121 protein-coding genes, 3 tRNA genes, 1 pseudogene and 3 riboswitches (2 of these 128 cut by a window edge) are annotated in these 112,298 nt (G+C 60.9%); of the genes and pseudogenes, 60 read left to right on the top strand and 65 right to left on the bottom strand.

Annotated features, from left to right (window positions below; all coding sequences use genetic code 11):
* The 5 genes in view from pilQ to KI610_RS01125 are tightly spaced (each overlapping or abutting the next) and all read right to left on the bottom strand, a layout consistent with a single transcriptional unit that may run on beyond the window.
* A protein-coding gene (pilQ, locus tag KI610_RS01145; protein ID WP_226496898.1) for a type IV pilus secretin PilQ crosses the window boundary here: on the bottom strand, positions 1-545 show its start. The gene continues 1,639 nt to the left of window position 1, outside the view; only the first 545 of its 2,184 coding nucleotides appear in the window; the start codon lies at positions 543-545; its stop codon lies off the left edge, out of view.
* Positions 542-1,087: a pilus assembly protein PilP gene (locus tag KI610_RS01140; RefSeq protein ID WP_226496897.1), complete on the bottom strand. Its 546-nt coding sequence runs from the start codon at positions 1,085-1,087 to the stop codon at positions 542-544. Before KI610_RS01140 ends, pilQ begins: the two co-directional genes overlap by 4 nt.
* Positions 1,084-1,767, bottom strand: a complete 684-nt coding sequence (gene pilO, locus KI610_RS01135; protein ID WP_226496896.1) for a type IV pilus inner membrane component PilO — start codon at positions 1,765-1,767, stop codon at positions 1,084-1,086. The genes KI610_RS01140 and pilO overlap by 4 nt, the downstream gene beginning before the upstream one ends.
* Positions 1,764-2,333 (bottom strand): PilN domain-containing protein, encoded by a 570-nt coding sequence (locus KI610_RS01130; RefSeq protein ID WP_226496895.1) that lies wholly within the window; start codon positions 2,331-2,333, stop codon positions 1,764-1,766. The genes pilO and KI610_RS01130 overlap by 4 nt, the downstream gene beginning before the upstream one ends.
* Positions 2,330-3,415 (bottom strand): pilus assembly protein PilM, encoded by a 1,086-nt coding sequence (locus KI610_RS01125; protein WP_226496894.1) that lies wholly within the window; start codon positions 3,413-3,415, stop codon positions 2,330-2,332. The genes KI610_RS01130 and KI610_RS01125 overlap by 4 nt, the downstream gene beginning before the upstream one ends.
* A 242-nt stretch (positions 3,416-3,657) precedes the next feature.
* On the opposite strand from KI610_RS01125, the gene KI610_RS01120 reads away from it, so the two are divergent.
* Positions 3,658-5,892, top strand: a complete 2,235-nt coding sequence (locus tag KI610_RS01120; RefSeq protein ID WP_226498488.1) for a penicillin-binding protein 1A — start codon at positions 3,658-3,660, stop codon at positions 5,890-5,892.
* Here KI610_RS01120 and cyaY read toward each other — a convergent pair whose 3' ends face one another.
* The gene (cyaY, locus tag KI610_RS01115) at positions 5,893-6,210 is read right to left on the bottom strand and encodes an iron donor protein CyaY (protein ID WP_226496893.1); all 318 of its coding nucleotides are present in this window, start codon (positions 6,208-6,210) and stop codon (positions 5,893-5,895) included.
* Between the two features lie 41 nt (positions 6,211-6,251).
* Here cyaY and lptM point away from each other — a divergent pair, with 41 nt between their 5' ends.
* Genes lptM through KI610_RS01100 form a run of 3 tightly spaced genes read left to right on the top strand, consistent with a single transcriptional unit; the run spans position 6,252 to position 8,043 of the window.
* The gene (gene lptM / locus KI610_RS01110; protein ID WP_226496892.1) at positions 6,252-6,413 is read left to right on the top strand and encodes an LPS translocon maturation chaperone LptM; all 162 of its coding nucleotides are present in this window, start codon (positions 6,252-6,254) and stop codon (positions 6,411-6,413) included.
* Entirely contained in the window at positions 6,410-7,672 is a 1,263-nt protein-coding gene (gene lysA, locus KI610_RS01105; protein WP_226496891.1) for a diaminopimelate decarboxylase, read from the top strand. The genes lptM and lysA overlap by 4 nt, the downstream gene beginning before the upstream one ends.
* Positions 7,673-7,677: 5 nt before the next feature.
* Positions 7,678-8,043 carry an RNA-binding S4 domain-containing protein gene (locus KI610_RS01100; protein ID WP_226498487.1) on the top strand — a complete coding sequence of 122 codons (366 nt, stop codon included), beginning with the start codon at positions 7,678-7,680 and terminating at the stop codon, positions 8,041-8,043.
* 39 nt (positions 8,044-8,082) lie between these two features.
* Here the strand turns inward: KI610_RS01100 and KI610_RS01095 are convergent, their stop codons facing one another.
* The 17 genes from KI610_RS01095 to KI610_RS01015 form a co-directional block, all read right to left on the bottom strand.
* Complete coding sequence (locus tag KI610_RS01095) at positions 8,083-8,970, bottom strand: AEC family transporter (protein ID WP_226496890.1); 888 nt, start codon at positions 8,968-8,970, stop codon at positions 8,083-8,085.
* An 85-nt stretch (positions 8,971-9,055) separates the two neighbouring features.
* Positions 9,056-10,396, bottom strand: coding sequence for an ATP-dependent protease ATPase subunit HslU (gene hslU / locus KI610_RS01090; protein ID WP_226496889.1), 1,341 nt, complete (start codon positions 10,394-10,396; stop codon positions 9,056-9,058).
* Entirely contained in the window at positions 10,393-10,929 is a 537-nt protein-coding gene (gene hslV, locus KI610_RS01085) for an ATP-dependent protease subunit HslV (protein WP_226496888.1), read from the bottom strand. The genes hslU and hslV overlap by 4 nt, the downstream gene beginning before the upstream one ends.
* Before the next feature lie 12 nt (positions 10,930-10,941).
* Positions 10,942-12,246 (bottom strand): STAS domain-containing protein, encoded by a 1,305-nt coding sequence (locus KI610_RS01080; RefSeq protein WP_226496887.1) that lies wholly within the window; start codon positions 12,244-12,246, stop codon positions 10,942-10,944.
* Positions 12,247-12,291: 45 nt separating this feature from the next.
* Complete coding sequence (locus KI610_RS01075; RefSeq protein WP_226496886.1) at positions 12,292-13,056, bottom strand: metal ABC transporter permease; 765 nt, start codon at positions 13,054-13,056, stop codon at positions 12,292-12,294.
* The gene (locus tag KI610_RS01070; RefSeq protein WP_226496885.1) at positions 13,046-13,624 is read right to left on the bottom strand and encodes an ATP-binding cassette domain-containing protein; all 579 of its coding nucleotides are present in this window, start codon (positions 13,622-13,624) and stop codon (positions 13,046-13,048) included. The genes KI610_RS01075 and KI610_RS01070 overlap by 11 nt, the downstream gene beginning before the upstream one ends.
* Positions 13,621-14,517, bottom strand: a complete 897-nt coding sequence (locus KI610_RS01065) for a metal ABC transporter substrate-binding protein (RefSeq protein ID WP_226496884.1) — start codon at positions 14,515-14,517, stop codon at positions 13,621-13,623. Before KI610_RS01065 ends, KI610_RS01070 begins: the two co-directional genes overlap by 4 nt.
* A gap of 8 nt (positions 14,518-14,525) precedes the next feature.
* On the bottom strand, positions 14,526-15,929 hold the full coding sequence (locus KI610_RS01060; protein ID WP_226496883.1) for an OprO/OprP family phosphate-selective porin: 1,404 nt from the start codon (positions 15,927-15,929) through the stop codon (positions 14,526-14,528).
* A gap of 74 nt (positions 15,930-16,003) precedes the next feature.
* Positions 16,004-16,285, bottom strand: coding sequence for a hypothetical protein (locus KI610_RS01055; protein WP_226496882.1), 282 nt, complete (start codon positions 16,283-16,285; stop codon positions 16,004-16,006).
* Positions 16,286-16,331: 46 nt separating this feature from the next.
* Positions 16,332-17,522, bottom strand: coding sequence for a class I SAM-dependent rRNA methyltransferase (locus KI610_RS01050; RefSeq protein ID WP_226496881.1), 1,191 nt, complete (start codon positions 17,520-17,522; stop codon positions 16,332-16,334).
* A 73-nt stretch (positions 17,523-17,595) separates the two neighbouring features.
* Complete coding sequence (locus KI610_RS01045; RefSeq protein WP_226496880.1) at positions 17,596-17,748, bottom strand: hypothetical protein; 153 nt, start codon at positions 17,746-17,748, stop codon at positions 17,596-17,598.
* A gap of 119 nt (positions 17,749-17,867) precedes the next feature.
* A complete protein-coding gene (gene xerC / locus KI610_RS01040; RefSeq protein ID WP_226496879.1) occupies positions 17,868-18,764 on the bottom strand; it encodes a tyrosine recombinase XerC in 897 nt (298 codons plus the stop codon).
* Positions 18,761-19,432: a DUF484 family protein gene (locus KI610_RS01035; RefSeq protein WP_226496878.1), complete on the bottom strand. Its 672-nt coding sequence runs from the start codon at positions 19,430-19,432 to the stop codon at positions 18,761-18,763. The genes xerC and KI610_RS01035 overlap by 4 nt, the downstream gene beginning before the upstream one ends.
* The gene (gene dapF, locus KI610_RS01030; RefSeq protein WP_226496877.1) at positions 19,429-20,259 is read right to left on the bottom strand and encodes a diaminopimelate epimerase; all 831 of its coding nucleotides are present in this window, start codon (positions 20,257-20,259) and stop codon (positions 19,429-19,431) included. The genes KI610_RS01035 and dapF overlap by 4 nt, the downstream gene beginning before the upstream one ends.
* A 60-nt stretch (positions 20,260-20,319) precedes the next feature.
* Complete coding sequence (locus KI610_RS01025; RefSeq protein ID WP_226496876.1) at positions 20,320-20,823, bottom strand: GNAT family N-acetyltransferase; 504 nt, start codon at positions 20,821-20,823, stop codon at positions 20,320-20,322.
* Complete coding sequence (locus KI610_RS01020; RefSeq protein WP_226496875.1) at positions 20,820-21,695, bottom strand: lysophospholipid acyltransferase family protein; 876 nt, start codon at positions 21,693-21,695, stop codon at positions 20,820-20,822. Before KI610_RS01020 ends, KI610_RS01025 begins: the two co-directional genes overlap by 4 nt.
* 5 nt (positions 21,696-21,700) lie before the next feature.
* A complete protein-coding gene (locus KI610_RS01015; protein ID WP_226496874.1) occupies positions 21,701-22,543 on the bottom strand; it encodes a lysophospholipid acyltransferase family protein in 843 nt (280 codons plus the stop codon).
* Positions 22,544-22,701: 158 nt separating this feature from the next.
* On the opposite strand from KI610_RS01015, the gene metK reads away from it, so the two are divergent.
* From metK to metF, 6 genes are all read left to right on the top strand, one after another.
* A complete protein-coding gene (metK, locus tag KI610_RS01010) occupies positions 22,702-23,865 on the top strand; it encodes a methionine adenosyltransferase (protein WP_226496873.1) in 1,164 nt (387 codons plus the stop codon).
* Between the two features lie 70 nt (positions 23,866-23,935).
* Entirely contained in the window at positions 23,936-25,132 is a 1,197-nt protein-coding gene (locus KI610_RS01005; RefSeq protein ID WP_226496872.1) for an HD-GYP domain-containing protein, read from the top strand.
* A gap of 21 nt (positions 25,133-25,153) precedes the next feature.
* Positions 25,154-25,215: riboswitch (S-adenosyl-L-homocysteine riboswitch) on the top strand.
* Positions 25,216-25,285: 70 nt separating this feature from the next.
* Positions 25,286-26,698 carry an adenosylhomocysteinase gene (ahcY, locus tag KI610_RS01000; protein ID WP_226496871.1) on the top strand — a complete coding sequence of 471 codons (1,413 nt, stop codon included), beginning with the start codon at positions 25,286-25,288 and terminating at the stop codon, positions 26,696-26,698.
* A gap of 4 nt (positions 26,699-26,702) precedes the next feature.
* Positions 26,703-27,053: a phage holin family protein gene (locus KI610_RS00995; RefSeq protein ID WP_226496870.1), complete on the top strand. Its 351-nt coding sequence runs from the start codon at positions 26,703-26,705 to the stop codon at positions 27,051-27,053.
* Between the two features lie 3 nt (positions 27,054-27,056).
* Positions 27,057-27,800: a TlyA family RNA methyltransferase gene (locus KI610_RS00990; RefSeq protein WP_226496869.1), complete on the top strand. Its 744-nt coding sequence runs from the start codon at positions 27,057-27,059 to the stop codon at positions 27,798-27,800.
* Positions 27,797-28,621: a methylenetetrahydrofolate reductase [NAD(P)H] gene (gene metF, locus KI610_RS00985; protein ID WP_226496868.1), complete on the top strand. Its 825-nt coding sequence runs from the start codon at positions 27,797-27,799 to the stop codon at positions 28,619-28,621. The genes KI610_RS00990 and metF overlap by 4 nt, the downstream gene beginning before the upstream one ends.
* Before the next feature lie 87 nt (positions 28,622-28,708).
* Here the strand turns inward: metF and KI610_RS00980 are convergent, their stop codons facing one another.
* Entirely contained in the window at positions 28,709-29,533 is an 825-nt protein-coding gene (locus tag KI610_RS00980) for a mechanosensitive ion channel family protein (RefSeq protein ID WP_226496867.1), read from the bottom strand.
* 181 nt (positions 29,534-29,714) lie between these two features.
* Between KI610_RS00980 and KI610_RS00975 the strand changes: the two genes are divergently transcribed.
* The 3 genes from KI610_RS00975 to KI610_RS00965 all read left to right on the top strand — a co-directional run bounded on the left by KI610_RS00975 (position 29,715) and on the right by KI610_RS00965 (position 30,050).
* Positions 29,715-29,790: transfer RNA gene (locus KI610_RS00975), tRNA-Lys, on the top strand.
* Positions 29,791-29,807: 17 nt separating this feature from the next.
* A tRNA-Lys gene (locus tag KI610_RS00970) sits at positions 29,808-29,883 on the top strand.
* A 91-nt stretch (positions 29,884-29,974) separates the two neighbouring features.
* A tRNA-Met gene (locus KI610_RS00965) sits at positions 29,975-30,050 on the top strand.
* 59 nt (positions 30,051-30,109) lie between these two features.
* Here the strand turns inward: KI610_RS00965 and KI610_RS00960 are convergent.
* From KI610_RS00960 to rng, 3 genes are all read right to left on the bottom strand, one after another.
* Positions 30,110-30,526, bottom strand: a complete 417-nt coding sequence (locus KI610_RS00960) for a ProQ/FINO family protein (RefSeq protein WP_226496866.1) — start codon at positions 30,524-30,526, stop codon at positions 30,110-30,112.
* Between the two features lie 70 nt (positions 30,527-30,596).
* Positions 30,597-31,472 carry a dienelactone hydrolase family protein gene (locus tag KI610_RS00955; protein ID WP_226496865.1) on the bottom strand — a complete coding sequence of 292 codons (876 nt, stop codon included), beginning with the start codon at positions 31,470-31,472 and terminating at the stop codon, positions 30,597-30,599.
* A 20-nt stretch (positions 31,473-31,492) separates the two neighbouring features.
* Positions 31,493-32,944, bottom strand: a complete 1,452-nt coding sequence (rng, locus tag KI610_RS00950) for a ribonuclease G (RefSeq protein ID WP_226496864.1) — start codon at positions 32,942-32,944, stop codon at positions 31,493-31,495.
* 35 nt (positions 32,945-32,979) lie between these two features.
* On the opposite strand from rng, the gene trhP reads away from it, so the two are divergent.
* Both trhP and KI610_RS00940 read left to right on the top strand, forming a co-directional pair.
* Positions 32,980-34,263, top strand: a complete 1,284-nt coding sequence (trhP, locus tag KI610_RS00945) for a prephenate-dependent tRNA uridine(34) hydroxylase TrhP (RefSeq protein WP_226496863.1) — start codon at positions 32,980-32,982, stop codon at positions 34,261-34,263.
* 66 nt (positions 34,264-34,329) lie between these two features.
* Positions 34,330-35,442, top strand: a complete 1,113-nt coding sequence (locus KI610_RS00940) for an acyltransferase family protein (protein WP_226496862.1) — start codon at positions 34,330-34,332, stop codon at positions 35,440-35,442.
* Here the strand turns inward: KI610_RS00940 and KI610_RS00935 are convergent.
* Positions 35,439-37,397 carry an acetoacetate--CoA ligase gene (locus KI610_RS00935; protein WP_226496861.1) on the bottom strand — a complete coding sequence of 653 codons (1,959 nt, stop codon included), beginning with the start codon at positions 37,395-37,397 and terminating at the stop codon, positions 35,439-35,441. The genes KI610_RS00940 and KI610_RS00935 overlap by 4 nt on opposite strands.
* A gap of 154 nt (positions 37,398-37,551) precedes the next feature.
* Between KI610_RS00935 and KI610_RS00930 the strand changes: the two genes are divergently transcribed.
* The 3 genes from KI610_RS00930 (at position 37,552) to KI610_RS00920 (ending at position 40,266) form a co-directional block, all read left to right on the top strand.
* Complete coding sequence (locus KI610_RS00930; protein WP_226496860.1) at positions 37,552-38,313, top strand: YdcF family protein; 762 nt, start codon at positions 37,552-37,554, stop codon at positions 38,311-38,313.
* Between the two features lie 19 nt (positions 38,314-38,332).
* Positions 38,333-39,106: an enoyl-CoA hydratase gene (locus KI610_RS00925; RefSeq protein ID WP_226496859.1), complete on the top strand. Its 774-nt coding sequence runs from the start codon at positions 38,333-38,335 to the stop codon at positions 39,104-39,106.
* A gap of 104 nt (positions 39,107-39,210) precedes the next feature.
* Entirely contained in the window at positions 39,211-40,266 is a 1,056-nt protein-coding gene (locus KI610_RS00920) for a glycosyltransferase family protein (protein ID WP_226496858.1), read from the top strand.
* Here the strand turns inward: KI610_RS00920 and KI610_RS00915 are convergent.
* From KI610_RS00915 to KI610_RS00875, 9 genes are read right to left on the bottom strand one after another with little or no spacing between them, the layout of a single operon-like run.
* Positions 40,263-40,868 (bottom strand): Maf family protein, encoded by a 606-nt coding sequence (locus KI610_RS00915; protein ID WP_226496857.1) that lies wholly within the window; start codon positions 40,866-40,868, stop codon positions 40,263-40,265. The genes KI610_RS00920 and KI610_RS00915 overlap by 4 nt on opposite strands.
* A complete protein-coding gene (gene rlmH, locus KI610_RS00910; RefSeq protein WP_226403375.1) occupies positions 40,868-41,338 on the bottom strand; it encodes a 23S rRNA (pseudouridine(1915)-N(3))-methyltransferase RlmH in 471 nt (156 codons plus the stop codon). Before rlmH ends, KI610_RS00915 begins: the two co-directional genes overlap by 1 nt.
* Positions 41,335-41,700 (bottom strand): ribosome silencing factor, encoded by a 366-nt coding sequence (rsfS, locus tag KI610_RS00905; protein ID WP_226496856.1) that lies wholly within the window; start codon positions 41,698-41,700, stop codon positions 41,335-41,337. Before rsfS ends, rlmH begins: the two co-directional genes overlap by 4 nt.
* Positions 41,700-42,353, bottom strand: a complete 654-nt coding sequence (nadD, locus tag KI610_RS00900; RefSeq protein WP_226496855.1) for a nicotinate-nucleotide adenylyltransferase — start codon at positions 42,351-42,353, stop codon at positions 41,700-41,702. Before nadD ends, rsfS begins: the two co-directional genes overlap by 1 nt.
* Positions 42,346-43,119 carry a BPSS1780 family membrane protein gene (locus KI610_RS00895; protein WP_226496854.1) on the bottom strand — a complete coding sequence of 258 codons (774 nt, stop codon included), beginning with the start codon at positions 43,117-43,119 and terminating at the stop codon, positions 42,346-42,348. Before KI610_RS00895 ends, nadD begins: the two co-directional genes overlap by 8 nt.
* Before the next feature lies 1 nt (position 43,120).
* Positions 43,121-43,867, bottom strand: a complete 747-nt coding sequence (locus tag KI610_RS00890) for a BPSS1780 family membrane protein (RefSeq protein ID WP_226496853.1) — start codon at positions 43,865-43,867, stop codon at positions 43,121-43,123.
* A 9-nt stretch (positions 43,868-43,876) separates the two neighbouring features.
* Positions 43,877-44,803, bottom strand: a complete 927-nt coding sequence (locus KI610_RS00885; RefSeq protein ID WP_226496852.1) for a homoserine kinase — start codon at positions 44,801-44,803, stop codon at positions 43,877-43,879.
* A gap of 3 nt (positions 44,804-44,806) precedes the next feature.
* Positions 44,807-45,136, bottom strand: a complete 330-nt coding sequence (locus KI610_RS00880; protein ID WP_226403369.1) for a DUF2782 domain-containing protein — start codon at positions 45,134-45,136, stop codon at positions 44,807-44,809.
* Positions 45,137-45,166: 30 nt separating this feature from the next.
* The gene (locus KI610_RS00875; RefSeq protein ID WP_404827451.1) at positions 45,167-45,895 is read right to left on the bottom strand and encodes an LOG family protein; all 729 of its coding nucleotides are present in this window, start codon (positions 45,893-45,895) and stop codon (positions 45,167-45,169) included.
* Between the two features lie 5 nt (positions 45,896-45,900).
* On the opposite strand from KI610_RS00875, the gene polA reads away from it, so the two are divergent.
* Positions 45,901-48,621, top strand: coding sequence for a DNA polymerase I (polA, locus tag KI610_RS00870; RefSeq protein ID WP_226496851.1), 2,721 nt, complete (start codon positions 45,901-45,903; stop codon positions 48,619-48,621).
* A 9-nt stretch (positions 48,622-48,630) separates the two neighbouring features.
* On the opposite strand, the gene KI610_RS00865 is transcribed toward polA, so the two are convergent.
* From KI610_RS00865 to rfaQ, 6 genes are all read right to left on the bottom strand, one after another.
* Positions 48,631-49,503, bottom strand: coding sequence for a glycosyltransferase family 2 protein (locus KI610_RS00865; protein ID WP_226496850.1), 873 nt, complete (start codon positions 49,501-49,503; stop codon positions 48,631-48,633).
* A gap of 6 nt (positions 49,504-49,509) precedes the next feature.
* On the bottom strand, positions 49,510-50,316 hold the full coding sequence (locus KI610_RS00860; RefSeq protein ID WP_226496849.1) for a glycosyltransferase family 2 protein: 807 nt from the start codon (positions 50,314-50,316) through the stop codon (positions 49,510-49,512).
* Positions 50,317-50,398: 82 nt separating this feature from the next.
* Positions 50,399-50,989, bottom strand: coding sequence for a class I SAM-dependent methyltransferase (locus KI610_RS00855; RefSeq protein WP_226496848.1), 591 nt, complete (start codon positions 50,987-50,989; stop codon positions 50,399-50,401).
* Positions 50,990-51,060: 71 nt separating this feature from the next.
* Complete coding sequence (locus KI610_RS20105) at positions 51,061-51,678, bottom strand: CatB-related O-acetyltransferase (RefSeq protein WP_226496847.1); 618 nt, start codon at positions 51,676-51,678, stop codon at positions 51,061-51,063.
* Positions 51,675-52,886 (bottom strand): O-antigen ligase family protein, encoded by a 1,212-nt coding sequence (locus KI610_RS00845; RefSeq protein WP_226496846.1) that lies wholly within the window; start codon positions 52,884-52,886, stop codon positions 51,675-51,677. Before KI610_RS00845 ends, KI610_RS20105 begins: the two co-directional genes overlap by 4 nt.
* Positions 52,876-53,931 carry a putative lipopolysaccharide heptosyltransferase III gene (rfaQ, locus tag KI610_RS00840; protein ID WP_404827449.1) on the bottom strand — a complete coding sequence of 352 codons (1,056 nt, stop codon included), beginning with the start codon at positions 53,929-53,931 and terminating at the stop codon, positions 52,876-52,878. Before rfaQ ends, KI610_RS00845 begins: the two co-directional genes overlap by 11 nt.
* A 177-nt stretch (positions 53,932-54,108) precedes the next feature.
* Here rfaQ and KI610_RS00835 point away from each other — a divergent pair, with 177 nt between their 5' ends.
* Both KI610_RS00835 and KI610_RS00830 read left to right on the top strand, forming a co-directional pair.
* On the top strand, positions 54,109-55,179 hold the full coding sequence (locus KI610_RS00835) for a glycosyltransferase family 4 protein (RefSeq protein ID WP_226496844.1): 1,071 nt from the start codon (positions 54,109-54,111) through the stop codon (positions 55,177-55,179).
* A complete protein-coding gene (locus KI610_RS00830; protein WP_226496843.1) occupies positions 55,176-56,171 on the top strand; it encodes a glycosyltransferase family 2 protein in 996 nt (331 codons plus the stop codon). Before KI610_RS00835 ends, KI610_RS00830 begins: the two co-directional genes overlap by 4 nt.
* On the opposite strand, the gene msbA is transcribed toward KI610_RS00830, so the two are convergent.
* From msbA to cobT, 6 genes are all read right to left on the bottom strand, one after another.
* Positions 56,134-57,927, bottom strand: coding sequence for a lipid A export permease/ATP-binding protein MsbA (gene msbA, locus KI610_RS00825; protein WP_226496842.1), 1,794 nt, complete (start codon positions 57,925-57,927; stop codon positions 56,134-56,136). The genes KI610_RS00830 and msbA overlap by 38 nt on opposite strands.
* A 33-nt stretch (positions 57,928-57,960) precedes the next feature.
* Positions 57,961-58,503, bottom strand: coding sequence for an alpha-ribazole phosphatase family protein (cobC, locus tag KI610_RS00820; RefSeq protein WP_226496841.1), 543 nt, complete (start codon positions 58,501-58,503; stop codon positions 57,961-57,963).
* A 62-nt stretch (positions 58,504-58,565) separates the two neighbouring features.
* Complete coding sequence (locus KI610_RS00815; RefSeq protein WP_226496840.1) at positions 58,566-59,219, bottom strand: AbiU2 domain-containing protein; 654 nt, start codon at positions 59,217-59,219, stop codon at positions 58,566-58,568.
* Positions 59,212-59,814: a DUF938 domain-containing protein gene (locus tag KI610_RS00810; protein WP_226496839.1), complete on the bottom strand. Its 603-nt coding sequence runs from the start codon at positions 59,812-59,814 to the stop codon at positions 59,212-59,214. The genes KI610_RS00815 and KI610_RS00810 overlap by 8 nt, the downstream gene beginning before the upstream one ends.
* A 129-nt stretch (positions 59,815-59,943) precedes the next feature.
* Positions 59,944-60,699, bottom strand: a complete 756-nt coding sequence (locus KI610_RS00805; RefSeq protein ID WP_226496838.1) for an adenosylcobinamide-GDP ribazoletransferase — start codon at positions 60,697-60,699, stop codon at positions 59,944-59,946.
* Entirely contained in the window at positions 60,696-61,739 is a 1,044-nt protein-coding gene (gene cobT, locus KI610_RS00800; RefSeq protein ID WP_404827495.1) for a nicotinate-nucleotide--dimethylbenzimidazole phosphoribosyltransferase, read from the bottom strand. The genes KI610_RS00805 and cobT overlap by 4 nt, the downstream gene beginning before the upstream one ends.
* 90 nt (positions 61,740-61,829) lie before the next feature.
* A riboswitch (cobalamin riboswitch) is annotated at positions 61,830-61,995 on the bottom strand.
* Between the two features lie 28 nt (positions 61,996-62,023).
* Here cobT and cobU point away from each other — a divergent pair.
* The 4 genes from cobU to KI610_RS00780 are packed head-to-tail and all read left to right on the top strand — an operon-like array spanning position 62,024 to position 65,079.
* Entirely contained in the window at positions 62,024-62,590 is a 567-nt protein-coding gene (gene cobU, locus KI610_RS00795; RefSeq protein ID WP_404827448.1) for a bifunctional adenosylcobinamide kinase/adenosylcobinamide-phosphate guanylyltransferase, read from the top strand.
* A gap of 54 nt (positions 62,591-62,644) precedes the next feature.
* Positions 62,645-63,070 carry a Pvc16 family protein gene (locus KI610_RS00790; protein WP_226496835.1) on the top strand — a complete coding sequence of 142 codons (426 nt, stop codon included), beginning with the start codon at positions 62,645-62,647 and terminating at the stop codon, positions 63,068-63,070.
* A gap of 36 nt (positions 63,071-63,106) precedes the next feature.
* A complete protein-coding gene (locus KI610_RS00785; protein WP_226496834.1) occupies positions 63,107-63,715 on the top strand; it encodes a sensor histidine kinase in 609 nt (202 codons plus the stop codon).
* Positions 63,715-65,079, top strand: a complete 1,365-nt coding sequence (locus tag KI610_RS00780) for a response regulator (protein WP_226496833.1) — start codon at positions 63,715-63,717, stop codon at positions 65,077-65,079. Before KI610_RS00785 ends, KI610_RS00780 begins: the two co-directional genes overlap by 1 nt.
* Before the next feature lie 42 nt (positions 65,080-65,121).
* On the opposite strand, the gene KI610_RS00775 is transcribed toward KI610_RS00780, so the two are convergent.
* Positions 65,122-66,597, bottom strand: a complete 1,476-nt coding sequence (locus KI610_RS00775; RefSeq protein WP_226496832.1) for a cobyric acid synthase — start codon at positions 66,595-66,597, stop codon at positions 65,122-65,124.
* A gap of 137 nt (positions 66,598-66,734) precedes the next feature.
* Here KI610_RS00775 and KI610_RS00770 point away from each other — a divergent pair, with 137 nt between their 5' ends.
* From KI610_RS00770 to KI610_RS00725, 10 genes are all read left to right on the top strand, one after another.
* On the top strand, positions 66,735-67,094 hold the full coding sequence (locus KI610_RS00770) for a hypothetical protein (RefSeq protein WP_226496831.1): 360 nt from the start codon (positions 66,735-66,737) through the stop codon (positions 67,092-67,094).
* Between the two features lie 149 nt (positions 67,095-67,243).
* Positions 67,244-67,417: riboswitch (cobalamin riboswitch) on the top strand.
* Between the two features lie 40 nt (positions 67,418-67,457).
* Entirely contained in the window at positions 67,458-68,213 is a 756-nt protein-coding gene (gene bluB / locus KI610_RS00765) for a 5,6-dimethylbenzimidazole synthase (RefSeq protein ID WP_226496830.1), read from the top strand.
* A complete protein-coding gene (cbiB, locus tag KI610_RS00760; protein WP_226496829.1) occupies positions 68,210-69,124 on the top strand; it encodes an adenosylcobinamide-phosphate synthase CbiB in 915 nt (304 codons plus the stop codon). Before bluB ends, cbiB begins: the two co-directional genes overlap by 4 nt.
* Positions 69,117-70,109, top strand: a complete 993-nt coding sequence (gene cobD / locus KI610_RS00755) for a threonine-phosphate decarboxylase CobD (protein ID WP_226496828.1) — start codon at positions 69,117-69,119, stop codon at positions 70,107-70,109. Before cbiB ends, cobD begins: the two co-directional genes overlap by 8 nt.
* A complete protein-coding gene (locus KI610_RS00750; protein ID WP_226496827.1) occupies positions 70,106-70,996 on the top strand; it encodes a cobalamin-binding protein in 891 nt (296 codons plus the stop codon). The genes cobD and KI610_RS00750 overlap by 4 nt, the downstream gene beginning before the upstream one ends.
* Entirely contained in the window at positions 70,993-71,784 is a 792-nt protein-coding gene (locus KI610_RS00745) for a cobalamin-binding protein (RefSeq protein ID WP_226496826.1), read from the top strand. Before KI610_RS00750 ends, KI610_RS00745 begins: the two co-directional genes overlap by 4 nt.
* Positions 71,785-71,841: 57 nt before the next feature.
* Complete coding sequence (locus KI610_RS00740; RefSeq protein ID WP_226496825.1) at positions 71,842-72,177, top strand: hypothetical protein; 336 nt, start codon at positions 71,842-71,844, stop codon at positions 72,175-72,177.
* Positions 72,174-72,764, top strand: a complete 591-nt coding sequence (locus KI610_RS00735; protein WP_226496824.1) for an SCO family protein — start codon at positions 72,174-72,176, stop codon at positions 72,762-72,764. Before KI610_RS00740 ends, KI610_RS00735 begins: the two co-directional genes overlap by 4 nt.
* Before the next feature lie 53 nt (positions 72,765-72,817).
* Positions 72,818-73,720: an ABC transporter substrate-binding protein gene (locus tag KI610_RS00730; protein ID WP_226496823.1), complete on the top strand. Its 903-nt coding sequence runs from the start codon at positions 72,818-72,820 to the stop codon at positions 73,718-73,720.
* Positions 73,717-75,804 (top strand): EAL domain-containing protein, encoded by a 2,088-nt coding sequence (locus tag KI610_RS00725; RefSeq protein WP_226496822.1) that lies wholly within the window; start codon positions 73,717-73,719, stop codon positions 75,802-75,804. The genes KI610_RS00730 and KI610_RS00725 overlap by 4 nt, the downstream gene beginning before the upstream one ends.
* A 15-nt stretch (positions 75,805-75,819) precedes the next feature.
* Here KI610_RS00725 and KI610_RS00720 read toward each other — a convergent pair whose 3' ends face one another.
* Both KI610_RS00720 and KI610_RS00715 read right to left on the bottom strand, forming a co-directional pair.
* Entirely contained in the window at positions 75,820-77,862 is a 2,043-nt protein-coding gene (locus KI610_RS00720) for a TonB-dependent receptor plug domain-containing protein (protein WP_226496821.1), read from the bottom strand.
* Positions 77,859-78,467, bottom strand: coding sequence for a PilZ domain-containing protein (locus KI610_RS00715; RefSeq protein ID WP_226496820.1), 609 nt, complete (start codon positions 78,465-78,467; stop codon positions 77,859-77,861). The genes KI610_RS00720 and KI610_RS00715 overlap by 4 nt, the downstream gene beginning before the upstream one ends.
* A gap of 261 nt (positions 78,468-78,728) precedes the next feature.
* Between KI610_RS00715 and metX the strand changes: the two genes are divergently transcribed.
* From metX to KI610_RS00700, 3 genes are read left to right on the top strand one after another with little or no spacing between them, the layout of a single operon-like run.
* Complete coding sequence (gene metX, locus KI610_RS00710) at positions 78,729-79,853, top strand: homoserine O-succinyltransferase MetX (RefSeq protein WP_226496819.1); 1,125 nt, start codon at positions 78,729-78,731, stop codon at positions 79,851-79,853.
* Positions 79,850-80,449 carry a methionine biosynthesis protein MetW gene (gene metW / locus KI610_RS00705; protein ID WP_226496818.1) on the top strand — a complete coding sequence of 200 codons (600 nt, stop codon included), beginning with the start codon at positions 79,850-79,852 and terminating at the stop codon, positions 80,447-80,449. The genes metX and metW overlap by 4 nt, the downstream gene beginning before the upstream one ends.
* Complete coding sequence (locus tag KI610_RS00700) at positions 80,449-81,717, top strand: AmpG family muropeptide MFS transporter (protein ID WP_226496817.1); 1,269 nt, start codon at positions 80,449-80,451, stop codon at positions 81,715-81,717. Before metW ends, KI610_RS00700 begins: the two co-directional genes overlap by 1 nt.
* Here KI610_RS00700 and KI610_RS00695 read toward each other — a convergent pair.
* The 5 genes from KI610_RS00695 to KI610_RS00675 form a co-directional block, all read right to left on the bottom strand.
* Positions 81,701-81,958 (bottom strand): hypothetical protein, encoded by a 258-nt coding sequence (locus KI610_RS00695; RefSeq protein WP_226496816.1) that lies wholly within the window; start codon positions 81,956-81,958, stop codon positions 81,701-81,703. The genes KI610_RS00700 and KI610_RS00695 overlap by 17 nt on opposite strands.
* 53 nt (positions 81,959-82,011) lie before the next feature.
* Positions 82,012-82,305, bottom strand: coding sequence for a YqjK family protein (locus tag KI610_RS00690; RefSeq protein WP_226496815.1), 294 nt, complete (start codon positions 82,303-82,305; stop codon positions 82,012-82,014).
* Positions 82,302-82,709 (bottom strand): phage holin family protein, encoded by a 408-nt coding sequence (locus KI610_RS00685; RefSeq protein ID WP_226496814.1) that lies wholly within the window; start codon positions 82,707-82,709, stop codon positions 82,302-82,304. Before KI610_RS00685 ends, KI610_RS00690 begins: the two co-directional genes overlap by 4 nt.
* A gap of 4 nt (positions 82,710-82,713) precedes the next feature.
* Entirely contained in the window at positions 82,714-83,028 is a 315-nt protein-coding gene (locus KI610_RS00680) for a DUF883 family protein (RefSeq protein ID WP_226496813.1), read from the bottom strand.
* Positions 83,029-83,104: 76 nt separating this feature from the next.
* Positions 83,105-83,881, bottom strand: a complete 777-nt coding sequence (locus tag KI610_RS00675; protein ID WP_226496812.1) for an exodeoxyribonuclease III — start codon at positions 83,879-83,881, stop codon at positions 83,105-83,107.
* A gap of 47 nt (positions 83,882-83,928) precedes the next feature.
* Here KI610_RS00675 and pyrE point away from each other — a divergent pair, with 47 nt between their 5' ends.
* Positions 83,929-84,570 carry an orotate phosphoribosyltransferase gene (gene pyrE / locus KI610_RS00670; RefSeq protein ID WP_226496811.1) on the top strand — a complete coding sequence of 214 codons (642 nt, stop codon included), beginning with the start codon at positions 83,929-83,931 and terminating at the stop codon, positions 84,568-84,570.
* Positions 84,563-85,198, top strand: a complete 636-nt coding sequence (locus KI610_RS00665; protein WP_226496810.1) for a hypothetical protein — start codon at positions 84,563-84,565, stop codon at positions 85,196-85,198. Before pyrE ends, KI610_RS00665 begins: the two co-directional genes overlap by 8 nt.
* Here KI610_RS00665 and gatB read toward each other — a convergent pair whose 3' ends face one another.
* The 4 genes from gatB to gatC are packed head-to-tail and all read right to left on the bottom strand — an operon-like array spanning position 85,199 to position 88,941.
* The gene (gene gatB / locus KI610_RS00660; RefSeq protein ID WP_226496809.1) at positions 85,199-86,653 is read right to left on the bottom strand and encodes an Asp-tRNA(Asn)/Glu-tRNA(Gln) amidotransferase subunit GatB; all 1,455 of its coding nucleotides are present in this window, start codon (positions 86,651-86,653) and stop codon (positions 85,199-85,201) included.
* 13 nt (positions 86,654-86,666) lie between these two features.
* The gene (locus KI610_RS00655) at positions 86,667-87,200 is read right to left on the bottom strand and encodes a hypothetical protein (protein WP_226496808.1); all 534 of its coding nucleotides are present in this window, start codon (positions 87,198-87,200) and stop codon (positions 86,667-86,669) included.
* A 2-nt stretch (positions 87,201-87,202) separates the two neighbouring features.
* A complete protein-coding gene (gatA, locus tag KI610_RS00650; RefSeq protein ID WP_226496807.1) occupies positions 87,203-88,657 on the bottom strand; it encodes an Asp-tRNA(Asn)/Glu-tRNA(Gln) amidotransferase subunit GatA in 1,455 nt (484 codons plus the stop codon).
* Entirely contained in the window at positions 88,654-88,941 is a 288-nt protein-coding gene (gene gatC / locus KI610_RS00645; protein WP_226496806.1) for an Asp-tRNA(Asn)/Glu-tRNA(Gln) amidotransferase subunit GatC, read from the bottom strand. Before gatC ends, gatA begins: the two co-directional genes overlap by 4 nt.
* A 101-nt stretch (positions 88,942-89,042) precedes the next feature.
* Here gatC and KI610_RS00640 point away from each other — a divergent pair, with 101 nt between their 5' ends.
* From KI610_RS00640 to KI610_RS00615, 6 genes are read left to right on the top strand one after another with little or no spacing between them, the layout of a single operon-like run.
* A complete protein-coding gene (locus KI610_RS00640) occupies positions 89,043-90,086 on the top strand; it encodes a rod shape-determining protein (RefSeq protein WP_226403327.1) in 1,044 nt (347 codons plus the stop codon).
* A gap of 30 nt (positions 90,087-90,116) precedes the next feature.
* Complete coding sequence (mreC, locus tag KI610_RS00635) at positions 90,117-91,055, top strand: rod shape-determining protein MreC (protein ID WP_226496805.1); 939 nt, start codon at positions 90,117-90,119, stop codon at positions 91,053-91,055.
* The gene (gene mreD / locus KI610_RS00630; RefSeq protein WP_226496804.1) at positions 91,055-91,576 is read left to right on the top strand and encodes a rod shape-determining protein MreD; all 522 of its coding nucleotides are present in this window, start codon (positions 91,055-91,057) and stop codon (positions 91,574-91,576) included. The genes mreC and mreD overlap by 1 nt, the downstream gene beginning before the upstream one ends.
* An 18-nt stretch (positions 91,577-91,594) precedes the next feature.
* A complete protein-coding gene (mrdA, locus tag KI610_RS00625; RefSeq protein WP_226496803.1) occupies positions 91,595-93,505 on the top strand; it encodes a penicillin-binding protein 2 in 1,911 nt (636 codons plus the stop codon).
* Positions 93,502-94,614 (top strand): rod shape-determining protein RodA, encoded by a 1,113-nt coding sequence (gene rodA, locus KI610_RS00620; RefSeq protein ID WP_226496802.1) that lies wholly within the window; start codon positions 93,502-93,504, stop codon positions 94,612-94,614. The genes mrdA and rodA overlap by 4 nt, the downstream gene beginning before the upstream one ends.
* Complete coding sequence (locus KI610_RS00615; protein WP_226496801.1) at positions 94,611-95,618, top strand: septal ring lytic transglycosylase RlpA family protein; 1,008 nt, start codon at positions 94,611-94,613, stop codon at positions 95,616-95,618. Before rodA ends, KI610_RS00615 begins: the two co-directional genes overlap by 4 nt.
* Here KI610_RS00615 and KI610_RS00610 read toward each other — a convergent pair.
* Positions 95,615-96,511 (bottom strand): response regulator, encoded by an 897-nt coding sequence (locus KI610_RS00610; protein ID WP_226496800.1) that lies wholly within the window; start codon positions 96,509-96,511, stop codon positions 95,615-95,617. The two genes, KI610_RS00615 and KI610_RS00610, sit on opposite strands and share 4 nt — an antisense overlap.
* A gap of 164 nt (positions 96,512-96,675) precedes the next feature.
* On the opposite strand from KI610_RS00610, the gene ubiU reads away from it, so the two are divergent.
* The 3 genes from ubiU to ubiT are packed head-to-tail and all read left to right on the top strand — an operon-like array spanning position 96,676 to position 99,057.
* Positions 96,676-97,683, top strand: coding sequence for a ubiquinone anaerobic biosynthesis protein UbiU (ubiU, locus tag KI610_RS00605; RefSeq protein ID WP_226496799.1), 1,008 nt, complete (start codon positions 96,676-96,678; stop codon positions 97,681-97,683).
* A gap of 13 nt (positions 97,684-97,696) precedes the next feature.
* On the top strand, positions 97,697-98,599 hold the full coding sequence (locus KI610_RS00600; RefSeq protein WP_226496798.1) for a U32 family peptidase: 903 nt from the start codon (positions 97,697-97,699) through the stop codon (positions 98,597-98,599).
* A 2-nt stretch (positions 98,600-98,601) separates the two neighbouring features.
* Entirely contained in the window at positions 98,602-99,057 is a 456-nt protein-coding gene (ubiT, locus tag KI610_RS00595; RefSeq protein ID WP_226496797.1) for a ubiquinone anaerobic biosynthesis accessory factor UbiT, read from the top strand.
* Between the two features lie 73 nt (positions 99,058-99,130).
* Here ubiT and KI610_RS00590 read toward each other — a convergent pair whose 3' ends face one another.
* The 3 genes from KI610_RS00590 to KI610_RS00580 all read right to left on the bottom strand — a co-directional run bounded on the left by KI610_RS00590 (position 99,131) and on the right by KI610_RS00580 (position 102,413).
* Positions 99,131-99,409, bottom strand: a complete 279-nt coding sequence (locus KI610_RS00590) for a MoaD/ThiS family protein (protein ID WP_226496796.1) — start codon at positions 99,407-99,409, stop codon at positions 99,131-99,133.
* 111 nt (positions 99,410-99,520) lie between these two features.
* Positions 99,521-101,356: a PHA/PHB synthase family protein gene (locus tag KI610_RS00585; protein ID WP_226496795.1), complete on the bottom strand. Its 1,836-nt coding sequence runs from the start codon at positions 101,354-101,356 to the stop codon at positions 99,521-99,523.
* 16 nt (positions 101,357-101,372) lie between these two features.
* Positions 101,373-102,413: an MBL fold metallo-hydrolase gene (locus KI610_RS00580; RefSeq protein WP_404827446.1), complete on the bottom strand. Its 1,041-nt coding sequence runs from the start codon at positions 102,411-102,413 to the stop codon at positions 101,373-101,375.
* Positions 102,414-102,513: 100 nt separating this feature from the next.
* On the opposite strand from KI610_RS00580, the gene KI610_RS00575 reads away from it, so the two are divergent.
* From KI610_RS00575 to KI610_RS00525, 11 genes and pseudogenes are all read left to right on the top strand, one after another.
* Positions 102,514-102,906: a MerR family transcriptional regulator gene (locus KI610_RS00575; protein WP_226496793.1), complete on the top strand. Its 393-nt coding sequence runs from the start codon at positions 102,514-102,516 to the stop codon at positions 102,904-102,906.
* 54 nt (positions 102,907-102,960) lie between these two features.
* Positions 102,961-103,401 (top strand): annotated as a pseudogene (locus KI610_RS00570) (PaaI family thioesterase); the annotation flags it as partial.
* 133 nt (positions 103,402-103,534) lie between these two features.
* Positions 103,535-104,707 (top strand): isovaleryl-CoA dehydrogenase, encoded by a 1,173-nt coding sequence (locus KI610_RS00565; protein ID WP_226496792.1) that lies wholly within the window; start codon positions 103,535-103,537, stop codon positions 104,705-104,707.
* Positions 104,708-104,759: 52 nt separating this feature from the next.
* Positions 104,760-105,908: a carbonate dehydratase gene (gene can, locus KI610_RS00560; RefSeq protein WP_226496791.1), complete on the top strand. Its 1,149-nt coding sequence runs from the start codon at positions 104,760-104,762 to the stop codon at positions 105,906-105,908.
* Positions 105,909-105,940: 32 nt separating this feature from the next.
* Entirely contained in the window at positions 105,941-107,131 is a 1,191-nt protein-coding gene (locus KI610_RS00555) for an acetyl-CoA C-acyltransferase (protein ID WP_226496790.1), read from the top strand.
* 134 nt (positions 107,132-107,265) lie between these two features.
* A complete protein-coding gene (locus tag KI610_RS00550) occupies positions 107,266-108,159 on the top strand; it encodes a DMT family transporter (protein WP_226496789.1) in 894 nt (297 codons plus the stop codon).
* Positions 108,156-109,292 (top strand): acyl-CoA dehydrogenase, encoded by a 1,137-nt coding sequence (locus KI610_RS00545; protein WP_226496788.1) that lies wholly within the window; start codon positions 108,156-108,158, stop codon positions 109,290-109,292. The genes KI610_RS00550 and KI610_RS00545 overlap by 4 nt, the downstream gene beginning before the upstream one ends.
* A gap of 77 nt (positions 109,293-109,369) precedes the next feature.
* Positions 109,370-109,984 carry a 2-hydroxychromene-2-carboxylate isomerase gene (locus tag KI610_RS00540; RefSeq protein ID WP_226496787.1) on the top strand — a complete coding sequence of 205 codons (615 nt, stop codon included), beginning with the start codon at positions 109,370-109,372 and terminating at the stop codon, positions 109,982-109,984.
* A 7-nt stretch (positions 109,985-109,991) separates the two neighbouring features.
* Positions 109,992-110,591 carry an LOG family protein gene (locus KI610_RS00535; protein ID WP_226496786.1) on the top strand — a complete coding sequence of 200 codons (600 nt, stop codon included), beginning with the start codon at positions 109,992-109,994 and terminating at the stop codon, positions 110,589-110,591.
* Between the two features lie 52 nt (positions 110,592-110,643).
* Positions 110,644-112,251, top strand: a complete 1,608-nt coding sequence (locus KI610_RS00530) for a carboxyl transferase domain-containing protein (protein ID WP_226496785.1) — start codon at positions 110,644-110,646, stop codon at positions 112,249-112,251.
* A 4-nt stretch (positions 112,252-112,255) separates the two neighbouring features.
* On the top strand, positions 112,256-112,298 hold the beginning of the coding sequence (locus KI610_RS00525) for an FMN-binding negative transcriptional regulator (protein WP_226496784.1). The gene runs 581 nt beyond the window's last position; only the first 43 of its 624 coding nucleotides appear in the window; the start codon lies at positions 112,256-112,258; the stop codon falls past the right edge of the window.

The following is a 112,298-nucleotide window of genomic DNA, read 5'->3' as shown; positions in this document are numbered from 1 at the left end:
CCGGTACCCGTATCACTCAGATCAACGACAATCCGCCCCTCACCATCCTTACCACGACGGAACATCACGTCGCTTACGGAGTGCTTCGAGCCAACCAGGCTCTCCTCGGCAAAACGGGTAGTTCGTTGCGCAGCGGAATCTGCCAAGCGTTCAATCGGAGTAAGGGTGACGTAGAGCGCCTTGCCATCAAGCCGCGTCTTGTAATTCATGTTCCTTACGAGATTAAGCACTACCCGAGTGCGATCCCCGACTTGAACAACATTCATGCCGCGCAAATCACCCTGATTGAATATCTGGCTGGTCTTACCCAAACCATTTGCGGTTGACTGAAAATCAAGCGCAATTTTTGCGGGATTTGCCACGCTAAACCCCGGAGGCGGGGAAGCTAGCGGCTCCTTCAAATCGATCCGGAGAGCGATTTCATTTCCCTGTTGCGCAACGTTAACTGCCTCGATAGTGTTTGCTGTTGGTGCTTCCGCTCGCACAGGAGACGACAAAGCAAGGCAGGCCGAAGCTACAGCCATCGCATAGGTAATAAATTTCATTTCTTGCTTCCCTCCTTGCTCTGCAGGTAGAGCGAGCTCTTGCGCTCAGTCCAGTCCCCAGCAGAATCCTGAATCAATTCGCGCAGTTGAACTTCCGTGTCCGAAATCTGCGTCACCATACCGAAATCAAGACCCAAATAATCTCCGACCTTGACTTGCTTAACCTTGTCTTCAACTTGAACAACAGCCATTGGTCGCTTGTTGACATTCATGTAACCGATCATTTTCAACGATTCGATCGGATATTTTTCAAGCAGGCTGTTACGAACCTCTCGAGCCTCAAAATCAGGCTGAAATGCCCCCCCTTTGCCGGCAACCTGTTTGTATTTGGACTCTGGCTCGATCTTGTTCGGCTTGAACGGATCAATCGTAGCCTCTACATCGTAGGGGACTGGCTCATAGGGTTTAACATCGGGCAGTTTGGGTATATTGCCGCGCATGTCTTGGGTGTTTTCAGCCATCCATTGTTTTAACTCTTCGTGATCACCACCAGCACAAGCGCTGAGGAGAGCACACAGGGCGATGAGCAATATTCGTTTCACTTCTTCGCTCCTTGCGCAGCCTTCTTCTCTTGATCGGCCTTCTTCTGCTTAGCTATCTCTTCCTCATCCAAATAGCGGAACGTCTTTGTTGTGGCGTCCAGCGAAAGCTGCCCCCCCTCCTTGACGGGCGCAACGGAAATATTGTTCAGGGTGACAATACGAGGAAGCTTGGCAATATCGGCCGCAAACGCCCCGAAGTCATGGTAGCTTCCGTTAATCTTTACGGTAATCGGCAACTCTGCGTAGAAGTCCTTGACCTGCTCCTGACCTGGCTTGAACAACTCGAACTGCAAACCGCGCCCAAGACCGGCTTGGTTCACCTCGATAAGCAGCGCCTCGATTTCCGATTTGTCCGGCAATTGCTTGAGGAGCGCGCCAAACGAACGATCAATTTCAGCAAGTTGCTGGATATAAAGATCAAGATTGACTGCTTGGCGTTTTTTATCAAGATACTGCTGCTTAAGCGTTTCCTCTTCTCGTTGCTTGGTGTCGAGTTCGGTCAACTGGTCATTCCAGACAAACCACCAACCGGCGAGAAGAATGGCGGCAAACAACCCTATCAAAACACTTATTTTTGGAATTAACGGCCATGCACCCGGATCATTCGGGTTCATTAGCCGAAAATCATCGGCCATGGACTGAAAGTCAATTTTGGGCAACGAAATACTCTTGGCGTTCACTTTTTCACCCTCCCGTCTTCAGGCTTGACTCGGGTGAGAATGAAGGTCATGCCAAATTCGTTGATCCGGCGTCCGTTAATCACAACCGCCTTGCTTTCTATCAGTTGCGGCGCTTCCAACCACGGCGAGGCATCCAGATTGCGCATCAGCGCCGAAATACGGGCATTTGACTGAGCATGGCCAGTGATGTTGACCTTCAGTCCATCCTGTTTTAGTGACTTGAGGTAAATACCTTCTGGCACCTGTTTGACGAGCTCACTCAGCAGATAAACCGTTTCACCACGATCGCGCTGCAGGTTTTCGATAACCTGCTTGCGAGACAGCAGAGCTTGGGTTTGCTCTTTCAAGCGCTTGATCTGGTCAAGCTGCTTGTCAAGCACGGCTATTTCGCTCTTGAGAAAGTTGTTCGAGTCATCCTGATTGCTTATCGCACTACCTATCAGGGTGTAGACCGCGAACACAATCAGCGCACCGAGCACCGAAACCAGCCCAGCCAAAACAAAAAACTGCTCGCGTCTGGCTTTTTTTGCCTCTTCGCGATGTGGAAGGAGGTTGATACGAATCATGATGGATCGAACCTCCGCAGTGCCAGGCCACAAGCGACCATTAGCGATGAGGCGTCAGCCAGCAAACTTTTTGCCCGAACGCGGTCCGAAAGAACCATGTTAGCGAAGGGGTTGGCGATCAGCGTATTAACTTGTGTTCTTGTGGCAACGACCTCGTCGATACCAGGGATTACTGCACAGCCCCCAGCCAGAACAATGTGATCAACCTGATTGTATTGGGTCGAGGTGAAGAAGAATTGCAGTGCCCGAGAAACCTCAAGTGCCAGATTCTCCATGAACGGGTTCAGCAACTCGATTTCATAACCTTCCGGCAGATTACCTGCCCGCTTCGCAGCCTCGGCATCTTCGTAACTCATGCCGTAGTGGCGGGCGATATCCTGAGTCAGCATACCGCCACCGAACGCCTGTTCGCGAGCGTATACCTGCTGACCATTGCGCAGCACCGTCAGGTTCATGACGTTGGCGCCCGCATCAATCAAAGCAACAACCTGATTCTTTCCTGATTCTGGCAACTGGCGCTCGATCAACTCAAAAGCAGCCAAAGCCGCAAACGACTCGACATCAACGACAGTTGCCTTCAGACCGGCAGAGTCCGCCACCGCGACACGATCTTCGACACGCTCTTTCTTGGACGCGGCGATCAGCACTTCAAGCTCATCAGGCACCGCCGGAGCTGGACCGATCACCTGATAGTCGAGATTTACCTCATCGATCGCAAATGGAATATATTGATTGGCTTCGGTTTCAACCTGAGCCTCAAGCTCTTCATCGCGCAATCCAGCCGGCACGATGATTTTCTTGGTGATGACCGCTGAACCCGGCAAGGCCATCGCGACATTGCGGGTCGATGTACCCATTCGCTTCCAGGCACGCTTGACGCAGTCGACAACGCCATCCAGATTGGCGATATTGCCATCGGAAACCGCGTCCTTGGGCAACACCTCAATGGTGTAGCGCTCAACGCGATAGCCGTCTTTCCCATTGGCGGTCAGTTCAACCATCTTGACGGCGGACGAACTGATGTCCAAACCGAACAAGGAACGCGCCTTGGGATTTAACAACGCTGAGATATCTAAGCCCACCCAGACCCCCAAAAAGTCCTTACGGAATGCGAAGTTAGCAAAATAACCAATAATTCACTTCAGATGCTAACAATAACATCTAGGCATGTAAAGCAATTTCACGGCGCCGATTTACCCCAGCGTATAATCCGCGCAACTCCCATTTCACCCATCAGACCACCGTGCCCTCCTTACCTTCGGCGCTGCGCCTAGTTATTTACCCTGTCATATTTTTGATCGGCCTTGTTGCCATCGTAGTGGCGATGGCGTTGATTGTTCTTGTCCTGACCTACCCCAACCTGCCATCGCTTGAGGTACTAACCGACTACCGGCCAAAGATACCTTTACGTGTGTACACCGCCGACGGATTCCTGATCGGCGAATTTGGCGAGGAGCGCCGCGCCGTGGTGGCGATCGCAGACGTCCCGGCAGTCATGAAACATGCAATCCTGGCGGCCGAGGATGACCGGTTTTACCAGCATGGCGGCATCGACTACACAGGCGTCGTGCGAGCAATTGGTGCCAACCTGGTCGGCGGCGGCAAACGGCAGGGTGCCTCGACTATTACCCAGCAGGTTGCGCGCAACTTTTTTTTGACTGGCGAAAAAACTTACACCCGCAAGCTTTACGAGGCCCTTCTTTCCTTCAAAATAGAAAGCAACCTCTCGAAGGACCAGATTTTCGAGTTGTACATCAACCAGATTTTCCTTGGCCAGCGCGCTTATGGTTTCGCGGCAGCATCCCAGATTTATTTCGGCAAACCACTAAAAGACATATCGATTGCCGAAGCCGCGATGCTGGCTGGACTACCCAAGGCGCCGTCGGCCTATAACCCGATCGTCAATCCGAACCGCGCCAGGCTTCGGCAGCATTACGTTCTGCGCCGGATGCGCGAACTGGGCCATATCACCGAGACACAGCACGAAGCGGCACTCAAGGAGCCGCTGGTCGTCAAACGCGAACTGGCCGAATATGCTGTCCACGCCGAATACGTAGCCGAAATGGCCCGGCAGATCGCTGCCGAGCGTTTTCCCGACGAGGTGTACTCGCGCGGCATGAAAGTTTACACGACGGTGATCAAGGCCGAACAGGAGGCTGCCTACAATAGCTTGCGCAAAGGGGTCATGGACTACGACCGGCGGCACGGCTACCGGGGCGCCGAATCCTATCTCGACATGAAGGACATCAAGTCTGACCAGGACGAGGCAATCGATGAAGCACTGCAGGACATCCCCGATGCCGGGGATCTGATTCCGGCTCTGGTTCTGGCGGCCGACGCCAAACACATCAAGGTTTATCGCAAAGGAGGGGAGGTCGTAAATCTGACCGGCGATGCCATGAAATTTGCCGCCCGGATGCTCGATGACAAGGCGCCGCCAAACAAGCGGCTCAAGCGCAGCGCCATCGTTCGCCTGCAAAAAGATGACAAGGGTAGCTGGCAGATCAGCCAGCTACCGGAAGTCGAGTCTGCTTTCGTTGCGGTCGACCCGAAAGATGGGGCCATTCGTGCCCTGGTTGGTGGCTTTGATTTCAACCGCAACAAGTTCAACCATGTCACTCAGGCTTGGCGGCAGCCGGGTTCCAGCTTCAAACCCTTCATTTACTCCGCTTCGCTGGAAAAAGGTTACGGCCCCAATAGCGTCATCGCCGACGAGCCTATCGTCATCCCGGCCAGCCAGACCGGCGCCGCCGCCTGGGAACCGCATAACTACGACGGCAAGTACGAAGGCCCGATGCGCATGCGCACGGCGCTGGCCAAGTCGAAGAACATGGTTTCGATTCGCATTCTCCAGTCTATCGGCACGCATTACGCCCAGGACTACTCAGCGCGCTTTGGTTTCGATGCCGCCAAGCATCCGCCTTACCTGACCATGGCTCTCGGCGCCGGGTCGGTCACGCCGTGGCAGATGGTGACTGCCTATTCGGTCTTCGCCAACGGTGGCTTCCGGGTCAATCCCTTCGTCGTCCGCGAAATTCGCGACGGCGGAAATCAGGTGCTGGCTCTATCGGCGGCGACCGAGGCCGGCAATGAAGACTCCCGCGTCATCGACCCGCGCAATGCCTTCATGATGGATGCCATGCTGCGTGACGTCACCATCTACGGCACAGCCGCCAAGGCGTCGGCGATCCTGAAACGACATGATCTGGCCGGCAAGACTGGCACGACCAACGAGTACCTGGATGCCTGGTTCTGTGGCTATCAGATGACGGTTAGTGGATGTGCATGGATCGGTTTTGACCAACCGAGGAAACTTGGCGACAAGGAAACTGGCGGCTCCGCGGCGCTGCCGATCTGGATTGGCTATATGAGCCGGGCGCTCAAGGATGTACCGACGCTGCTCCCGCAACCACCGGAAGGATTGATAGCCACCGGCGAAGGCCGGGAGCGGAGCTACATCTACGCCGAGAATGCGGCGAAGGAGAAACCACCGGAGGAAGAAGCCCAGGAAACCGCTCCGTTGCCGACTCCGGACCTCAGCGCACCACCAACCGACTGATCAGCGCAGTTGGATCGTCTCGCCGGCCTGCTGGCTGGCGAGCGTTGACAGTTTTTCCATCAGTTCGGCGGCATCGCGGGTATCGCGCCAGACAGTGCCGTCCCAGCGAAAATGGAAACCGCCCGAACGCGCGGCGACCCAGATTTCCCGAGCGACTCCATGGCGGTTGACGATGATCTTGCTGCCGTCGTCAAACTCGATTTCGAGCACGCCGCCAGCCGCCAACTGGCAGTCCACATCCGCCCCGCTGGCTTCGAGCGCCGCATCGATCCTGGCCAGCGTCGCCTCGGCCAGGGTGTTGAATTCCTTGTCATCCATCGTGTGCTACCATCCCGCTCTTCGCTGACAGCGCCCCGAACATGTCCAGAATCGCCGCCTTGCTGATTATCCTGAGCCTTGCTGCCTGCGGCATGAAAGGCCAACTTGAACGGCCACCCGGCCCGGCGTCTGAACCGCTGCTTGGCAACGCCAAGCCAGCCGCCAAGAATGTTAGCACGACCACCAGCCCCAAAGCCCCATGACCCAATTTGCCCTTAAAAACGGCGTGCTGCACGCCGAATCCGTCGCCCTGCCCGCTATTGCCGATCAATTCGGCACGCCGGCCTACGTTTATTCCCGCTCCGCGCTGGAAGCCTCATTGCGCGAATTCCATGACGTTCTCGGCGGCCATCCCGCTGGCCAAGGCGCGTTGGTCTGCTACGCCGTCAAAGCCAACTCCAATCTCGCCATCCTCAATGTCTTCGCCCGCCTCGGCGCTGGCTTCGACATCGTTTCCGGCGGCGAACTGCAACGCGTGCTGGCCGCTGGTGCCGACCCGAAGAAGGTCGTTTTCTCGGGCGTCGGCAAGACGGCTGACGAGATGAAGCTTGCGCTCGAAGTCGGCATTTTCTGCTTCAACGTCGAATCCGCCGCCGAGCTGGAACGCCTCAACGACGTCGCCGGCCGGAGCGGCAAGAAGGCGCCGATCAGCCTGCGCGTCAATCCGAACGTGGACCCGAAGACGCACCCGTACATTTCGACCGGCCTCAAGGGCGCCAAGTTCGGCGTCGCTTACGACAACGCACTGGCGCTCTATCGCCGCGCCGCTGCCTTGCCGAATATCGAAGTCGCCGGCATCGACTGCCACATCGGCTCGCAACTGCTCGACCCGTCACCGTTTGTCGAAGCGCTCGACCGCATTCTGGCCCTGGTTGACCAGATGGCGGCCGAAGGCATCCACATTCATCACCTCGACCTCGGTGGCGGCCTTGGCATCAAGTACAACGCCGAACAGGTACAGCCGACCGTCGCCTCCTACCTGACGCCGCTGCTCGACAAGCTGGCCGGGCGCGGCTTGCAGGTCGTCCTCGAACCCGGTCGCCGGCTGGTTGGCAATGCCGGCCTGCTGCTCACCCGCATCGAATACCTGAAAGAAGGTGAAGCGAAGAATTTCGCCATCATCGACGCCGCCATGAACGATCTGATGCGGCCAGCGCTCTACGAGGCCTGGCACGACATCCTGCCCGTCGTCCCGCGCACTGGTGCTGCCACCGAGTACGACGTCGTCGGCCCGGTTTGCGAAACCGGCGATTTCCTCGGCCAGGCCCGCCCGCTCGCCGTCGAAGCCGGCGATCTGCTGGCCGTGATGTCGGCCGGCGCCTACGGCATGGCCATGGCCTCGAACTACAACACTCGGCCACGCGCAGTTGAAGTGATGGTCGATGGTGACCAGATCCACGTCATTCGCCAGCGCGAAACGGTCGAGCAGCTTTACGCCGGTGAGTCCCTCCTCCCGAAGTGAGCGGTTTGCGCGTCGATAAATGGCTGTGGGCAGCACGTTTTTTCAAGACGCGCTCGCTGGCCAGCGACGCGGTCAGCGGCGGCAAGGTGAAGGTCAATGGCGCGACCATCAAGCCGGCGCGCGAGATCAAGGTCGGCGACCAGCTCGACATCGCCAATAGCGAAACGCGCTGGGAAGTGACGGTCAAAGGCCTGTCCGACAAACGCGGCCCGGCGCCGGAAGCCCGGCTGCTTTACGAAGAAACACCGGAAAGCATCAGCGCCCGCGAAACGGCGCGTGACAGCCGGCAGTTTGTTCAGGATCCCGCCGCCGTCATCCACGGCCGGCCGACCAAGCGCGACCGGCGCCAGATGGACCGTTACGGCCGGTAAATCGGCATTGCTACGGTCAACCGGAAAAAACGGCCAAAATCAAAGCACGTAAGCCAGCGCCAGCGGCAGGAAAAGCAAGGCCGCCAGATTGCCGATCAGCACGATCGACGCCACACGCTGTGGTTCCTGCTTGTAGCGCTCGGCGAACAGGAAGTTGAGCACGGCCGGCGGCAGCGCACCGAAGACGAACAGCATCGCCGCATCCCGGCCCTGCAAGCCGAGCAACTGAATGACACCGGCTGCGATCAACATGCCGGCCACCGGTCGCAACACAGCGCTGCCCACCGCCACCTTCCATTCGCTGAACGACACGTCGGTCATGCGCACGCCGAGCGAGAAGAGCAGCAGGGGCACGGAAACGTCGCCGAGCATCTTGATGGCGATGACCAGCGGCGTCCAGATGGGGATTTTGATCAAGGCCACGGCCAGCCCGGCGATGGCGGCAAACACGACGGGGATGCGCCACAGCGTCAGGATGCGCGTCGTCGGATCGAGCAGACGGGCGCCGAACGAAAAATGCAGCGTGTTCTCGACCATGAACAGAATCACCGCCGCCGGCAACGCCGCTTCACCCCAGGCCAGCACGGCGAGTGGCAGGCCGATGTTGCCGGAGTTGTTGAACAGCATCGGCGGCACCAGCGTTTTTGCCTGGATGCCGAATAGCCGGGCAATTGGCCAAGCGAGCAGGCCGCAGGTCGCCAGAACGAGAAAGCCGCCGAGGGCCAGCGGCGCGTAGGCGGTCAGGTCGAAAGACTTGCCGGCCATCGCCGCGAAAACCAGAGCCGGCACGAAGACGTCCATGTTCAGCCGGTTGGCCACGGCCATTTCCGGCTTGTGCTTGCGGCCATAGAAATAGCCGGCGGCCACAATCCCGAAAATGGGAAAGAGGATGGCCAGCAGACGGAAACTCAGGCTTTGCTCGTCCAAACGGAGGGCCTCGAACGGGGATAGACAATAAACGGGATTGTGCGGGCAGCGTTGCCACCCGCACAGTCGGGAAAGCCCTTAGCGCTTACAGGACGTAGCGCGACAGATCTTCGTCGGCGGCGACTTCGCCGAGCTTCTCGTTGACATAGGCGGCATTGACCAGCACCTTGTCCAGACCGACCTTGCCGGCATCGAACGAGACTTCTTCGAGCAGTTTTTCCATCACCGTATGCAGGCGGCGGGCGCCGATGTTCTCGGTCCGCTCATTCACCTGGAAGGCAATTTCCGCCATACGGCGGATACCATCGTCGGCAAACTCGATCTGCACGCCTTCGGTTTCGAGCAACGCCTGATACTGCTTGGTCAGGCAGGCGTCAGTCTGGGTCAGGATGCACTCGAAATCGGCCACCGACAGCGAATCAAGTTCGACACGGATCGGGAAGCGGCCCTGCAGCTCGGGAATCAGGTCGGATGGCTTGGACAGATGGAAGGCACCCGAGGCAATGAACAAAATGTGATCAGTCTTGATCATCCCGTACTTGGTCGACACCGTCGTGCCCTCGACCAGCGGCAGCAGATCGCGCTGGACGCCCTGGCGCGAGACGTCGGCGCCCTGCATTTCGGAACGGCTGGCGATCTTGTCGAGTTCGTCGAGGAAAACGATGCCGTTCTGCTCGACGGCCTTGACCGCCTCAAGCTTGACGTCCTCGTCATTGACCAGCTTGGCGGCTTCCTCATCGGTGAGCAGCTTGAGCGCCTCCTTGATCGGCAATTTGCGCGACTTCTTCTTGCCGCCGCCGATGTTCTGGAACATGCCCTGAATTTGCTGGGTCAGCTCTTCCATGCCAGGCGGCGCGAAGATTTCGGCCTGCATGCCCGGTGCGGCGACTTCGATGTCGATTTCCTTGTCGTCGAGCTCGCCTTCGCGCAGCTTCTTGCGGAATTTCTGGCGCGTCGTGTTATCGCTTGCGGTCGACTCGGAATTTTCGGCAAAAAAGTTGGGACCGCGCGCCGTTGGCAACAGCACGTCGAGGATGCGCTCCTCGGCGGCATCTTCGGCGCGAGCGCGCATGGTCTTCATGGCCCGTTCGCGATGCGACTTGATGGCCATCTCGACCAGATCACGGATGATCGTTTCGACATCGCGGCCGACGTAGCCGACCTCGGTGAACTTGGTCGCCTCGATCTTGATGAAGGGTGCGTTGGCCAGACGAGCCAGACGGCGGGCGATTTCGGTCTTGCCGACACCGGTCGGCCCGATCATCAAGATGTTCTTCGGTGTGATTTCCTGACGCAACGGCTCGGCCACCTGCGAGCGCCGCCAGCGGTTGCGCAGGGCAATGGCGACGGCCTTCTTGGCGTTCTTCTGCCCCACGATGTGCTTGTCGAGTTCGGAAACGATTTCCTGCGGCGTCATCGCGCTCATTCCAGCACCTCGATCGTGAAATTTCGGTTGGTGTAGATGCAAATGTCGCCGGCGATCTCCAGCGACTTGGTGACGATCTCGCGCGGCGCCAAGTCGGTATTTTCCAGCAAGGCACGCGCGGCGCTTTGCGCATACGAGCCGCCTGAGCCGATGGCGACGATGCCCTGCTCGGGTTCCAGCACGTCACCGTTGCCGGTGATGATCAGCGAAACCTCCTTGTCGGCCACTGACAGCATGGCTTCCAGCCGGCGCAGGGCGCGGTCGGAACGCCAGTCCTTGGCCAGCTCGACGGCCGAACGCAGCAGGTTACCCTGATGCTTGTCGAGTTTGGCCTCGAAGCGCTCGAACAGCGTAAAGGCATCGGCCGTGCCACCCGCGAAGCCGGCCAGGATGCGACCGTTGTACAGGCGACGTACTTTCCTCGCGGTAGCCTTGATGACGATGTTGCCGAGCGTGACCTGACCGTCGCCAGCCATGGCGACGGAATTGCCCCGGCGCACCGACAGGATTGTCGTGCCGTGATATTGCTCCATGATTTTTCCTGATTAAGACTTGGGAACGAGAATGCGCGCCTGCTTGTTGAGGCCGACCACGGCCATCAGCTCGGCGACCAGATGATTCGGGCTGCGAATGACGATGTCGCGCCCCGCCGCCTTATACGGCGCCAGACGATTGACCAGTTGCCCGGCCGAAACGAAATCGAGCCGGCGCACGCCGGAAAAGTCGATGATTGGCTGTTCGACGCCCTCGATGACAGCGACCAGCTCGTCAAAGCGGCAGCCCTTGAGTTCGCCCGACAAATAATAGGCGTCGTCAGCCGGGCGAGCCGTGGCAGCAGAGACCGCGGGGGTGACGGCAGCCACGCGCGGCTCCCACGACGGTGGGGACAACTCGAAGGTCACGGCGTAATCGACGGCTCGCTCTTCGAACGCATCCTGCGTGCCATGCCGCTGGAGCAACTCCAGCAACAGGCGCCAGGACGGCTCGTGGGCGATATCGCCGGCGACCATGCGGCTATTCAGGCGATCAATAAATACATCCGTACCACTGAGCACCACCGACAACCTGGTCTTTCTGGCCCGGCTCAGCAGATCGGCCAGTTGCCCGGCCACCTCATCGTCGCAACCGATCAGCTTGGTGCAATCGACGGTGACCTGCGCTTTTTGTTCAATCAGTTTGGCCAGCTCGCTGACCGGCAATGCACCTTCCACGGTCAACACGCCCTGCAGGAATATCTTGCGCGGACCGACTGCGCCGGTGGCCTGTTTGGCGGCGGGCGACTCCTGCAACCAAGTGGGCGGCGACATTTCGCAGGCTTCGGCGTAATCGGCACCGAGTTTTTCGAAAGCAGCCCGCTCGCCGGTCGCCTGCAACAGGTCGAACAGCAGGAGCCAGAAACGCCGGCCTTCCCGGCCGTGGTAGGAGCGCACGAAGGTCTCGAGCAGCGAGCGTGCGGCGCCGTCCTGACCGTTGGCATAAAGAACGACAACCTGCTCGACACAGGCTTGCAGCGGGTCTTCGTCGTGATTGACGTCGATCCCCATGACGCTGGATTCGGTGAAATCGTCGCTGTCGAAATCGTCAATGCTGAAATCGGAATCGGCAGCCAGTGGCGCCAAGGGCGCTACAGGTTTCCCCTCAGGCTTGCGGGCGGCGGGTGCCGGCTGGGGCTTGGTCGGTTTGCCGGGGGTAAATTCCAGATCCGGCAGCGGCTCAGGCAGCGGCTTGGCTTGATCCTCGGGCGGTGCTACTGGCGCCTTGGCCTCGGGCAGCGGGTCCGGTGCACGCGGACGGGCGGCCGGCCGTTCGGGCATCTTTTTGTCCTGCTTCTTGAAAAAGGAAAAAACCATAACCACTCCGCACGCGGGGGAGTAGTTTTAGCATGCCCTCGGACTTCATGCAACGAGCAAGCCTACTAGCACCAAGAGGAGAGCCAGAACCGGTCCGAATGGCTGATCCAGCCCGAGCGCCAGGGCAAAAGCCGCGACATAGGCCAGAACGCCGATTCCCAGGGCCCAGCGCAAGCCGGAGCGCCAGTTGGCAGCGCGGCGGAAGGCCAGCCACGGCGGGATGAAGACCAGCGCGAAGGCGCCCATGACGCCGAGGCTCATCGTTGCCATGGCCAGACTGAGCGCCGCCAGCAGATCGAAGCCGACCTGAGTCGGCCAGGCCGGCAGGCCGCGCAAGCGAAAGAGGTCGGGATAAACGCGGGCCAGCAACAAACGGGGCGACAAGCTGCGCAGGGCGAGCAGGGCTACGAGGCCACCGATGGCGACCGGCCAGAGCTGCTCGCTACCGGCAAAGTAGAGCTGGCCGTCGAACAGGGCATGACCAAGGCGTTCGGCCATCGGAGCGTTGGCGGCGAGCAACACGGCTCCGGCCCAGCCGGTCAGCAGCAATAGCGCATCGGAGGCACCGCCGGACAAGCGCCGGGCAAAGAGGCGCCGACCGGCCCCGGCCAACGCCGCCGTCGCCAGCCCGCCGAGCACCGGCGCCATGCCAGCGACCAGGGCGAGCAAGGCACCGGCCGCAGCGACATGCGAATAGGCCAGCGCCGCCAGCCATTCGTCGCGCAGACGCAGGTAGCAGCCAAGCACCGGCAGCACGATGGCGCAGGCCAGGCCGGTCAGGAAAGGAATCAGGAAAAGTTCAGCCGACATCGTGACCTCTCAATGCGATTACGCGGTCACAAACGGCCTCGACGAAGGGCGTGTCGTGGCTGACGACGAGGATGCCGGCGCCGGCCGCTGCCCGGTCGCGCAGGTGTTCGGTCAGGTGGGCAACACCGGCCACGTCGAGGTTGTTGGTCGGCTCGTCGAGCAGGACCAGATCGGCCGGTGCTTGCAGAACGGCCCACAGCGTCAGGTAGTGGCGCTGGCCGCCGGACAGTTTGTCGAGGCGGATGTCGAGGCGATCGGCCAGCCAGGCCGGCAGGCCGACGGCACCGGCTCCGGTCAGCGCCAGCAATTCGCGGCCGGACAGGGGCATGCCGACGACCGGCGGTACGTCCTGGCGCTGCAAGGCCAGGCGGAGGCCGGGACGTTGCTCGATGCGCCCGGAAAAGACCTTGGCCCGCCCGGCAAAAGCCGCCAGCAACGTGCTTTTGCCGACGCCGTTGGGGCCGGTCAGACCGACGATTTCGCCGGCCGCAATGGTCAAATCGAGCGGCTGGGTCGCCGGCCGCTGCCAGCCGACGACCAACTGCTCAGCGCGGAGAAGACTGCTCACCGCACTCCTTTCAACAGGCGTTGAACGGTGTCGTCGAACAGGCCGAACAAGTCCTTGGCCTCGGGCGTGCCGCCCACCGTGTAGGGCAGCAGAACAGCCGGCATGCCGGTCTTTCCTGCCATCCACTGACTTGGCCCTTCCTGCTGATAGGCGGCGCACAGCACCATTTTGGCCGGGGTGCTCTGCTGGCGGGCCAGCAGGCTGGTCAGATGGCCGCTGGTCGGCTCGATGCCCGGCTTCGGTTCGAGTGTGCCGACTTCCTTCATGCCCAGCCAATTAAGCAAATAGACGAAAGATGCGTGGTGGACGAGCACCGGCGCACCCTTGAGCGGCGCGGCTTCTTTCTGCCAGCGCGCCATCGCGGTCTGCCATTTGCCGGCGAAAGCCTGGTAGCCGGCCTGATAGGCAGCGGCATTGGGCGCATCGAGTTCGGCCATGCGTGCCGTCAGCGCCTCGCCGACTTTCAACACATTGCGCGGATCGAGGTGGGTGTGCGGATTGCCGGCAGCATGGACGTCGCCGTGAGCGCGGTCGAGCGTCGCCGGAACATCAAGGCGATTGACGAAGCCGGCCGCCTCGAAATACCCCGCCTGACCGGGCTGGATGCCGGAATTCCCGGAGTCACGAATGACCAGCGGCAACCAGCCGATTTCCAGATCGGCGCCGGCGGCGATGAGCAGATTGGCCTGCCGGGCCCGCGCCAGCAGCGATGGCTTGGCCTCGATGCGGTGCGGGTCCTGGAAAGCGGTGGTCGCGGTGTAGACCGTGACCTTGCTGCCGCCGATTTCCTGCGCCAACGCGCCCCATTCCGGCACGGTGGCGAAGACCTTGAGGTCGGCCTGGGCGGTTCCCACGGTCAACCCGAAAAAACAGGCAAAAATGAAATGTTTCATGGCGGCTCCTAGAACTTGTGCGCGCCGTGGGCGCCCAGGCTCATGACGTACTGCAATGTCAGCTGATTGTCGGTGATGCCCAGCATCGACTTGTCCTGCGCGAGTTGCAGACGAACACGCGAGAACTCGCTCCAGCTGTAATCGACCATGACCGACGCCTTTTTCGGCCGATAGCTGTCGACGACCAGATTGGCCGCATTGGCGCCGAAATCGCGGGTGCCGCTGTCGAGTTGCTCGTAACGCAGGCCGGCGCGCCATTGCGGGGTGAACTGGTAAACGCCCTGAGCGTACCAGCCGGACTGGCGGGTTTTGTAGGCGCTAACTTGACCATCGCAACTCACCGTTGCGCTTGCGTCTTCTGGCGTTGCACAAGTCAGATCACCGTTCTCCTGGCGGCTGAAATACTCAGTCTGAAACTTGAAGTTCTGATATTTCGGATTGCCGTTTGGCGCCCATTTCCAGACAAAATCAGCCAGCCAGGTCGATGAGTTACCGGAAAAAAGTCCTTCAACTTCGTCATCCACGGTACCTGCGAAATGTGCTCCCCGAGCACTGGCCTTCGTTTTCAAATACGACACCCCGGCTCGCCAGTCGTTGGAAACGCCAACATCGCCGCCAATGTGGGCAAAAATCGCCCCAGCCCCGGCTCCATTCTTGTTGCGATCCGTTCCCGGGAAGTTGGCGCCACGGCCAACTTCAGCTCCGAACTCAAGGAAAACCGGCGTCGGTGCCAGCCATTTGAACTGCAGGCCGTCCTGCGCGTAACTGGCGTGGTCGCCGAACATCGCCCGATACATGAGCGGCGCATCGGCGAAATCCCACATGTGCGGGTGCTGCTCGTTGAGGTAGCCAATGCCGGAGCGCATACGCCCGCCCTTGAGTCCGACGCCATGGCCGATGGCGAGCGACTGGAACCAGGCTTCCTCGACCTCGACTTCGCCGTCGGCCAGTGCCAGAATCGCCTGCCCGCGCCAGTAGGGGTCGATGTTGGCAGCCAGCACCAGCTCGGTGTGCTCGACCGAAAACCCGCGCTTGTTGATACCCTCAATCGCGCCAGCGCCATGATCGTGGCCGCCCGCCGGCACAAAACCGGTGATGCCGCGCTCGGCTACGTCCTTCATGCTCTTGTACTGCCCCTGAAGAATCAGCGACACCTCGGGATTGAAACCGCTGGCGCCCGTCGCGGCAGGGGCGACCGGCCGGCTGTCGACTTCCGGTGCGGCCGGCTTGGCCTGGGAGGTAGCCCGGGATTCAGCCTGAACCAGCTTCTGTTCGAGCGCCGCAATGCGTTGCTCGTAGGTTTTTTTTATGTCGTCGATCTGGGCGCGAATGGCCGCCAGATCGGCATCGGATGCGGCTTGCGCGCCGCACGAGGCGGCCATCAAGGCCGCCATGGCAAAAGACTTTTGCATGGGAATTTCCTGAAATTGCGTAGCAAGCGGCCGACCGTGGGAATCCCACGGTCAACCGGAAATAACGGGCAATTTCAGAAAAGTGGTGGGCCCTGCTGGGTCGCGATGGGCGCCGGGAACGCGTTGCGGCCATGGGCCGAGAACGATTCCGGTACGAGCTGAACGGCCAGCACCGGCGGCAAGGCCGCCAGCGACGGCAAGGCCGCACCGAGATCATGCGCAGCCAGACAAAGCTGGCAGACATGCGTCGGCAAGCCGTCATCGTTGCTCGCCGCATGCTCGACGGCGTGCGCCCCCGCCGCCAGTTGGGCGAAGAAGAGCACGACGACGAGAAGGAGGTGACGCAACTGAAGCATCTAGTCAGTTTATCAGGGCTGGGTTACGTTCAGATGGCAAAGCGGCTCAGTCCACCTGGACCAGCAAGCCTTTGAGGTATTCGCCTTCGGGAAAGTTCAACGCCACCGGGTGATCGGCCGCGCCAGCCAGGCGACGAACGATGCGTGCGGAGCGCCCGGCATCAAGCGCCGAGTCGGCGATGATTTTCTGGAACATCTCCAGCCCGACACCGCCGGAACACGAATAGGTCATCAACAAGCCACCCGGCTTGAGCAGCCGGCAGCCGAGAATATTGATGTCCTTGTAGGCCTTTGCCGCCCGGTCGGCATGGGCGGCGGACGGCGCGAACTTGGGCGGATCGAGGACAATCAGGTCGAACAACTTGCCGGCCTTACGGAAATCACGCAGGGCCTGAAAAACATCAGCCTCCTGCCATTGCGCCCGGTCGGCCGGCAACTTCGGATTCAGGGCCAGATTGGCCTGTGCCTGCGCCAGCGCCGGGCCTGAGGAGTCGATGGAGAGCACGCTCTTGGCACCACCAGCCAGCGCCTGCAGCGAAAAGCCGCCGGTGTAGCAGAAACAGTTCAGGACATCCTTGCCCGCCGCCAGCTGGCCGAGCAAGGCACGGTTCTCGCGCTGATCGAGATAAAAACCTGTCTTGTGGCCGCCAGCGATATCAATCGCCAGACGAACGCCGTTTTCGTCGATCGACAGCGGCGTCTTCGGCGCCTCGCCGTGCAGCCAGCCAGTCGTCGGACCAAGTCCTTCAAGACCACGGACATCGGAATCGGAACGCTCATAAACGCGGGCACAACCGGTCGCCTTGACCAGCCCGGCGACGATGGCGTTGCGCCATTTGTCGGCCCCGGCCGAGGTCAGCTGGACGACGACCGTGTCACCATACTGGTCGGCAATGACGCCGGGCAGGCCGTCGGATTCGGCATGGATCAGGCGCAAGCCCTGCTGGCCGCGCAGCTCCGGCAGCGATTGACGGAGCGCCACGGCCGCCGCGATGCGCCGCTTGAAGAAGGCGTCGTCGATTGACTCTTCGGCATCAAACGTCCAGAAACGCGCCCGGATCTGCGACTTCGGGCTGTAGGCCGCACGGCCGAGCGGCCGCAGGTTATCGGCCAGCACTTCGACCGTATCACCCGGCCGGGCCCGGCCTTCAAGACGACCGACCGAACCGGCGAACAACCACGGGTGATGTTTGAACGCCGAACGTTCCTTGCCCGGAAGCAGAATCAGCTGAGCCATGTTTTTCCCGATCTAAAAAGCAAGAAGCCCCGGTTACCTTGCGGCAACCGGGGCTCAGAATACTGGCGAAAACTTAAGCGCCCAGAGCCTTACGGTTGCGCTGATGACACTCGGCGGCGTACATGACCTTGAACATGGTCTTGCCCGTGTTCTTGAACAGACGCTTGGTAGACTTGGAAACGCAGCGGCGCTCCAGGGAAGAACGGCGAACGCGATTGATGGCCATGAAAAACTCCTTGATTCCGGCGAATTAGCTAAGCCGGGAAGGATAGCGCCCTGTGGAGCAATCGTCAACGAAGCCTTGATTTTTGGCCGATTTTTCCGGTTGACCGTGGGAATCAAGCGCTATTTTGCTTTGGCCCGCGGATGGGCCGAATCGTAGACTTTGGCCAGATGCTGAAAATCCAGGTGCGTATAGACCTGGGTCGAAGCGATGCTGGCGTGGCCGAGCATTTCCTGCACCGCGCGCAGGTCGCCCGAGGATTGCAGAACGTGCGAGGCGAAGGAATGGCGCAGCATGTGTGGATGGACATGCGCCGGCAAACCCAGCAACACGGCCCGTCGCGCCAGCCGCGACTCGACCAGACGCGGGCTGATGCGCCCGCCGCGCTGACCAACGAACAAGGCCTTTTCTCCCGGCTTGGCCAATTGCTCACGCAGCGCCGCCCATGCCGCCAGCGCCTCGCGTGCCTTGCTGCCGACCGGGACCAGTCGCAACTTGCTGCGCTTGCCGAGGACGCGAATCTCGCCTTCATGCGCCACGCTGTCGAGCACCTCGGAATCGAGCGAAACCAGCTCGGCCAAGCGTAGACCTGAGGAGTAGAACAGCTCGAACATAGCCAGATCACGGGCACCTTGTACCGGGTCGTCGTCTTCGAACGGCGCCAGCAAGCGGGCGGTTTCGTCGACCGACAGAGCCTTCGGCAACATGCGCGGCGATTTCGGCGGCCGGATGCCGTCACAGGGATTGGCTTTGATCAGGCCACGCTCACCGAGCCAGCCAAAAAATCCACGCCAGGCTGACAGCGTCCGCGCCAGCGAACGGCCACCCAGTCCCTGACCATGGAGTTGGGCGACGAAGCGGCGGATGTGATGCACCAGCAAACTGGCCAGCGGGGTTTCACCCGTCGCCGCCAGCAGCTTTTCCAAATCACGTCGATAATTTGAAACGGTGTGCGGCGACAGCCGGCGCTGGTCCGAAAGTTCAGCCAGCCAGGCGTCGACCGCAGCAGCCGGTGTCACAGCACGCTCTTGGTCACTCTGGCCAGGGCTGCGGAAACCATTTCGCCGAGGCGCTCGAGGTACAACGTCCCCATGTCGGCATAGAAGCGCTGCGCATCCTCGCTGCCCAGCGCAATCATGCCAATGGTGCCGCCGCCGTTACGCAGGGCAATCAGCGCCTGCGAACGAATGTGCGAAGCCGCCTCGCCGAACCACGAGGTCGTGCCAAAACCGGCGGTCGAGCCACAGTACGGCCGGGCCAGCGTTTCGGCGAAAACCTGCAGATCCTCGCTGACGGCGGCAAATTCCGGCAGGTCTTCTATACCTTCCGGCTTGTCCCACAGACGCAGGGCGACATGTGGAACGGAAAAGTCGTCGCGCAGATGGAAATTGAGCAGATGGATCACCGCCTGAAAGGTCTCGGCGGCGATCAGCGCGACAGACAGGCGATGTACTTTCTCACCGATCTGGTCGTTCTCCTCGCCAAACGAGATCAGTTCGGCCAGCTTGCTTTCGGTCGCCCGGTTCTTGTCACGTAGGGTCAGCATCTGACGCTCGGCCAGCGAGACGGTGCGGCCGCCATGCGGATGCGGCACGAAAATCTGGGCCATCAGGTCGGCGTACTGCTCGAAAAAGCCCGGATTATTCTTCAGGTAGTCCGCGATTTCTTCGGGAAACATGGCGCTCATAATTCAATTTCTCCAGTAAATACCGTTACCGCCGGGCCGGTCATCAAAACCGGCCGCTCGCCGCCGCCCCAGGCAATATTCAGATCACCGCCGCGCGTCGTGACGCGGACCGGCGAGTCAAGCAGGCCGCGGCGAATGCCGGCGACCACCGCCGCACAGGCCCCAGTACCGCACGCCATCGTTTCGCCCGCACCGCGTTCATAAACGCGCAACTTGATGGCGTGGCGATCGACAATCTGCATGAATCCGGCGTTAACCCGCTGCGGGAAGCGCGGATGCTTTTCGATCAATGGCCCGTGCTCACCGACCGGCGCCGACTCCACGCTATCCACCACCTGCACGGCATGCGGATTACCCATCGAGACAACGCTGGTTTCGAGTGTTTCGTCGGCTACGTCGAGCATGTGCACAATCACATCGTCGTCAGCGAGGAAGGGAATTTCAGCCGGCAAAAAGCGCGGAACACCCATGTCGACCGTGACATTGCCATCGCCTTCAAGGCGCGGCGTAATCAGGCCCTTCATTGTCTCGACCCGAATCTCGCGCTTGTCGGTGAGGCCCTGATCGTGCACAAACCGCACGAAGCAGCGCGCCCCATTGCCGCATTGCTCGACTTCGCCGCCATCGGCGTTGAAGATGCGGTAACGGAAATCGACACCCGCCTGCGTTGCTTTTTCGACCAGCAATATCTGATCGCAACCCACGCCAAAATGGCGGTCGGCCAGATAGCACAGCTGTTCGGGCGTCAACGCCAGCGACTGGCTGATGCCGTCAAGGACAACGAAATCGTTGCCTAGGCCATGCATTTTTGAGAATTTGAGTTTCACGTACCGCCTCACCGAAAGATTAGGAAAAACATAACAGAGACAGAGAGTTGCCTCAAAAACTTAAAGTTTCTTCTCCATAACGAAATCGTCCATGACGTAGCCGTGGCCGATATCGTCGACAATCGCCTCACGCACGACGAAACCATATTTCATGTACGAATTGATCGCCTTGTCGTTGCGCTTGTTGACCGCCAGAATCACACAGGGATAGCCCTCTTTTTTTGCCCGCGCCGCAACGTGGGCAATCAACTGCCCGCCAACCCCCTGACGCTGCACGTCGGGGTGGATATACAGCTTGTCGAGCTTGAATTCACCCTTGTAAATTTCGCTGAAGGCGAAGCCTACCCGGCGATCACCGAGAAAAGCCTGATCGAGCCATTTGTGCAGATCCTCGAGATCATCGTACAGGCGCTCATGGCCGTAACGCTGCTCGAGCATGAAATCGATCTGTTCCTGGGTGATGATTCCGGGGTAAGTGGCCTGCCAGATTTCGCGGGCCAGGGCCGAGATCGCCGGCACATCGGGCGGCGTCACGGGACGAATTTCAACGTTCAGGCTGTTCATTTGTAAAACCTCTGCTCTCCGGGTGGCCGGGTTTTGAAGCGCTTGTGCAACCAGAAATACTGCTCCGGCATGCGCAGCACCTGGCTTTCAATAAATTTGTTCATGAATTCGGTATCGACCTCGACGCTCTCGCCGGGAAAATTCTCCCAGGGCGGCATCACCTCGATCTCGTAGCCATCCGGCACCTGATGGCAGATGACCGGCACGACGCGCGCATTGGTCAGGCGAACCAGCCGCGACAACGCGGGAATCGTTGCTGCCTGAACGCCGAAGAAAGGCACGAAAATCGATTCCTTGGGACCGAAATCCATGTCCGGCAGGTAGTAAAACGGGTGTCCGTCCTTCATGGCCCTGACGATCTTGCGCATGCCATCCTGACGCGAGAGGAGTATCGCCTCGTTGAAACGCATCCTGCCATCATAAAGCAACTTGTTGAGGACCGGATTTTTCTGGTTCGAGAAGACGCTGCATCCCGTCACGTGCATCGAGATCACCGTCCCGCCGGCATCCAGCCCGACGAAATGCGGAGAAAGCATGACCACCGGCCGGCCTTCGGGATCAGTCAGATGCTCGACCCCGTGAATGCGAATGATGCGCTGCAGCCGTTCCCTGGAGGCCCACCATCCGAGCGTGCGGTCGAGCACAGCCCGGGCAAAGGCGACGAAATGACGGCGCGCCAAGGTTTCCCGCTCGGCTTCGCTTTTCTCAGGAAAGCACAGGCGCAGGTTGGTCAGTGCCACTTCGCGCCGGCTACGACCCAGCGCATAGAGCAGACGCCCCAGCCCGCTGCCCAGCCAACGCAACACGGACAACGGCAACCAGTGCAGCAGCCAGAGAAAACCAACCAGAATATAGGTAAAGAAAATCTTCAAGGAACTCACTCCGCCGGTGGCGCGTCGGCACCGGCCGGTCTTTTGTATCGGTTGTAGCCCCACAAATACTGCGTTGGGCACTGGCGGATCAGCGTCTCAATTTCGACATTTATCTGCTGCGCCCGGTCGACCGTGGAACCCGCCAGCGGGTTTATTGGCGGCTGAAAATGGACCCGGTAGCCACGTCCGCCGGGCAGACGCTCGCCCCAGGTCAGCAAAGAGGCGGCCCCTGTTTCGGTCAGGCGAGCCGCCAGCGTCATCGTGTAGGCATATCGACCAAAGAACTTGAGCCAGGCCCCCTCGCCGGTCTTCGGTGCCTGATCGGGCAGCATGCCGACCATTTCACCCTTCTTGAGCGCCTTGATCAGGGCGCGCACGCCCGAGAGATCGGCCGGCGCCAGATGCAAATGGGCCCGTTTGCGGCCGGTCAGGATCAGTTCCTGGGCTACCGCTGATTTTGGTGCACGGTAGAGCACCGTGATATCACCAAAAGACGAAAGATACTGCGCGGTGATCTCGAAACAGCCGAGGTGCGGTGTCAGAAAGACGATGCCCTTGCCGGCCTGTTGCGCCGCCTCGACATGCTCCCAGCCAACCACGTCGGCCACCAGCGGAATCGCTTCCTCGAGCGGACGCATCCAGATGCGGGCCAACTCCAGCATCTGCTTGCCCGTTTCGGCCGCCACCTTGCCACGCAGTGACGGTGGAAGACCGGCCTGCGCGATGTTTTCGCGGAGATGACGACGATAAGTCGGCGACAGCCAGTAAGTCAGGCGGCCGAGCCAGCCACCCAGCAGGTGCAGGACGCTCAGGGGCAGGCGGGAAAGGATGCGAAAGATAAAAACCATGAAGCCCCGGGGGTTGAATCCCCCTCAGAAAAGTTTAATATTATCCGTTCGCCGAGTTAAACAGACAACTTGCGGGGCGACTAATAAATACTGCTAAAGCGTCACCGCTCGTGGTCCGAAGCAGGTAGCGCCGGATAAAAGGACCACTGGAGCTTCACATGAGCGAATATTTCTTCACTTCCGAATCCGTCGGCGAAGGCCACCCGGACAAGGTTGCCGACCAGATTTCCGACGCCATCCTCGACGCCATCCTGGCTCAGGACAAGCATTCCCGCGTTGCCGCCGAAACCCTGTGCAACACCGGCCTCGTCGTCCTGGCGGGTGAAATCACCACCAATGCCAACGTCGATTACATTCAGGTTGCCCGCGAGACCATCAAGCGCATCGGCTACGACAACACCGAATACGGCATCGACTACAAGGGTTGTGCCGTGCTCGTCGCCTACGACAAGCAGAGCCCGGACATCGCTCAGGGTGTGGATAAGGCCTACGACGACAACCTCAATCAGGGCGCCGGCGACCAGGGCCTGATGTTCGGCTACGCCTGCGACGAAACCCCGTCGCTGATGCCGTTGCCGATCTACCTGTCGCACCGCCTCGTCGAGCGTCAGGCCATGCTGCGCAAGGACGGCCGCCTGCCTTGGGCGCGCCCGGATGCCAAGTCGCAGGTCACCATCAAGTACGTCGATGGCAAGCCGGATTCGATCGATACGATCGTGCTGTCCACCCAGCATTCGCCGGACATCAGCCTCGAGGACCTGCGCGAAGCGACCATCGAACAGATCATCAAGCCGGTGCTGCCGAAAGAACTGATCAAGGGCAACATCAAGTTCCTGGTCAACCCGACCGGCCGTTTCGTCGTCGGCGGCCCGCAAGGTGACTGCGGCCTGACCGGTCGCAAGATCATCGTCGACACCTACGGCGGTGCTGCACCGCACGGCGGTGGCGCCTTCTCCGGCAAGGATCCATCCAAGGTTGACCGTTCAGCTGCCTACGCCGGCCGCTACGTCGCCAAGAACATCGTCGCCGCCGGCCTTGCCTCACGCTGCCTGGTTCAGGTTTCCTACGCCATCGGCGTCGCCGAGCCGACCTCGGTCATGGTCGACACCTTCGGCACCGGCAAGGTCAGCAACGAAACCCTGACCGCGCTGATCAAGAAACACTTCGACCTGCGCCCGAAAGGCATCGTCAATATGCTCGACCTGCTCCGCCCGATTTACCAGAAGACCGCTGCCTATGGCCACTTTGGCCGCGACGAGCCGGAATTCACCTGGGAAGCCACAGACCGCGCCAACTTGCTCAAATCGGACGCTGGCCTGTAAAACAACAGCATTGTGAAGTTTTGCAAGAAGGGAGCCTGAACGGCTCCCTTTTTCGTTAAAATCACCAAATATGCTGAAAAAAATCCCCGTTCAGGAGCTAACGCTGGGCATGCACCTGCAGGCCTTCTGTGGTGCCTGGCTGGAACATCCGTTCTGGCGAACGAAATTCGTCCTGAGCGATCCCAATGACCTCTCGCTAATCCGCGAAAGTTCGATCTCCGAGGTCTGGATCGACGTATCCAAAGGGCTGGATATCGACATCGCCGGCGCCGAACAGATCGTGGCGGTTGAAGAAATTCCCGAGCCACTGCCCGCCGTTCAGGAAAAGGCTTCGTTCAACGACGAAGTCAAACGCGCCGCAAAAATCTGCGCCAAGGGCAAGGAAGCCGTTGTTTCGATGTTCCAGGAAGCGCGCATGGGCAAGGCCATCGAGGCTGAAGCCGCAGCGCCGCTGGTCGAGGAAATTTCCAATTCCGTGCTGCGCAATCCGGGTGCGTTGATCAGCCTGGCCCGCCTGAAAATTGCCGACGATTACACCTACATGCATTCGGTCGCCGTCTGCGCCCTGATGATCGCGCTGTCCCGAAAACTGGAACTGGACGAGCAGCAAACCCGCGAAGCCGGCATGGCGGGCCTGTTGCACGATCTCGGCAAGGCCATGATTCCGATGGAGATTCTGAACAAGCCGGGGAAACTGACCGAGGAGGAGTTTGCCCTCGTCAAGACCCACCCGGAAGAAGGCCACAAGCTGTTGCTGGCGGGCAAAGGCATCACCGATATCGTCAAGGATGTCTGCCTGCACCATCACGAAAAGATCGACGGTAGCGGCTACCCGAAGGGACTCAACGGCGAAACGATGAGCCTGTTCGCCAAAATGGGCGCCGTGTGCGACGTGTACGATGCGATCACCTCGAATCGCCCCTACAAGGCTGGCTGGGATCCTGCCGAGTCGATCAAGCGCATGTCCGAATGGAAGGGCCATTTCGACCCGACCGTTTTTCAGGCCTTCGTCAAAAGCCTCGGCATCTACCCGGTAGGCTCGCTGGTCAGGCTGGAATCAGGAAAATTGGGCGTCGTCGTCGAGCAGGGCGAACAGTCGTTGCTCAAGCCCAAGGTCAAGGTCTTTTTCTCGACCAAGTCGCAGGCCTACATCAAGCCAGAGCTGATCGACATCGCCCGCAGCCCCGAAAAAATCGCCGGCCGCGAAGAAGCGGCAAAATGGGGCATCAAGGACATCGACCACTACTGGGCAGGCGACAAAACCTGAAAACGGCTTTATAATCCGCACCCTACCGAGGAGCGCTGCAGGAGATCACCCCCAGGCTCGGTTTGAAACCGCGCTCACTGTTCAACCCTGCCGGGCGCAGGGGGTTCGGTGAGACACCGCCTCCTCCCCGTCACAGTTTATTAGGAGCTTACTGTGGCTGAATTCAAAGACTGCGTTATCGCTGACATCAACCTTGCCGACTGGGGTCGCAAGGAAATCCTCATTGCCGAAACCGAAATGCCCGGCCTGATGGCCATTCGCGAAGAATTCGCCAAGACCCAGCCGCTCAAGGGCGCGCGCATCACCGGTTCGCTGCACATGACCATCCAGACCGCCGTGCTGATCGAGACGCTGACTGCGCTCGGCGCCGAAGTCCGCTGGGCTTCCTGCAACATCTTCTCGACCCAGGATCACGCTGCCGCCGCCATTGCTGCGCAGAACATCCCGGTCTTCGCCGTCAAGGGCGAAACCCTGGTCGATTACTGGGATTACACCCATCGCATTTTCGAATGGGCCGACGGCGGCTACTCGAACATGATCCTCGACGACGGCGGCGATGCCACGTTGCTGCTCCACCTCGGCGCTCGTGCCGAGCAGGACATCTCGGTTGTCGCCAAGCCGGGCTCGGAAGAAGAAACCATCCTCTTCGCCGCCATCAAGGCCAAGCTGGCTGTCGATCCGACCTGGTATTCCGTGCGTCTGGCCGCCGTCAAGGGCGTCACCGAGGAAACCACCACCGGCGTGCATCGCCTGTACCAGATGCATCAGCGCGGCGAACTCAAGTTCCCGGGCATCAACGTCAATGACTCGGTCACCAAGTCCAAGTTCGACAACCTCTACGGCTGCCGCGAATCGCTCGTCGACGGCATCAAGCGCGCCACCGACGTCATGATCGCCGGCAAGGTCGCCCTTATCGTCGGCTACGGCGACGTGGGCAAGGGTTGCGCCCAGGCCATGCGCGCCCTGTCGGCACAAGTCTGGGTCACCGAAATCGACCCGATCTGCGCCCTGCAGGCGGCCATGGAAGGCTATCGCGTCGTCACCACCGAATACGCTGCCGACAAGGCCGACATTTTCGTCACGACGACCGGCAATTTCCACGTCATCACCCATGACCACATGGCGGCGATGAAGAACAACGCCATCGTCTGCAACATCGGTCACTTCGACAACGAAATCGACGTCGCGTCGATCGAGAAGTACCAGTGGGAAGAGATCAAGCCGCAAGTCGATCACGTCATCTTCCCGGACGGCAAGCGCATCATCCTGCTCGCCAAGGGCCGCCTGGTGAACCTCGGCTGCGGCACCGGCCATCCGTCCTACGTGATGTCCTCGTCGTTCGCCAACCAGACCATCGCCCAGATCGAACTGTGGACAGAAGCCGTCAAGGGTTCCAACAAGTACCCGGTCGGCGTCTACACGCTGCCCAAGCACCTCGACGAAAAGGTCGCCCGCCTGCAACTCAAGACGCTCAATGCCCAGTTGTCCGAGCTGACCGACGAGCAGGCCGCCTACATCAACGTTGCCAAGGAAGGCCCGTACAAGGCCGACCATTACCGGTACTAAACCCATGCGATTACTTGCCATCTGGATCATCAACGCGCTCGCCCTGCTGGCGTTGCCATATGTCGTGCCGTCGGTCCATGTGGCAAGTTTCGGCACGGCGCTGATCGTCGCCCTCGTTCTCGGGCTGATCAACGCCGTGCTGCGCCCACTACTCGTTTTGCTGACCCTGCCGGTCACGCTGCTGACGCTGGGCCTGTTCATTTTTGTGATCAACGCCCTGCTCTTTCAGTTTGCCGGCTATCTGGTCGATGGCTTCAACGTCGGCGGCTTCTGGCCGGCGCTGTTCGGCTCGGTGGTTTACAGCGTGATTTCCTGGGCGCTCAGCGCGGTATTTTTGTCGGCGAAAGGCCGGTAAATAGTGCCGCGGGCCGATCAACTGCTGGTCGAAGCGGGGCTTGCCGCCTCGCGCACGGCTGCCCAGCGGTTGATTGCGGCTGGCCGGGTCAGCTGGTCGGGCGGCACCATCGTCAAACCGGCTTTCGATTTACCGCCAAAAACCCAGTTGACCGTGGAAGTCGATCCCGAAGACCGTTTCGTCTCGCGTGGCGGCCTCAAGCTGGCCGGGGCGCTGGCCGAAACCGGCCTTTCGGCTGACGGCAAGCGCTGCCTCGATGTCGGCCAATCGACCGGCGGTTTCACCGACTGCCTGTTGCAAGCAGGCGCCAGCCATGTGGTCGGCGTCGATGTCGGCCACGGGCAATTGCATCCCCGACTGGCCGGCGACCCGCGCGTCACGGCGCTCGAAGGCATCAACTGTCGCGCACTGAGCTCAGCCGATCTCGGCGAAGCCTCGCCGGAAGGCGGTTTCGCATTGATCGTCGGCGACGTCTCCTTCATTTCGATGGCGCTCATCCTGCCGCAACTGCCCGCTCTGCTCGCCACCGACGGCGACCTGCTGCTCCTCGTCAAACCCCAGTTCGAAGTCGGCCCGGCCAACATCGGCAAGGGCGGCATCGTCCGCGATCCGGTGCTTTACGCCGGCGTCGAACGCAAGTTTTTCGATTTAGCCCAAAATTTCCGGTTGACCGTGAAAGCCTGGCTGAACAGCCCGATTACCGGCGGTGATGGCAACCGCGAATTTTTCATCTGGTTGAAAAAATGACTACAGAAATCTCCATCGAATTTTTCCCGCCACAAACGCCGGAAGGCGTCGACAAGCTGCGCACCGTGCGCGCCGAGCTGGCAAAACTCAATCCCGCCTTCTTCTCGGTCACCTTCGGCGCCGGCGGCTCGACCCGCGAGCGCACCTTCTCCGTCGTCAAGGAAATCGCTGCCGAAGGCCACAACGCCGCGCCGCACCTGTCGTGCATCGGCTCGACGCGTGACAACATCCGCGACATCCTCAACGAATACAAAGCCGCCGGCATCAAGCGCACCGTCGCCCTGCGCGGCGACCTGCCGTCGGGCATGGCCGAAACCGGCGAATTCCGCTACGCCAATGAGCTGGTCGAATTCATCCGCGCCGAAACCGGCGACTGGTTCAGCATCGAAGTCGCCGCCTACCCGGAATGGCACCCGCAATCGCGCAGCCCGAAAGACGACCTCGACGCCTTCGCGCGCAAGGTCAAGGCCGGCGCCAACTCGGCCATCACCCAGTATTTCTACAACGCCGACGCCTATTTCCACTTCGTCGACGAAGCCCGGGCGCTGGGCGTCGATGTCCCCATCGTGCCGGGCATCATGCCCATCGTCGGCTTCACCAAGCTGGCACGCTTCTCGGATGCCTGCGGCGCCGAACTGCCGCGCTGGATGCGCAAGAAGTTCGAAAGCTACGGCGACGATAGCGATTCCATCCGCGCCTTCGGCCTCGATGTCGTGACCGAATTGTGCGAACGCCTGCTCAAGGGCGGCGCACCGGGACTGCATTTCTACGCGATGAACCAGTCCGCGCTGACCACGGAAATCTGCCGCCGTCTCGGCTGAAAGGTATTGCCACGGTCAACCGGAAAAAACGACCAAAATTTAAAAGCCCGCCGAAGCGGGCTTTTTCGTATTCAAGCCGGAAGCGGCTCAGGCCGCTTGCGTAACGAACACATTCTGCGCCGGCATTGGCGCCGGGAAGCCGGCCTCGGCCAAGGCCTCGCGCAACACCTTGTTGGTATCGAAATAGACCTGCCAGTAGTTGTCGTTGTGACAGTACGGACGCACGGCGAGGACCGGGCCGACCAGCGTGAAATCGAGAATTTCGACATCCACCTTCGGCTCGGCCAGGACATTCGGAATCTCCGCGATCTTTTCGCGCAGCAAGGCCATCGCTGCCCGATGGTCGGCCGCCCCCGACAACTGGCATTTCAGATCAACGCGGCGAAACGGGTTGACCGTGAAATTCTGGATCGTGTCGCTGAATACCTTGTTGTTGCCAAGGATGGTCTGCACGTTGTCCGGCGTGTTGATGGTCGTCGTAAACAAGCCCAGCTCTGCCACGGTGCCCGTCACGCCGGCGACCGAGACAAAATCGCCAACCTTCATCGGGCGCAAAACCACCATGAAGGCGCCGGCGGCGAAATGCGCCAGCAGCCCCGACCAGGCCATGCCGATGGCGACACCACCCGCTGCAATCAGGGCAGCGAAGGTCGTCGTCTGAATGCCGAAGTAGCCGAGAATACCGATCACCAGCAGCACGTTGAGGGTCACGGTAACGATCGAGCCGATGTAGCGCAGCAGGGTCGGATCGACTTTCTGTTTCTCCAGCGCCGAACGCAGCATGCGCAGCGCCATGCCGATCAGCCAGCGACCGATCACCCAGAAGGCGATGGCTGCCAGCAATTTCAGCCCAACCTCGGTCGCCGTCGTGATCAAAAGATCCTGATAGCGTGAAATATCTTGTTCCGTCATGGTGCTCTCCTTGAAAAATGCATTCCGGTCCGTTCGCTCAACAGCCTTGAACGACAATTTATTCTAGCCGCATCATCGGCACTGAACAGCCGGATCACACCTATCCTCACAATTCTTCACAGAGGCCTTTTCCGTTGACGGTCATGGTCACCGTCTATATAATGCGCGCTCCCGGTAGGTCGGGTCGGTAGCTCAGTCGGTAGAGCAGCGGACTTTTAATCCGTTGGTCCCGAGTTCGAATCTCGGCCGACCCACCAGCAAATCCAGGGAACGTGGGGCGCTAGCTCAGTTGGTAGAGCAGCGGACTCTTAATCCGTAGGTCGACAGTTCGAATCTGTCGCGCCCCACCATAAATTCCAAGCACTCAGCCAACACCAAACCCTGGCTTATTGTTTAGATTGCACTGCCAGTCGCGGTGTAGCAGCAAAAACGATTATCGGACGCGGGATGGAGCAGTTGGCAGCTCGTCGGGCTCATAACCCGAAGGTCGCAGGTTCAAGTCCTGCTCCCGCAACCAAAGAATTCCAGAAAAAAGGCCAGTCAAGCGACTGGCCTTTTTCTTTGTTCGGAACCGACTTACTTGCGGCCGAATTTCTCGGCGAGCTGGTTCAGCTTTTCCGTCCGGCGCTGCTCGGCCTTGGCTTCTGCCTCGGCGGCCTTGCGTGCCTCGGCCTGTTTCTTGAAGCGCTCGCGCAGTTGCTCGGCGGCGTGCTGACGGTTTTCGTCGGTCACCTCATCGGCTGGCGTGCCGTCCAGATTCAGGCGTACCGTGCCTTTTTCCATTTCTTTCAGGTAGCGCGTCGAAATGGTGTGGCTGCGCATGGCAAGGCGCAGGGATTTCTTGCTCAGTTCGGGCAACAGGGCGAAGACCTGCTTGTCGATGCCGATGGCCAGCGGGCTGAAATTGCGGAAGACATCGAATCGTTCCTGCAGGTCCTTGAGCAGGGCCCGGGTGTCGTTCGGCTTGGTGGTCGTGGCTTCGGTAGTCGTCATGATGGAACAGTGTCTTGTCGAGGCGCGAAGGTTAGCACGAAGGCGCCCCCTTGCAGCCTCGAATCGGCGATCAGACGCCGTTTTTGCGGAACCAGGCGAGCATTTTCAGCCAGCCGTCTTCGGCATCTTCCTTGCGGTAGCTCGGACGGTAATCGGCATGGAAGGCGTGCGGCGCATTGTCGTAAACGTGAATTTCCGACGCTTTGGCGGCCAGACTGCCTTGCTGCAGGGCCTTTTCCATGGCCTCGACGGATTCCAGCGGAATGCCGGTATCGAGTCCGCCGTAGAGCCCGAGGACCGGCGCCTTGAGTTCGCCGACGAGTTCAGTCGGATGTTTCGGCGTAATCGGGCTGGCCATGCCGACCAGACGACCGTACCAGGCGACGCTGGCCTTGAGCGCCGGGTTGTGGGCGCTGTACAGCCAGGCAATGCGGCCGCCCCAGCAGAAGCCGGTGATCGCCAGGCGGCTGGTGTCGGCGCCCTTGCTGGCCGCCCAGGCAACGCAGGCATCAAGGTCGCCGAGCACCTGCGCATCGGGCGTCTTGTAGGTGATTTTTTCGAGGATTTCAGGAATGGCACTGATCTGGCGCGGATCGCCCTGGCGCGCGAACAATTCGGGAGCAATGGCGCAGTAGCCGAGCTTGGCCAGCCGACGACAGACATCGCGGATGTATTCATGGGCGCCGAAAATCTCCGATGCGACGAGGACGACCGGCGGTTTCTCGAGACCACCGGGGACGGCGCGGTAGGCGACCATCTCGCCGTCCTTGACCGGCACCTTGATCTCGCCGGCGACGATGCCGGTTTCGTCGGTCTTGATGGCCGTCTGGGCCATCACGGGCTGGGTGGCCAAGGCGAAGCCGGCACCCAGGCTGGTCACAATGAAACTCCTGCGATCGAAAGATTGGGCGGGTACAAGGCTGTCGAACTCCGGTTCTGTTTTCATGGTTTGTCTCCTCGGGGGAATTACATCAAAACAATGTCGTACTGCTCGGGTGAATAACTCGGTTCTGACTGCAGTGAAACGGACTTGCCTATGAAGTCGGAGAGCATGGCCAGTGCCTGTGACTCTTCATCGAGGAAGAGATTGACCACGGCCGGGCCAGCCAGGATGCGGTATTCGCGGGCGTTGAACTGGCGGGCTTCGCGCAGCAGTTCACGGAGGATTTCGTAAGCGACGGTGCGTGCCGTCTTGACCTCGCCACGGCCACCGCAGGTCGGGCAGGGCTGGCAGAGCACGTGGGCGAGCGATTCGCGGGTCCGCTTGCGGGTCATTTCGACCAGGCCGAGTTGGGTGAAGCCGTTGACCGTCAGGCGGGTGTGATCGCGGGCCAAGGCCTTGTTGAATTCGTCGAGCACTGCTCTCTTGTGCTCTTCGTTTTCCATGTCGATGAAGTCGACAATGATGATGCCGCCGAGGTTCCGCAGGCGCAGCTGGCGGGCGATGGTGACCGCCGCTTCGAGGTTGGTCTTGAAAATGGTGTCGTCGAAGTTGCGCACACCGACGAAACCGCCGGTGTTGACGTCGATGGTCGTCATCGCCTCGGTCTGATCCATGATCAGGTAGCCGCCCGACTTGAGGTCGACGCGGCGGGCCAGGGCTTTCTGGATTTCATCCTCGACGCCGTGCAGGTCGAACAGCGGGCGCTGGCCGATGTAGTGCTCGAGCAGCGGGATCACCGCCGGCGTGTATTCCTGCGCAAAGGCGGTCAGCTTCTGGAAGTTTTCCCGCGAGTCGATGACGATGCGCGTCGTGTCGGGATTGACGAAGTCGCGCAGGACGCGCTGGCCGAGCGACAACTCCTGGTAAAGCAGGGTGGGTGGCCCGAAGGTGCGGGCCTTTTCACGGATATCGGCCCAGGTCTTGCGCAGGTACGCGATGTCCGTGGCGAACTCTTCGTCGCTGGCATTCTCAGCCATGGTTCTGACGATGAATCCACCCGGCTCTTCGGCCGGCACGAGGCGATTGATTTTTTCGCGCAACGACTCGCGCTCGGCTTCGGACTCGATGCGCTGCGAGATGCCGATATGCTTTTCCTGCGGCAAATGGACGAGCATGCGGCCGGCAATCGAAACCTGGGTCGACAGGCGGGCTCCCTTGGTGCCGATCGGGTCCTTGACGACCTGGACGAGGACACTTTGCCCTTCGTGCAGAATCTTCTCGATCGGCCTTTCGGTCGCAGTTTCACGCGGTTGCCAGATGTCGGCAACATGCAGGAAAGCAGTGCGGTCCAGGCCAACCTCGATGAAGGCGGACTGCATGCCGGGCAGGATGCGGCAGACGCGGCCGAGATAGACGTTGCCGACCAGCCCGCGGCTCGCCGTGCGCTCGATATGGAGTTCCTGGACGACACCCTGTTGCATGACGGCAACGCGGGTTTCCTGCGGGGTGAAATTGATCAGGATTTCTTCAGACATAGTCTCTACAATGCGCGGTTTCGCTGCATTCTACTATGTCCAAAGCCCCTGAACTCCTCGCCCCCGCCGGCTCGCTCGACATGATGCGCACCGCCTTCGATTTCGGCGCCGACGCCATCTACGCCGGCCAGCCGCGTTACAGCCTGCGCGTGCGCAACAACGAGTTCGGCAGCATCGAAAAACTGGGCGACGGGATCAACGAAGCGCACGCCCGCGGCAAGCAGTTTTTCGTCGTCAGCAACATCATCCCGCACAACGCCAAGCTGCCGACCTACCTGGCCGACATGGCGCCGGTCATCGCCCTCAAGCCCGACGCCCTGATCATGTCCGACCCCGGCCTCATCGACATGGTGCGCGAAACCTGGCCGGAACAGGTCATTCACCTCTCGGTGCAAGCCAACACGGTGAATTGGGCCTCGGTGCGTTTCTGGCAGAAAATGGGCGTCCAGCGCATCATCCTGTCGCGCGAACTGTCGCTCGACGAAGTCGCCGAAATCCGCCAGCGTTGCCCGGACATCGAGCTCGAAGTCTTCGTCCATGGCGCGCTGTGCATCGCCTACTCGGGCCGCTGCCTGCTTTCCGGCTACTTCAATCACCGCGACCCGAACCAGGGCAGTTGCACCAATTCCTGCCGCTGGGACTACAAGCTGAGCACTTCCGACGGCAGTTCCCACGGTAAACCGGAAAAAATGCCCAAAAATGAAATCGAATACCTGCTCGAAGAAAAGCAGCGCCCGGGCGAGCTCATGCCGATCGAGGAAGACGAGCACGGCACCTACATCCTGAACTCCAAGGATCTGCGCGCCATTGAGCATGTGCAGCGCCTAGTCGAAATCGGCGTCGATTCGCTCAAGATCGAAGGCCGGACCAAGAGCCCGTACTACGTCGCGCGGACCAGCCAGGCCTACCGCCAGGCCATCGACGACGCCGTCGCCGGCAAGCCGCTCGACCCCGCCCTGCTCCGCGAACTCGAAGGTCTGGCCAATCGCGGCTACACCGATGGCTTTTTGCAGCGCCACCACGACGTCGAATACCAGAATTACCTGCGCGGCAGCTCCGAATCGGATCGCAGCCTCTACGTTGGCGATGCCGTCGCTTTCGACCCGGTGCGCGGCCTCATGGAAATCGAGGTCAAAAATCGGTTTTCCGTCGGCGACCGACTGGAATGCGTGCACCCGTCGGGCAACCACGTTTTGACGCTGACCGGCATGGAAAACAAAAAGGGCGAGCCGGTCACCGTCGCCCCCGGCAGCGGCCATCGGGTGTGGATCGATTTGCCGGCCATGTACACCAATTCCTTCGTCGCGCGTTTTGTTTAACTAAACCTTACAAAACACACGGGATTATTTATTGTGCACTGCAGCAATCAGTGTACACTGAAGGCCATGAGCAAAGTTTCCAACCGCATGCCGCTGATCGACGCCCTCAAGGCGATCGCGGCTTTGCTCGTCCTGCTCAACCATTTTTCGTCTTACGGCCCGCTCGCCGAGGCGGCGCGCGCAGCCCTGCCCGGCCTGTTCGGCTGGTTTTTTGAATACGGCCGCATGGCCGTCCAGGTCTTTCTCGTCATCGCCGGCTTTCTTGCTGCCCGCGGCCTGTCTTCGCATGGCCAGGCGCTGGCCGTTTCGCCGCTGCCGCTGATCTGGAAGCGCTATCTGCGCCTCGCTGTACCCTATCTCGCCGCCATCGGCCTGGCCATCATGGCCGCCGCCATCGCCGACCACTGGATGGACGACGAGGCGATTCCCGACCGCGCCACCTTCACGCAATGGCTGGCCCACGCCTTCCTGCTGCACAGCCTGCTTGGCTTCGATGCACTGTCGGCCGGCGTCTGGTACATCGCCATCGACTTCCAGCTCTTCGCGCTGATGGCCGTGCTGCTCTGGGGTGGCCGCCGCAAGATCGTCGCCCCTGCCCTGGTACTCGGCGTGGCCGCCGCCTCGCTGTTCGTCTTCAACCGCGACGCCAGCTGGGACAACTGGGCCATCTATTTCTTCGGCTCCTACGGCCTCGGTGCCGCCGCCTGGTGGGCTTCCGACCGCCGGCAGATGTCGGCCTGGCTCGGCGTCATCGCCACCATCACCATCGCCGCGCTGATCATCGATTTCCGCCTGCGTATCGGGCTCGCCCTGGCCGTCGCCCTGCTGCTTGGTTTCGGCCGCCGCTCAGGCCTTCTCGAACAATGGCCGAACGCCCGGCCACTGGCCTTCCTCGGCCAGATATCGTATTCGCTCTTTCTCGTGCATTTCCCGGTCCTGCTGCTGGCCAACGGGCTCTACGCCAAATTTGGGCTGGAATCGCACGCTTCGGCCATGACCGGCCTCGTTCTGGCCTGGACCGCCAGCCTGATCGCAGCGACGCTGTTCTACCGTTGGGTCGAAAGCCCAGCCGCCAGCCAGCGCATTACGGCAGCGATCAGCGGACTGGCAGGCAGCCTGCTGGAACTGGCCCAGCGCGCCGGACGACTGGCCCGCCGCGCCGTGCTCGGCCGCGCCTAACCCGCCAGTTCCGGCCGGCCGCGAAAGAATTCCAGCGCCTCGGGGTTGGCCAGGGCCTCGACATTCTTGACCGGCTGCTCATGCACGACGTTGCGCACGGCCAGTTCGACAATCTTGCCTGACTTGGTACGCGGAATATCGAGCACTTGCACGACTTGCGCCGGCACATGGCGCGGCGTGGTGTTGTCGCGGATCTGCTTCTTGATGCGGTCGATCAGCGCCGCGTCGAGTTGCTTCCCCTCCTGCAGCTTGACGAAGAGCACGACGCGCACATCGTCGCTGCGGCCCGGCGGCCAGTTCTGGCCGATGACCAGCGCTTCGAGAATTTCCGGTAGCTGCTCGACCTGGCGGTAGATTTCGGCCGTGCCGATGCGCACGCCGCCCGGGTTGAGCGTGGCGTCGGAGCGGCCGTAGATGATCATGCCGTCGTGCGCGGTCAGTTCGGAAAAGTCGCCGTGGCACCAGATGCTCGGGAAGCGCTCGAAGTAGGCTGCATGGTATTTCGCGCCATCGGCGTCGTTCCAGAAACCGACCGGCATGACCGGGAAGGAACCGGTGCACACCAGCTCGCCCTTTTGTCCGCGCACCGGCTGGCCGATATCGTCGACGACATCGACCGCCATGCCCAGCCCGCGGCACTGGATTTCGCCGCGATAGACGGGCAGCACGGGGTTGCCGAGGACGAAGCAGGAAACGATGTCGGTGCCGCCGGAAATCGAGGCGAGCAGGATGTCCTGCTTGATTTCGCGATAGACCCAGTCGAAGCCTTCCGGCGACAGCGGGCTGCCGGTCGAGAACATGGCGCGCAGGGCGGCGAGGTCGTGTGTCTTGCCCGGTGTCAGGGCGAGCTTGGCGGCGGCGTCGATGAACTTGGCCGAGGTGCCGAAGTGGGTCATTTTCTCGGCTGCGGCGTAGTCGAAGAGCACTGTGCCGCCATCGGCGAACGGCGAGCCGTCGTAGAGCAGCAGCGTGGCGCCACAGGCCAGGCCGGAGACCAGCCAGTTCCACATCATCCAGCCGCAGGTCGTGAAGTAGAACAAGCGGTCGCCGGGGCGCACGTCGCTGTGCAGCTGGTGCTCTTTGAGATGCTGGAGCAGCACGCCGCCGTGGCAATGGACGATGCATTTCGGCACGCCGGTCGTGCCGCTCGAGAACATGATGTAGAGCGGGTGAGCGAAGCCGACTCTTTTGAAAATTGGCGCTTTTTTCGGGTTGACCGTGGGAATGTCGTTCCAGACCACGGCGTGGGCAATTTTGCTCACATCCGGCGCGGCATCGAGGTAAGGCACGACGACGACCTTGCGCAGCGAGGGCATCTGGCTCACTACTTCGCCGTTCTTGGCCAGGCAATCGACCGGCTTGCCGTTGTACCAGTAGCCATCGACGCAGATCAGCACCTTCGGCTCGATCTGGCCGAAACGGTCGAGCACGCCCTGCACGCCGAAATCCGGCGAGGCGGACGACCAGATGGCGCCGAGCGCCGTCGCGGCGAGCATGGCGACCAGCGTTTCGGGTAGGTTTGGCAGGTAGCCTGCCACCCGATCACCCTCGCCGACTCCGGCGTCGATCAGGAATTGCTGGAAGCGGGCGACTTCGCCGACCAGCTCGGCCCGGCTCATCCGGCGTTTGACCTTGTCCTCGCCCCAGAAAACCAGCGCCTCGCTGTCGTCGCGCTGTTGCAGCAGGTTTTCGGCGTAGTTGAGTTTGGCTTCGGGAAACCAGCGGGCACCGGGCATTTTTTCGCGGTCGACGACCACCTGCGCGCCTTTTTCACCGACGGCGCCGCAGAAATCCCAAAGTTCAGACCAGAATGCCTCGGGCTGATCGACCGACCATTGCCACAGCTCGGCATAGTTCGCCTTGCCCTTGGCCCTGATCAGCTGCGCCATGCGCGTTTGGCCGACAGTGGCGGGGTTGGGCGTCCACAGCGGTTGCGGATCGATCGCGTAGGTCATCTTGTCTCCTCGGTCTTGTTCTATCTTGATCGGCAAAGATAGCAGGATTTGCCAGCCGGCAACTGTCATCGACCGGACACTTCAGCGCGCTGATTGACGCCAGCCCATGACACGGACAAACTCGACGCCCTGAACCCACCCGCTCACCTGAAATATGTCCGTCGCCTGGACCCTCAAAATCCTGATCAGCACGCTGCTTCTGCCACCCGGCAACGGTCTGGCGCTGCTCTGCGTGGCTGGCGTTTTCCGGTGCCGGCGCTGGGCTTTCGGGCTGGCCGTGGCGGCCACCATGCTGTCGATTGCCCAGTGCATGCCGGCCGTTGCCGGTCTGCTGATCGCCTCTCTGGAAAACCAGTCGGCAGCCATCGCCCCCAACGCGCCGAAGCCCGAGGCCGGCGCCATCGTCGTCCTCGGTAGCGGTCTGGCCACCAACGCCAGCGAATACGGCGGCGATACGGCGAACGACCGCACGCTGATCCGGACCCGCTACGGCGCCACGCTGGCCCGGCGCTACGACCTGCCCGTGCTGGTCACCGGCGGCCAGTTGGTGGAGACCAATGCCTCGGAAGCCGAACTCATGGCCGGCATCCTGCAAAATGAATTCGGCGTCGAAACGCGTTGGCAGGAGTCCGGATCGATGGATACCGCCGGCAACGCCACCCTCTCGGCGCCCATCCTCAAGGCCGCCGGCGTGCAGCGCATCCTCCTCGTCACCCACGCCTTCCACATGCCGCGCGCCCGGCTGCTTTTCGAACAGGCCGGACTCGAAGTCATTCCGGCCCCCACCGCCTTTTTCAGCCACCAGAGCTTCGACTGGCTGCTGAGCGATTTCCTGCCGCAGGCCAAAGCCCTGCAAATTTCCTATTACGCCCTGCACGAATGGCTCGGCATGGCCTGGATTGCCCTGACCCACTGAATACATCTGGAGACAAGACATGACCCAAGTAGTCCTCACCGAAACCATTGGCAAGGTCGGCCTGATCCGCATCAACCGGCCGGAAGCGATGAATGCACTGAACAATGACGTGGTTGATGGCATCGGTGCCGCCATCGACGCCTATGAAGCCGACGAGAACATCGGCTGCATCGTCATCACCGGCAATGAAAAAGCCTTTGCCGCCGGGGCCGACATCGGCTTCATGAAGGATTTCGACTACATGCACGCCTACAAGACCGATTTCATCACCCGCAACTGGGAGCGCATCAAGACGACGCGCAAGCCGGTCATTGCGGCGGTGGCCGGCTTCGCGCTGGGTGGCGGCTGCGAGATGGCGATGATGTGCGACATGATCTTCGCCGCCGACACGGCCAAATTCGGCCAGCCGGAAATCAAGCTCGGCACTCTCCCCGGGGCCGGTGGAACACAAAGATTGCCGCGCGCCATCGGCAAGGCCAAGGCGATGGACCTGTGCCTCACTGGTCGAATGATGGATGCGGCCGAAGCGGAAAAATCCGGCCTGGTCGCCCGCGTCATTCCGGCCGATCAGTTGCTGGAAGAAACGCTGAAAGCCGCCACGACCATCGCCAGCTTCTCGCTGCCCGTGGTCATGATGATCAAGGAATCGGTCAATCGCGCCTTCGAGTCGTCGCTCAACGAGGGCCTGCTCTTCGAGCGCCGCGTCTTCCATTCGGCTTTCGCCCTCGAAGACCAGAAGGAAGGCATGGCTGCCTTCGCCGAAAAGCGCAAGCCGACGTTCAAGAACCGCTGAGGTCACGAATCCGGACGCCCCGACAAGGCGTCCGGACCATTTCAATTTTGGCCAAAATTTCCGGTTGACCGTGGCAATGCCCGATAACCCCAGAAACAACCCGCATGCACCTGTTTGTCGACATTTCCAGCCACGGCTTCGGCCACCTCGCCATCACGGCGCCCGTACTCAGTGCACTGGCCCGAATCGCCCCGAATTTCCGGCTGACCATCCGCAGCGCCCTGCCTTCCACTAAGCTGCAGCAACGGATCAAAACGCCCTACACACTGATCGCCGACACCACCGATTTCGGCTACGTGATGATCGACGCCACCCACATCGACCTGGCGGCTAGCGCCACCGCCTACCGTCAGGCGCACGCCGACTGGCCAGGCCGCATTGCCAATGAAGCCCGCTTTCTCGCCAACTTAAATCCCGACCTCGTCCTCACCAACGTCAGCTACCTGCCGCTGGCCGGCGCTGCAGCCGCCAGCATTCCGGCACTCAGCCTGTGCTCGCTGAACTGGGCCGACCTGTTCGACCATTATTTCGGCGATCAGCCCTGGGCCAAGAATATTCACGCCGAGATGCTCACCGCCTACCGCTCGGCGCAAGCCTTCCTGCGCGTCACGCCAGGCATGGCGATGGATGCACTGACCAATGTGCAGACCGTCGGCCCGATCGCCGCCCTCGGCACGCGCCGCGACCTCGGCCTGAATAGGGACAAAGCCATCCTGATTGCCATGGGCGGCATCGCCCATCGCCTGCCGGTGGAAAGCTGGCCGCGCCTGAACGGCATCCGCTGGCTGGTGCCGGCCGCATGGCAGTGCCGGCACCCCGATGCGATCGCCAGCGAATCTTTCGGCCTGAACTTCACCGACCTGCTCTGCTCGGTCGATGCCGTCATCACCAAGCCCGGCTATGGCACCTTCACCGAAGCCGCCTGCAACGGCACGCCGGTCATCTACCAGCGGCGCGAAAACTGGCCGGAGCAGGATTGTCTGATCGAATGGCTGAAGGCGAACGGCCGCTGTTTCGAGATCAGCGCCGCACAACTGGAATACGGACAACTCGCGGCAGCCCTTGAAAACATTCTCGCGCAATCACCGTCGCCGCTACCGGAAACCGATGGCATCACGCAGGCAGCGCGCGCCATCATGGACTGCGCCAGCGCCGCTTAAAGTGGGCGGAAGCCGAGTTTTTTGAGCAGTTCGCCGGTTTCGCAGACGGGCAGGCCCATCACGCCGCTGTAACTGCCGGAAATGTGCTCGACGAACAGCCCGGCTCGGCCCTGAATGCCGTAGGCGCCGGCCTTGTCCATCGGTTCACCACTGATCACGTAGTGACGGATTTCCTCGTCATCGATCTGGCGGAAGCGCACTTCGCTGGTCGACAACAGATATTCGGTACGCCGCTGATGATCGATGGCGACGCCGGTCAGCACGCGATGCGTGCGTCCCGACAGGCGGCGCAGGATGGCCGCGGCATCAGCCATGTCGACCGGCTTGCCGATGATTTCACCGTCGAGTTCGAGCGTCGTGTCGGCGGCCAGCACGGGGCGCATCGGCAGGCGACGCTCCTCGACGATCTTCAGTCCGTGCATCGCCTTGGCGCGCGCCACGCGTTCGACGTAGACCACGGGCGACTCACCCGCCATCGGCGTTTCGTCGGTTTCGCTATCGGCGCGCATGCCGTCGCGAAAAACGACAGTATCGAAATCGATGCCGATCTGGTGCAACAACTCACGACGGCGCGGACTACGCGAAGCAAGATAGAGACGCATCATCCCTCCCGATGATAAGGGTGGTTCTTTAAGACACTGACGGCGCGGTAGAGTTGCTCGCACAACAGCAGGCGAGCCATGCCATGGGGTAGCGTCAGGCTGGACAGGCGCAACTTGTCGTCTGCCTGTTGCTTGAATTCCTCGTCCAGCCCGTCGGCGCCGCCAATCAGCAGCGCCACGTCGCGGCCGTCCTGCATCCACACCTCAAGCCGTTTGGCCAGCTTGAGGGTGGTCAGGTCGTCGCCCTTTTCGTCGAGCACGACAAGGCGGCAACTGCCCGGCAAGGCGTCGCGGATGCGGCCTTTTTCAGCGGCCAGCAGTTGTTCGCGGGTTTTCGAACCGCGCGGTTCGGGCTTGATTTCGCTAACGCTGGCCGGCAGTTCGCGCGGCATGCGTTTGAGGTACTCGGCGCAGCCCTCGTTCACCCAGGCGGGCTGACGATGACCGACGGCGAGTACGGCCAGTTTCATTCCGGCCGAGCCTGCTCCACGGCCTTGCGCCGTTGGGCCGGCGTCGCCGACCACAGTTCTTCAAGGTTGTAGTAGGCGCGGACGTTGGCTTGCATGACGTGCACGACAACGTCGCCGAGATCGACCAGCACCCATTCGCCGCCGTCTTCGCCTTCGGTCGAGACAATCTCGCCGCCGGCTTCCTTGACCTTTTCGACCACATTCTGGGCCAGCGACTTGACCTGACGATTGGAGTCGCCGGTGGCAATGACGATGCGATCGAACATCGATGTCAGCTTGGAGGTGTTGATGACTTCGATATCCTTGCCTTTGATGTCTTCAAGGGCGGAAACGATGATTTTTTGCAGCTTGCGGATGTCCATCAGGTACTTTTATAGAGTTGGTGAAGGTGAATATAGTCGAGAACGCTATCCGGCAGCAAATAACGCGCCGACAGGCCGTTGGCCAGCAGCTTGCGAATCTGCGTCGCCGAAATGGCGAGCTGGGTCATGGCAAAAGTGACAATCCCCCCGGCCGGAGCGAGTTTCAGCCCGCCGACATCGGTCAGCCGACGGTCGTTGAATTCGGTCGCCAACTCGTGCGACAGGCTGCTCGCTTCGACCGGGAAACCGGGGCGATGCGAGACGGCGACATGGGCCAGGGCAAAAATGTCACGCCAACGATGCCAGGTGGCGAGTCCGGCAAAGGCATCGGCGCCAACGAGCAGGACCAGCGACTGCTCGGCGCCGAGCTCGCGGCGCAGCCGTTCGAGCGTATGCACCGTGTAGCTCGGTGCGGCGGCTTCGACCTCGCTGGCATCAATTGAAAATCGGGCATTATTTCCGGTTGACCGTAGCACCATCTCCAGACGCTGCTGCGCGGTCACTTGCGGCGTGCCGCGATGCGGCGGCTGGCCGGCGGGGATCCAGCGCACACCACCGAGGCCGAGGTGGGCGATGGCTTCCTCGGCCAGCCGGAGGTGACCAAAATGCACGGGATCGAAAGTGCCCCCGAAGAGGCCAAGCGGCTCAGACAATTTCGGAAATGCCGAAGATGTCGCGGTAGCAGGCGTAGAAGCTGGCGAAGATGGTCGGCGCGATGACCAGTACGAGCGGCATGGTGACGACGGCAGTAATGAAACTGGCGGCGTCGGGGAAGATCAGCAGCAGGATGCCAAGGAGGACGCCGGGCACGACACCGGCCACCAGCATCATGCCCAAGCCATAGACCAGGAAAGCCCGCCAGTTCATCCAGCAGGCAACAAAGCTGAAGAACAAGGCCCGGCCGAGGGTCAGCCGGTGCCAGGCGGCAAGCACCGGGGCAAACCAGTAGGCCATCATGACCGGCGTCATCATGGCCATGACGAACAGCGCCGGGGCGATGAAATCGGCGTCTTCGACGGCAGCCCGTTCGGCCCGGGTATCGGCCATCATGAATTTGAACATGTCGCCGCCGTCGAGCAGGGTGGACATGCCGAGAACGCCGAGCGTGCAGCACAGGTAGAGGGCACCGAGGGCGAGCAGGGTGCGGGCATTTTCCTTCATGCTGCCAAACAGGGTCTGTACGCCGATCGCCTGACCACGTTCAACCTGACGGGCGGCCTGCATGAGGCCGACCGAGAGGCCGGGGATGACCAGCGAAGCGGCGAGCGCACCGATGAACGGCAGCACATTGAGGAAGACCACCGTGAACCAGTAGGTGAGGACCAACATGCCGAGAACAATCGGATTGCGCCGAAAAATGGCAAAGCCGGTAAAAATCCAGCGCCAGCCGGCGGCGGGCGGTAGTGTCTGGGCGCGCATCTCAGCTTCCCACAAAAATGTCGCGGTAGGACGCGAAAACTGCACCGGAAGCGACAGGCAGGAGCAGAAGCAGGCCCATGCCGACAGGCAGCATGGCGAAGAACAGGGCGACAACCAGGAAAGTGCCGAAAATCGCCATCGGCAGGAAATTCTTGGCACCGGCGGCGAAACTCGCCTTCATCGCGTCGAGCGGCTGCATGTCGTGGAAAAACACCAGTGCCGGCGCGAACCAGGTGGCCATGATGATCGGCACCGAGAGCACCATGACGAGCAGGCCGGCCAGCATGACGCCACCAAACGCAATGCCGAAACCCGCGACCTTGCCGGTGACAACGCCACCGAGCACGCCGCCGCTGACGAGCAGGAAAGCCAGAAAGGCGATGCCAAAAATGCCCATCGCGAAAAATACGCCGATCATGACTAATTGCCCGGCGTTGTGGCGAAAACCGGCGAACAGGTCGGCAATTTCCGGCTCTTCGCCATCGTTCAGTCGCTTGCACAACTTGATCATGCCGGCGCCGAACAGCGGCACCAGCAGATGCGCGGCGATCTGCCCGAAGAGCGGCACGATGGAGATGGCCATCAGCATGACGAGGAGCAGAACGGTACTGCCAATCCACACGCCGGGATTGACGAGAAACATGGCCCAGCCCTGGCGCAGCCAGTCAAAGCAGGCACCGGGGTCGACTTCGCGGCTCGCGCCGGTAAACCGGGTCGGGGCCATCGGAAAAACAGGGATTTCACTCATGCGCGGATGCTAACGGGGCAAGGCTTCCGGGGCAAGGCGAAAACGTGCCAGCAGGTGCCGAAAGTCATCGGGATTCTTGATCGTTACCACTTCGCCCTGACGCGGCTGGTGCCTGACTTCCAGCCGGAGCAGCCAGAAGCGCAAGGCTGCGGCGCGCCGCATCGCCGGCCAGGCAGCGCGCTCCGCCTCGGTGAGCGGACGTTGGCTGGCGTAACCGGCGATCAGCGCGGCGAGAGCCTCGTCATCCGAACACCAGTCGTTGGCGACGACGGCCAGATCGAAGAGCAAGGCATCTTCGCCGGCAAAATAGAAATCGAGCACGCCAGACAGTCGACCCGCGGCATCCCACAGCACGTTGTCGCGGAACAGGTCGGCGTGGATGACGCCGCTCGGCAGGGCCGAATAGTCCTGCGCCGCCTGAAAGGCCAGTTCATCGGCCAGCAGATCACGCTCATCCGGCGCGACCAAAGGCAACAAGGTTTCGCCGACCGCTTGCCGCCAGGCGGCGCCGCAGGGATTCGGCAAGGGATTCGGCAGATCAGCCGCGGCGCGGTGCAGGCGAGCCAGCATTTGGCCGACGGCGCGGCAGTGCTCGGCATCCGGCGACTCCAGTGCAGCTCCCGGCAAACAGCTCAGCAGTGCAGCGGGCTTGCCGGCGAGGTTGCGCCAATAGCGGCCATCGCCGTCAGCCACCGGCCGCGGGCTGGGAATCCCGCTGTGTGCCAAGTGATCCTGCAGGGCCAAGTAAAAATCGAGGGATGACGTCTCGATGCGCTCGAACAGCGTCAGCACATAACGACCGCTGGCCGTCGTCACAAAATAGTTGGAGTTCTGCATGCCGGCCGCAATACCGGCGTAGTCGATCAGCTCACCCAGCCCGAGCTGCTGAAGCCAGGCGGTGAGTTCATCGCGCCCGACTTTGGTATAGACGGACAAGATTTACCAGCTATGAATGATCCACATCGGCGGCTTGGTCACCGGATGGGTAATGTCGGCCTGGACGAACTGGCCGTCGCCCTGGTTATCGACGAGGTAGTAGGCGGGGCCGACAGCTGGCGTGACCTTGACCATGTAGAGCTTGCCCTTCATGCGGTATTCCTCGCGCGTTTCAGTCTCGCGCTTGACGATGGTGACCTGCGGCTCAAGTGCTTCGTCGAAGGCCTCCATGCCGGGTGGTGGCGGCGGCACGGCCGGCAGGGGCTGGAGATCGCCTTTCTGCGCCCAGGCAGGCAAGGCGGCTAGAAGCAGGAGTGGAAGAAGGCGGCGCATGGTTGAATCCTCGATGACGATGCTTTGATTTTACAGGTTGAGCAGCATCTCGTGTTCGTTCGGCAAGGGGCCGAAAGGACGAGCCTCGTAGTGCTTGAAGATGGCTTCGACCACTTTTTCCGGCTCATCGATCAACTGGATCAGATTGATATCTTCCTCATCGACCATGCCTTCGGCGACCAGCCGGTCCTTGAACCAGTCGATCATACCGCCCCAGAAGTCCGAGCAGACGAGGATCAGAGGAATCTTGCGGGCCTTGCCGGTCTGGATCAGGGTCAGTGCTTCCATCAGTTCGTCGAGCGTGCCGAAGCCGCCGGGCATCACGACATAGGCGCTAGCGAAGCGGACGAACATGTATTTGCGGGCGAAGAAGTGGCGGAAGGTCTGCGAGATATCCTGATAGGGATTATTGGATTGCTCGTGCGGCAACTGGATATTGAGGCCGACCGACGGCGATTTGCCGAAGAAGGCACCTTTGTTGGCCGCCTCCATGATCCCCGGGCCGCCACCGGAGATGACCGAGAAACCGGAATCGGACAGCAGGCGCGCCGTCCGCTCGGTCAACTCGTAATAAGGAGATTCCGGCCGCACGCGGGCGCTGCCGAACATGGTCACGGCCGGCTTGATGGCGGCCAGACGCTCAGTTGCCTCGACGAACTCTGACATAATGCCGAAAATCCGCCAGGACTCGCGGGCCGTCGCGTTTTTCAGCAGGGCCTCGGTCTCGACGCCCATTACCAGCTTGTCGCTCTCGGTCACTTTTTATGCCTCTCTTATTGTTGGTGGACGGTTCGTCCTATCTTTATCGCGCTTTCCACGCCCTGCCCGACTTGCGTAACAAGGCTGGCGAGCCGACAGGCGCCATCTACGGCGTTCTGAACATGCTACGTCGTCTCGAGAGCGACTACAAGGCAGACTACAAGGCCGTCGTCTTCGATGCCAAGGGCAAGACCTTCCGTGACGACTGGTATCCGGAATACAAGGCGCACCGCCCGCCGATGCCGCCCGAAATGGTCGGCCAGATCGAGCCGTTGCACGCTGCCATCAAGGCCGCCGGCTGGCCGCTGCTCATGGTCGATGGCGTCGAGGCCGACGACGTGATCGGCACGCTGGCGACGAATGCTGCGGTGGACGGCATTAACACGCTGATTTCGACCGGTGACAAGGATCTGACCCAACTGGTCAATCCGCTCGTCCGCTGGTACAACACGATGAGCAACGAACTGCTCGACGAGGCCGGCGTCGAGGCCAAGTTCGGCGTGCCCCCGGACAAGATTGTTGATTATCTGGCGCTGGTTGGTGACACCGTCGACGGCGTACCGGGCGTCGCCAAATGCGGGCCGAAAACCGCGCTCAAATGGCTGGCGCAATACGGATCGCTCGACGAAATCGTCGCCCATGCCGACGAAATCGGCGGCGTCGTCGGCCAGAATCTGCGCGACCACCTCGGCTTTTTGCCGCTGGGAAAAAAGCTGGTTACCGTCGCCTGCGACCTCACCAACCTGCCAGCACCGGCCACGCTGAACGCAACAGCGCCCGATCTCGCCACGCTGCGCGAACTCTACACCCGTTACCAGTTCCGCTCGTGGCTGGCCGATATCGACGGTCCGGAAGCGGCCGCCGACATCCCGGCCCGCACGGTTTCCGACGCCGCAGCTCCGGCGCTCCAAGGCAAAATCGACGTTACCTACGAAACTGTCCTGAGCTGGCCGCAATTCGATGCCTGGCTGGCCAAAATCGAAGCGGCAGAACTGACGGCGCTCGACACCGAAACGACCAGCCTCGACTCCTTCGCCGCCCGCATCGTCGGCATTTCGCTCTCGGTCAAACCGGGCGAAGCTTGCTACATCCCGCTCGCCCACACTGCCCCCGGCGTTGCCGACCAGTTGCCGCGTGACGAAGTGCTGGAAAAGCTCAAACCCTGGCTTTCCACGGTCAACCGGAAAAAAGTGCTGCAAAACGCAAAGTACGACCAGCACGTCTTCGCCAACCACGGCATCACGCTGGCCGGCATAGAACACGACACCATGCTGCAAAGCTACGTCATCGAGTCCGACAAGGGCCACGACCTCGGCCAGCTATGCACCCGCCACCTCGGCCTCGACACCATCGCCTACGAAGACCTGTGCGGCAAGGGCGCCAAGCAGATCAGCTTCGACCAGGTCGACATCGAGCGCGCCGCCATCTACTCGGCCGAAGACGCCGACGTCACCCTACGCGTCCATAACGTCCTGCACCCGCAATTCGCCGACGAACCCGGTTTGAGCCGCATCTACCACGACATCGAGATGCCGGCCCGCCAGGTCATCTGGCAGATCGAGCGCAACGGTATCTTGATCGACAGCGATGTTCTGAGCCGGCAAAGCCACGAAATGGGCCAGAAGATCATGGCCCTCGAAGCGCAGGCTTACGAACTGGCCGGCCAGCCCTTCAACCTCGCCTCACCCAAGCAACTCGGCGACATCCTGTTTGAAAAACTGGGCCTACCGGTCAAGAAGAAAACACCCTCCGGCGGCCCGTCCACCGACGAGGAAGTGCTCTCCGAACTCGCACTCGACTACCCGCTACCCAAGCTGCTGCTCGAACACCGCAGCCTGTCCAAACTCAAGGGCACCTACACCGACAAGCTACCACGCATGGTCAACACGCAAACCGGGCGAGTGCATACTCACTTCTCGCAGGCATCCGTTGTCACCGGGCGCCTTGCCTCGACCGACCCCAACCTGCAGAACATCCCGGTACGCAGCGAGGAAGGCCGGAAGATCCGTACTGCCTTCATAGCACCCGAAGGTTCGAGCATCGTCTCGGCCGACTACTCGCAAATCGAGCTGCGCATCATGGCCCACCTCTCGGGCGACGAAGGCTTGCTCCACGCCTTCTCACACGGCGAGGATGTGCACCGCGCGACGGCCGGCGAGATCTTCGGCGTCACACCGCTCGAAGTCGGCCCCGACCAGCGCCGCGTCGCCAAGAGCATCAATTTCGGCCTGATCTACGGCATGAGCGCCTTCGGCCTCGCTCGCCAGCTCGGGCTGGAACGCAGCGCCGCACAGACCTACATCGACCGCTATTTCGCCCGCTACCCCGGCGTCGCCCGTTACATGGAAGAGGCCCGGGAAATGGCGCGGCAAAAAGGCTACGTCGAAACCGCCTTCGGCCGCCGCCTGTGGTTCCCGGAAATCCGTTCGAGCAACGGCAACCGCCGCCAGGGGGCAGAGCGCGCCGCGATCAACGCGCCGATGCAGGGCACAGCCGCCGACCTGATCAAGCTGGCGATGATCGCCGTGCAGGAGTGGCTGGAAAAATCGGGGCTGAAATCAAAATTGGTGCTGCAGGTACACGACGAACTGCTGCTCGAAGTGCCGGACGACGAACTGATGGACATCCGTACCCACCTGCCCCGCCTGATGAGTCAGGTCGCCGAACTCAAGGTGCCGCTGGTCGTCGAAGTCGGCGTCGGGCCGAACTGGGAAGCCGCGCACTGATTCCTACGGTCAACCGGAAATTTTGCCCAATTTCTGAAGCACGGCTGCGCTGACTCGATCGGGGTTATAGGTATCGATCCCGACCGCTGCACGTCGCCGGTCGGCAGCCAGAATCTCCGCCAGCCGGCGTTCGTTCTCGACCAGATTGCTGCGGTCGTTCTCGCGGTGCCAGAGATGCAGCACGGCCGTGGCAAAACGCCCGTCCTTCCGCCTTACGCCGGCATGCAACAGGCGGATGGCGAGGTCGGCATCTTCGTGCCCCCAGCCCTGAAAAGCTTCGTCAAAGCCGTTGATGGCATCGAAATCGGACCGCCACATTGCCAGATTGCAGGTCCGCGCGCCTTGCCAGCGTTGCGGCTGGCGCTTGCGCCAACCGTTCCCCGGCACGAAGCAGAGCGGCAACCAGCGATTGATCACCCCGTAAAACCGGCGGCCCAGCCAGTTCAGACGACTGTCACCGTGCAGCTCGATCATCGGCGATTGCAGCACCTTTTTCGTGAAACTCTCGGACAGCAACACCCGGTTTCCGGCCACGAACCAGGCCGGCTCGGCCAGCGCCCGGTGTCGCGCGACAAAATCCGGGCGCAGCACGCAATCGCCGTCGACGAAGACGAGGTAATCGCCTCGACTTGCCGCCACCGCCAGATTGCGCGCTGCCGCCGCACGAAACCCGTCATCGGACTGCCACAGATGGACCAGCGGGACCGGAAAATTGACCGCCGCCTCGGCGACTGCCGCCGCCGTCTCCTGCCGTGAGCCATCGTCAGCTACCAGCACTTCGAATGCTGTATCAGTCTGCGCGGCAAGCGAAGCCAGCACGGCGCGCAAGGCGTCCGGCCGGTTATAGGTGGTGACGATGACCGAGATCAGGCGCGGCGGCATAGGGCCTCAGGGCCGGCGCAGCGGCGGCGTTTCCGGCACCTTCCAGGCCTGATCCATCTCATAGCCCTTGGCGTAGCGATAGAACGTGCCCTCGAAATTGCCGAAAGCGATGATGAAACCCGGCCAGCCATCGAGAAAACCGCGCTTGAAAATATAGTGCTTGATGAAGGACCACAGACCGTGCGTCAGCGCCTTGCCCATGCTGCCCTTGCGCCCGCGCAGGGTGAGCTTTTCGGCGCCGAGCGTCGAATAGCGGTTGGCCTTGTGCACGACTTCATGCAGGTTCTTGAACGGCACCTGCCAGATCGGGTTCTGCAGATGCCCGACCGGCCGGTCGCTATGCGGCACGTAACCCTCGTGCACCGGCTCCATCGTGTAGCTCATCTTGCCCCGACGGAATAGTTGCGGCTGGCGGTAATTCGGATACCAGCCCGAATGCTTGATCCAGCGCCCCATGAAGAAATTACGGCGCGGCATCCAATACATGTCGAGGCTGGCCGAGTCGGCGATGACGCGCAGAATCTCGTCGCGCGCCTCCGGCGTGCACCGCTCATCGGCATCAAGGCTGAAAATCCAGTCATGGGTACAGGCAGCAATCGCCTGATTACGCAGATCGCCAAAGCCCTTGAACGGCACCTGCACGACACGCGCCCCAAGGCTCTCGGCAATTTCGACCATGCCGTCCGTGCTACCCGAATCGGCGACGATAATTTCGTCAGCCCACAGGACACTATTCACCGCTGCCGCGATTTTCTGCGCTTCGTTAAAGGCAATGATGTAGGCGGTGATCCTGGGGATGGCAGACGTGCTCATGGTGCTTTCTTTAGGCAAAGATACGACAGTTCAATTTAAATATATTCAAAAAACACGGAGGAAATCCCGATAAAGGCAAACCTTATCGCGCAACAAACTCCCAACACTGGTGGGACAATCCATCTCTGAACCATACTTGTTGAAAACGCCTATACCACTTCCTGAATTTAGAAACACTGGCTTGTTTCACATTCTTGGGCATTTCCCAGAAAACTCTCTTTACACCGAATCGCCCCGTAAACCCGTACATGGATGCGATGGGATTATCGCCAATAAAATAAGAATAAGTATCTTCAGTTATTACATTTACATGCGTTGGATCAACAAATGCCGAGGGGTGTGGATAACAAGGCGTCAGCGCAAAAAACAAACCGCCTGGTTTCAGAACCCGATGAATTTCCGACATTAGATTGACGAAAGGGTTACACATCTCACCGTTGGGTAAAACTATTTGCCGAGGAATGTGTTCCAGAAAGTCCATGGCTGAAATAGAATCAAAAAAATGATCAGGAAACGGAATCTTGGCAACAACAAGATTTACTTTTTCATAATTGAAATTAATCAATTCATCACCGATATCCCTGATATCACAACCATAGAGTAAATCCTGCGAATAAGGGTTAAATGGATTCAACCCGCAACCCAAATCGAGATGTTTCGTTGAAACGTTCATCAATCAAACTCCACATTTAAATAGACGGGGTCGCAAGTGCAATATCTACACAACAATTTCGGCATGAACAGTTATCGCTGACGGGCATAATCGATTAGCGCGTCGATATTATCGCAACATAAAATATGAGCTATTCTGGCAATCTCTTCCGGCTTCCATGACCACCAGGCCATATTGCACAGCGCAGCGCGTGTCGACTCATCGAATCGCCAGCGAACATGGCGTGCCGGGTTACCTGCGACAATCGAGTAAGGCTCGACATTCCGGGTCACAATCGCACCGGCAGACACAATCGCGCCATCGCCAATCGTCACGCCGGAAAGCACCATGCAACCGGAACAAAGCCAGACATCGTTGCCGATCACGACATCACCACGACTGAAACTGGCCGGGGGAATACCCTCGACATCAGGCAACATCGTTGAAAACGGATAGGTGGTCGCCCATTCACCATGATGATGACCGCCGAGGAAAATCTGGACATTCATTGCGATGGAACAGTACGCGCCAATACTCAAGGTCGCGCCCTCATCCCAGTCATGAACTTTGGGCAAACCGTAGCTGCCGACCCCGAACGAATATTTTCTAGGGTAATGCAGATCAAACCTAGCCTGTCCGCGAAACAGTGGCGGTATTCTTTTTAGGCGCCGCTCTGCTTGCCGGAAAAGAAATTTCTTGATTATTTTCATGCACTTTGCTCTTGATTCTGCTCGGCAGCCGCATAGAGTGCCCAACTTGCCATCAACAAACTCAAACCCATTTTGTTGGTAAAGAATATTTCGCTGAAGCTAAATATCACCGCGAATCCAAGAAACGCCAGTTGGTAGACATTCCTGCGTGCAGACCGAGCCATCCAGAGACATGTGCCAAAGAGTGAAACCAACAGCAGACCACCACCGATGCCAATCGTCTCCGACCAGTCGTTGTGAAAACCAGGAATCTCCAACATCTCCGGGCGTGCAACACCTAAAGCTGGATGCGTCTCATACAACTGCTCGAGCGAGGTATAACCGGGACCGATCACCGGATGGTCAAGGAAGGTTAAAAAAGCAATACGGTACAACTCAAGCCGAATACCGACGGATGTCGGCGAGAACTCTGCTTCGCTGAAATAGTCCTTCGTCTGTCCTAATGTCAATTCAAGCCGCTGGTACGTCGGAGCATCAAGCAGACAGAAAGCAAGCACGACTGACGTCAGCGCTATTGCAAACAGCAAGCCTCGCCTACGGTTAGTGGAGCTGAACAATGCAATGGCAATCAACACCAACAAGGCCAACAAGGCTCCTCGCGATCCGCTAAGCCATGTGGAAATACACCCGAGCATGCCAGCCAGCAGTAGCAGGGCACTCAACGAACGTGATTCACCTTTTGCTTTTTCCAGAAATACGTGAAGAAAACAGAGCGAAGCGACCCAGATCGAGAATTGCCCGAATCGATTTTCATAGGTCCCTCCCCATGCCCGTTTCCGGCCAAGGCCGTAGACCTCCACCAGTGCAACACTGCAATAAACGACCGCGCCAAGCCCAGCAACGATGGCAAGGTGACGATAACTGACCCCGGCCAGACGAGCTCCGAGAAACAGCAGTGCACACCAGAGCAGGCGCATCGGAGGATTAAGGTCCAGTGGATCGTAGTCATGCCATAGCTGAGCAAAAGTCCAAATCAGGACAAAGGGCAGGAAAGGTATCCCCCAGCGTACTGCTGATATCAACAGCCCCCGGACCTCGTCGCGCGGTGCCTGCCACAACAATATCAGGCAGACCGGCGCCGCCAGCACATTCAAGTAACGCGCCCCGCCGCCAAACGGGATCCACTTGACGACCATGATCGGATAACAAAGCAATATTCCCAGCGCCACAAGGCGCCAAAGGCCCTGCCAGGAACGATCAGGCAACATCGGCCACCTGCTTCTCCTCGGCGAAACGCGCCAATTGCCGCCACACGGCGTCGAGCACGGGCTGCACGGGAATATTCGAAAGGTAACGCTCGGATGTCGATGTATCTACGTCATTCGGAGCAATCAAGGAGCCGTAGTCGGCCGCATGAATCACCTCGGCACGATCACTCCAGGGTCGCCAGATGTGGACATGCGTCGGCCCGAACAGGGCAACGAGCGGCACGCCAAGCGCCGCCGCCATATGCATGGGCACGGAATCGACGCCGATGAACAATGTCGCCCCGGAAATTGCTGCAGCCAGTTGCGGCAGCGTAAGCTGGCCGGCCAACGACACCACTCCGGGGTGGCTCCCCCGACGCAGCAGGCCATCGACGAGGTCAACTTCACGCTGATCTGGCGCCGAGGTCAACACCACCTGCCAACCGGAACCGGCAAGCGCCGAAATCACCTCGGCAAAACGGTCGTCTTCCCAGCATTTGAAGAACCAACGCGAGGTCGGGTGAACCAGAACATATTTTCCTGTCACCCCCGCTTCGGCGAGTTTCCTGTTTACCAGTTCGGCATCCTGCCCGGAGAAGCCCATGGTGCACGGCGCGCACAAAGGATCGACAGGCACGCCAAGCGCCTCCAGTACAGCCAGGTTTTTTTCGACCATGTGACCGGCAAAAGTCGGCACGATACGCACCGGAAATATCTTTCGCCACAGCCAGAAATCCCGCTTCTCCATCTCGTAGCCGAACCGTAGCGAAGCGCCACTGACGGCGGCGGCAAGGGCTCCCGGCCACTGGTCATTGAGATGCAAGACCCAATCGTAGCGACGACGACGAATACCCAGCATCAATTGAATGAATGCATTGACCCGACGCAGTCCCCGGCCAACCTGCTTGCCACGCGGCAACGCCCACACCTTCGTCAGATCCGGATTCGCGACAAGCATTGGAACCGTTTCGGCAAAGACCAGCGCATCAACCTCCACCTCTGGAAATTGTTGCTTGAGGGCTGAGAAAATCGGTGTCGTCAGCAGCACATCGCCATGATTCTGCAAGCGAATCACCAAAACACGCTTGGGCGGAGGAAAAACGGACGCGATCATAAACTCGTAGGGGCTACCGGACGGCTCTCTGGGGTGGGCGGATGATACACTTTCCGGCCTATTTTCGCCGACGCCAGCCCATCGCTGGCCGCCACCATGGCTGCAGGCTTACCGACAGCTCATATCGACATGACCCCGTTGCCAGGCTTCAATCTGATTTTCCACTCCATTCGATCCGGCGGCGGCATGGAGCGGCACGTACTCGACCTGATCTCTTATGCCGCAAAACAAAAAATCCCCTGCCGCATCGTTACCCGCCAGCTCGAATGGCCAGGCACCGCCCCGCAAGGGGTCGAATTCGTTGTCATGCCCGACAGGACACCTTTTTCCCGCCTGAACAACTATCTGTTCGAGTCGCGCGCCTATGGCAAGTGCTGCAACGAGTGGCCATCCATCGGCATTTCACGGGCGCCCGGTCCTGACTTGTGCATTGTCGGCGGCACGCATCTTGGTCATTTACTTGATCGTGGCAAAAAAAGGATCGGATTTTTCGATCGCGCCACCGTTACCCGGGAAACCGCGCTCTACCTGCAGGCAAAACGCATCGTTTCCCACTCGGCCAAGGTTGCCAGGGAAATCGTCAAACACTACGGAATAGATCCAGACAAGGTTGTCACGCTTTACCCGCCAGTGGATACCGACAAGTTCTCGCTCGCCACAAGGAATACCCGGGAACAAACGAGACAGTCGCTCGGCCTGTCTTCCGGCGATTTGATGCTGCTCTTCCCGTCCAATAACCACGCCCTCAAGGGAGCAGACCTGATTCTCGAGGCACTGGAGGGTTTCGACCCGCTGGTTCGCCTCGTGGTGGCCGGAAAAACACCGCTGAATGCGCCCAATGTCATCAACCTCGGCTTTCGCGACGACATGCCTGCGCTTTACGCCGCCGCCGATGCCGTCATTCTCGCGTCGCATTACGAAGCCTTCGGTCTAGTCGGTCCGGAGGCCATCCTGTGCGGAACGCCGGCTATTTTTTCCACGACGGTCGGCGCCGCCGAAGTCCTCTCTGACCACGCCTGCCTGCGTTTCGAGCGCAATAAGCCGGCGCTGCGTGCCGCCCTGCAAAAAGCACTGGAACGACTGGACTCCGGCACACTGAGTCTTCTCGACAACCCCGGCCAGTACATCAACTATCCCTATTCACTGCCGCAGCACTTCGATGTCCTGTTCGAACTGCTGGCAGCCGCCTCGTCAAAATGAGCAACACCCCTCTGCCCCCGGTCACCGTGCTACTGCTTTGCTACAACCAGCAGGACACCATAAGCGAAGCAATCGCCGGCGCTCTGGCCCAGGACTACACGAATCTGGAAATCGTCATCTCCGATGACGCCTCAAAAGATGGCACCGTCGAGCAGATCAAGGCATGTCTTGATGGCTATACCGGGCCACATCGCATCAAACTGTTGTGCAACCAGGAAAATCTCGGCATCGGCGGCAACATCGATCAGGCGGTCAGACAGTCCTCAGGTGAATTGATCTTCATCGCCGGCGGCGACGACGTTTCACTACCGGCGCGGGTCAGCACCGTTGTCGAGTTCTGGCTTGCTCACGAGCGCAAGCCCGATTTGATCGGCGCCTATCTGTTCGATATGGATCAGTCAGGCAGGATTCAGGGCACGATCCGGATCGGCCAACTGGAGAAATATCGATCGCTGGATGACTGGAGCCGTTCGCCTCCCCACGTGATCGGCGCGGCGCAGGCATGGACGCGTCGCCTGTTCGACCGTTTTGGCGGCATGCCCAAAGGGGCGGTCGGCGAGGACATGGTGATGGCCTTCCGGGCGATTGGTTTGGCAACGGCCATCACGCTGCCAGTTCCGCTGGTCAATTACCGGCGTGGCGGCCTGACCAGCAAGCAAAAAGTCCTGGACGCTGCCACGGTGATCAAGGGACTGACCCGAAAGATCAACAGTACCAAGACCGAGTTGCGCTGCATGCTGGACAATGCCCGCGAACTCGGCGCCAGCCCGGCTACGCTGGCGGTGCTGGACGAGAAACTCAAAAAAGAACTGTTCATCGAAAGCATGTTTGCAAGCAAAGGCCTGGGCCGGAAAATCGGTCTCTGCCTTGAGTACAGCATGCTTCCCGCCGATTTTCGCCTGCGTATCCTGACCTACGCGGCAGCCCCCTGGTTGCTGGCGCCTTTCTTTTTCCTCAAGCGCCTGCGTTATCGATCAGCGATTCGCCGGTAAGCGATTCGCGTTGCAAGCGCTGCAACTTGGCATAAACACCATCCTGCGCCAGCAATTCGCCATGGCGGCCACGTTCGACGATCCGCCCCTGTTCAAGCACGACGATCAAGTCAGCACGTTCGATGGTCGATAGGCGGTGGGCGATGACGATGGTGGTGCGGCCGACGATCAGGGTGTCGAGGGCGGCCTGGATGAGGCGTTCGGATTCGGTGTCGAGGGCCGAGGTGGCTTCGTCGAGGATCAGGATCGGGGCATTCTTGAGGAAGGCGCGGGCGATGGCGAGGCGTTGGCGCTGGCCGCCGGAGAGCTTGACGCCGTTTTCGCCGACTTCGGTATCCAGGCCCTTGTCCATCTGGCCGATGAATTCCCAGGCGTTGGCGGCCTTGGCGGCGGCAATGATTTCTTCTTCGGTGGATTGGCCGGCGAAACCGTAGGCGATGTTGGCGCGGACGGTGTCGTTGAACAGCACGACATCCTGACTGACCAGCGCGATGTTGTTGCGCAGGCTCTCGAGCTTGAGTTCGTCGACGTGGTGGCCATCGAGCAGCAGGCGGCCGGTGGTCAGGTGATAGAAGCGCGGAATCAGCGCCGCCATCGTTGTCTTGCCGCTGCCCGAAGCGCCGACCAGCGCCACCGTCTGGCCCGGCATGATGTCCAGATTGATGTCCTGGAGCGCCGGCCGGCTGGTGCCGGGATAGCTGAAATTGACCTGATCGAATTTGAGGTGGCCGCTGGCCCGCTGCAGTTCAACGCCGCCGGTGTCATCCTCAGGCAATTCGTCGAGCACCTGGAAGACGCTTTCGGCGGCGGCCAGACCGCGTTGCAGCGGGTTGCTGACGTCGGTCAGGCGTTTGACCGGGGCGAGCAGCATGAGCAGGGCCGTAACGAAGGAGAGGAACTCGCCGACCGTGGTGCCGTTCGGCCCTGCCGACTGGCGCAAGGCGATGTAGGTGATGATGGCCACCGAGGTCGCGGCAGCGACCTGGGTCAGCGGCACGGTGGCCGCGGCGGCGGCGGCTTCGCGCATGGTGGCGCGGCGGTAGACGTTGGTCGCCCCGTCGAAACGGGCCGCCTCGTATTTCTGGCCACCGAAAATCTTGACGACCTTGTGCGCGCCGACGGCTTCTTCGAGGATATGGGTAATCAGGCCCATGGCCGAATAGCCCGAGCGGCTGGCCGCCCGCAGGCGTTTGCTGAAAATCTTGATGACGCCAAGGATGATCGGGCCGACGGTCAGGGCAATCATCGTCAGTTTCCAGTCGAGATAAAGCAGGAAGCCGAGCAGGCCGAGGATGGTCAAGGTGTCGCGGATGACCGTGGTGAGCACACCGGTGGCGGCTTGGGTGACGTTGGTCACGTCGTAGGCCACCTTGGAAATCAGGGTGCCGGTGGACTGGTCGTCGTAGAACTTGGTCGGCAGCGAGAGCAGGCGCCGGAACATGGCTTGCCGCAGATCGAGCACGACCTTGGCGGCGACCCAGGCCATCGAGTAGCCGCTGGCGTAAGTGGACACGCCGCGGATGATGAAAATGCCGATCATTGCAGCGGGAATCAGGATGATGTCGGTCTCGTCCTTGGCAACGAAGCCGCTGTCGAGCAGATGCTTCATGAGCGCCGGGAACAGCGGCTCGGTCGCCGCAGTCATCACCATGCCGAGTACGCCCAGGGCAAAAACGCGCCAGTGCGGCCGAACCCAGGTCAGCAGGCGGCGATAAATCTGGCTGTTGGAATAGGCGGAGCTTGAGTTTTGCGTCACAGAGGGCGGTCGTCGAATACGAAAGTCGACATTCTACCGATTCAGGCGAATCAGGTCGGCGCTGTCGCGCGAGAGGGACACGCTCGTTACTGTCGAAAAGCCGATTTTCAGCTCGCTCCAGCGCGCTGGCGGCAGGTTCTGCCAGTGGGCGAGCAAGGTGCGGATGATACCGGCGTGGGTGACGACCACGGCTTCCGGCACATCCAGCCCGGCCACGAAAGCCAGCGCCCGCTGTTGCAAGGCGCCCGGCGACTCGCCGCCGGGCGGCGCGTAGCCGGCGACGTCGGCGGCCCAGGCATCAAGCTCGTGGCGCGGAATGTCATCCCAGGGCCTGCCTTCCCAGTCGCCAAAATTCATTTCGGCCAGCCGCGCGTCGATGATCGGCTGCGGGTGAAGCCGCTCGGCCAGTTGCCGGCAACGCATCAACGGACTGCTCCACAGCGGCAGGCCGTGTGGCAATTCGGCGCGCAGGCGGGCGACTTCGGCCATTTCAATTTTGGCCGAAATTTCCAGTTGACCGTAGCAAATGCCCGGTTCGATGCTCGGCTTTGGGTGGCGGATCAGGTGGAGGCGCATTGGACAAATCGCTATGTCGACAACGTCGGAGATCGCATATTTACCGCGCGATACCCATAGGGCTAGGCATCTTCATAACGTCTCTTCCCTACGCGATTCAACAAAAACCCTTCCTCATCTGCCACAACAGCTTCGTAGTCGACACCGTCTTTCAGCACATGAATCAAGCTCAAGGCGTCTCCGCCTTGCATCGTCGCGTCAATTGGGTATGGGCCATCAATCGCCTCCGAATGCGCGAGATCGACAAACGCCTGTAGCGCCGCCCAAAATGCAAACTCATCACTTTCCGAGAAATCACCCAAGCTGATACTTTCCAAGTGCATCCGAAGATCGCTATGCGCAATTAATTTTCGCCGTGCATCGACAATTTTTGACCGAAATACCATGAGCTCATCGTTTTTAATCTTGAGCGCATTCAGGGTTTCCGGACTCCATTGAAGCGTCAGAATGTAATTGGTGGTCAGATTATCTAGCCAATTTTTTCCAACCTTTGTTGACTCTGGATCGGTCAACTTGCACAACTGGAGCAAGATGTATTCGATCAAAATGATGTTCAAATCGTGGAAAAAGAAAGCCGAAACCTCTTCTAAAAGGTCCAGTCGGCGTTGATTAAATTCAAATAATGCAGAAAAGTGATTTCTGACTGTACGAGCCCAAATGCACGCTTCGCAAAATTTTTCGACTACTTCTTTACGATGAGCATTCGAGTTACTCATTTGCGCCACCCTTCCGCCACAACAATACAAAATTATTCGACGGCATTGCCCGTTGCTCGACCAGTTCCAGCCCGCTTTGCCTGGCCAGCGCATCGACCGCAGCAACGTCGCGCACGCCCTGATGCGGCGCCTTTTCTTTCAGCGACTGGTCGAAAGCGGCATTGCTTTCGCTGGTGTGGCGGCCATTGAACATGAAGGGGCCGTAGATGAAGAGCAGGCCGCCCGGTTTCAGGACGGTGGGCAGCCCGGCGAAAAAGGCCTCGACAGCCTCCCAGGACATGATGTGCAGCGTGTTGGCGCTGTACACCGCGTCGTAGCGGCCGTTCGGCCATGGGCCGAGGACGTCGAATTCGCAGGGCGGCAGGATATTGGGCAGAGTGGCTTCGGCTAGCCAGGCGCGGATGCCGGGCAGGAATTCCGGGCGGTCCGAAGTTTGCCAGCTGAGGTGCGGCAGCTGGGCGCAGAAATGGATGGCGTGCTGGCCGGTGCCGCTGCCGATTTCCAGAACCTGCCGGCGGTCAGCGAAGACTTCGCGGAGCACGGCGAGAATCGGGTCGCGGTTCTTTTCGGTGGAGGGTGCGTGGGGTTTTTCCATGGTTTCGGACGCTAGTGCGATGCCGGAAGCTTAACGGCAAATCGGCTGATGGACAGCCACCGGCTGGTTTTCAATTTTGGGCAAGATTTCCGGTTGACCGTGGGAATGGCGTTTTTGCCCCTGGCGGCGCTAAAAATGCGCAGCCAAGCCGAGGTAGAAGGCGATTTCGGCAACCTGCTGCACCGCCCCGAGACAGTCGCCGGTATAGCCACCGAGCCAGCGGCGGCACTTGGCGGCGAGCCAAATCGTTGCCAGCGCCGCCAGGGCGACGGCGGTCAGCGCCGGCTCGGGCGCCAACAGCAGAAACGGCAGGCCGGCGAAAACCAGCGCAAAAAGGAGCGGACCAAGGCCAAGCCGGGCGGCGACGGGGCGGGCCTTGCTGGTCTCGTCGTCGCGGGCGTAGTCCATCGTCGCCATGAGGCTTACCGCACAAAAGCGCGAAACAGCGTGGCCGGCGATCAGCGCCGCCACCACCTGCCCAGCCGGCAGCGTCGAAAGCAATGCGAACTTGCCGAGCAGGGCGAGGACGACAGTGATCACGCCGTAGCTGCCAACGCGCGAATCCTTCATGATCGCCAGGATTTTTGCCTTGTCCCAACCGCCGCCGAGACCGTCGGCGGTGTCGGCGAGTCCGTCCTCATGGAAGGCACCGGTCAGGGCGATGGTGGCGACCATGCTGAGCACGACGGCCACCGGCTGCGCCCAGACTTGGCTGGCCAGCCAGAAAACCAGCGCGCCGACGCCGCCGACGAGCAGGCCGATCAGCGGCAGGTAGCGCGCCGCCCGGGCCAGCCCGTCAGCCGAATACCCTACCCAGCCCGGTACGGGCAGGCGGGTGAAGTAGCCGAGGGCGGCGAAGAAGGTGGCCAGCTCGCGGCGGATCATGCCTTGTCGGAAACGCCTGCCGATTCGAAACTGGCCATTTCGTTGAGGAAATTGACTGCAGCCTGAACGAGCGGGAAGGCCAGCGCGGCACCGGTGCCTTCGCCGAGGCGCAGGCCGAGGTCGAGCAAGGGTTCGGCGCCGAGTGCCGCCAGTTGGGCGGCGTGACCGGCTTCGGCCGAGCGATGGCAGAAGACGCTGTAGTCGGCCAGCGCCGGGGCCAGCCGGGTGGCAGTCAGCGCCGCCGAGCCGACGATGAAGCCGTCGATGAGCAAGGTCATCTTCGCTTCGGCAGCGCCGAGCATGGCGCCGACCATCATGGCGATTTCGAAGCCGCCGAATTCTGCCAGCACGGCCAGCGGGTCGTTGTTGCCACCGGCGGCGCGATAGCGGTTGAGCGCCTTTTCGAGCAGTGCCTGCTTGCGCGTCAGCCCGGCATCATCAAGCCCGGTGCCGCGACCAATGCACTCGGCGAGCGGCAGGCCGGTCAGGCAATGGGTGATGAGCGAGGCGGCGGCCGTGTTGCCGATACCCATTTCGCCGAAGCCGACAACGTTGCAGCCGTTGGCAGCCAGATTGCGGCTGATTTCGGCGCCGCGGGCGATGGCCTGGGCGCATTGCTCGACGGTCATCGCCGGCTCTTCGATGTAATTGGCCGTTCCGGCGGCGATCTTGGCATCAATCAGCCCGGCACGCTTGCCGAAATCGTGCGCCACACCGGCGTCGATGATGGCCAGATGCAGGTCGTTCTGCCGGGCAAAAACGTTGATCGCGGCGCCGCCAGCCAGAAAATTCTCGACCATCTGCCAGGTGACATCCTGCGGGTAGGCCGAGACGCCGGCCTTGGCCGCGCCGTGGTCGCCGGCAAAAACCAGCAGGTGCGGCTGGCCGAATTCCGGGTCGAGGCGCTGCTGGATCAGGCCGATCTTGATGGCAGTGCGTTCGAGCAGGCCGAGCGCGCCGAGCGGCTTGGTCTTGCGGTCAACCCGATTTTTGAGCGAATTTTCAATTGCCCGGTCCGGGGCGGTGATCTTGAAGTCCAACGAATGCATCCGATTCTCCAAAAGAAAAAAGGGCCTCGCGACGACGTCTGGCGAATTCGCCAAAACGCTGCCGCGAAACCCTGTCCACAGGCTTCCCAAGAGGATTCGACACGTCTTCTGGCTTTCGGATCAGCCGGAGCGCTGCGCCTTCCCGGTTTTCACCAGTGGCCTGTTGCAGCATCCGTCCCCGATTACAGCGGCGGGCCCGCCCCGGATTCAAACCGGGTTCCGTTACGTCGAATCGGGGTGGATTATACCGGCCCGTTCGCCGACAATGCATGCCCATGAAAGAACTGATCCTCGGCGGCGCGCGCTCGGGCAAGAGCCTGCTGGCCGAACAACGCGCCCGTGAATCGGCCGAAAAACGCGGCCTCAAGGTCGTCTACCTCGCCACCGCCCAGGCGCTCGACGGCGAAATGTCCCGCCGCGTCGCCCACCATCGCGAACGCCGGCCGGCCGAGTGGGGGTGCACCGAAGAAACACTGCACCTCGCCACCCGCCTGCGCGAACTCGCCGCGCCGGACACCTGCGTGCTGGTCGATTGCCTGACCCTGTGGCTGTCCAACCTGCTCTTTGCCGGCGTCGCCGCAACTCAGGCCGAAGCCGGCGAGGCGATCGACTGCCCGCTGCTCCGCGACGAAACCGCGGCTCTGATCGACCTGCTGCCCCAGCTGCCCGGCCACATCATTCTCGTCTCCAACGAAGTCGGCTGGGGCATCGTCCCGATGCATCCCGTCTCGCGCCTGTTCGCCGACGAACAGGGCCGGCTCAACCAGCGCGTCGCGGCCGTTTGCGAGCAGGTCACGCTGGTCGCCGCCGGCTTGCCATTGAGCCTCAAACAGCCCGGCTAAGCAGACCGCGCTGTGCTAGCCTGACTGGCCACCCGGCACGTTCAGGAGAACGCCATGCCCCTCTTCACCCGCCTCACCGCCTTGTGCGAAGTCATCAGCAAGCACGCCACCCTGCCCGTCCGCATCAGCCGACCGGACGACACCGCGGGCCTTTACATCTGGCCCTGGCGCATCGAGGAAGACACCCGCGTACGCAGCACACCGCTGCCGCGCTCGGCCGACAACGATCCGCTGCTCAACGCTCCGGCCCCGGCCATTCATTTCCTCGTGCTGGCCAGCACCGACCTCGATGGCGAGACGATCGGCGCCCTCGAATCCGCCCGCCGTTCGCTGCTCGAAACCCCGGTTTTCGAGGTCGGCAACGGCCGGGTCAGCGTCATGCCGGCCACCCTGAGTACCAGCGAACTGACCAACCTGTTCACCGCCGCCGCGATCCCGCTGCGCCTTTGTTTCGCCTACACGCTGCGCTCAACGGGCTGAACACGCTATGCTTCACTAAAAAAGTGGAGACAAAGCATGCACAAACTATTGGATATCCTGGCCTCCGGCATCCATGACGCCAAGAACCAGCTATTCATCGCCGAATCGATGATCGCCGCCAGCGAAGCGGCGCACGGCATCGCAATGGGCGAAGCGCGCTACGCCATCGAATCGGCCGCCAACCGGCTGTCGCGGACGCTGACCGCCTACCACCTGATGCGCCACGACGCCGCGGCATCGGTCACCCCGACCATCGTCGGCGACGTTTGCGACGAAGTCATGCTCGCCCAGCGGAAACATCTGGCCGAACGCGGCATCGCGCTGAGCGTCGATTGCCAGGTTTTCGACGAATGGCCGCTCGACCGCGATCTGGTTACCGACATGCTCAACAACGCCGTGCAAAACGCCGGCCGTTTCGCCGGCAAGGCCGTGCATGTCAGCGCCACGACCGACGATGGCTGGCTTTGCCTGCGGGTCGACGACGACGGCCCGGGTTTCGCCGCGCTACCCCCGACGACTGGCACCGGCCTCATGGTGGCCGAGCGTCTGGCCCGGCTTCACCACCGTCACGAACGCCAGGGCAGCCTGTTGTTGAGCAACCATGGCGCCTTGGGCGGCGCCCGCTTCGAACTTCGCTTGCCATAATGACCGACTACAGCAAAAAGCGATTTCTCGTCATCGACGACCAGTCACAGGCGCGCGATGCCCTGCGTACCGTCGCCCAGCAACTGGGTGCCTTTGCCGTCGAGTTCGCCAGCAATTATCAGGATGCCATCTTCCGCATCCGCAATAACATGCCGGACATCATCCTCTGCGACTACATGTTGGGCGAGGGGCGTTCCGGCCAGCAGTTGCTGGAAGAGTTGCGGCGCTTCAACCTGCTGCCCGACGAAACCATTTTCATGATGGTCACCGGCGAACAGTCCTACGAACAGGTCGTTTCCGCCGTCGAGCTCATTCCTGACGATTACATCATCAAGCCATTTTCGCCGGACAAGCTGCTGTTCCGTCTCGAACGCATCGTCGCCAAGAAATTGTTCTTTGCCGGCTACTACAAGGAAAAGCGCCAGCAGGAATACGCCAACGCCCTGGCCATTCTGGAAGCCTCGCGCGACAGCGAAGCCGGGCGGCCCTACCGCTTTGAAATCCTGCGCCAGCGGGCCGAGATATTTATCGCCAGCGGCGACGTCAAATCAGCCGAAGCCGCCTACCGCAACATTCTCGAAAACTACGAATTCCCGTGGGCCCGAGCCGGCGTTGCCCGTTCGCTACAAAAACAAAACCGCCTGCAGGAAGCGCGTGAGGAAATCGATCGGGTAGTCGCCAGCACCCCGCACTTCTTCGATGCCGGCGACCTCAAGGCGAGCATCTGCATGGCCCAGGGCGAGCATGCCGAGGCGCAACAAATCCTCGACGAAATAGCCAAGAAAACACCCCGCAACTATCTACGCAAACGTCTGCTGGCCGAGGCCGCGACGCTCAACGGCGATACCGAAACAGCGCTGGCCGCTATGGCCGATGTCATCGCCAACGACACCATGCCCGGTGCCATTTCAGCCGAAGACCGCCTGGCCACGGCGCGCAGCCACATCAACGCCGGCGACAAGATCACCGCCGAAAAAGTGTTGCTCGGCATCCGCGATTCCGAATTGCAAAAAATGGGGCTCATGGAACAGGCCAGTTTTGCCGCCTTGCTGGCCATCAGCTCAGTCGAAAAAGGCAAAATCCGCTTCGCCGGCCTGCGCCCGGCCATGCTCGCAACCGAATTCAACACCACGACACGCCTCGACATCATGCGCGCAGCACTCTCGCTCGACGACCATGAACTGGCCGACCTGCAATCCGGGAAACTGATGGCCAGCCCCGATGCCAAAAAGGCTTTCAGCGCGGCGCGAACGCTCTATGCGCTGCATGGTCGGGAAAAGGATTTCCGCGAAATACAGCGCCAGGTCGCCCTCTCGCGCATCAAACATGAAGACGTACCGCCGGACAGTCCGGTCGCGACCTAAAGAGCAAATCCGGGGCCGCCTGCCCGGCGAGGCAAGTGGCGATCAGCTCGCTGCGTGGCGCGGCAACAGGGCATCCATCTTTGCCCAGTCGAGCGCCGCCTCGACCGAATCGGCCAGACGGTCGAGGTCGGCCTCGCGGCGGGCGGCGAAATCGACCTGCTCGGTTTCCGTCATACCAGCCCAAGCGAGCAAGGCGGTCAGCGCTTCCGGGTGATCGAAGACGCCGTGACAATAGGTTGCGAAGACCTGGTTGTCGGCAGAAATGGCGCCGTCGCTGACACCGTCGGCCAGTTCGACGGCGCTTTGCGCTAGGCCAGCACCACGCGTCACGCCGAGGTGAATTTCATAACCGGTCATGGCCGGCCATCCCGGCAGAGACAAGTGACCACTCACATTCCGCAGCTGCTTCTCAGCTTCGAGCGTCGTTTCCACGCCCAACACGCCCAGCCCCGGCGTACTGCCCGCCTGACCTTCCAGCCCCTGCGGATCGTGGATCATCTGGCCCAGCATCTGGTAGCCACCGCACAGGCCGACCACCTTGCCGCCGTAACGCAAATGCTTGTGAATGGCCGTCGCCCAGCCTTTTTCACGCAGCCAGTCGATGTCGGCACGCACCGCCTTCGAGCCGGGCAGGACGATCAGGTCGGCCGCCGGCGGCGTTTCGCCTGGGGCTATCCAGCGGAAATCGACTTCCGGATGTAGGCGTAGCGGGTCGAGGTCGTTGTGGTTCGAAACGCGCGGGTAAGCCGGCGCGATGACTTTCAATTTTGCCGCTTTTTTCCCGTTGACCGTAGCAGTCGCAATGGCATCCTCGGCATCGAGCATGAGGCCGTGCAAATACGGCAGAACGCCGAGAACGGGCTTGCCGGTGCGCTCTTCCAGCCAGGTCAGGCCGGATTCAAGCAGCGCGATGTCGCCACGAAAACGGTTGATGACGAAACCCTTGACCCGCGCCTGCTCGGTCGGCGACAGCAGTTCCAGCGTACCGACGAGGTGGGCAAAAACCCCGCCCCGGTCGATGTCGGCGACGATGATCACCGGGCAATCGACGGCCTCGGCAAAACCCATGTTGGCAATGTCGCGGTCGCGCAAATTGATCTCGGCCGGCGACCCCGCCCCCTCGACCACGACGCAATCGTAAGCCGCCGTCAGCCGCGCCCACGATTCGAGCACCGCCCCCATCGCCCGCGGCTTGTAGTCGTGATAGGCCTTGGCATCGAGGTCGAAGGCCACCTTGCCGTGAATGATGACCTGCGCCTTCTTGTCGGTCGTCGGCTTGAGCAGCACCGGATTGAAATCGGTATGCGGCGCCAGCCCGCAAGCCAGCGCCTGCAACGCCTGCGCCCGCCCGATCTCGCCACCATCGACCGTAACTGCCGAATTGAGCGCCATGTTCTGCGGCTTGAACGGCGCCACGCGCACGCCACGACGCTGCAGGATGCGGCACAACGCAGCAACCAGCGTCGTCTTGCCGGCATCGGAGGTGGTCCCTTGGACCATCAGGGAAGAACAGGGCATGGATCGTGTCAAAAATGAAAGCTGGGATTATCCCGGATTAGTGCACTATCCGGACCTTGCGTAATCCGTACGCGAGGCATTAAATGCCATTAGACTTAAGGCGCCAGCACCAGACAAAATCAATCGGCCCCACATCAATGGAACGGCTTACCTTCTTCCCGATTGCGATCATCACCGCGCTCATTTCCATCCGACTCAATCTGACCTACGTTGGATTCGCCATGTTGATTGGCCTAGTACTGCCGATCACATTGCTGGTGCGCGGGAAGGAAACTTACGCCTCCGCAATGCCAGGCTACGCATTTGTAGTGGTTGGGCTGGCGATAACACTCATCGCGTATTTGGTTTGCCTTCATTACGGCATTTCATTTGAAGCCTTGGACCAGGATAGGTCATTTTCCAGAGTCGTCCGTCGACTGCCGTATTTTGGCTTGACGTTCCTGAGCGCGGGAATTACAGCACTTGCCATATTTCTTGTCCGACGGCGGCGTGGCTGAACCGCCCTCCATCGCCTTACCCCACCCCCACCTGCTATCCTTCGCCCTTTATATCTCTCGGTGCCGTTTGCGGCGCTTTCACAAATTGTCCCTGACGCGAAGACGAGCCGAAGACAGTGCATCTGCACGGCGAGGCGTAGTCGACAAAGTCGGGGGCATTTTGTGAAGGCGCCGAGATGGAGAATCGGGAAGGCGGTGTGACTCCGCCACGTGCCCAACGCTGTGAGGATGACGGGCGATGCATTTGCCACTGGTGAAAGCCGGGAAGGCGCATCGTTCGGGTGACTCCAAGTCAGAAGACCGGCCGGGAGATGATTGCGGGCTGCGTGGACGGCGGCCTTTGTTTTTCCAGAAGGGGACTCCATGGAAAACCTTTCCGCGCCGCAGGCGCAGGCTTTTTCCGACGCCGACCGGGCGGCGGTGTATCAGGCCATTTTCAGCCGGCGCGATGTGCGCGGCCAGTTTTTGCCGACGCCGGTGCCCGACGATTTGCTCGCTCGCGTGCTGATGGCGGCGCACCATGCGCCGTCGGTCGGCTTTATGCAGCCGTGGAATTTTTTGCTGGTGAAGTCGGAGGCGGTGAAGCAGCGCGTCCATAACGTTTTTGCCGAGGCCAACAACGAAGCGGCGCGGATGTTCCCTGACGAGAAGCGCGAGATTTACTCGAAGCTCAAGTTGCAGGGCATTCTCGAAGCGCCGATCAACCTGTGCATCACCTGCGACCGTTCGCGTAGCGGGCCGGTGGTGCTTGGCCGCACCCACATGCCGACCATGGACCTTTACAGCAGCGTGTGCGCCGTGCAAAACCTGTGGCTGGCGGCGCGGGCCGAGGGGCTGGGCGTCGGCTGGGTGAGCATTTTCCACGAGAAGGCGCTACAGGACGCGCTCGGCATTCCGCACCACATCGTACCGATTGCTTATTTGTGCATCGGTTACGTCAGTCATTTCAACGACAAGCCGGAACTCGAAAAGGCCGGTTGGCTGCCGCGTCTGCCGATCAACGATCTGGTCTATTTCGAGCAGTGGGGCGATTCTGATTTTGGGCAAAATTTCCCGTTGACCGTGGCATTGGCTGAATTGCAGGCCGATATTCAGGAAAAGGGCGTTTTTCCGAAATGAGCCTCGGTTTCGACGCCTACGCCATGCCGCTGGCCGCGCTGAGCGCCGTTTTGCTCGACCGCGTGCTCGGCGAGGTATCGCACTTTCACCCACTGGTCGGCTTCGGCAATCTGGCGGCGGCCGTTGAAAAGCGGCTCAACCGTCGTTCAATTGCCGGCGGTGTGCTGGCCTGGTTGCTGGCCGTCGGGCCGTGGGTGGCGCTGGCTTTCTGGTTGCGGCCGCTGGCGCCGTTTGCCGTCGACGTCGTGCTGCTCTATTTCGCCATCGGCGCGCAAAGCCTGTGCGAGCACGCCGAGGCCATCGCCAAACCGCTACAGGAAGGGCGGCTCGACGAGGCCCGGCAACGCGTCGGCTGGATCGTTTCGCGCGAGACATCGGGGCTCGACGAATCCGGCGTCGCCAAGGCCGGCGTCGAGTCGGTGCTGGAGAACGGCAACGACGCCATCTTCGCCACGCTGTTCTGGTTCGCCCTGCTCGGCGGGCCGGGTGCCGTGCTGTTCCGGCTGGCCAATACGCTGGACGCGATGTGGGGCTACCGCACCGAACGTTTCAACCTGTTCGGCCGCTTTGCCGCGCGCTTTGACGATGCCTTGAATTTCATTCCCGCCCGCCTGACGGCCCTGACCTACGCCCTGCTCGGCCACACGCGCAACGCGCTGGCCTGCTGGCGAACTCAGGCGCCGGGTTGGGACAGCCCGAACGCCGGGCCGGTGATGTCGGCCGGCGCCGGCAGCCTCGGCGTACTGCTCGGCGGCGCGGCGATTTATCATGGTCAGGAGGAAATCCGCCCGCCGCTCGGCGCCGGCCCGGCCCCCGTGGCGGCCGACCTAAGCCGGGCGATCAGCTTGATCCAGCGCAGCCTGTGGCTGTGGCTGGCTGTACTTTTTGTGATTGGATTCGCTCATGCTTGAACACGGCGGTGGCCTGCGCAAAGCCGCGGCGCACTACAACATCCCGCTGGCCAACTGGCTGGATCTGTCGACTGGCATCAACCCGGCAGGCTGGCCGGTGCCGGCCTTATCCGCCGAAGCCTGGCAGCGCCTGCCCGAGGAAAACGATGGTCTGGAAGCCGCAGCTGCGGCCTATTACGGCAACGCCAACCTGTTGGCCGTCGCCGGTTCCCAAGCCGCCATCCACTGGCTGCCGGCCCTGCTGCCGCGCGCCATGGTGGCCTGCATTTCGCCAATTTACAGCGAGCATCCGCAGGCCTGGCAGCGCGCCGGGCACAAGGTGCGTTTCCTGCAGAATGCCATGCTGCCGCGCGCGCTGGCCGTCGCGACGCCCTACGTCCTGCTCTGTAACCCGAACAATCCGACGGCCGACCGTCATCCCCGCGACATCGCCATCGACGCCGCCCATCAACTCAAGAAACGTGGCGGCTGGCTGATCATCGACGAAGCCTTCATGGACCCGACGCCCGAAGACAGCCTGACCCCGCTGGCCGGCACTGACGATGCGCCCAATCTCATCGTGCTGCGCTCGATCGGCAAGTTCTTCGGGCTGGCCGGGGCGCGCGTCGGGTTCGTCTTCGCCGCGCCGGACATCCTGAACCGCATGAACGAGGCGATGGGACCATGGACGGTGAGCGGCCCGGCCCGCGAAGTGACCCGGCTGGCGCTGCAGGACACCACCTGGCAAGGCGCTGCCCGGCCCCGCCTGATCGCTGCCGGGGAACGTCTGCACCAAATGCTGGCACCGCTCGGCGAGGTCAAATCGACCGCCCTGTTCGCCACGCTGACCAGCGCCCATTCGGCCGAGTTGCACGACGCCCTCGCCCGCCAGGGCATCCTGACCCGCCATTACGACCAGCAACCCTTGCTGCGTTTTGGCCTGCCCGGCGACGAAGCCGGCTGGCTGCGCCTGAGCGATGCTCTTTCCGCCTGGAGAAACATTTGAAATTCGGCCTTTTTTTCCGGTTGACCGTGGCAACACTCATTTCCACCGCCGCCCACGCCGATCTCGTCGTCAAGGACGATACCGGCCAGGAAGTCCGCCTCAGGACGCCGGCCAAACGCATCGTCACCCTCGCCCCGCATGCCGCCGAGAGCCTCTACGCGGCCGGCGCCGGCGACAAACTGGTCGGCACCGTCGATTACAGCGACTACCCGCCGGAGGCGAAGAAAGTGCCGCGCGTCGGCGGCTATTCGCGCATCGACCTCGAAGCCGTCGCTGCGCTGAAACCAGACATCGTGCTGGCCTGGGAAAGCGGCAATAACATGACGCAGGTGAACAAGCTCAGGGCGCTCGGCCTGAGCGTCTATGTTTCGCAACCGAACACCATCGACAACATCGCCAACCAGCTCGAACGACTCGGTCAACTGGCCGGCACCGAAGCCGCCGCCAACGCCACGGCGGAGCGTTTCCGCAAACGCCTTGAAGGCTTGCGCGTCGCCAATGCCAGCAAGCCGAAAGTGCGCGTCTTCTACCAAATCTGGAAAACGCCACTGATGACCGTCGGCGGCCCGCAGATCATCAGCGACGCCATCAAGATCTGCGGCGGCGAAAACGTTTTCGGCCATCTCAAGCAAATGGCGCCCAACGTCACCGTCGAAGCCGTGCTCGAAGCCGACCCCGAGGCCATCATCGCCACCGGCATGGGCGACGCCAAGCCGGAATGGCTGCACGACTGGGACAAATGGACGCGGATGACCGCCGTCAAACGCGACAACCTGTTCCACATCAACCCGGACATCATGCAACGCCACACGCCGCGCATCCTCGACGGTACCGAAAAGCTCTGCGCCCATCTCGACGTCGCGCGCAGCCGGAGGCCGGCCAAATGAGCCGCACGCCGCAACGCATCGTCTGCCTGACCACCGAAACGGTTGAAGTGCTCTACGCCCTCGGCGAGCAGGACCGCATCGTCGGCATTTCTGGCTACACCGTACGCCCACCCGAGGCGCGCAAGGAAAAGCCCAAGGTCTTCGCCTTCACGAGCGGCGACATCGACAAGATTCTGGCGACGCAGCCCGATCTCGTGCTGACCTTCTCCGACCTGCAAAGCGAGATTTCACGCGATTTGATCAAGGCCGGCGTGCCGGTTTACGCCTTCAACACGCGCAGTGTCGAGGACATTCTCGGCATGATTGAAACGGTTGGCCGACTGGTCGGCGCCGAGGCCAAGGCACTGGAGATCGTCGCCGGGCTGGAAGCGCAAATCGAACAAGCCCGCGCCATCGCCGCCGAACGTTTCGCCAAAACCGGCAAAAAGCCGCGCGTCTATTTCGAGGAATGGGACGAACCGCTGATCAGCGGCATCCGCTGGGCCTCCGAACTCATCGAAATCGCCGGCGGCGAAGACATCTTCGCCCAACAAGCCCGCTCGCCATTAGCCAAGGATCGCCGGCCGACACCGGAAGACGTCATCGCCCGCGCCCCAGACATCATCATCGGCTCCTGGTGCGGCAAGCACTTCCGCCCCGAACGCGTCGCCGCCCGGCCCGGCTGGGAGGCCATTCCTGCGGTCAACCGGAAAAACATGCATGAAATCAAATCAGCCATCATCCTGACTCCCGGTCCGGTGGCGATCAGCGAAGGCCTGCCACAATTGCTCGCCATTTTTGATCTGTGAAAAGGTCTGCCCCGGCGCCTTCCCTATAATCGTCCTTCAATCCAGAGGACTCGCGCCATGAAAATTTTTGCCCCACTGCTCGCCCTGACCCTGTGCGCCATCGTCAACCACAGCCTGGCCGCCGATGAGGGCAGCGCCGCCGTCGAAGCCATCGGCCGCCTCAACGGCATCGCCCTTGCCTGCCAGCAGCCGGCCCTGGTCGCCCGCGCCCGCAACGCCGTGATCACCATCGCCCCGAAGACCCGCGGCTACGGCGAAGTTTTTGAAAACGCCACCAACGCAGCCTATCTGGAGCAAGGCAAGGGCGCCACCTGCCCCGATGCGGCAACACTGGCCAGCAATATGGCCGCCGCCGAAAAGCAACTGCAGGCCAGCTTCCCGGCGCCCAAATGATCCGCCGCGGCGCGCTACTCCTCGCCCTGCTCTGTGCCGGCCCGGCTTTCGCCCAGGCCACCCACAGCCTTGAGCTACTCAACGAGGCGAGCGCCGAAATCATCCCGCGCTACCTGCTGCAAGACCCGAACGGCCGCTCCATCACCAGCGAGGATTTCCGCGGCCGCTTCCAGCTCATCGCCTTCGGCTACACCTACTGCCCCGACATCTGCCCGACCACGCTCGTCGAGATGGCCGAAATCCTCAAGCAACTGGGTGAGGATGCCGGCCGTGTCCAGCCGATCTTCATTTCGGTCGACCCGGAACGTGACACCGGCAAGATCCTCAAAACCTACACCGAATTTTTCGACCCCCGTATTCTCGGCCTGACCGCCTCGCCGGCCCTCGTCCGCCGCGCCGCCGACAACTTCAAAATCCGCTACGCCAAAGTACGTGAACCGGGCACCGCGCCGGACCGCTATGCGGTCGACCATTCCGCCGGCATGATCCTGCTCGGCCCGGATGGCGCGTTCATCAAGAAATTCGCCTTTGCCATGCCCGTGACGAATATCACGGAACAGATCAGAAATTTCATCAAAAGTCCCTGAATTGTGCAAAACCACAATTGCTTTGGCATAGTCGCTAAGGCAATATGCGGACAATGCTGCGGTCTGTCCTTTTTGCGCTCATCTCCCTGTTTTCGCTAGTCCTGCCGGCCTGGGGAGGCAGTATTGCGCTCGTTCTGAGCGATCGCGGAGGCGCCTACGCCGACTTCTCCTCGACGCTGGAAGAGGCGTTGGCTGGCACGACCTGGAGCATTTCGGCCAGACATCAAGCCGAAGCGATCCCGCCCTTGGCCGGACAGGCCGAACTGGTCGTTACTGTCGGCAGCGATGCCTTGCGCAAAACGCTGGGCCGGAGCGACAACCCGCCGATCATCGCCACCCTGCTGCCCCGGCAAAGTTACGAAAAAATACTCGCCGAATTCCGTCGTCCCGGTCGTATCACCGCCATCTACCTCGACCAGCCAGCAGCGCGTCAGGCCGCATTTATCAATCATCTGCTCCCCGGCCTGAAACGGACCGGGATGCTCGTCAGCAATGAAACGAGAAATGTCGCCGGGCAGTACCGCCAGGCTTTCAGCAGCGCCGGCCTGACGCTGGACAGCGAAGATGCCGACACCGAACATACGCTGCTGCCAGCGCTCAATTCACTGCTTGGCCGGGTCAATGTCCTGATCGCCGTTCCCGACAGCAAGATTTACCATCGCAACAACATCAAGCCCATCCTGATCACGGCCTTCCGCTACCAGCGGCCGGTCATTGGCTATTCCCCCGCCTTCGTCAACGCCGGCGCCCTCGCCGCGCTGCACAGCACGCCCGCCCAGATCGCCCGCCAGACGGCCGACACGATTGTCGCCCATGGCACCAACTTGCCACTGCCGGCCGCCCCCAGTCAGTTCGCCATCGCCATCAACGGCAATGTCGCTCAGTCATTGGGCCTCAACATTTCCGATGAGGCCGCTATCCGGCGTGCCATGGTCACCGACAGGGAGGCCCGATGAGCCACCTTACCCTACGCCACCGCCTGCTGTTGCTGACGCTGCTGCCCAGCGCGCTGATCGCCATCGTGCTCGTCGGCTATTTCACCTACAGCGGCATCCGCACACTCGAGGGCGAACTGCAGGCCAAGGGAATGGCCACCGTCCGCTATCTGGCGCCTGTCAGCGAGTACGGCATCATTGCCGGGCAGCTCGAAAGCTTGCATGGTCTCGCCCAGGCAACGGTCCAGGAATCGGGGGTCAAGGCGGCCGTCATCGTCAACCAGAAGGGCCGAACCATCGCCGTCAGCGGTCGCGTCTCGCTGGCTGCCGATGAACTGCGGCGCACCATGAGCGAACCCACGCAGATCGGCGAAACCGAGCACTGGATTGCTTTTGGCGCTCCAGTCAAACGCTCGATCAGTGAATCCGACGTACTGTTCGAGCCGAGCGTCGGCAGCAAGGCACTTCCCCCGGAAATCATCGGCCACGTTTTTGTCGAATTCGACAAGACCGAACTGGCCAACCGACAGCGTCAATTGCTCCAGCGCGGGCTGATGATCGTACTGTCCGGCCTGCTCATTCTGGCGGCGCTCGCCATCGCCATGGCCGACAATCTTGCCCGGCCGGTCATGCGCCTGGTCCAGGCCATACACGGCATGTCGTCCGGCCGCCTCGACACGCGAGTTCCCGCCAACACAAGCGGTGAAATAGGCATCCTCGAAAACGGTTTCAACGAAATGGCCGCGCACATCGAAGAGGTGCATTTTTCGATGCAATCCCGCATCGAGGAAGCCACCGCCCAACTCGCCTTCCAAGCCAGACACGATGCGCTGACCGGCCTGCTCAACCGGCGTGAATTCGAACACCGGCTGGAGAAAGCGCTGGCCAGCGTCCAGGCCGGCGGCGAGGAATTCGCGGTACTCTTTCTCGACCTCGACCGTTTCAAGCAGGTCAACGATAACTGTGGCTACCTGGCCGGTGACGAACTGCTCCGCCAGATGTCCCTGCTCTTTCAGGGGCGGCTGCGCGAAGAAGATACGCTGGCCCGTCTCGGTGGCGATGAATTCAGCATCATGCTGGCCAATTGCAGCGGGCCGCGCGCCAACCAGGTGGCAGAAGATATCTGCGGACTGGCCGCCGCCTATCGTTTTATCTGGCAGGACAAGGTTTTTGCCATCGGCACCAGCATCGGGCTGACTACGGTCAACCGCAAGGTTCGCAACATCAACGAAGTGCTCGCCGCCGGCGATGCCGCCTGCCATCGCGCCAAGGAAAGCGGCCGCAACCGCGTTTGCGAGCAGGAAGCGCAACTGAGCCCGGACCGTCGTCAGGAAACCAGCAACTGGGCGAGTCGAATTGCCAACGCCCTGGCCGATGACAGGCTCCTGGTCGAAGCCATGCCGCTACGCGCCCTCCAGCATCCGTCGGGCAGCCATCTCGTTGAGCTTACGGCCCGACTCAACGAGCCGGGCCAGCCGCCAGTCACCCTGTCCGCCCTGAGCGACGCGGCCGAACGCTATGACCTCGCGCCCGCCATCGACCAGCGCCTGATCGAAACCGCCATCGCCGCCCTGGCACGTGCCAAGAATCAGCAGAAGCTGCTGCATTGCCTTGTCCCGCTTTCCCGCGCCTCAGTCGGCAACCGCGACACAGTCGACTTCATCACGCGCAACCTGAGCAGCCGCAATCTACCCGGCAATCGACTGTGCTTCGTTTTTTCCGAAGACACGCTAACGCTCCTGACCAGCCAGGCCATGGAGTTTTCCCGCCAGATGCGCGCGCTCGGCTGCCAGATCGGGCTGGACGATTTCGGCGGCGGGTTGTCGTCATTCACCCACTTGCGCAGCATCACGCCAAGTTACGTCAAACTGAGCCGCAGCCTGACGCGCGAATTGGGCGGAAATCGCGCATCAACCGCGTTGTTGAGAGCAGTTCAGGAAATTACCGCGGATCAGGATATCCATACGATCGCCGATGGCGTTGACGATCTGGACACCCTCGAACAACTGCGCAGCCTGGGAATCGACTTTGCCGAAGGCAAGGCTGTCGCCCCGAGCGAACCCTTCGAGGTTTGGCTGGAGGGCGCAGTCATGCGCTCTGCCTAGAACGGCGTCAGCGAATCAAAAATCAAGCCGCAGGCTGACCCACTGGCGGCGTTCGACGATGCGTCCATCCGGATTCGGATTTGTATCGTCGGGATTTGGCGCTTTGTACTCGTTGTGTGCGCCATTAAGGCTTTGTACGGTCAGGGCAATCTCTCCCGCCAAGCTGCCCGACCGGAAGGGATAACCAAGGCGCACGTCAAACCGACGATAGCGTTGCGCAGTCGTGTTTGTGCTCCACTTCATCGACTCCTGCCAATAACCGGCAGTTGAAAACTCCAGGCCGAGTGGCAATTTCTGGATCAACAGCGCCGACGTTGATCGCGCGGGCATCGAGCGCTCGGTCAACTCCCGAATCTGGACTGCTTTGGTCGTCGTCAAAGTTGAATTGTTCAGGGCAAGCGCAGAAGACAGGTAGTCACTGGATAGATTCGCCAAAGTCTGCGTGAAGACAAGACGAGTGGTGTCAAATGGCTGCCATTTAAACTGGTATTCAACACCCTGGATTTCGACACTCTGAATCGGCACTGTCGACAACCCGACCAGAGGGTTCGTTGTATCCATATCAATCTTGTACAAGCGGTTCCGGATGCGCTCGCTGAATACCCGAACATCAAGACTGGCCCGCCAGTCTCGCCAGTCGCCAAGATACCCCGCCTCCAGCGTATCCAGGCCTTCAGTCGCCATCAAGTCCGGGCGTGCACTGAAAAAGGAAACACCAAAGGCCCTTTGCTGGCCTCGGTAATCAACGGTGCTTCCGGTGTGATAAGCCCTTGAATAGCCAAGGCGTAGCGTATTCTCCGGAGTCAAATGAAAATTGCTGCTGACGCGCGGCGAAACATGCATCCCGGCAAGCGAATCATCCTCTAGCGCCAGACCGGCATTGCCGGTGAACCAATGAGCCGGCCGCCACTCCAGATTACCGAAGACGCGACCAATACTGCGGTTAACTTCCCCCATCCCGGGCAATGACCACTCCGAGCGCATTGCGTCTTCGCGCCATCCACCGCCCCAAACCATGCGGACGGCCTTGTCTATTTTCAAACTATGCTGCACCTCGATTTCATGCCGCACGCCTTCATCACCAGACTGATTGATATGCAAATTCGAAAATGTAAATGCATCATCGGAACGGTCGACCACATAGGAATAACGAAACTGGAAATCCGAATCAGCGGAAAAAACACGTCGCCAAATGACTTGGGCATAGCTATCCGACTGACGCATCTGCCGCATGGGGTTTTCCGGATTCTGCTGCCATAAACCACCCACAAGTTTATTCCGGCCATTCTGGATTATCCCGTCAGCCCGACCCATGGACAACTGGAGACTATCCCTCTCGCTCAACACCACGTCAGCCCGAAAATCAAAGAGCCTGGAAAAGTACGAATCGATCCAGTCATAGCGATCCGTCAGACCATCATCATTTAGCTGCTTGTAGGTAAAGCGAAAATCACCGACCTCACCAATTTTTCCGCCCACCCGAAATCCGTAGTCGCGAACATTCTGATTGCCGTAGCTGGACGAAACCGAGAAGCCGCGCGTCAAGGCTGGATCGACAGTAACAATGTTGATCACCCCGAGAAAGGCGTTACTGCCGTAGGAAACGGCATTTGTACCGCGCACGACCTCGATGCGCTCGATATCTTCAAGCGCGACCGGCAATGTCGCCCAGTTAACACCGCCGCCAAACAATGGCGAATACATCGATCGCCCATCGATAAGAACCTGGACCCGCGATGAATAATCCCCGTCCCCCATGCCGTGGTAGGTTGCCCGCGCCGACTCGGTATTATTCGGATAGGTTTGGAACCCTGGCACCAGGCGGAAAATATCGTTGAGGTCTCGTGCCCCGGAGGCCTTGATCATGTCGCGGTCGACAACTGTTACCGCGGCGGGTGCATCAGCCAGTCTCTGCGGCAGGCGACTGACCGAAGCGACAATCGGCAATTCGCTGAAATATGCATCCTCATCCGCCGCCCAGGCATTGCCGCCCATCGAGACGCCCGTCAGCACGATGGCCAACGAGACATACGGCAAATTGCCTGCTTTAGTGATCACAACCCCGGCGTCTCCATTTTTTCGAGCCCCCCCGGCACCGCCAGAGCCTGCTTCCAAGCCTCGGCAAAACATGGCGACTGTGCACCCAGCTTCACGCCGTGCCGATTGCATGCCACCAGGCACAAAGCCAATCCAGCCTGATCAACCACGGTAACGCCTTCGAGATCTATTTCATCCACCCCGACCCTCGTCAGCGCATGCATGAAGTCATTGCGCAATGGGTTTCCGAGACCACCGGTGATCCGCATGATTTTCTTGCCCCCCAACTCGCGTACAGCCAGAATGGAGGCGTTCCCGGACGCCAGCGCCGAATTAATGGCATCGTCGATAAGTATCTGGTTGATTGGTCCAGTCTGAAAGCGGACCCCAAACAAGTCACCGACGCGACTGACAACCGCAGCTGGAACGTCAATCATTGGCGAGCCAAAAATCCGAAACTCGCAACCGATGTTATGCGAAATTTCGAGCGGCATGTCTGTCCGCACCATCAGGCCGGACAAGGAGAGGTTTTCGATCAACCCTTCGCCGATCGCCCCTCCAAAGCCAATCCTGACTTTAGGCAAGTTGCCGAAACGAATTCGTTGATGCCGCCGTTGATCCAGCATTGTGGCCAAAGCTTTCTAGAAATTTGTTTTCTGGGGATTTTAGCAAATCTTTACCACGCTACCACCTATTGCATAACCGGATCGTTACATTGACTTTTGGCGCCCCGCTCGGTATCGTCTGCAGATACTGGAAACATCCCAGTGGCGCCGATTTGAGCTCTGATTGCGGGCGCTAAATAAATTCAGCTAAAACGGGAACCACCCAGTTCGCCCGACGAGTTCACGTTTAAGGCCAACTGGGTTTTTGTTTTCAGGAACAGCATGCCAGGACAATCCGTCGGCGCCGTCGAATCACAGCGCGCTCACTTCGACCAGCCATTGCATTTGCGCAGCGGCGGAATTCTGCCCGCCTACGATCTGGTTTACGAGACGTACGGGACGCTCAACGCAGCAAAATCAAACGCCATCCTGGTCTGCCATGCGCTTTCCGGCCATCATCATGTTGCTGGTCATTACGCTGACCAGCCGGAAAATGTCGGCTGGTGGGACAACATCGTTGGCCCGGGGCGGCCGCTCGATACTGACAGGTTCTTCATCGTCGGCTTGAACAACCTGGGCGGCTGTCATGGCTCAACCGGACCGTCGTCAATCAATCCGGCCACCGACAAACCGTGGGGCGCCCATTTTCCAATCGTTGCGGTCAACGATTGGGTGCATGCTCAAGCCAGACTTGCCGACATGCTCGGCGTTGATAGCTGGGCAGCAGTCATGGGTGGCAGCCTGGGTGGCATGCAGGCGTTACGCTGGAGCATCACCTACCCGGACAGGGTGCGCAACGCCATCGTCATCGCCGCTGCGCCAAAACTGTCGGCGCAAAACATCGCCTTCAACGATGTCGCCCGCCAAGCCATCCTCACGGACCCGGATTTCCATGGCGGCAACTACTACGAGTACAACACCCGTCCGGTGCGCGGCCTGCGCCTGGCCCGAATGCTCGGCCACATCACTTATCTGTCGGATGATCAGATGGGTGAAAAATTCGGTCGTGAACTGCGCAACAGTGCGTTTTCGTTCGGATTCGATGTCGAATTTGAAGTTGAATCCTACCTGCGCTACCAGGGCGACAAGTTCGCCGGCTACTTCGACGCCAATACCTACCTGCTGATGACCAAGGCGCTCGACTATTTCGATCCATCACGCGAGAACGACGGCAACCTGAATGCCACCATGGCGCGCAGCAAGGCCAACTTCCTGATTGCGTCGTTCACTACGGACTGGCGCTTCACGCCGGCACGTTCGAAGGAAATCGTTGCAGCCTTGCTGGCCAACGGACGCAATGTTTCCTACGCCGAAATCGGTCTCAATTTCGGCCACGACTCCTTCCTGATGGAAGATGCTCATTATCACGGCGTGGTCGATGCCTATCTGCGGAATATCAAGCTATGACGCACACTCTGGGCCGCCCCGATTTCGAACTGATCGCCGGCTGGATCGAACCCGGCCACCGTGTGCTCGATCTTGGCTGCGGCGACGGCACATTGCTTAAACATCTGATCGACCAGCGCGGAGTGCAAGGTGTCGGTGTTGAGATCGACGACGCCAATGTGCTCGCCGCTATCAGGAATGGTATCAACGTTATCCAGGGCAACCTGGAGCGCGGCCTTGACGAGTTCGCCGATCAGGCTTTCGACCATGTCGTGCTTTCACGAACGCTACAAACCGTGCGTCATACCGAGGGAATCCTGCGCGAAATGCTGCGCGTCGGGCGTGAGGCCGTGGTCTCCTTCCCCAACTTTGCCTACTGGAAAAATCTGCGTTCAGTACTTGATGGCCGCATGCCGGTTTCCGAGGACCTTCCTTACCAGTGGTATGACTCGCCCAATGTGCGCTTCTTCACACTGCTTGATTTCGAGGACTTGTGTAACAAAATGGGGCTGATCATCCGCGAACGCAGCGTTCTCGACGAAGAAGGCAATCCCGTCACCAGCGAGGTTAATTTCCTTGGCAGCCTGGCGGTCTATCGACTGACGCAAAACCGCTGATGCCAGCCTGGCTTGCTGCCTTGCTCAGCCGGAAGATGCTGATCTGCATCTTTACCGGCTTCAGTTCGGGCCTGCCGCTCTATCTACTGCTCAACCTGCTACCCGCCTGGCTGCGCAGCGAAGGTGTCGACCTCAAGACCATCGGCTTTTTTGCCCTGATCCAGTTTCCCTACACCTGGAAGTTCCTCTGGTCGCCGCTCCTCGACCGCTTCAGCGTCCCCGGATTCGGCCGCCGCCGGGGCTGGATGCTACTGACCCAGATCGGCCTGCTATTTGTCATTGGTTCGCTCGGTGGGCTGGATCCGAAAGAGAGCATCTGGCCCATCCTGTGGCTCGCTGCGCTGCTGGCTTTTCTGTCGGGCACGCAGGATATTGCGGTTGACGCATTCAGACGCGAAATTCTGGACGACAACGAACTGGGCTTGGGTAATGCCGTCCACGTCAACGCCTACCGCATTGCCGGTCTGATTCCAGGTTCGTTATCGCTGATCCTGGCGGATCGCCTCCCGTGGAATGAAGTTTTCTGGATCACCGGCGCCTTCATGATCCCCGGCATGGTGATGGCTTGGCTGGTTAGCGAACCGCTCGTCAAGGGAGCCCCAAAAACCCTGCGTCAGGCAGTCACTGAACCGTTTCACGAATTCATCGGCCGGCAAGGCTGGCGGGGTGCCGTAATGGTCCTCGGCTTCATCTTCCTCTACAAACTGGGGGATAGTCTGTGCACGGCACTAGCCACCCCGTTTTATCTCGACATGGGATTTACCAAGACCGATATCGGACTCATCGCCAAACATGCCGGCCTCTGGCCAGCGGTGATCGGTGCCCTTCTCGGCGGCTTGTGGATGATACGACTGGGCATCAACCGGGCGTTATGGCTGTTCGGAGTTGTGCAGCTAGTGTCCATTTTCGGCTTTGCCTGGCTGGCATCGCAAGGGCACTATGCCAACATCGGAGCAGAAGAGCGCATCGCGCTGGCCTTCGTCATCAGCCTCGAAGCGCTGGGGGTCGGCTTGGGGACCGCAGCCTTCGTCGCCTACATCGCACGCTCGACCCACCCAGCCTATACGGCCACCCAGATGGCTCTCTTCACGAGCCTGGCCGCCGTGCCGCGTACCTTTATCAATGCTTCGGCTGGATGGCTGGTCGAAACTCTGGGCTGGAGCAGCTTTTACTGGCTGTGTGTGGCGCTGGCTGTGCCGGGAATGGTGCTATTGCTGAAAGTTGCACCATGGCACGAAAGCACAGCGAATACTAGTCGCCCCGCCTGACTCGGCGCCTATCCAGCCACCAGGCATAAATGGGCAGAAACAGTATGGAGCCCGGCAGGACCAAGGCTATCAGATAGGGCGACAAACGAACCATGCGGCGCAAATGCCGGACCAGTTCCAATTTTTCATCTGGCGTCCAGTGGCCACCGTTACGGACCTTCATCAACAGCGGCATGATTCCACGGGTCGCCATCAACTCGGCCAGAACCCGGCGCGCCTGCCGCCGTTGCGAGGAAACCATCTGCCGCCACCAGCTCGGCAGTACGGCCTGTTCAGCCCCTGACTCACCCACGGTCAACGTGCACCAACCAGCGAACTACGGATGGCCTGCCAGCCTCGCCAAAGGAAAAGCCCGCGCCGAGCCCAACGCCAAGCCCGCCGCGGGCGAGCCACAACGGCGACAAACACGGCGACGCCGACTGCTGCCGGATGATGCTTGAGCCAGTCAACACCCTTGAGGACGGTATCGCCCCGCGCCAGCGCTGCTTCAAGCGGAACCGAATGGCGCGCCAAAGTGCGGCGCTGTTCGTCAATACGCGCCTTAAGGGCGCCATGCCGGGTGGCCAGTTCCAGTAATTTTGGGTTCATTCCGACTTGTTGCGATGGCGACGCAAAAGCGCCATGTCAGCTTCAAGTTCCGACAAACTCGCCCGGAACATCTTGCTCGGTTGCGCCGTCTGCCGTTTCAGTGAAGCAATCAGGAACAGGGCACCACCGATGAACAGCGCGGCAAAGATGCCGAAAACAATAACCCGATGCTCCCAGAGAGCCAGCGCCAGGCAAAATATGGCCAGGACAACGCCCACGGCAAGCATGAACGCCGCGCCGATTGCCTTCGACCAGAGCGACATGAGGCGAAGTTTCTCTTCCTCAAGCTCGGTAACCAGGAGTTCGGCGCGCGTCTTACCGATCGCAATAAGTGCCGCGACGCTGTTTTTCAGCGCGGCGAAGAGGCCTTCGCGACCCGCTTCACCGCCTGCCTGTTCAGCCATTCGCTTAGCGACGGCCGATCAGTACGCCAAGAGCGAGGCCCAGTGCGGCGGCAACGCCAACAGCTTTCCACGGCTCTTCGTGCACAAAATCATCCGTGGCACGAGCTGCAGCCTTGGTCTTGTCGACCAACGCGGCTTCCAGATCGAGAACGCGCTCCTTGGTGTCACGCAGACGAACGCTCAGGCGCTCGCGAAGTTCACTGACTTTTTCGCCCGCGGCACCAGCGGTGGCGCGCAGCAATTCTTCGGTGTCGGAGATCACTACCTTCAGATCAGTAACCAACTTTTCCTTGTTGGCAGCAGTCATTTCTTCGGACATTTTCAACCTCGTTGGTGAGTTAAGCAGAAGTACAGATTATCCCTACTGTGCAGCGAAATCAATGCACATTGGATGCTTATTTGAAGTCGTAATCGATGATCAGCGGGGCATGATCGGAAAATCGCTCGACCTTGTAAACTTCAGCCTTTTGGGCAGAAGCGGCAATACCGGGTGTGGCGATTTGATAGTCAATCCGCCAACCGACATTCTTGGCCCAGGCCTGGCCGCGATTGCTCCACCACGTGTAGCAATCGCCTGCCTCCGGATAAAGGTGGCGATAGACATCGACCCAACCCTGCTCATCGAAGACACGACTCAGCCAGGCACGTTCTTCAGGCAGAAAGCCCGAGTTCTTCTGGTTCGATTTCCAGTTTTTGAGGTCGATGGCCTGGTGTGCGATGTTCCAGTCACCACACAGGACGATTTCCCGACCTTCGGCGCGCAGGGCGAGCATTTGCGGGAAAAAGGCGTCGAGAAAGCGAAACTTGGCTTCCTGCCGCTCCGGCGACGATGAACCTGATGGCAGGTAGAGTGAAATCACCGACAGGTTGCCGAAATCAGCTCGAATGTATCGCCCTTCGGCATCGAACTCGCCACCATCGAAGCCCTCGACCACACGGTCCGGCTTTTCCTTGCTCCAGATGCCGACGCCGCTGTAGCCTTTCTTTTCGGCACAGTGATAGAACGCATGCATGCCATTCGGCGCCATCATTTCCGGCGTCAAATCCGGCAATTGAGCTTTCAGTTCCTGCAGACAAAAAATGTCGGCGTTCTGCGATGCCGCCCACGGCAGGACATTTTTGTTCCAGGCAGAGCGGATACCATTGAGATTCAGGGAGATGATGCGTAACATTGTGCAATGATCGGCCCGGTTTTCCCGGTCGAATAGAATGGAAAAATATGGATTTTCGTCAGGATTTCATTGAATTTGCGCTGAGCTGCCAAGTACTGCGCTTTGGCGAATTCAAAACCAAGGCGGGAAGGCTCTCGCCCTACTTCTTCAATGCCGGTTTGTTCAACGACGGCAACTCACTCGGCCGTCTCGCCGAATTCTACGCGAAAGCGGCCGAAGCCGGCGGCGTCCAGTTCGATATGCTGTTTGGCCCGGCCTACAAGGGTATTCCGCTGGTCGCCACGATTACCATGGCACTAGCCCAGCGCGGCCGCAATTTCCCCTTTGCCTACAACCGCAAGGAAGCCAAGGATCATGGCGAAGGCGGCAGCATTGTCGGGGCGCCGCTCAGTGGCCGCGTGCTGATTGTCGATGACGTGATTTCGGCCGGCACCTCGGTCCGCGAATCGGTCGAACTGATCCGCGCGGCCGGCGCCACACCGGCCGGTGTGCTGATTGCGCTGGACCGCCAGGAACGCGGCCAGGGCGAATTGTCGGCGGTTCAGGAAGTCCAGCGCGACTATGGCATTCCGGTCATCGCTGTTGCCGGGCTCAGCGACCTGATGTCCTTCCTCGCCCACCATCCGGAATTTGCTGCCCACCGCGATGCCGTCAGTCGCTATCGGGAGCAGTACGGCATAAATGCGTAAACTGCTCCTCCCCCCTCTGTTGTTGATTTCGCTTGGCACAGCCCAGGCGGCGGGGGAGTTTTACTGCTGCCATGATCCAAGCACGGGTCGCCGGGTCTGCGGCGACATGTTGCCGGAGCAGTGCCGCGGACGCGCCTATCGCGTTCTGGACAGCGGCGGCAACATTGTCAAGGAAGTTGGCGCGGCGCTGACGCCAGAACAAAAAGCCGAGCTGGTTCTCGAAAACCGGCGGCGCAAGCAGCTTGAAGACGCCAGTCGCGAACAGCGCCGGCGCGACCAGGCCCTGCTCGACACCTATGCGATGCCCGAAGATATCGACCTGGCCCAGCGCAAGGCCGAGGCCGATGTAAATCTGGCCATTCTGGCAACGATTACACGCATCGACCAGGCGCGCACCAAGCGCAAAAAATTCGAGAATGAGGCCGAGTTCTACAAAAAGAAGGCCTTGCCGCCTGATCTTGAACGGGATTTACGCGCCCTCGACCACGAGATAAAGCTCCAGCAGGAGTTGCTCGACATCAAGAAGCGTGATTTCGAGGCCATCAAATCCAAGTACGATGCCGATCGCAAGCGCTACTTTGAACTGACGCGCCGGCCATTGCCGGCCGCGCCCGCACCAACTCGCTGATCAGCCCGCCAGTTTCTGCTTGAGCAGGTCATTGACCTGCTGCGGATTAGCCTTGCCCTTGGCCGCTTTCATGACCTGACCGACCAGGGCGTTGAAGGCCTTCTCCTTGCCGGCCTTGAACTCGGCAACATTGGCCGGATTGGCCGCCAGCACTTCATCAACCAGTGACTCGATGGCGCCGCTGTCGGTGATCTGCTTGAGCCCCTGTTTGTCGATGACTTCGTCAGCCGTCGTCCCCTCGCCATTCCACAGGGCCTCAAAAACTTTCTTGGCGATGTTGTTGGAGATGGTGTTGTCGGCGATGCGCAGGATCAAGCCGGCCAGTTGGGCGGCCGACACCGGCGATTCGGCGATTTCCTTGCCATCCTTGTTGAGGCGGGCAGCCAGATCGACCATGACCCAGTTGGCGCAGGGCTTGGCGTTCTGCTTCCCGGCGATTCCCACGGTCAACTGGAAAAAAGCGGCAATTTCGGAATTTGCTGTCAGCGCCGTCGCATCGTAATTCGACAGTCCGAATTCGCTGATGAAGCGCTCACGCATCTGGACCGGCAATTCCGGCAGTTCGCTCTGAACGCGAGCAATCCATTCGCTCGAAATAACCAGTGGCAACAAGTCAGGGTCAGGGAAATAACGGTAATCGTGCGCGTCTTCCTTGCTGCGCATCATGCGGGTTTCACCGCTATCCGGGTCGAACAGCACCGTGGCCTGCTGAATCCTGCGGCCTTCTTCGATTTCGTTGATCTGCCACTGGACTTCGAAGTCGATGGCTTCCTTGAGGAAACGGAAAGAGTTGAGGTTCTTGATTTCGCGCCGGGTGCCGAACTCGGCCTGACCTTTCGGCCGCACCGAAACGTTGGCGTCGCAGCGGAAAGAACCTTCCTGCATGTTGCCGTCGCAGATGCCAATCCACTGGACCAGCGCGTGCAACGACTTGGCGTAGGCGACGGCCTCGTCGGACGAGCGCATGTCGGGCTCGGAAACGATTTCGAGCAGCGGCGTGCCGGCCCGGTTGAGGTCGATGCCCGACTTGCCCTGGAAGTCTTCATGCAACGATTTGCCGGCATCTTCTTCGAGGTGGGCGCGCGTCAGGCGAACAACCTTCTCGTAAGCCTTGTCGCCCTGGCCGACCTGCACCGTGATGTTGCCGCCGACGACAACCGGCAGGTCCATCTGGCTGATCTGGTAGCCCTTGGGCAGGTCCGGATAAAAATAGTTTTTGCGGGCGAAAACCGATTTCTGGGCGACTTCGGCGCCAATGGCCAGGCCGAAGCGAATGGCGCACTCGACCGCCTTCTTGTTGAGCACCGGCAAAACGCCCGGCAAGGCCAAGTCGACCGCGCAAGCCTGGGTATTCGGCTCAGCGCCGAAAGCCGTCGAGGCGCCTGAGAAAATCTTCGAAACCGTCGCCAGTTGCGCGTGCGTCTCGATGCCGATTACCACTTCCCACTGTTTCATAGCTTCATCCGTTTCAGAAACACTGCCCGCTCTTCGCCTCGACCATGATCGGCCAGAGATAGTCGAAGGCCTGCCCATCGCAGGACTTGGGACAACTGTTGAATGCAATCGTTACTTTCGGCCCCTGCTCCCACATGCGAACCAGGCAATCCGACTGTTTCTTGTGGCGCAGCAGGGCTTGCGGCATTTTTTCGACCTGCTCGAAGTCGGCAAGGTCAAAGCGGCAGGTGCCGTGACCCTTCATGCTGACCTGGGCGACGAAGGTCTTGACCTGGGCTTCCTTGACCAGCAGGTCGAGCCGCGTCTGGGTCCCGATGGCATCTCGGTGCGTACAGCGCGAGCGGACATTGAGCGGCCGCGTCGGCTGCGGCTTGAGGTTGCGATTGGCCAGATACTTGAGCGTCGAGTTCTTGAACTTCGGTTCTTTGCTTTCAGTCGCCGACTTGTCGACCACAGGCTCTTCGGCGGCAACGATTTCCGGCTGCTTCTCGACCTCGGCACAACCGGCCGCTGCCAGAACGACAACAAGCAGCAAACGCCGCCACATGCCTATTCGATGGCCGCCCGGCGCTGATGCCAGTCGGTTGCCTGCTGATAACGGTGGGCCACGTTGAGCAATTGCCCTTCGGCAAAATAGTTGCCGATCAACTGCAGGCCAACCGGCAAGCCGCCGACAAAGCCACAGGGAATCGACATGCCGGGCAGACCGGCCAGATTGACGGCAATCGTGTAGATGTCCGAGAGGTACATCTGGACCGGATCGGCCGCCTTCTCACCGAGCTTGAAAGCGGTCGACGGCGAGGTCGGGCCCATGATCACGTCACAGGACTTGAAGGCTTCGACGAAATCGTTGGCGATCAGGCGACGGATGCGCTGCGCCTGCAGGTAATAAGCATCGTAATAGCCGTGCGACAGCACATAAGCGCCAATCATGATGCGCCGTTTGACTTCGGCACCGAAGCCCTGGGCGCGGGTCTTTTCGTACATCTGCTCGAGGTTGTCGTACTCGGGGGCGCGATAACCGTAACGGGCGCCATCGAAGCGCGACAGGTTGGAACTGGCTTCGGCCGGCGCGATAACGTAATAGGCCGGCACCGACAAATGCGAGTTGGGCAGCGAGACTTCAACCGTCGTCGCACCGAGCTTCTCGTATTCGGCAATCGCGGCGCGCACGGCAGCCATCACTTCGGCATCGCAGCCTTCGCCGAAGAATTCTTTGGGCAGGCCAATACGCAGACCGTTCAGTGGCTTTTCCAGATCGCGGGTGTAATCCTCAACCGGGCGATCCAGCGAGGTTGAATCGCGCTCGTCGAAACCGACCATGGTGTTGAGCAGCAGGGCGCAATCTTCAGCACCGGCTGCCATCGGGCCGCCCTGGTCGAGCGACGAGGCAAAGGCAATCATGCCGTAACGGGACACCACACCGTAAGTCGGCTTCAGACCGGTCAGATTGCACAGCGCGGCCGGCTGGCGGATCGAGCCACCGGTGTCTGTGCCGGTTGCTGCGGGCGCCAAACGGGCGGCAACCGCTGCCGCCGAACCGCCGGAAGAGCCGCCGGGAACGCGGCTGGTATCCCACGGATTACGCACCGGTCCGAAGAACGAAGTTTCATTCGACGAGCCCATGGCGAATTCATCCATGTTCGTCTTGCCGAGCGAGACCAGTCCGGCTTCGGCGTGCATTTTGTGAATGACCGTCGCGTCGTAGGGCGAGACGAAATTGGCCAGCATTTTCGAGCCGCAGGTCGTCGTCCAGCCCTCGGCGCAAAAGATGTCCTTTTGGGCGATCGGAATGCCGGTCAGCGGGCCGGCAGTACCGGCAGCGATACGGGCATCGGCAGCCAATGCCATTTTCAGGCTTTTTTCCCGGTCGACCGTGACAAAGGCGTTGAGCGTCGGATTCAGGCGCTCGATGCGGTCAAGAAAGAGCGACGACAGTTCGACACTGGAAATCTGCTTCGCGGCCAGCGCCTGCGATAGCTGCTTCAGGCTTTTATTGATCATTCGATCACCTTCGGCACGAGATAGAGTCCGGCTTCGACGTCCGGGGCAACGGCCTGATAGGCGGCACGACGATCGCCTTCCGTGACCGCATCCTCGCGCAAGCGCTGGCTGACATCCTGAGCATGGGCCATCGGTTCGACGCCACGGGTATCGACAGCCTGCATCTCCTCGATCAACTGGAAGATGCCATTGAGGTGACCCTGGGTGGTCAGCGCTTCGGCATCGCTGATCTCGATTCGGGCGAGATGGGCGATGCGTTTAACCTGTTCTAATGTGAGCGACATGGGGTCCGAAGACTTTATTGCAGCGCACAAAGTCTTAAAATGGAAAGCGTTATAAGGTATCATAAAAGTTTTCTCTACCGCACCCCCCAAGCGGAGCATACATGTTCGGTTTCCTCAGCAAATACTTCTCGAATGACCTCGCCATCGACCTTGGTACCGCCAATACGCTGATCTATGTGCGTGCCCGCGGCATCGTCCTGGACGAGCCGTCAGTCGTCGCCATCCGCCTCGAAGGCGGCCCCAACGCCAAAAAAACCATCCAGGCTGTCGGCCGTGAAGCCAAAGACATGCTTGGCAAGGCACCGGGCACCATTACCGTCATCCGCCCGATGAAGGACGGCGTCATCGCCGACTTCACCGTCACCGAGCAGATGCTCAAGCAATTCATCAAGAAGGTGCATGACTCCAAGCTGTTCAGCCCGAGCCCGCGCATCATCATTTGCGTCCCATCGGGCTCGACCCAGGTTGAACGTCGCGCCATTCGCGAATCCGCCCTCGGCGCCGGCGCCAGCCAGGTTTACCTGATCGAGGAGCCGATGGCTGCCGCGATCGGGGCCGGCCTGCCGGTTTCCGAAGCGACCGGTTCGATGGTCGTCGACATTGGCGGCGGCACCACCGAAGTCGGCGTCATCTCGCTCGGCGGCATGGTTTACGCTGGCTCTGTGCGCGTCGGCGGCGACAAGCTCGACGAAGCGATCATCAATTACATCAGCCGCAACTACGGCATGATGATCGGCGAGAACACGGCCGAAAACATCAAGAAGAACATCGGCTCCGCCTTCCCGGGCGCCGAGGTCAAGGAAATGGAAGTTTCCGGCATCAACAAGGCCGAAGGCATCCCGCGCAAGTTCACGATTTCTTCCAACGAAATCCTCGAAGCGCTGACCGACCCGCTCAACCAGATCGTTTCCGCCGTCAAGTCGGCGCTGGAAAAGACCCCGCCCGAACTCGGTGCCGACATCGCCGAAAAGGGCATGGTCCTGACCGGCGGCGGCGCCCTGTTGCGCGACCTCGACCGTCTGCTCATGGAAGAAACCGGCCTGCCGGTGATCGTGGCCGACGAGCCACTGACCTGCGTGGCTCGTGGTTGCGGCATGGCGCTGGAAAAAATGGACAAACTGGGCAGCATTTTTGCCTCGGACTGACCGTTGACCGCAGCACGACAGGCTTAAGCGATGGCCGGCATCGACCACGCACCGCCACCGTTCTTCAAGCAAGGGCCAGCGCCGCTGGCCCTTCTGACTTTCTACATCGCCGTTTCGCTGGCGATCTTTGTCGTCGACCTGCGCTTCCAGAGCCTTGAGCTGCTGCGCCAGAGCATCGCGCTGGTTGTAGACCCGGTCCAGCGCGTTGCCCAGACGCCGGGCAGCCTGGTCGACTATGCCGCCAGCTATCTGCAAGGCATGCGCGGGCTGCAACACGAAAACAATGAGCTCAAGCATGCCCAGCTCAGCACCGCCCCCAACCTGCAGCGCCTGGCCCAGCTCGAAGCCGAAAATGAACGGCTGCGCAAACTGCTGTCGGTCAAGGAACGCGAGAAAGCCAACGGTCAGGTAACGCAGATCCTATACACGGCGCGCGACCCGTTCTCGCGCAAGATCATCGTAGACAAGGGCCAGCAGGCCGGCATCGTCGCCGGACAGCCGGCCATCGACGAAACCGGTGTCGTCGGCCAGGTCACCCGCGTATTCCCGTTCTCGGCCGAAATCACGCTGATCACCGACAAGGATCAGGTCGTCCCGGTCCAGGTCGTGCGCAGCGGCCAGCGCTCGGTCGTTTTCGGGCTCGGCAACGGCCAGCTCGAACTGCGCTACATGCCGGCCAACGCCGACATCCAGATCGGCGACATACTCGTCACCTCGGGCCTCGACGGTGTTTACCTGCCGGGCTTCCCGGTCGCCAAGATCGTCAATATTGAACGCGACAGCGCCTATTCATTTGCCCGCATTTTCTGCGTGCCGATCGCCGGTGTCGAAAATTTCGGCGAGGTCATGGTCCTCGACCCCCGCCAGCCCTTGCCGCCAGCCCCGCCCGAATCGACCGGCCGCCCCGGTAGCAGCGACAAACCCAGCCTGGGTGGCAAGAAGAAGAAAACCATGGGCAAAGGAAACTGATGCAACCGACTTTTTCCTCTTCGCGCATCCTGCAACCGGTTCAGCCCTGGTTCATTTTTTTCAGCCTGATCGGCGCCGTCATCCTCAATTTTCTGCCGACGGCTCACTGGCCGGGCGTTCCCGACTGGGTAGCGCTGGTCCTGTGCTTCTGGTGCATTCGTGAGTTCCGCCGCGTCGGCATGGGCTGGGCCTTTGTCCTCGGCCTGCTCATGGATGTCGCCGATGGTGCCGTCCTCGGCCAGCACTGTTTCGCCTACGTGCTGCTCGCCTACACCGCAGCAGCGCTGTCCCGGCGCATCCTGTGGTTCCCGCTGATTCAGCAGGCCTTGCAGGTGCTTCCGCTGCTTTTGGCGACACAAATTTTCCAGGCCCTGATGCGCCTCGCTGTCGGCGCCGATTTTCCCGGCTGGGGCTACTTCATCGGCCCCGTTGTGGCTACCGTGCTCTGGATTCCGGCGACTTTCATCCTGCTCCTGCCCCAATACCGGCCGGTCGAGCAGGACCCCAATCGCCCGATTTAAGACCGAGGCAAGCAGTACGTGTCCCATTTCACCAATCCGGAAGCCGATGTTGATCGTTTTCGCTTCCGCCTCGGCTTTGCCGCGATATTCGTGCTGCTCGCCTTTGGCGTGCTGCTTGGCCGCTTTGTCTGGCTGCAGGTCATCCAGCATGATTTTTACCAGACCCGGGCCGAAGACAATCGCATCGCGCTGATCCCCATCGTCCCCAACCGGGGCGTCATCACCGATCGCAACGGGGTCGTGCTGGCCCACAATTATTCGGCCTTCACGCTTGAAATAACGCCCTCCCAGACCGGGCAACTGGAAGCCACCATCGATGCGCTGGCCGAAGTTATCGACATTCAGCCCAAGGATCGCAAGCGCTTCAAACGCCTCCTCGACGAGGCAAAGAATTTCGAATCGATCCCGATTCGCACCCGCCTGAGCGATGCCGAGGTCGCCAAGTTTGCTGCACACCGTTATCGTTTCCCCGGTGTCGAGGTCAAGGCGCGGCTGTTCCGCCAGTATCCGCTGGGGGCTATCGCCTCGCACGCCATTGGCTATATTGGCCGCATCACCGAACGCGACCTGAAATGGATCGAGGAATCGGAGCGCCAGGCCAACTACAAGGGGACCGATCACGTTGGCAAGACCGGCCTCGAACAGCATTACGAATTCGAACTGCACGGTGAGACAGGCTACGAGGAAGTCGAGATCGATGCCGGTGGCCGCGCCCTGCGCAGCCTCAAGCGAATTCCGCCGGTGTCCGGCAACAATCTGGCGCTGACCCTGGACTCCAAGCTACAGCAGATTACCGAGCAAGCTTTCGGCGACCGCAAGGGTTCGCTCGTCGCCATCGATCCGCAGACCGGCGGCATCCTGGCCCTCGTCTCGACGCCAACCTACGATCCCAACCTGTTCGTCGACGGCATCACACCCGACAACTGGAAGGAACTCAACGAGCATCCGGACAAGCCGATGGTCAACCGGGCGATCAATGGCGCCTATCCGCCAGGTTCGACCTTCAAGCCCTTCATGGCGCTGGCCGCCCTGGAAATGGGCAAACGTACACCCAACCAGGCGATCAGCGATCCCGGCTACTTCACCTTCGGCAACCACACTTTTCGCGACGACAAGAAGGGCGGCCACGGCAGCGTGGACATGTACAAGTCCATCGTCCATTCCTGCGATACCTATTACTACATGCTGGCCAACGATATGGGGATCGACAATATCTCCAAGTTCATGGGCTCGCTGGGCCTCGGCCAGCGTACGGGGGTCGATCTCGGCAAGGATGATTCTGGCGAATCGAAGGGGGTTCTGCCGTCGCAGGAGTGGAAGAAACAGCGTTTCAAGAAGCCCGAGCAGCAAAAATGGTATGCCGGCGAGACGATCTCGATTGGCATCGGCCAGGGTTACAACGCCTACACACCGATTCAGCTGGCCCAGGCCACGGCGACAGTTGCCAACAATGGCGTGATGTTCCGGCCGCACCTCGTGCGCCACCTGGTCGACACCAAGACCGGCGAAAAACGTCCGGTTGAGCCAAAGCCCATCCGTGACCTGCAGTTGAAGCAAAGCAATGTCGATGTGATCCGTCGGGCCATGGTTGGCGTCAACAAGGAAGGTACCGGTGCCCGTGCTTTTGCCGGCGCCCCCTACGAGGCCGCCGGCAAGACCGGGACGGCGCAGGTTTTCTCGCTCAAGGGCGCGCAGTACAAGGAGCACAGCACCAAGAAGGAGTTGCGCGACCACGCCCTGTTCATCGCCTACGCCCCGGCAGACAACCCCAAGATCGCCCTCGCCGTGCTTGTTGAGAATGGTGGCTTCGGTGCCCAATCGGCAGCCCCGATCGCCCGCATGGTCATCGATTACTACCTGCTCGGCAAGCTGCCGGGTGGTGCTGCACCGGAAGACCCGGCGGCCATCGAGGAGGATCACGAAGAATGATTGACATCGTTGGCACCCTTCGTCGCGCCTGGCAGCAATTGATCGCCCACATAGATTTCCCGCTCTTTTTCATCACGCTGGCGATCATGGGCGTTGGCCTGGCTACGGTCAATTCAGCGACCTGGGACAGCAACCACCGCATGCTCTCCCAGGCGGGAAACATGGGCATCGCCATGCTCGTCATGTGGTTTGTCTCGCGCCTGCCGCCGCAGAAGCTCATGAATTTCGCCATCCCGCTCTATATTTTTGGCATCATCCTGCTCATTGCCGTCTTCCTGTTCGGGATCAAGGTCAATGGCGCCAAGCGCTGGCTGTCACTCGGTTTCACGCGTATCCAGCCGTCCGAGATCATGAAGATCGCCATGCCGCTCATGCTCGCCTGGTATTTCCAGAAATACGAGGCGACCCTCCGGCTCAAGCATTACTTCATTGCCGCGCTGCTGCTATTCATCCCGTTTGCCCTGATCGCCAAGCAACCTGACCTCGGCACCGCGCTGCTCGTCGGCTCAGCCGGTTTCTACGTCATTTTCTTCGCCGGTCTGCCGTGGAAGGTCATTGCCGGCTTGCTCGTCGCCGCTGGCTCCGCCGCACCGATTCTCTGGGGCATGATGCACGACTACCAGCAAAAGCGCATCCTGACTCTCATCGACCCGACCACCGATCCGCTTGGCTCGGGCTACCACATCATCCAGTCAACCATCGCCATCGGCTCCGGCGGCACCTTTGGCAAGGGCTACCTGAACGGCACGCAGACCCACCTCGAATTCATCCCGGAAAAGCACACTGACTTCATCTTCGCCGTCTATTCCGAGGAGTGGGGCCTGCTCGGCAATGCCCTCCTGCTTTTCCTGTATACGCTGCTCATCGGGCGCGGCCTGATGATCGCTTCCGGCGCCCCGACGCTGTTCTCGCGCCTGCTCGCCGGCGCCATCACGCTCGGCTTCTTCACCTACGCCTTCATCAACATGGGTATGGTCAGCGGCATCCTGCCCGTCGTCGGCGTACCGCTGCCTTTCATGAGCTATGGCGGTACGGCGATGGTCATCCTGTTCCTCGGAATCGGCATGCTGATGTCGATCCACACCCACCGCATGCTGGTCAAAAAATGACCCGGCTACTGGCCCCGCTGACGCTCGCCTTGCTGCTCGCCGCCTGTGGCAGCACGCCGCCCGCCCCGCTGCAGAATTCCACGGTCGACCGGGAAAAACAGCCAAATTTGAAATCGCCGACGCCGACCAGAAAGCCGACCGCCGTCCTCAAGCGCGGCGGCGGTTTCTACAAGGATGACGGCCCGGCCGATGACATCCCGGACGGCCTGGAAGACATCCCGGATGCCGAGCCAAAATGGGAACCGCTGCACAAGCCGGCAACCAAACCCTACGTCGTGCTCGGCAAGGAATACGTCCCGAACACTGCCCTCAAGCCGTACAAGGCCCGCGGCATCGCCAGCTGGTATGGCAAGAAATTCCACGGCCAGAAGACCTCGATCGGCGAGCCCTACGACATGTTCGCCATGACCGCCGCCCACCCGACGCTGGCCCTGCCCTCGTATGTCCGCGTCACCGGCCTGCAGAGCGGCAAGTCGGTGATCGTCCGCGTTACCGACCGCGGCCCCTTCCATGCCGACCGCGTCATCGACCTGTCCTACACCGCCGCCTACAAGCTCGGCCTGATCAATGGCGGCAGCGGCCAGGTCGAGGTCGAGGCGATCATTCCCGGCGAGCTGGCCGGCACCGCTTACGCTCAGGTGACCCCGCCGCCGCGGGTTGCCAGCAACGCCGAAAAGGACGAGATCGAGCAACTGGCCAAGCGCATGGCGCTCGAGGAGCAACCCATGCAAACGCTGCCCGTGGCGGGCACAACCAGCGACGCCAGTGCAGCCAAAGGCATCTACCTGCAACTCGGCGCTTTCTCCAGCGCCGACAACGCAGAAAACCTCAAAAACCACCTGTTGCGCGAACTCGACTGGCTGACCGAAAGCATGCGGGTCAATCCGGGTGGCGGCATTCATCGCCTGCACCTTGGCCCCTACGCCAGCCGGAGCGATGCCGACCGGGTGGCTGAAAAAATCCGCGCCGCGCTCGGCTACCGGCCGACCGTCGTCACCCGCTAACGCTCAGTTAGCGTCGTGGCCACGACCACGTTGCCGCAGCCCTGATATTCGAGGCTGGAGAAACTCATCATCCGGGCCATCGCGATGCCCCGCCCGTTCGGGTCGAAAGCCCGCGACGGATCGAAAGTCAGGAACTTGTCCCACTCGAAACCGTGGCCCTGATCGGTAATCGTAAACACCACCGACTCGGCTGTGCGCTCCAGTCGAATCGTCGCAAAGCGCTCACGAAACTGCGGCAAGGCGAGTCGACGATGGATTTCCGCCTCCCAGTCGCCTTCCCACTTGAGCAGCGATTTCTCCTGGTAGCTCACCCCCAGGTTGCCGTGTTCGACGGCATTGACCATGAGGTCCGAAAGCCCGGGCGCCACCATGTCAGGTGCCGCGCACATGGCAGCCAGCACAGGAACGAGGCTGGTGATGTCGTCCAATGTCACGAAACGGTATTCGACCGTACGAATGAGCTTTTGCGCCTCTTCCAGGCGGGCCGCCCGACTGCGCAACTGACTGCGCGCCCGACGCTCCTCCATGGCCACCCGGACAATGGAAATCAGCGCTTCCGGCTCGTAAGGTTTGGTCAGGTAGTAGTAGGCGCCCGCTTCGAGGCCTTCCCGAACCTGATCGGGAGATGACGCCGCCGTCTGCATGATGACCGGAATATCGGCAAAGCGCGCTTCGCGCTTCATCCGCCGCAGGAATTCCATGCCATCCAGTTCGGGCATCATGCGGTCGAGAATGACCAGCGAAAAATTGCTCTCCGGCGCGATCAGGCTGGCCCACGCCGCCAGCGGATCGCTGTGCATCTCGAGCGCAATCTCTTGCTGCTCGAGAAACTCTTCGATGATGAACAGGTTCAACTCTTCATCATCGACGACGAGAACACGCTCCTTATCCATGAGTCCTGTCTTCCTTTTTTGCGGCGGATAAACGATGCAGGCTTCCCCGGCGAGCCGGTCGCCGGCGAAGCAAGATCCTAGCACGAGGCGTCCCTTTGACCAGGATCAATGGCGTTCCGGCTACGCTGGCTATACTCGCGCGCTTGATATTCCGGATGTCTGCCATGACCTCCCTGCCCGATCTCGTTTGTCCGGCCGGCAGCCTGCCGGCCCTCAAGGCTGCCGTCGACAACGGCGCCGATGCCGTCTATCTCGGCTTCAAGAACGACACCAACGCCCGCAACTTCGCCGGCCTCAATTTTGACGCCAAGACCATGGCCGACGGCATTCGCTACGCCCATGCCAAAGGTCGCGAAGTGCTGCTGGCGATCAACACCTTCCCGCAGGCGGGACGCGTCGCCGACTGGCAAAAAGCCGTCGATGCCGCCGTCGACCAGGGTGTCGATGCCATCATCCTGGCCGACATCGGGCTGCTCGACTATGCCCGCAACCGCCACCCGCGCCAGCGCCTGCATCTGTCGGTACAGGGTTCGGCGACGAGCTACGAAGCGATCAATTTCTGCCAGCGCGAATTCGGCATCCGCCGCGCCGTGCTGCCGCGCGTGCTGACCCTGGCCCAGGTCGAGAACGTCATCAAGAACACCCCGGTCGAAATCGAAGTCTTCGGCTTCGGCAGCCTGTGCGTCATGAACGAAGGGCGCTGCTGGCTATCCTCGTATGCCTGCGGCGAATCGCCGAACACCGTCGGCGCCTGCTCGCCGGCCAAATACGTCAAATGGGACAAGAAACCGGGAGCCATGGAAACCCGCCTCAACGGCGTGCTCATCGACCGTTTCGGCGATGACGAGCCGGCCGGCTACCCGACGCTGTGCAAAGGCCGCTTCGAGGTCCAGGGCGAAACCTATTACGCGCTCGAAGAGCCGACCAGCCTCAACGTACTGGAAATCCTGCCCGACATCATCAAGATCGGCGTCCGCGCCATCAAGGTCGAAGGCCGCCAGCGCAGCCCGACCTACGTCGCGCAGGTCACCCGCACGCTGCGCGCCGCGCTCGATTCGCTGCGCGACGGCAGCGAGCGCTTCCACGTCAAACCGGCCTGGCAGGCGGAGCTTTCCAAAGTTTCCGAAGGCAGCCAGGCAACGCTCGGCGCCTACAACCGGCCATGGCGCTGAAGGACAACGCAGCATGAAACTCTCGCTCGGACCCCTGCTCTATTTCTGGCCCAAGGCCGAGGTCATGGAGTTCTACGCCGAAATGGCACAGAACCCGGCCCTCGACATCATCTACGTCGGCGAAGTCGTCTGCTCGCGCCGCCAGCAGTTGCGCACCACCGACTGGATCGGCCTGGCCCGCGACCTGACCGATGCCGGCAAACAGGTCGTCGTCTCGGCCCAGGCCCTGCTCGAATCGGAAAGCGATCTCAAGGCGCTGCGCCGGCTGGTGGACGACTCGGGCTGCATGCTCGAAGCCAACGACCTCGGTGCGGTCAACCTCGTGCACGGTCAGGATTTCGTCGCCGGCCCGCACCTCAACATCTACAACGAGACGACGCTCGCCACCTTTGCCCGCCACGGCCTCAAGCGCTGGGTGCCGCCGCTCGAAGGCACGCGGGCGATGATCGAAACCCTGCACGCCAGCAAGCCGGCCGGCGTCGAAACCGAGGTCTTCGCCTTCGGCAAGATCCCGCTGGCCTTTTCGGCCCGCTGCTTCACGGCCCGCCACTATGATCTGAACAAGGACGACTGCCAGTTCAAGTGCCTCGACCACGCCGAGGGCCTGACCCTGAAGACGCGCGAAGGCCAGGATTTCCTCTGCATCAACGGCATCCAGACGATGTCGGCGCAGAGCTACAACCTGCTGCACGAAATCCCGGACATGCTGAAAATGGGCATCGACATCGTCCGCATCAGCCCGCAGAAGGACCACATCAACGCCATCATCGCCGCCTTCGATGCCGCGCGACGCAGCGAGCCGGTGAATGTCGCTAGTCGGGACTGGAACAGCAGCGGACTGGTCGATGGCTACTGGTTCGGCGATGCGGGTATAGTCCAGCATCACACGCAAGCCTTGGCACAACTCGGAGTCTGATCATGAACGGCAGCTTCACCATCCCCAAATTCCGCTTGCCCACCTTCGTCGCCAACCTTGGCCAGAAGCTGCCGCAATGGCCGCACGCGCTGGTGCTGGTCGCCGGCCTCAACGCCGCACTGAAAATGAAACTGCTGCCGGAAAGCGAACTGGCCCTGCTCGAAGACAAACTGTTCCGCATCCGTATCCTCGATACCGGCGGCGAGGCTTCATATACCTACGTCAACGGCCTGTTCCGGCCGGTCTTCAAGCCGCAGCGGGAACCCGATCTGGCCTTTGCCGCCAATCTGTCGGCCTACCTCCAATTGCTTTCGCGCCAAGAAGATCCGGACACGCTGTTTTTCAACCGTGAACTGGAAATCACTGGCGACACCGAGCTTGGCCTGATCGTCAAGAACATGCTCGACGCGGTGGAATGGCCGAAATTTTCAGCCAGGCTGCCGGTTTTCCGTCACTAGGCGAGCGTTATCCGGTCCGACCGCATTCCCACGGTCAACCGAAAATTCCGGCCAAAATTGAAATCTGCTGAAATCAGGCAATCGGCACGATACTGAGCGTTTCAGCCAGTTCGATGGGGGTCGCCAAGCCCTGCATTTCACGAATGCTGCGCGGCCCGAGAAAGACGGCGACGCCGGCCTGCAAATCCCCTTCCGCCGACATCAGATGCGAACGAATGGCCGGGTACTCATGCCCCACGGCTTCAAGCACTTCGCCCACGGTGTCGCCGCTGGCCATGATTTCATGCTGGCCGCCGGCAAAACTGCGCAGCGCCTGCGGAATGTGAACGGATACGACGGGAGAATCGAACATGATGGGCCTCCTCGCGGTCTGTGTTTATAAGACAGGCCGGAACAAGCATGGTTCGCCCAATAAAAACGGGAGGCCGCAGCCTCCCGTCCGGTTCTTCAGGCGAGACCGCCCTCAGCTTTTCTTCTGGGTATCAAGACGGAACTTGACGTAGGAACCCGGTGCATCCTCAATGACCTTGAGGGCGCCGTCTTCCGGCTTGCGTGCCTTGACCTTGGCATCGCCACCCGGCAGGGCGGTAACCCACTGGTTCCAGTGCGTCCACCACGAACCGGCGTTCTGCGTTGCACCGGCCAGGAAGTCTTCCGGGCTTTCCGGCAGATCGCCGTCGGTCGCGTCATTGGTCCAGAAACCGTACTTGTTGGCGACCGGCGGATTGACGATGCCGGCGATATGGCCCGAGCCACCGAGCACGAACTTGGTGTTGCCGGACGGCAGGCGAGCGCCCATGTAGGTGCTCTTCCACGGTGCGATGTGGTCTTCGATGGTCGAGATGAAGTAGCACGGGGTCTTGACCTTGGAAATGTCGATCTTGACGCCGCCCAGCGTGACGCCACCCGGTTCCTTGAGCAGGTTGGCCAGGTACATGTTGCGCAGGTAAAAACTGTGCATGGCGGCCGGCATGCGGGTCGAATCGGAGTTCCAGTAGAGCAGGTCGAAGGGGAACGGATCCTTGCCCATCAGGTAGTTGTTGACCACGAAGGACCAGATCAGGTCGTTGGCACGCAGCATGTTGAAGGTGCCGGCCATTTCGGAACCTTCGAGGAAGCCCTTTTCGGCCATGCGCTTTTCGAGGCCTTCAACCGCACCTTCGTCGAGGAAGATGCCCAGTTCGCCCGGCTCGGAGAAATCGAGCATGGTCGTGAAGAAGGTGGCCGAGTTGGCGCGCTTGTCCTTCTTGGCGGCCATGTAGGCCAGCGTGGTCATGGTCAGCGTGCCGCCCAGGCAGTAGCCGGCCAGATTGACGCTGTTTTCGCCGGTATGGGCACAAACCTGGTTGATCGCTTCGAGCGAACCTTCGAGCAGGTAGTTTTCGAAGGACTTGGCAGCCAGCTTCTCGTCCGGGTTGATCCACGACATGATGAAGGTGGTGTGGCCCTGGTCGGTTGCCCACTTGACCAGCGAGTTCTTCTCGCGCAGGTCGAGGATGTAGTACTTGTTGATCCACGGCGGAACGATCAGGAAGGGCTTCTTGTTCTGTTCCGGGGTGCTCGGGTTGTACTGAATAAGCTGGAACAGTTCGTTCTGGAAAACCACCTTGCCCGGCGTCGTGGCAACGTTCTTGCCCATTTCGAAGGCCGAGGTGTCGGTCATCCGGATACGCAGCTGGCCATCACCGGATTCGACGTCGTGCAGCAGGTTGTTGAGGCCCTTGATCAGGTTCTGGCCATTGCTCTTGACGGTTTCGCGGAAGACTTCCGGATTGGTCATGGCGAAGTTGGACGGCGACAGCGCATCGATGTACTGACGGGTGAAGAAGTTGACCTTTTGCTGGGTCGCTTCGTCCAGACCTTCGGTGCCGGCGACGGTATCGTGCAGGTGACGGGCCGTGATCAGATAGGACTGCTTGACGAAGTCGAACATGAAATGTTCTTCCCACTCTTCGTCCTTGAAGCGGTTGTCACCCTTCTTGGGTGCGGCCACCGGGTGGCTGCCCGGCATGCCCATCATCTTCATGCTGGTGTTTTGCCACAGCGAGAAGTAGTCCCACATCATGTTCATCTGGGTCTGGGCCATCTTGTACGGATTGGCCAGCAGACGGGAAGACAGATCCATGAAGGCTTTAGCCACGCCAAGCTCGTCGGACGGGGCATTGACGCCGTCCTTGGCCTTCTTTTCCATGAACTGGGTAATCAGGCGCGAGGCGCGCTGGGCGACTTCGGCGTAGGTCTTGGCCATTTCGGCCGGGTTCGGCAGGTTCATACCCTGGTTTTCGGTTTGCTGCGACATCTTGAAACTCCCTCTGTCAGTGCGTAACGGCTTTAGACTGCAACCGCGAATAGCGAATCACCCCGTCGGCGCCGATGCTGCATGACAACCGACCAGCTTGCTCAAGGTAGTTCAGATGGGCAATTGCTTCACCCATCGCGAACATGGTTTGGTGTGTATCGAGCGCCCGATTGAACAACACATCGAGTAACCCGGCTGCGCTCTGCGGCGCTAGTTCACAGCTGTCTTCCAAAGCTTGCAGTCGTTCTTCATGGTGCGAATGCAGTGCCTGAACCCGCGCCCGAATCCCTGTGAAGGGCAACCCGTGCGAAGGCAATACCAGTGTTTCGTCCGGAATTTCACCAGCCATTTCGTCCAATGACTCGAGAAACCAGCGTAATGCATCAGCCTTGGGGGTTGCGGCAAAAACGCTGATATTGGTCGAAATTCTCGGCAAAAGCATGTCGCCCGAAATTAACACGCCGAGTTCGACGCAGTAAAGCGCCATATGTTCCGGAGCGTGACCATGACCTATCAAAATTTGCCAATTTTTCCCGTCGACCGTGGCAATGTCACCGATCTTCAGGCGGTCATAATATTCCGGCAGGGCCGGGACAGCCTTGCGGTAACCGGAACCACGCTTCTCGAACTTGGCCAGATGCTCCCCATCCAGCCCGTGCTGGCGGAACTGTTCGACCATGAAACGCGCGCCATGCCCGGCCACCTCGTGCCACACCGCATGGGCCGTCAGGAACTCGCCGGTCGTCATCGACAAGGGCGCCCCGGTCTTTTCCATAAGCCAGGTAGCCAACCCGAGATGATCGGGATGAAAATGGGTGACGATCAGGCGCGTCACCGGGCCGTCGAGTTTTTCCAGAATTTGCGTCCACATCGCACGCACCGCATCATCCGGAAAGCCGGTATCGACGATGACCCAACCGGCGCCGTCACGGAGCAGCCAGAGATTGATGTGGTCAAGTTGGAAGGGCAGCGGCATGCGCAGCCAGAAAACGCCGGGCGCGACTTCGGTCAGTTCGCCGGCTGCCGGCGGATGGGCGTGGGGAAAATGCAGGGGCATGGGCAAACCTTGAGATCAAGGCGAACAACTTACCATACGGTAGCGGATTGAAAAAACCCCTCGCATCTGTTTAACTTGGCCGCACCTTGAGGAGACTGATTTGAGCCAGACGGCCACCACCTTTGCCATTTCCGACCTCGCCCGCGAGTTCGGCATCACGCCGCGCACCATCCGCTTCTGGGAAGACCAGGGCATCCTCTCGCCCGAGCGCGAAGGCAGCAAGCGCGTCTTCACCCGCCGTGACCGGGCGCGCCTCAAGATGGCCCTGCGCGGCAAGCGCCTCGGCCTGTCGCTGGCCGAAATAAAAGACCTGATCGGCATGTACGCGTCGACCGAGGACGAAACGCCGCAATTGCTCGAATGCCTGCGCGTCATGGAAAAGCGCCGTGCCGCGCTGGAACAGCAGCGCGAGGACATTGAGGCGATGCTGGCCGAAATCTCGGAATTCGAGCGCCAGTGCGAACAGGAACTGGCTCGTCGCGACGCCCCGTAAAAAATGTTTGATCTTTAGTTGACGTTAACGTCAACGTAAATACAATCACCACCTATGACCAAAATCGTCGATCACCACTTTGCCGAGCGCGTCAGCGCCAGCTTTGCCCGCCAGAACGCCATGGAACTGATCCAGGCGACGATGCCGGTCATCGAACACGGCCGGACGGAGATCCACCTGCCGCACTGGACGGGTGTCGAGCAGCAGCACGGTTTTGTCCATGGCGGCGTCGTCGGCATGATTGCCGATTCGGCGGCCGGCTATGCGGCAATGACCGTCGTGCCGGAAACCGCCTCGGTGCTCACCGTCGAATTCAAGATGAATCTGGTCGCCCCGGCCGACGGCGAGAAGCTCATCGCCCGCGGCAAGGTGGTACGCCCGGGCAAGACGTTGATCATCACCCAGGCCGAAGTCTTCGCTGTGAAAGACGGGCGGGAAACGCTTTGTGCGCTGATGCAGCAGACCATCATGACCGTGGTGCGTAGCGAGAAGTCCGCCTCGGCGGGCGGCGAGCGCAGCGATTCAAGTATTCGCGCAAGCCATATTGACGGGTCGCCCGAGCAGGGCGACAACATGCACGGCAAGACCGAAAAGTAATTCAAAAATAAATCGATAACGGAGACAAACCATGAACATACCCAGCCTCGACTTTGGCCTCGGCGAAGACATCAACCTGCTGCGTGACGCGGTGAAGGCTTTTGCCGATGCCGAAATCGCACCGCGCGCCGCTGAAGTTGACCGCATCAATCACTTCCCGGCCGATCTCTGGAAGAAATTCGGCGACATGGGCCTGCTCGGCATGACGGCCGGCGAGGAATACGGCGGCACGAACATGGGCTATCTTGCCCACATCGTCGCCCTCGAGGAAATCTCGCGCGCTTCGGCGTCCATCGGCCTGTCCTACGGCGCCCACTCGAATCTGTGCGTCAACCAGATCCGTCGCAACGGCACCGAAGCCCAGCGTCAGAAATATCTGCCCAAGCTCATTTCCGGCGACCACGTCGGCGCGCTGGCGATGTCGGAGCCGAGCGCCGGTTCCGACGTTGTCTCGATGAAGCTCAAGGCCGAGAAAAAGGGCGACCGTTACGTCCTCAACGGTTCCAAGATGTGGATCACCAACGGTGGCGATGCCGACACGCTGGTGGTGTACGCCAAAACCGACATGAACGCCGGCGCCAAGGGCATGACTGCCTTCATCGTCGAAAAGGGCATGACCGGCTTCAGCCACGGCACCCACCTCGACAAGCTGGGCATGCGTGGCTCGAACACCTTCCCGCTGTTCTTTGACGACTGCGAAGTGCCGGAAGAAAACGTCCTCGGCGGTGTCGGCAACGGCACCAAAGTGCTGATGTCCGGCCTCGACTACGAACGCGCCGTGCTCTGTGGCGGTCCGCTCGGCATCATGGCCGCCTGCATGGACGTCGTCGTGCCCTTCCTCCACGAACGCAAGCAGTTCGGCCAGGCCATCGGCGAATTCCAGCTCATGCAGGGCAAGGTCGCCGACATGTATTCGACCTGGATGGCCAACCGCGCCTACGTCTATGCCGTCGGCCGGGCCTGCGATGCCACCGACCACGCCCGCACCCTGCGCAAGGACGCCGCCGGCGCCATTCTCTATTCGGCCGAAAAGGCGACCTGGATGGCAGGCGAAGCGATCCAGACACTGGGTGGCGTTGGCTACACCAACGAGTATCCGGTCGGCCGCCTGTGGCGCGATGCCAAGCTCTATGAGATCGGGGCAGGCACCTCGGAAATCCGTAGAATGCTGATTGGTCGCGAACTCTTCGCTGAAACCGCATAACACGCTCCTGCCGGCGCTCCGGACAGGGGCGCCGCAACATGGAGCCCACAGCATGCCCGTTACCCTACGCACCCTCACCGCCGACGACACCGAAGCCCTCGAGCAGGTTCGCCAGTATTTCCGCAACTATGCGGCCTGGCTCGGCGTCGACCTGTCGTACCAGAACTTCGACCAGGAAATGGCTTCCCTGCCCGGCACCTATGTCGCGCCGCAGGGCCGGCTGTTCTTTGCCGAGGTCGATGGCCGTCCGGCTGGCTGCGTCGGCGTTCGCCCGCTCTCGGACAGCGAAGGCGTCTGCGAAATGAAACGCCTCTACGTCGCGCCCGAAGAGCGCGGCCACGGGGTTGGCGCAGCACTGGCCCTGGCCGCGATCAAGGCAGCCAAGGAGATCGGCTATCGCAAGCTGATCATCGACACCCTGCCCAACATGCGCATGGCCGTGAAGCTCTACCGTGAGCTGGGTTTCACCGAGGCGCCGAACTATTACCAGACGCCGGTCGAAGGCACGATGTTCCTCGCCCTTGATCTCGACAATTGGTCGGAAGAGGAAATTCGCAGCGAGAACCTGTCGCACCTGTTCGATTTCAACCGCGCCTGGGCCGGCCAGATGCAAGCCGTCGATCCAAATTATTTCGACAAGCTGTCACAGTTGCAGACGCCGGAGTTCCTGTGGATCGGCTGTTCCGATTCGCGCGTGCCTGCCAACCAGATCGTCGGCCTGCTGCCGGGCGAAGTCTTCGTCCATCGCAACGTCGCCAATGTCGTCGTGCACACCGACCTCAACTGCCTGTCGGTCATTCAGTACGCCGTCGATGTGCTGAAAGTGAAGCACATCATGGTCGTCGGCCACTATGGCTGCGGTGGCGTGCTCGCCGCCCTCAACCGGGCCCGGGTTGGCGTCGTCGACCTCTGGCTGCGCCACGTCCATGACGTGCACAACAAGCATCTGGCCAACGTCAACAACCTGCCCGAAGAACTTCGCCACGACCGGTTGTGCGAACTGAACGTGCTCGAGCAGGTGGTCAATGTCTGCCACAACCCGGTCGTTCAGGACGCCTGGGCGCGCGACCAGCAGCTGACCGTCCACGGCTGGATCTACGGCCTCAAGGATGGCCTGATTCACGACCTCGGCATCACCGTCGACCACCCGCAGGATTTGCCTTTCCGTTACGACGCCGCACTGAAAGCGTTGGACGCCTGAATTCATAACAAGCAACGCAAGGAGAAAGCAGCATGAATGACCCGATCGTTATCGTTTCCGCCGCCCGCACCGCCATGGGCTCGTTTCAAGGCGGTTTCAGCGCCCTGACCGCTGCCAATCTCGGCGCCGTGGCCATCAAGGCCGCCGTCGAGCGAGCCGGCATCGACGCCAACCTGATCGAGGAAGTGCTCATGGGCTGCGTGCTACAAGCCGGCCAGGGCCAGGCCCCGGCCCGCCAGGCGGCATTGCAGGCAGGTCTGCCGCTCTCGGCCGGTTGCGCCACCATCCACAAGGTCTGCGGCTCGGCCATGAAGGCAACGATGCTCGGCCACGATGGCATCCTGGCTGGCTCCTATGGCGCCGCCGTGGTCGGCGGCATGGAGTCGATGACCAACGCCCCCTACCTGCTGTCCAAGGCGCGCGGCGGCTATCGCCTCGGCCACGGCCAGATGTTCGACCACATGTTCATGGACGGCCTCGAAGACGCTTATTCCAAGGAAACCCGCGGCCGCCTGATGGGGACCTTTGCCGAGGAATGCGCGACCACTTACGGTTTCACGCGTGAAGCGCAGGACGAATTCGCCATCCGTTCGACGACCCGCGCCATCGAAGCCAGCAACAATGGTTCCTTCGCCTGGGAAATCGCCCCGACCACCGTTGCCGGCCGCAAGGGCGATGTCGTGATCGACAAGGACGAAGGCCCGTTCGCGGTCAACGTCGAAAAAGTCCCGACCTTGAAACCAGCTTTCAAGAAGGACGGGACCGTCACCCCGGCCAACTCCTCGTCGATCTCCGACGGCGCCGCCGCCATGGTCCTCATGCGCGCTTCGCAAGCCGCCAAGCTCGGCCTGCAGCCGATTGCCCGCATCGTTGCGCACACCACGCACGCCGGCACGCCCGCCCTCTTCCCGTCGGCTCCGGTCGGCGCCATGCAGAAATTGTTCGCCAAGACCGGGTGGACTGCCGAATCGGTCGATCTGTTCGAAATCAACGAAGCCTTCGCCGTCGTCACCATGGCTTCGCTGCACGACCTCAAGCTCGACCCGGCCAAGGTCAATGTCCACGGTGGCGCCTGTGCGCTTGGTCACCCGATCGGTGCTTCCGGTGCCCGCATCGTCGTCACGTTGCTCGGCGCGCTCAGGAAGTACGGCAAGAAGCGGGGTGTCGCCAGCCTGTGCATCGGTGGCGGCGAAGCGACGGCTCTCGCGGTGGAAATGCTGTAAGTGACCATCGAGTCGCCTACCCACTCCCTCCCCTTCAAGGGGAGGGTTGGGGTGGGGATGGGTAATTCGGTCGCCAATGGCAGACCAGCACCCATCCCCCTCCCAGCCTCCCCCTTGAAGGGGGAGGAGTCGTTGTGACCTACGCCAAGCTGATCGCTGCGATGTTTTTCTGGGGTGGAACCTGGATCGCTGGACGCATCATTGCCCAGGAGCTGACGGCACCGCTGGCCATTGCCGCGCTGCGCTTCGTGCTGTCCGGCGCCATCGTTGCCGGCGTGCTGCTCCTGTCCGAGGGCAGCATTCCGCTGCCGCAGGGCGGGCGGGAGTGGGGTCTGGTCTGGGCGCTCGGGTTTTTCGGCATCTTTCTCTACGGCCTGTGCTTCTTTTTCGGCCTGCAGCGCATTTCGGCCGGGCGCGGCGCGCTGGTCGTCGCGCTCAACCCGGTAGTCATCGTCATCCTGGCCTGGCTGACCGGCAAGGAGCGCATGACATCGCGCAAGGCTGTCGGCAGCCTGATCGCCTTTGCCGGCTGCCTGACGGTGATCGGCAACGGCGATCCGCTGGCCTTGATCAACGGCGAGGTCGGGCTCGGCGAATGGCTGATCCTCGGCTGCGTGGCGAGCTGGGCGGCTTATACCTTTCTCGGCTGGCAGGCGACGCATTGTTTCTCGGCGCTGGCGACGACGCTCTACGCCAGCCTGAGCGGCGCCCTCCTGCTCGGTCTGGCCGCGCTGTGGCAAGGTGACATCGATCCGGCCGGCTGGTCGTGGCGCGTCTGGGCCAGCATGGGCTTTCTCGCCTTGTTCGGCACGGCCATCGCCTACACCTGGTTCACCGCCGCCGTGCATCAACTCGGTGCCGGCCACGCCTCCGTCTTCATCAATCTGGTCCCCGTCTTCGCCGTCCTGCAGGCCGCGCTGCTGCTTGACGAACGGCTCCGCCCGGCCGTCTTGGCCGGCGGTCTGCTGGTCATCGCCGGCGTCTGGCTGACCACACGACAAAAAAATACTCTGGAGAAAACCGCATGATTCTCACGCAAGAACAGGAAATGATCCGCGACACTATGCGCGCCTTCGCGCAGGAGCGCCTCGCCCCCTTCGCTGCTGATTGGGACCGCAACCACACCTTCCCGGCCGAAGCGCTCAAGGAACTCGGCGAACTCGGTGCGCTGGGCATGGTCGTCCCCGAGGAATGGGACGGCGCCGGCATGGATTACATGTCGCTGGTCCTGACCCTCGAAGAAATCGCTGCCGGCGACGGTGCGACCTCGACCATCGTCTCGGTGCAGAACTCGCTGGCCTGCGGCATCACGATGAAATACGGCACCGACGCGCAAAAGGAAGAATGGCTCAAACCGCTGGCCCGCGGCGAAAAGCTCGGCTGTTTCTGCCTGACCGAGCCGCATACCGGCTCCGACGCCTCGGCGATCACCACACGCGCCGACCGCGATGGCGACTCCTTCGTGCTCAACGGCGTCAAGCAGTTCATCACCACCGGCAAGCATGCCCAGATGGCCATCGTCTTCGCGGTCACCGACAAGGCGGCCGGCAAGAAGGGCATTTCCTGCTTCCTGATCCCGACCGCGACGCCCGGTTTCATCGTCGGCCGTACCGAGGACAAGATGGGTCAGCACGCCTCCGACACCGTGCAGATCATTCTCGAAAACTGCCGCGTGCCGGCTTCGGCGCTGCTCGGCAAGGAAGGCGAAGGCTACAAGATCGCCCTCTCCAACCTTGAAGCCGGCCGCATCGGCATCGCCGCGCAGAGCATCGGCATGGCCCGCGCCGCGTTTGAAGCGGCAGTGCGTTACGCCAAGGAGCGCGTCACCTTCGGCGTGGCTATCATCGACCACCAGGCCGTCAATTTCCGTCTGGCCGACATGAACACCCTGCTCGACGCCGCCCGCCTCATGGTCTGGCGCGCCGCCCAGCTCAAGGACTCCGGCAAGCCGTGTTTGAAGGAAGCTTCGATGGCCAAGATGTTCGCCTCCGAAGCCGCCGAGAAGATCGCTTCCGACGCCATCCAGATCCACGGTGGCGTCGGCTACACCAGCGACTTCCCGGTCGAACGGATCTACCGCGACGTGCGCATCTGCCAGATTTACGAAGGCGCCAACGACATCCAGCGGCTGGTCATCGGGCGCAGCATCGCCAACGAGTAGTCAAACCCCATTGCTACGGTCAACCGGAAAAAAACCCTAAAAATGAAATTGACCGTAGCCCCAACAGGAGACAAACGATGACCGACGCCAAGCCCCCAATCGACTTCTGGTTCGATTTTTCCAGCCCCTACGGCTATCTGCTCAGCGAAAAGATCGATGCCCTGGCCGCCCAATACGGCCGCAAGGTGCGCTGGCACCCGATCCTGCTCGGCATCGTTTTTCAGGCCACCGGCTCGCGCCCACCGGCCGATGGCGTCAGCAGCAAGGGCAAATACATGCTGCACGACTTCCATCGCTCGGCGCGCTTCATGGGCATTCCCTTCAATCCGCCGAGTCGTTTCCCGCTGCCAACACAGAACGCCGCCCGCGCCTATTATTGGCTGCACGGCCAGGACTGCGCGCTGGCCCGGCAGTTTGCCCACGCCACCTATCGCGCCTTCTTCGTCGACGACCTCGACATTTCCTCGCCCGACACCGTGCTCGACATTGCCGAAAAGCTGGGCGTCGATCGCGCCACGCTGGCTGCCGCGATGAAAAGTCCGGAAATCAAGGCCAGACTCAAGGACGAATGCGAGCAAGCGCTGGCCGCCGGCGTCTTCGGCTCACCGCACGTGATCATCGACGGCGAAGCCTTCTTCGGCGCCGACCGCCTGCCGCAGATCGAACACTGGCTGAAAACCGGTGGCTTCTGAGGATTTCATGAAACGAATCTGCGTCTTCTGCGGCTCCAACGCCGGCAGCAACCCGGTCTACCGCGCCGCAGCCGAAAAGCTCGGCCGCCTGCTTGCCGCCCGCGGCATCGAACTGGTCTATGGCGCCGGCAACATCGGCCTCATGGGCGCCGTCGCCGATGCCTGCCTGGAAGCGGGCGGCACGGTCATCGGCATCATCCCGGAGGCGCTGATGGGCAAGGAAGTGGCCGGCCGCGCCGTCGATCACCGGGCGCTGACGCGCATCGAGATCGTCGATTCGATGCACACCCGCAAGGCACGCATGGCCGAGTTGTCCGACGGTTTCATCGCCCTGCCTGGCGGCTTCGGCACCTTCGAGGAATTCTGCGAAATCCTGACTTGGGGCCAACTCGGCTTCCATGCCAAGCCGATGGGCCTGCTCAACGTCAATGGTTTCTACGACCCGCTGCTCGCCATGTTCGACCAGGCCGTAGCCGAAGGCTTCCTGCGCGCCCAGAACCGGGCCATGGCGCTGGCCGACACCGACATCGAAAAACTGCTGGCCACGATGACTGCCTACCGACCTGATCCGGTCAGCAAGTGGCTCAAAGAGGAAAAGCAGTTGTAGCACCTACCAAATCGCAATTCAGGCAACGCACACATAAAAGAAGCGAGGAGACATGACCATCCTGAAATCCCAACTCAACCCGCGCTCGGCCGACTTCCAGGCCAACGCGGCGGCCATGGCCACGGTCGTCGCCGACCTCCATGAAAAGGTCGAGAAGATCGCCCTCGGCGGCCCGGAAGCGGCGCGCCAGAAACATCTGGCCCGTGGCAAGCTGCTGCCGCGCGAGCGGGTCAACGGCCTGCTCGACCCCGGCACACCGTTCCTTGAGATCGGCCAGTTCGCCGCCTACGGCATGTACGGCGGCGATGTGCCGGCGGCCTCGGTGATCGCCGGCATAGGCAGGGTCAATGGCGTCGAATGCATGGTCGTCGCCAACGACGCGACAGTGAAGGGCGGCACCTACTACCCGCTGACCGTCAAGAAACACCTGCGCGCCCAGGAAATCGCCCTGGAAAACCGGCTACCCTGCGTCTATCTCGTCGATTCCGGCGGGGCCTTCCTGCCCATGCAGGACGAGGTATTCCCGGACAAGGAACACTTTGGGCGCATCTTCTTCAACCAGGCCAACCTGTCGGCCGCCGGCATTCCGCAGATCGCCGCCGTCATGGGTTCGTGCACGGCCGGCGGCGCCTACGTCCCGGCCATGTGCGACGAGTCGATCATCGTCAAGAATCAGGGCACGATCTTTCTCGGTGGCCCGCCGCTGGTGAAAGCCGCCACGGGTGAAGTCGTCTCGGCTGAAGACCTCGGCGGCGCCGACGTCCATACGCGCATTTCCGGCGTCGTCGACCATCTGGCCGAGAACGATGCCCACGCGCTGGCCATCGCCCGCCGCATCGTCAAGGATCTGAACTGGAAGAAGCAGCCGCCAGTCACGCTGACGACGCCGGTCGAACCGTCCTACGCCGCCGAAGAACTCTACGGCGTCATCCCGACCGATTCGAAGAAGCCCTTCGACGTCCGCGAAATCATCGCCCGCATCGTCGACGGCTCCGACTTCGACGAGTTCAAGGCCCGCTACGGCACCACGCTGGTCTGCGGTTTCGCCCGGATTTACGGCTACCCGGTCGGCATCGTCGCCAACAACGGCATTCTGTTCAGCGAATCGGCCCTGAAGGGCGCCCATTTCATCGAACTTTGCGCCCAGCGCGGCATTCCGCTCGTATTCCTGCAGAACATCACCGGCTTCATGGTCGGCCGCAAATACGAAAACGGCGGCATCGCCCGCGATGGCGCCAAGATGGTGACGGCCGTCGCCACGGCCAAGGTGCCGAAATTCACCGTCGTCATCGGCGGCTCGTTCGGCGCCGGCAACTACGGCATGTGCGGCCGCGCCTACAGCCCGCGCTTCCTGTGGATGTGGCCGAACGCCCGCATCTCGGTGATGGGCGGCGAGCAGGCGGCCGGCGTGCTGGCCACCGTCAAGCGCGACGGCATCGAGGCGTCCGGCAAGACCTGGAGTGCCGAGGAGGAAGCGGCGTTCAAGGACCCGATCCGCGAGCAGTATGAGACACAGGGCCATCCCTACTACGCCTCGGCGCGGCTGTGGGACGACGGCATCATCGACCCGGCCGATACGCGGCGGGTGCTCGGCCTCGGGCTGTCGGCGTCAATGAACGCGCCGGCCGAAGAGACGAAGTTCGGCATTTTCCGGATGTAAGACGATGTATCTGCCCAAGCATTTTGCGGAAACTGACATCGGCGTCA

Origin of the sequence: Ferribacterium limneticum (assembly GCF_020510565.1) — a bacterium.
Classification (GTDB): Bacteria; Pseudomonadota; Gammaproteobacteria; order Burkholderiales; family Rhodocyclaceae; genus Azonexus; species Azonexus limneticus_B.
This window is presented reverse-complemented; position numbering and strand designations above follow the sequence as displayed.

Coding starts and splice junctions, on each gene's coding strand:
- KI610_RS01130 (WP_226496895.1), bottom strand. CDS start 2,333: ATGATTCGTATCAACCTCCTTCCACATCGCGAAGAGGCAAAAAAAGCC.
- KI610_RS01120 (WP_226498488.1), top strand. CDS start 3,658: ATGGCGTTGATTGTTCTTGTCCTGACCTACCCCAACCTGCCATCGCTT.
- cyaY (WP_226496893.1), bottom strand. CDS start 6,210: ATGGATGACAAGGAATTCAACACCCTGGCCGAGGCGACGCTGGCCAGG.
- lptM (WP_226496892.1), top strand. CDS start 6,252: ATGTCCAGAATCGCCGCCTTGCTGATTATCCTGAGCCTTGCTGCCTGC.
- lysA (WP_226496891.1), top strand. CDS start 6,410: ATGACCCAATTTGCCCTTAAAAACGGCGTGCTGCACGCCGAATCCGTC.
- hslU (WP_226496889.1), bottom strand. CDS start 10,396: ATGAGCGCGATGACGCCGCAGGAAATCGTTTCCGAACTCGACAAGCAC.
- hslV (WP_226496888.1), bottom strand. CDS start 10,929: ATGGAGCAATATCACGGCACGACAATCCTGTCGGTGCGCCGGGGCAAT.
- KI610_RS01080 (WP_226496887.1), bottom strand. CDS start 12,246: ATGGTTTTTTCCTTTTTCAAGAAGCAGGACAAAAAGATGCCCGAACGG.
- KI610_RS01075 (WP_226496886.1), bottom strand. CDS start 13,056: ATGTCGGCTGAACTTTTCCTGATTCCTTTCCTGACCGGCCTGGCCTGC.
- KI610_RS01065 (WP_226496884.1), bottom strand. CDS start 14,517: ATGAAACATTTCATTTTTGCCTGTTTTTTCGGGTTGACCGTGGGAACC.
- KI610_RS01060 (WP_226496883.1), bottom strand. CDS start 15,929: ATGCAAAAGTCTTTTGCCATGGCGGCCTTGATGGCCGCCTCGTGCGGC.
- KI610_RS01055 (WP_226496882.1), bottom strand. CDS start 16,285: ATGCTTCAGTTGCGTCACCTCCTTCTCGTCGTCGTGCTCTTCTTCGCC.
- KI610_RS01050 (WP_226496881.1), bottom strand. CDS start 17,522: ATGGCTCAGCTGATTCTGCTTCCGGGCAAGGAACGTTCGGCGTTCAAA.
- KI610_RS01045 (WP_226496880.1), bottom strand. CDS start 17,748: ATGGCCATCAATCGCGTTCGCCGTTCTTCCCTGGAGCGCCGCTGCGTT.
- KI610_RS01035 (WP_226496878.1), bottom strand. CDS start 19,432: ATGAGCGCCATGTTTCCCGAAGAAATCGCGGACTACCTGAAGAATAAT.
- KI610_RS01025 (WP_226496876.1), bottom strand. CDS start 20,823: ATGAACAGCCTGAACGTTGAAATTCGTCCCGTGACGCCGCCCGATGTG.
- KI610_RS01015 (WP_226496874.1), bottom strand. CDS start 22,543: ATGGTTTTTATCTTTCGCATCCTTTCCCGCCTGCCCCTGAGCGTCCTG.
- metK (WP_226496873.1), top strand. CDS start 22,702: ATGAGCGAATATTTCTTCACTTCCGAATCCGTCGGCGAAGGCCACCCG.
- KI610_RS01005 (WP_226496872.1), top strand. CDS start 23,936: ATGCTGAAAAAAATCCCCGTTCAGGAGCTAACGCTGGGCATGCACCTG.
- KI610_RS00995 (WP_226496870.1), top strand. CDS start 26,703: ATGCGATTACTTGCCATCTGGATCATCAACGCGCTCGCCCTGCTGGCG.
- metF (WP_226496868.1), top strand. CDS start 27,797: ATGACTACAGAAATCTCCATCGAATTTTTCCCGCCACAAACGCCGGAA.
- KI610_RS00980 (WP_226496867.1), bottom strand. CDS start 29,533: ATGACGGAACAAGATATTTCACGCTATCAGGATCTTTTGATCACGACG.
- KI610_RS00960 (WP_226496866.1), bottom strand. CDS start 30,526: ATGACGACTACCGAAGCCACGACCACCAAGCCGAACGACACCCGGGCC.
- KI610_RS00955 (WP_226496865.1), bottom strand. CDS start 31,472: ATGAAAACAGAACCGGAGTTCGACAGCCTTGTACCCGCCCAATCTTTC.
- rng (WP_226496864.1), bottom strand. CDS start 32,944: ATGTCTGAAGAAATCCTGATCAATTTCACCCCGCAGGAAACCCGCGTT.
- trhP (WP_226496863.1), top strand. CDS start 32,980: ATGTCCAAAGCCCCTGAACTCCTCGCCCCCGCCGGCTCGCTCGACATG.
- KI610_RS00940 (WP_226496862.1), top strand. CDS start 34,330: ATGAGCAAAGTTTCCAACCGCATGCCGCTGATCGACGCCCTCAAGGCG.
- KI610_RS00935 (WP_226496861.1), bottom strand. CDS start 37,397: ATGACCTACGCGATCGATCCGCAACCGCTGTGGACGCCCAACCCCGCC.
- KI610_RS00930 (WP_226496860.1), top strand. CDS start 37,552: ATGTCCGTCGCCTGGACCCTCAAAATCCTGATCAGCACGCTGCTTCTG.
- KI610_RS00925 (WP_226496859.1), top strand. CDS start 38,333: ATGACCCAAGTAGTCCTCACCGAAACCATTGGCAAGGTCGGCCTGATC.
- KI610_RS00920 (WP_226496858.1), top strand. CDS start 39,211: ATGCACCTGTTTGTCGACATTTCCAGCCACGGCTTCGGCCACCTCGCC.
- KI610_RS00915 (WP_226496857.1), bottom strand. CDS start 40,868: ATGCGTCTCTATCTTGCTTCGCGTAGTCCGCGCCGTCGTGAGTTGTTG.
- rlmH (WP_226403375.1), bottom strand. CDS start 41,338: ATGAAACTGGCCGTACTCGCCGTCGGTCATCGTCAGCCCGCCTGGGTG.
- rsfS (WP_226496856.1), bottom strand. CDS start 41,700: ATGGACATCCGCAAGCTGCAAAAAATCATCGTTTCCGCCCTTGAAGAC.
- KI610_RS00895 (WP_226496854.1), bottom strand. CDS start 43,119: ATGCGCGCCCAGACACTACCGCCCGCCGCCGGCTGGCGCTGGATTTTT.
- KI610_RS00890 (WP_226496853.1), bottom strand. CDS start 43,867: ATGAGTGAAATCCCTGTTTTTCCGATGGCCCCGACCCGGTTTACCGGC.
- KI610_RS00880 (WP_226403369.1), bottom strand. CDS start 45,136: ATGCGCCGCCTTCTTCCACTCCTGCTTCTAGCCGCCTTGCCTGCCTGG.
- polA (WP_226496851.1), top strand. CDS start 45,901: ATGCCTCTCTTATTGTTGGTGGACGGTTCGTCCTATCTTTATCGCGCT.
- KI610_RS00865 (WP_226496850.1), bottom strand. CDS start 49,503: ATGCCGCCGCGCCTGATCTCGGTCATCGTCACCACCTATAACCGGCCG.
- KI610_RS00860 (WP_226496849.1), bottom strand. CDS start 50,316: ATGAGCACGTCTGCCATCCCCAGGATCACCGCCTACATCATTGCCTTT.
- KI610_RS00855 (WP_226496848.1), bottom strand. CDS start 50,989: ATGAACGTTTCAACGAAACATCTCGATTTGGGTTGCGGGTTGAATCCA.
- KI610_RS20105 (WP_226496847.1), bottom strand. CDS start 51,678: ATGAAAATAATCAAGAAATTTCTTTTCCGGCAAGCAGAGCGGCGCCTA.
- KI610_RS00845 (WP_226496846.1), bottom strand. CDS start 52,886: ATGTTGCCTGATCGTTCCTGGCAGGGCCTTTGGCGCCTTGTGGCGCTG.
- KI610_RS00835 (WP_226496844.1), top strand. CDS start 54,109: ATGACCCCGTTGCCAGGCTTCAATCTGATTTTCCACTCCATTCGATCC.
- KI610_RS00830 (WP_226496843.1), top strand. CDS start 55,176: ATGAGCAACACCCCTCTGCCCCCGGTCACCGTGCTACTGCTTTGCTAC.
- cobC (WP_226496841.1), bottom strand. CDS start 58,503: ATGCGCCTCCACCTGATCCGCCACCCAAAGCCGAGCATCGAACCGGGC.
- KI610_RS00815 (WP_226496840.1), bottom strand. CDS start 59,219: ATGAGTAACTCGAATGCTCATCGTAAAGAAGTAGTCGAAAAATTTTGC.
- KI610_RS00810 (WP_226496839.1), bottom strand. CDS start 59,814: ATGGAAAAACCCCACGCACCCTCCACCGAAAAGAACCGCGACCCGATT.
- KI610_RS00805 (WP_226496838.1), bottom strand. CDS start 60,699: ATGATCCGCCGCGAGCTGGCCACCTTCTTCGCCGCCCTCGGCTACTTC.
- cobU (WP_404827448.1), top strand. CDS start 62,024: ATGAAAGAACTGATCCTCGGCGGCGCGCGCTCGGGCAAGAGCCTGCTG.
- KI610_RS00790 (WP_226496835.1), top strand. CDS start 62,645: ATGCCCCTCTTCACCCGCCTCACCGCCTTGTGCGAAGTCATCAGCAAG.
- KI610_RS00785 (WP_226496834.1), top strand. CDS start 63,107: ATGCACAAACTATTGGATATCCTGGCCTCCGGCATCCATGACGCCAAG.
- KI610_RS00780 (WP_226496833.1), top strand. CDS start 63,715: ATGACCGACTACAGCAAAAAGCGATTTCTCGTCATCGACGACCAGTCA.
- KI610_RS00775 (WP_226496832.1), bottom strand. CDS start 66,597: ATGCCCTGTTCTTCCCTGATGGTCCAAGGGACCACCTCCGATGCCGGC.
- KI610_RS00770 (WP_226496831.1), top strand. CDS start 66,735: ATGGAACGGCTTACCTTCTTCCCGATTGCGATCATCACCGCGCTCATT.
- bluB (WP_226496830.1), top strand. CDS start 67,458: ATGGAAAACCTTTCCGCGCCGCAGGCGCAGGCTTTTTCCGACGCCGAC.
- cbiB (WP_226496829.1), top strand. CDS start 68,210: ATGAGCCTCGGTTTCGACGCCTACGCCATGCCGCTGGCCGCGCTGAGC.
- cobD (WP_226496828.1), top strand. CDS start 69,117: ATGCTTGAACACGGCGGTGGCCTGCGCAAAGCCGCGGCGCACTACAAC.
- KI610_RS00745 (WP_226496826.1), top strand. CDS start 70,993: ATGAGCCGCACGCCGCAACGCATCGTCTGCCTGACCACCGAAACGGTT.
- KI610_RS00740 (WP_226496825.1), top strand. CDS start 71,842: ATGAAAATTTTTGCCCCACTGCTCGCCCTGACCCTGTGCGCCATCGTC.
- KI610_RS00735 (WP_226496824.1), top strand. CDS start 72,174: ATGATCCGCCGCGGCGCGCTACTCCTCGCCCTGCTCTGTGCCGGCCCG.
- KI610_RS00730 (WP_226496823.1), top strand. CDS start 72,818: ATGCTGCGGTCTGTCCTTTTTGCGCTCATCTCCCTGTTTTCGCTAGTC.
- KI610_RS00725 (WP_226496822.1), top strand. CDS start 73,717: ATGAGCCACCTTACCCTACGCCACCGCCTGCTGTTGCTGACGCTGCTG.
- KI610_RS00715 (WP_226496820.1), bottom strand. CDS start 78,467: ATGCTGGATCAACGGCGGCATCAACGAATTCGTTTCGGCAACTTGCCT.
- metX (WP_226496819.1), top strand. CDS start 78,729: ATGCCAGGACAATCCGTCGGCGCCGTCGAATCACAGCGCGCTCACTTC.
- metW (WP_226496818.1), top strand. CDS start 79,850: ATGACGCACACTCTGGGCCGCCCCGATTTCGAACTGATCGCCGGCTGG.
- KI610_RS00700 (WP_226496817.1), top strand. CDS start 80,449: ATGCCAGCCTGGCTTGCTGCCTTGCTCAGCCGGAAGATGCTGATCTGC.
- KI610_RS00695 (WP_226496816.1), bottom strand. CDS start 81,958: ATGGTTTCCTCGCAACGGCGGCAGGCGCGCCGGGTTCTGGCCGAGTTG.
- KI610_RS00690 (WP_226496815.1), bottom strand. CDS start 82,305: ATGAACCCAAAATTACTGGAACTGGCCACCCGGCATGGCGCCCTTAAG.
- KI610_RS00685 (WP_226496814.1), bottom strand. CDS start 82,709: ATGGCTGAACAGGCAGGCGGTGAAGCGGGTCGCGAAGGCCTCTTCGCC.
- KI610_RS00680 (WP_226496813.1), bottom strand. CDS start 83,028: ATGTCCGAAGAAATGACTGCTGCCAACAAGGAAAAGTTGGTTACTGAT.
- KI610_RS00675 (WP_226496812.1), bottom strand. CDS start 83,881: ATGTTACGCATCATCTCCCTGAATCTCAATGGTATCCGCTCTGCCTGG.
- pyrE (WP_226496811.1), top strand. CDS start 83,929: ATGGATTTTCGTCAGGATTTCATTGAATTTGCGCTGAGCTGCCAAGTA.
- KI610_RS00665 (WP_226496810.1), top strand. CDS start 84,563: ATGCGTAAACTGCTCCTCCCCCCTCTGTTGTTGATTTCGCTTGGCACA.
- gatB (WP_226496809.1), bottom strand. CDS start 86,653: ATGAAACAGTGGGAAGTGGTAATCGGCATCGAGACGCACGCGCAACTG.
- KI610_RS00655 (WP_226496808.1), bottom strand. CDS start 87,200: ATGTGGCGGCGTTTGCTGCTTGTTGTCGTTCTGGCAGCGGCCGGTTGT.
- gatA (WP_226496807.1), bottom strand. CDS start 88,657: ATGATCAATAAAAGCCTGAAGCAGCTATCGCAGGCGCTGGCCGCGAAG.
- gatC (WP_226496806.1), bottom strand. CDS start 88,941: ATGTCGCTCACATTAGAACAGGTTAAACGCATCGCCCATCTCGCCCGA.
- KI610_RS00640 (WP_226403327.1), top strand. CDS start 89,043: ATGTTCGGTTTCCTCAGCAAATACTTCTCGAATGACCTCGCCATCGAC.
- mreC (WP_226496805.1), top strand. CDS start 90,117: ATGGCCGGCATCGACCACGCACCGCCACCGTTCTTCAAGCAAGGGCCA.
- mreD (WP_226496804.1), top strand. CDS start 91,055: ATGCAACCGACTTTTTCCTCTTCGCGCATCCTGCAACCGGTTCAGCCC.
- rodA (WP_226496802.1), top strand. CDS start 93,502: ATGATTGACATCGTTGGCACCCTTCGTCGCGCCTGGCAGCAATTGATC.
- KI610_RS00615 (WP_226496801.1), top strand. CDS start 94,611: ATGACCCGGCTACTGGCCCCGCTGACGCTCGCCTTGCTGCTCGCCGCC.
- KI610_RS00610 (WP_226496800.1), bottom strand. CDS start 96,511: ATGGATAAGGAGCGTGTTCTCGTCGTCGATGATGAAGAGTTGAACCTG.
- ubiU (WP_226496799.1), top strand. CDS start 96,676: ATGACCTCCCTGCCCGATCTCGTTTGTCCGGCCGGCAGCCTGCCGGCC.
- KI610_RS00600 (WP_226496798.1), top strand. CDS start 97,697: ATGAAACTCTCGCTCGGACCCCTGCTCTATTTCTGGCCCAAGGCCGAG.
- ubiT (WP_226496797.1), top strand. CDS start 98,602: ATGAACGGCAGCTTCACCATCCCCAAATTCCGCTTGCCCACCTTCGTC.
- KI610_RS00590 (WP_226496796.1), bottom strand. CDS start 99,409: ATGTTCGATTCTCCCGTCGTATCCGTTCACATTCCGCAGGCGCTGCGC.
- KI610_RS00585 (WP_226496795.1), bottom strand. CDS start 101,356: ATGTCGCAGCAAACCGAAAACCAGGGTATGAACCTGCCGAACCCGGCC.
- KI610_RS00580 (WP_404827446.1), bottom strand. CDS start 102,413: ATGCCCCTGCATTTTCCCCACGCCCATCCGCCGGCAGCCGGCGAACTG.
- KI610_RS00565 (WP_226496792.1), top strand. CDS start 103,535: ATGAACATACCCAGCCTCGACTTTGGCCTCGGCGAAGACATCAACCTG.
- can (WP_226496791.1), top strand. CDS start 104,760: ATGCCCGTTACCCTACGCACCCTCACCGCCGACGACACCGAAGCCCTC.
- KI610_RS00555 (WP_226496790.1), top strand. CDS start 105,941: ATGAATGACCCGATCGTTATCGTTTCCGCCGCCCGCACCGCCATGGGC.
- KI610_RS00545 (WP_226496788.1), top strand. CDS start 108,156: ATGATTCTCACGCAAGAACAGGAAATGATCCGCGACACTATGCGCGCC.
- KI610_RS00540 (WP_226496787.1), top strand. CDS start 109,370: ATGACCGACGCCAAGCCCCCAATCGACTTCTGGTTCGATTTTTCCAGC.
- KI610_RS00535 (WP_226496786.1), top strand. CDS start 109,992: ATGAAACGAATCTGCGTCTTCTGCGGCTCCAACGCCGGCAGCAACCCG.
- KI610_RS00530 (WP_226496785.1), top strand. CDS start 110,644: ATGACCATCCTGAAATCCCAACTCAACCCGCGCTCGGCCGACTTCCAG.